118 protein-coding genes and 5 tRNA genes are annotated in these 111,242 nt (G+C 67.6%); 63 read left to right on the forward strand and 60 right to left on the reverse strand.

The genetic code is table 11. The features are described 5' to 3' along the window. Positions 1-200 precede the first annotated feature (200 nt). The 6 genes from BN976_RS30540 to BN976_RS30565 all read right to left on the reverse strand — a co-directional run bounded on the left by BN976_RS30540 (position 201) and on the right by BN976_RS30565 (position 6,824). Complete coding sequence (locus BN976_RS30540; protein WP_109489696.1) at positions 201-1,127, reverse strand: NAD(P)-dependent oxidoreductase; 927 nt, start codon at positions 1,125-1,127, stop codon at positions 201-203. Between the two features lie 50 nt (positions 1,128-1,177). After that, complete coding sequence (locus tag BN976_RS30545; protein ID WP_011782327.1) at positions 1,178-1,651, reverse strand: (2Fe-2S)-binding protein; 474 nt, start codon at positions 1,649-1,651, stop codon at positions 1,178-1,180. Then, entirely contained in the window at positions 1,644-2,537 is an 894-nt protein-coding gene (locus tag BN976_RS30550; RefSeq protein ID WP_011782326.1) for an FAD binding domain-containing protein, read from the reverse strand. The genes BN976_RS30545 and BN976_RS30550 overlap by 8 nt, the downstream gene beginning before the upstream one ends. Continuing rightward, positions 2,534-3,232 (reverse strand): SRPBCC family protein, encoded by a 699-nt coding sequence (locus BN976_RS30555; RefSeq protein WP_011782325.1) that lies wholly within the window; start codon positions 3,230-3,232, stop codon positions 2,534-2,536. Before BN976_RS30555 ends, BN976_RS30550 begins: the two co-directional genes overlap by 4 nt. A 2-nt stretch (positions 3,233-3,234) precedes the next feature. Further along, positions 3,235-5,607, reverse strand: a complete 2,373-nt coding sequence (locus tag BN976_RS30560; RefSeq protein ID WP_011782324.1) for a xanthine dehydrogenase family protein molybdopterin-binding subunit — start codon at positions 5,605-5,607, stop codon at positions 3,235-3,237. 95 nt (positions 5,608-5,702) lie between these two features. Next, positions 5,703-6,824, reverse strand: coding sequence for an XdhC family protein (locus BN976_RS30565; protein WP_036377291.1), 1,122 nt, complete (start codon positions 6,822-6,824; stop codon positions 5,703-5,705). 28 nt (positions 6,825-6,852) lie between these two features. On the opposite strand from BN976_RS30565, the gene BN976_RS30570 reads away from it, so the two are divergent. Next, a complete protein-coding gene (locus tag BN976_RS30570) occupies positions 6,853-7,518 on the forward strand; it encodes a M15 family metallopeptidase (RefSeq protein WP_036377294.1) in 666 nt (221 codons plus the stop codon). Between the two features lie 19 nt (positions 7,519-7,537). On the opposite strand, the gene BN976_RS30575 is transcribed toward BN976_RS30570, so the two are convergent. From BN976_RS30575 to BN976_RS30590, 4 genes are all read right to left on the reverse strand, one after another. Beyond that, entirely contained in the window at positions 7,538-9,610 is a 2,073-nt protein-coding gene (locus tag BN976_RS30575) for a glycoside hydrolase family 183 protein (protein ID WP_036377327.1), read from the reverse strand. A gap of 178 nt (positions 9,611-9,788) precedes the next feature. Next, a complete protein-coding gene (locus tag BN976_RS30580; RefSeq protein WP_011782320.1) occupies positions 9,789-10,145 on the reverse strand; it encodes a hypothetical protein in 357 nt (118 codons plus the stop codon). A 9-nt stretch (positions 10,146-10,154) separates the two neighbouring features. After that, positions 10,155-12,425: a maltose alpha-D-glucosyltransferase gene (treS, locus tag BN976_RS30585; protein ID WP_036377332.1), complete on the reverse strand. Its 2,271-nt coding sequence runs from the start codon at positions 12,423-12,425 to the stop codon at positions 10,155-10,157. A gap of 157 nt (positions 12,426-12,582) precedes the next feature. After that, positions 12,583-12,654: transfer RNA gene (locus BN976_RS30590), tRNA-Thr, on the reverse strand. A 126-nt stretch (positions 12,655-12,780) separates the two neighbouring features. On the opposite strand from BN976_RS30590, the gene BN976_RS30595 reads away from it, so the two are divergent. After that, complete coding sequence (locus BN976_RS30595; protein ID WP_011782318.1) at positions 12,781-13,188, forward strand: HNH endonuclease; 408 nt, start codon at positions 12,781-12,783, stop codon at positions 13,186-13,188. A 6-nt stretch (positions 13,189-13,194) separates the two neighbouring features. Here BN976_RS30595 and BN976_RS30600 read toward each other — a convergent pair whose 3' ends face one another. Beyond that, complete coding sequence (locus tag BN976_RS30600; protein ID WP_011782317.1) at positions 13,195-13,929, reverse strand: hypothetical protein; 735 nt, start codon at positions 13,927-13,929, stop codon at positions 13,195-13,197. A 96-nt stretch (positions 13,930-14,025) separates the two neighbouring features. On the opposite strand from BN976_RS30600, the gene BN976_RS30605 reads away from it, so the two are divergent. Both BN976_RS30605 and BN976_RS30610 read left to right on the forward strand, forming a co-directional pair. Next, the gene (locus BN976_RS30605) at positions 14,026-14,742 is read left to right on the forward strand and encodes a response regulator transcription factor (RefSeq protein WP_036377334.1); all 717 of its coding nucleotides are present in this window, start codon (positions 14,026-14,028) and stop codon (positions 14,740-14,742) included. A 79-nt stretch (positions 14,743-14,821) separates the two neighbouring features. Beyond that, positions 14,822-16,240: a sensor histidine kinase gene (locus BN976_RS30610; RefSeq protein ID WP_109489697.1), complete on the forward strand. Its 1,419-nt coding sequence runs from the start codon at positions 14,822-14,824 to the stop codon at positions 16,238-16,240. Here BN976_RS30610 and BN976_RS30615 read toward each other — a convergent pair. Next, the gene (locus tag BN976_RS30615; RefSeq protein ID WP_036377498.1) at positions 16,223-16,627 is read right to left on the reverse strand and encodes an HIT family protein; all 405 of its coding nucleotides are present in this window, start codon (positions 16,625-16,627) and stop codon (positions 16,223-16,225) included. The genes BN976_RS30610 and BN976_RS30615 overlap by 18 nt on opposite strands. 88 nt (positions 16,628-16,715) lie before the next feature. Between BN976_RS30615 and BN976_RS30620 the strand changes: the two genes are divergently transcribed. Further along, the gene (locus tag BN976_RS30620) at positions 16,716-18,365 is read left to right on the forward strand and encodes a long-chain-fatty-acid--CoA ligase (protein ID WP_011782313.1); all 1,650 of its coding nucleotides are present in this window, start codon (positions 16,716-16,718) and stop codon (positions 18,363-18,365) included. Here BN976_RS30620 and BN976_RS30625 read toward each other — a convergent pair. Both BN976_RS30625 and BN976_RS30630 read right to left on the reverse strand, forming a co-directional pair. Then, on the reverse strand, positions 18,351-19,115 hold the full coding sequence (locus BN976_RS30625; protein ID WP_011782312.1) for an SDR family NAD(P)-dependent oxidoreductase: 765 nt from the start codon (positions 19,113-19,115) through the stop codon (positions 18,351-18,353). The genes BN976_RS30620 and BN976_RS30625 overlap by 15 nt on opposite strands. Further along, positions 19,112-20,392, reverse strand: a complete 1,281-nt coding sequence (locus tag BN976_RS30630) for a cytochrome P450 (protein ID WP_011782311.1) — start codon at positions 20,390-20,392, stop codon at positions 19,112-19,114. Before BN976_RS30630 ends, BN976_RS30625 begins: the two co-directional genes overlap by 4 nt. A 114-nt stretch (positions 20,393-20,506) precedes the next feature. Here BN976_RS30630 and BN976_RS30635 point away from each other — a divergent pair, with 114 nt between their 5' ends. The 3 genes from BN976_RS30635 to BN976_RS30645 all read left to right on the forward strand — a co-directional run bounded on the left by BN976_RS30635 (position 20,507) and on the right by BN976_RS30645 (position 22,939). Then, entirely contained in the window at positions 20,507-21,097 is a 591-nt protein-coding gene (locus BN976_RS30635; RefSeq protein WP_011782310.1) for a TetR/AcrR family transcriptional regulator, read from the forward strand. A gap of 75 nt (positions 21,098-21,172) precedes the next feature. Then, complete coding sequence (locus BN976_RS30640; protein ID WP_011782309.1) at positions 21,173-22,012, forward strand: mycofactocin-coupled SDR family oxidoreductase; 840 nt, start codon at positions 21,173-21,175, stop codon at positions 22,010-22,012. A gap of 6 nt (positions 22,013-22,018) precedes the next feature. After that, a complete protein-coding gene (locus BN976_RS30645; RefSeq protein ID WP_011782308.1) occupies positions 22,019-22,939 on the forward strand; it encodes a TIGR03619 family F420-dependent LLM class oxidoreductase in 921 nt (306 codons plus the stop codon). On the opposite strand, the gene BN976_RS30650 is transcribed toward BN976_RS30645, so the two are convergent. The 9 genes from BN976_RS30650 to BN976_RS30690 form a co-directional block, all read right to left on the reverse strand. After that, on the reverse strand, positions 22,940-23,764 hold the full coding sequence (locus BN976_RS30650; protein WP_011782307.1) for an SDR family NAD(P)-dependent oxidoreductase: 825 nt from the start codon (positions 23,762-23,764) through the stop codon (positions 22,940-22,942). A 25-nt stretch (positions 23,765-23,789) separates the two neighbouring features. Next, the gene (locus tag BN976_RS30655; protein WP_011782306.1) at positions 23,790-24,221 is read right to left on the reverse strand and encodes a nuclear transport factor 2 family protein; all 432 of its coding nucleotides are present in this window, start codon (positions 24,219-24,221) and stop codon (positions 23,790-23,792) included. 88 nt (positions 24,222-24,309) lie between these two features. After that, positions 24,310-25,440: an NDMA-dependent alcohol dehydrogenase gene (locus BN976_RS30660; RefSeq protein ID WP_036377336.1), complete on the reverse strand. Its 1,131-nt coding sequence runs from the start codon at positions 25,438-25,440 to the stop codon at positions 24,310-24,312. A gap of 93 nt (positions 25,441-25,533) precedes the next feature. Next, the gene (locus BN976_RS30665; protein WP_011782304.1) at positions 25,534-26,073 is read right to left on the reverse strand and encodes a nuclear transport factor 2-like protein; all 540 of its coding nucleotides are present in this window, start codon (positions 26,071-26,073) and stop codon (positions 25,534-25,536) included. Positions 26,074-26,075: 2 nt separating this feature from the next. Beyond that, positions 26,076-26,291 carry a ferredoxin Fdx gene (locus tag BN976_RS30670; protein ID WP_011782303.1) on the reverse strand — a complete coding sequence of 72 codons (216 nt, stop codon included), beginning with the start codon at positions 26,289-26,291 and terminating at the stop codon, positions 26,076-26,078. 4 nt (positions 26,292-26,295) lie between these two features. After that, on the reverse strand, positions 26,296-27,654 hold the full coding sequence (locus BN976_RS30675; RefSeq protein WP_036377337.1) for a lanosterol 14-alpha demethylase: 1,359 nt from the start codon (positions 27,652-27,654) through the stop codon (positions 26,296-26,298). Further along, positions 27,651-28,475 carry an SDR family oxidoreductase gene (locus BN976_RS30680; RefSeq protein ID WP_011782301.1) on the reverse strand — a complete coding sequence of 275 codons (825 nt, stop codon included), beginning with the start codon at positions 28,473-28,475 and terminating at the stop codon, positions 27,651-27,653. Before BN976_RS30680 ends, BN976_RS30675 begins: the two co-directional genes overlap by 4 nt. Then, positions 28,475-29,683, reverse strand: coding sequence for a cytochrome P450 (locus BN976_RS30685; protein ID WP_011782300.1), 1,209 nt, complete (start codon positions 29,681-29,683; stop codon positions 28,475-28,477). The genes BN976_RS30680 and BN976_RS30685 overlap by 1 nt, the downstream gene beginning before the upstream one ends. A gap of 22 nt (positions 29,684-29,705) precedes the next feature. After that, positions 29,706-30,302 carry a TetR/AcrR family transcriptional regulator gene (locus BN976_RS30690; protein ID WP_036377339.1) on the reverse strand — a complete coding sequence of 199 codons (597 nt, stop codon included), beginning with the start codon at positions 30,300-30,302 and terminating at the stop codon, positions 29,706-29,708. Between the two features lie 175 nt (positions 30,303-30,477). On the opposite strand from BN976_RS30690, the gene BN976_RS30695 reads away from it, so the two are divergent. Genes BN976_RS30695 through BN976_RS30715 form a run of 5 tightly spaced genes read left to right on the forward strand, consistent with a single transcriptional unit; the run spans position 30,478 to position 35,272 of the window. After that, complete coding sequence (locus tag BN976_RS30695) at positions 30,478-31,947, forward strand: aldehyde dehydrogenase (protein ID WP_036377340.1); 1,470 nt, start codon at positions 30,478-30,480, stop codon at positions 31,945-31,947. Positions 31,948-31,958: 11 nt separating this feature from the next. After that, the gene (locus BN976_RS30700; RefSeq protein WP_036377342.1) at positions 31,959-32,723 is read left to right on the forward strand and encodes an SDR family oxidoreductase; all 765 of its coding nucleotides are present in this window, start codon (positions 31,959-31,961) and stop codon (positions 32,721-32,723) included. Then, positions 32,720-33,592 carry an NAD(P)-dependent oxidoreductase gene (locus BN976_RS30705; protein WP_036377345.1) on the forward strand — a complete coding sequence of 291 codons (873 nt, stop codon included), beginning with the start codon at positions 32,720-32,722 and terminating at the stop codon, positions 33,590-33,592. Before BN976_RS30700 ends, BN976_RS30705 begins: the two co-directional genes overlap by 4 nt. Before the next feature lie 5 nt (positions 33,593-33,597). After that, positions 33,598-34,056: a carboxymuconolactone decarboxylase family protein gene (locus BN976_RS30710; RefSeq protein ID WP_011782295.1), complete on the forward strand. Its 459-nt coding sequence runs from the start codon at positions 33,598-33,600 to the stop codon at positions 34,054-34,056. Continuing rightward, on the forward strand, positions 34,040-35,272 hold the full coding sequence (locus BN976_RS30715; protein ID WP_036377347.1) for a hypothetical protein: 1,233 nt from the start codon (positions 34,040-34,042) through the stop codon (positions 35,270-35,272). The genes BN976_RS30710 and BN976_RS30715 overlap by 17 nt, the downstream gene beginning before the upstream one ends. A 30-nt stretch (positions 35,273-35,302) precedes the next feature. On the opposite strand, the gene BN976_RS30720 is transcribed toward BN976_RS30715, so the two are convergent. Both BN976_RS30720 and BN976_RS30725 read right to left on the reverse strand, forming a co-directional pair. Further along, positions 35,303-35,896 (reverse strand): TetR/AcrR family transcriptional regulator, encoded by a 594-nt coding sequence (locus tag BN976_RS30720; protein ID WP_036377502.1) that lies wholly within the window; start codon positions 35,894-35,896, stop codon positions 35,303-35,305. A 166-nt stretch (positions 35,897-36,062) separates the two neighbouring features. Beyond that, positions 36,063-37,295, reverse strand: a complete 1,233-nt coding sequence (locus BN976_RS30725) for a cytochrome P450 (protein ID WP_036377351.1) — start codon at positions 37,293-37,295, stop codon at positions 36,063-36,065. A gap of 116 nt (positions 37,296-37,411) precedes the next feature. Here BN976_RS30725 and purD point away from each other — a divergent pair, with 116 nt between their 5' ends. Continuing rightward, positions 37,412-38,683: a phosphoribosylamine--glycine ligase gene (purD, locus tag BN976_RS30730; protein ID WP_036377353.1), complete on the forward strand. Its 1,272-nt coding sequence runs from the start codon at positions 37,412-37,414 to the stop codon at positions 38,681-38,683. On the opposite strand, the gene BN976_RS30735 is transcribed toward purD, so the two are convergent. Next, positions 38,680-39,507, reverse strand: coding sequence for an alpha/beta hydrolase (locus BN976_RS30735; protein WP_011782290.1), 828 nt, complete (start codon positions 39,505-39,507; stop codon positions 38,680-38,682). The two genes, purD and BN976_RS30735, sit on opposite strands and share 4 nt — an antisense overlap. Before the next feature lie 95 nt (positions 39,508-39,602). On the opposite strand from BN976_RS30735, the gene BN976_RS30740 reads away from it, so the two are divergent. Genes BN976_RS30740 through BN976_RS30745 form a run of 3 tightly spaced genes read left to right on the forward strand, consistent with a single transcriptional unit; the run spans position 39,603 to position 41,831 of the window. Further along, entirely contained in the window at positions 39,603-40,211 is a 609-nt protein-coding gene (locus tag BN976_RS30740; protein ID WP_199559039.1) for a TetR/AcrR family transcriptional regulator, read from the forward strand. 37 nt (positions 40,212-40,248) lie between these two features. Beyond that, the gene (locus BN976_RS33980) at positions 40,249-40,395 is read left to right on the forward strand and encodes a hypothetical protein (RefSeq protein WP_158498063.1); all 147 of its coding nucleotides are present in this window, start codon (positions 40,249-40,251) and stop codon (positions 40,393-40,395) included. Beyond that, positions 40,395-41,831 (forward strand): APC family permease, encoded by a 1,437-nt coding sequence (locus BN976_RS30745; RefSeq protein ID WP_036377508.1) that lies wholly within the window; start codon positions 40,395-40,397, stop codon positions 41,829-41,831. Before BN976_RS33980 ends, BN976_RS30745 begins: the two co-directional genes overlap by 1 nt. Here BN976_RS30745 and relZ read toward each other — a convergent pair. After that, the gene (gene relZ, locus BN976_RS30750; RefSeq protein ID WP_036377360.1) at positions 41,828-43,552 is read right to left on the reverse strand and encodes a bifunctional ribonuclease/(p)ppGpp synthase; all 1,725 of its coding nucleotides are present in this window, start codon (positions 43,550-43,552) and stop codon (positions 41,828-41,830) included. The two genes, BN976_RS30745 and relZ, sit on opposite strands and share 4 nt — an antisense overlap. Positions 43,553-43,619: 67 nt before the next feature. On the opposite strand from relZ, the gene purB reads away from it, so the two are divergent. The 6 genes from purB to BN976_RS30780 all read left to right on the forward strand — a co-directional run bounded on the left by purB (position 43,620) and on the right by BN976_RS30780 (position 51,967). Next, positions 43,620-45,038 carry an adenylosuccinate lyase gene (purB, locus tag BN976_RS30755; RefSeq protein WP_036377511.1) on the forward strand — a complete coding sequence of 473 codons (1,419 nt, stop codon included), beginning with the start codon at positions 43,620-43,622 and terminating at the stop codon, positions 45,036-45,038. Beyond that, positions 45,035-46,264, forward strand: a complete 1,230-nt coding sequence (locus tag BN976_RS30760) for a cytochrome P450 (RefSeq protein WP_036377363.1) — start codon at positions 45,035-45,037, stop codon at positions 46,262-46,264. The genes purB and BN976_RS30760 overlap by 4 nt, the downstream gene beginning before the upstream one ends. Positions 46,265-46,343: 79 nt before the next feature. After that, a complete protein-coding gene (locus tag BN976_RS30765) occupies positions 46,344-47,540 on the forward strand; it encodes an NAD-dependent epimerase/dehydratase family protein (protein ID WP_036377367.1) in 1,197 nt (398 codons plus the stop codon). Further along, complete coding sequence (locus BN976_RS30770; RefSeq protein WP_084182477.1) at positions 47,537-49,408, forward strand: hypothetical protein; 1,872 nt, start codon at positions 47,537-47,539, stop codon at positions 49,406-49,408. Before BN976_RS30765 ends, BN976_RS30770 begins: the two co-directional genes overlap by 4 nt. Then, positions 49,405-51,321: a glycosyltransferase family 2 protein gene (locus tag BN976_RS30775; protein ID WP_036377373.1), complete on the forward strand. Its 1,917-nt coding sequence runs from the start codon at positions 49,405-49,407 to the stop codon at positions 51,319-51,321. The genes BN976_RS30770 and BN976_RS30775 overlap by 4 nt, the downstream gene beginning before the upstream one ends. Before the next feature lie 73 nt (positions 51,322-51,394). Beyond that, positions 51,395-51,967, forward strand: a complete 573-nt coding sequence (locus tag BN976_RS30780; protein ID WP_036377514.1) for a DUF1707 SHOCT-like domain-containing protein — start codon at positions 51,395-51,397, stop codon at positions 51,965-51,967. 125 nt (positions 51,968-52,092) lie between these two features. Here BN976_RS30780 and BN976_RS30785 read toward each other — a convergent pair whose 3' ends face one another. After that, the gene (locus tag BN976_RS30785) at positions 52,093-52,725 is read right to left on the reverse strand and encodes a hypothetical protein (protein ID WP_011782280.1); all 633 of its coding nucleotides are present in this window, start codon (positions 52,723-52,725) and stop codon (positions 52,093-52,095) included. A 52-nt stretch (positions 52,726-52,777) separates the two neighbouring features. Here BN976_RS30785 and BN976_RS30790 point away from each other — a divergent pair, with 52 nt between their 5' ends. Together BN976_RS30790 and BN976_RS30795 are read left to right on the forward strand one after the other, a co-directional pair. Beyond that, positions 52,778-53,683, forward strand: a complete 906-nt coding sequence (locus BN976_RS30790) for a phosphoribosylaminoimidazolesuccinocarboxamide synthase (protein WP_011782279.1) — start codon at positions 52,778-52,780, stop codon at positions 53,681-53,683. Between the two features lie 11 nt (positions 53,684-53,694). Continuing rightward, positions 53,695-55,818 (forward strand): S9 family peptidase, encoded by a 2,124-nt coding sequence (locus BN976_RS30795; protein ID WP_036377517.1) that lies wholly within the window; start codon positions 53,695-53,697, stop codon positions 55,816-55,818. On the opposite strand, the gene BN976_RS30800 is transcribed toward BN976_RS30795, so the two are convergent. Next, the gene (locus BN976_RS30800; protein ID WP_036377520.1) at positions 55,777-56,235 is read right to left on the reverse strand and encodes a DoxX family protein; all 459 of its coding nucleotides are present in this window, start codon (positions 56,233-56,235) and stop codon (positions 55,777-55,779) included. The genes BN976_RS30795 and BN976_RS30800 overlap by 42 nt on opposite strands. An 84-nt stretch (positions 56,236-56,319) precedes the next feature. Here BN976_RS30800 and BN976_RS30805 point away from each other — a divergent pair, with 84 nt between their 5' ends. The 4 genes from BN976_RS30805 to BN976_RS30820 all read left to right on the forward strand — a co-directional run bounded on the left by BN976_RS30805 (position 56,320) and on the right by BN976_RS30820 (position 59,858). Next, positions 56,320-56,898 carry a TetR/AcrR family transcriptional regulator gene (locus tag BN976_RS30805; protein WP_036377377.1) on the forward strand — a complete coding sequence of 193 codons (579 nt, stop codon included), beginning with the start codon at positions 56,320-56,322 and terminating at the stop codon, positions 56,896-56,898. Further along, positions 56,895-57,392 carry a glutathione peroxidase gene (locus tag BN976_RS30810; RefSeq protein ID WP_011782275.1) on the forward strand — a complete coding sequence of 166 codons (498 nt, stop codon included), beginning with the start codon at positions 56,895-56,897 and terminating at the stop codon, positions 57,390-57,392. The genes BN976_RS30805 and BN976_RS30810 overlap by 4 nt, the downstream gene beginning before the upstream one ends. A 67-nt stretch (positions 57,393-57,459) precedes the next feature. Then, positions 57,460-58,164: a DUF2334 domain-containing protein gene (locus tag BN976_RS30815; protein ID WP_036377379.1), complete on the forward strand. Its 705-nt coding sequence runs from the start codon at positions 57,460-57,462 to the stop codon at positions 58,162-58,164. A gap of 26 nt (positions 58,165-58,190) precedes the next feature. Next, a complete protein-coding gene (locus tag BN976_RS30820) occupies positions 58,191-59,858 on the forward strand; it encodes an FAD-binding dehydrogenase (RefSeq protein ID WP_051558669.1) in 1,668 nt (555 codons plus the stop codon). Positions 59,859-59,934: 76 nt separating this feature from the next. Here BN976_RS30820 and BN976_RS30825 read toward each other — a convergent pair whose 3' ends face one another. Next, positions 59,935-60,588, reverse strand: a complete 654-nt coding sequence (locus tag BN976_RS30825) for an MBL fold metallo-hydrolase (RefSeq protein ID WP_036377523.1) — start codon at positions 60,586-60,588, stop codon at positions 59,935-59,937. A gap of 42 nt (positions 60,589-60,630) precedes the next feature. Here BN976_RS30825 and BN976_RS30830 point away from each other — a divergent pair, with 42 nt between their 5' ends. From BN976_RS30830 to BN976_RS30855, 6 genes are read left to right on the forward strand one after another with little or no spacing between them, the layout of a single operon-like run. Next, complete coding sequence (locus BN976_RS30830; protein ID WP_051558672.1) at positions 60,631-61,302, forward strand: hypothetical protein; 672 nt, start codon at positions 60,631-60,633, stop codon at positions 61,300-61,302. Positions 61,303-61,337: 35 nt separating this feature from the next. Next, positions 61,338-61,580 carry a phosphoribosylformylglycinamidine synthase subunit PurS gene (purS, locus tag BN976_RS30835; protein ID WP_011782270.1) on the forward strand — a complete coding sequence of 81 codons (243 nt, stop codon included), beginning with the start codon at positions 61,338-61,340 and terminating at the stop codon, positions 61,578-61,580. Further along, positions 61,577-62,251, forward strand: a complete 675-nt coding sequence (gene purQ, locus BN976_RS30840) for a phosphoribosylformylglycinamidine synthase subunit PurQ (RefSeq protein WP_011782269.1) — start codon at positions 61,577-61,579, stop codon at positions 62,249-62,251. The genes purS and purQ overlap by 4 nt, the downstream gene beginning before the upstream one ends. Before the next feature lie 54 nt (positions 62,252-62,305). Next, positions 62,306-62,590, forward strand: a complete 285-nt coding sequence (locus BN976_RS30845; RefSeq protein WP_036377384.1) for a type VII secretion target — start codon at positions 62,306-62,308, stop codon at positions 62,588-62,590. 3 nt (positions 62,591-62,593) lie between these two features. After that, positions 62,594-63,928 carry a WXG100 family type VII secretion target gene (locus BN976_RS30850; protein WP_036377386.1) on the forward strand — a complete coding sequence of 445 codons (1,335 nt, stop codon included), beginning with the start codon at positions 62,594-62,596 and terminating at the stop codon, positions 63,926-63,928. Then, complete coding sequence (locus BN976_RS30855; protein ID WP_145978015.1) at positions 63,925-64,668, forward strand: hypothetical protein; 744 nt, start codon at positions 63,925-63,927, stop codon at positions 64,666-64,668. Before BN976_RS30850 ends, BN976_RS30855 begins: the two co-directional genes overlap by 4 nt. A gap of 173 nt (positions 64,669-64,841) precedes the next feature. Here BN976_RS30855 and BN976_RS30860 read toward each other — a convergent pair whose 3' ends face one another. After that, positions 64,842-65,639, reverse strand: a complete 798-nt coding sequence (locus tag BN976_RS30860; protein WP_011782264.1) for a family 1 encapsulin nanocompartment shell protein — start codon at positions 65,637-65,639, stop codon at positions 64,842-64,844. Continuing rightward, positions 65,636-66,661 (reverse strand): Dyp-type peroxidase, encoded by a 1,026-nt coding sequence (locus tag BN976_RS30865; RefSeq protein ID WP_036377392.1) that lies wholly within the window; start codon positions 66,659-66,661, stop codon positions 65,636-65,638. The genes BN976_RS30860 and BN976_RS30865 overlap by 4 nt, the downstream gene beginning before the upstream one ends. 50 nt (positions 66,662-66,711) lie before the next feature. On the opposite strand from BN976_RS30865, the gene BN976_RS30870 reads away from it, so the two are divergent. From BN976_RS30870 to BN976_RS30890, 5 genes are read left to right on the forward strand one after another with little or no spacing between them, the layout of a single operon-like run. After that, positions 66,712-67,974, forward strand: coding sequence for a M18 family aminopeptidase (locus tag BN976_RS30870; RefSeq protein ID WP_011782262.1), 1,263 nt, complete (start codon positions 66,712-66,714; stop codon positions 67,972-67,974). A 14-nt stretch (positions 67,975-67,988) separates the two neighbouring features. Then, positions 67,989-68,330: a VOC family protein gene (locus BN976_RS30875; protein WP_011782261.1), complete on the forward strand. Its 342-nt coding sequence runs from the start codon at positions 67,989-67,991 to the stop codon at positions 68,328-68,330. Between the two features lie 31 nt (positions 68,331-68,361). Further along, complete coding sequence (gene purL / locus BN976_RS30880) at positions 68,362-70,668, forward strand: phosphoribosylformylglycinamidine synthase subunit PurL (protein ID WP_036377395.1); 2,307 nt, start codon at positions 68,362-68,364, stop codon at positions 70,666-70,668. Continuing rightward, a complete protein-coding gene (locus BN976_RS30885; RefSeq protein ID WP_036377399.1) occupies positions 70,665-72,386 on the forward strand; it encodes an alpha/beta hydrolase in 1,722 nt (573 codons plus the stop codon). The genes purL and BN976_RS30885 overlap by 4 nt, the downstream gene beginning before the upstream one ends. Then, positions 72,386-73,057 (forward strand): Rv0804 family intramembrane glutamic endopeptidase, encoded by a 672-nt coding sequence (locus tag BN976_RS30890; protein WP_036377400.1) that lies wholly within the window; start codon positions 72,386-72,388, stop codon positions 73,055-73,057. The genes BN976_RS30885 and BN976_RS30890 overlap by 1 nt, the downstream gene beginning before the upstream one ends. Here BN976_RS30890 and BN976_RS30895 read toward each other — a convergent pair. After that, a complete protein-coding gene (locus BN976_RS30895) occupies positions 72,951-73,490 on the reverse strand; it encodes a PPOX class F420-dependent oxidoreductase (RefSeq protein WP_036377404.1) in 540 nt (179 codons plus the stop codon). The genes BN976_RS30890 and BN976_RS30895 overlap by 107 nt on opposite strands. Before the next feature lie 94 nt (positions 73,491-73,584). On the opposite strand from BN976_RS30895, the gene BN976_RS30900 reads away from it, so the two are divergent. After that, a complete protein-coding gene (locus BN976_RS30900) occupies positions 73,585-73,977 on the forward strand; it encodes a sterol carrier family protein (protein WP_036377406.1) in 393 nt (130 codons plus the stop codon). 123 nt (positions 73,978-74,100) lie between these two features. Continuing rightward, positions 74,101-75,633, forward strand: a complete 1,533-nt coding sequence (gene purF, locus BN976_RS30905) for an amidophosphoribosyltransferase (protein WP_011782255.1) — start codon at positions 74,101-74,103, stop codon at positions 75,631-75,633. 55 nt (positions 75,634-75,688) lie between these two features. Here the strand turns inward: purF and BN976_RS30910 are convergent, their stop codons facing one another. Together BN976_RS30910 and BN976_RS30915 are read right to left on the reverse strand one after the other, a co-directional pair. Further along, on the reverse strand, positions 75,689-76,672 hold the full coding sequence (locus tag BN976_RS30910; protein ID WP_011782254.1) for an NAD(P)H-binding protein: 984 nt from the start codon (positions 76,670-76,672) through the stop codon (positions 75,689-75,691). Positions 76,673-76,750: 78 nt separating this feature from the next. Next, the gene (locus BN976_RS30915; RefSeq protein ID WP_036377408.1) at positions 76,751-77,200 is read right to left on the reverse strand and encodes a cupin domain-containing protein; all 450 of its coding nucleotides are present in this window, start codon (positions 77,198-77,200) and stop codon (positions 76,751-76,753) included. Between the two features lie 161 nt (positions 77,201-77,361). Between BN976_RS30915 and purM the strand changes: the two genes are divergently transcribed. After that, entirely contained in the window at positions 77,362-78,435 is a 1,074-nt protein-coding gene (purM, locus tag BN976_RS30920) for a phosphoribosylformylglycinamidine cyclo-ligase (RefSeq protein WP_036377409.1), read from the forward strand. Positions 78,436-78,459: 24 nt separating this feature from the next. Here purM and BN976_RS30925 read toward each other — a convergent pair whose 3' ends face one another. Both BN976_RS30925 and ygfZ read right to left on the reverse strand, forming a co-directional pair. Further along, positions 78,460-78,645 (reverse strand): DUF3073 domain-containing protein, encoded by a 186-nt coding sequence (locus tag BN976_RS30925; RefSeq protein WP_011782251.1) that lies wholly within the window; start codon positions 78,643-78,645, stop codon positions 78,460-78,462. A 135-nt stretch (positions 78,646-78,780) separates the two neighbouring features. Continuing rightward, positions 78,781-79,866, reverse strand: a complete 1,086-nt coding sequence (gene ygfZ, locus BN976_RS30930) for a CAF17-like 4Fe-4S cluster assembly/insertion protein YgfZ (RefSeq protein ID WP_036377414.1) — start codon at positions 79,864-79,866, stop codon at positions 78,781-78,783. Between the two features lie 51 nt (positions 79,867-79,917). On the opposite strand from ygfZ, the gene BN976_RS30935 reads away from it, so the two are divergent. Both BN976_RS30935 and BN976_RS30940 read left to right on the forward strand, forming a co-directional pair. Beyond that, a complete protein-coding gene (locus tag BN976_RS30935; RefSeq protein WP_036377417.1) occupies positions 79,918-80,799 on the forward strand; it encodes an aminodeoxychorismate lyase in 882 nt (293 codons plus the stop codon). 272 nt (positions 80,800-81,071) lie between these two features. Continuing rightward, the gene (locus tag BN976_RS30940; RefSeq protein ID WP_011782248.1) at positions 81,072-81,932 is read left to right on the forward strand and encodes an ABC transporter substrate-binding protein; all 861 of its coding nucleotides are present in this window, start codon (positions 81,072-81,074) and stop codon (positions 81,930-81,932) included. Here BN976_RS30940 and BN976_RS33065 read toward each other — a convergent pair. From BN976_RS33065 to BN976_RS30970, 6 genes are all read right to left on the reverse strand, one after another. Beyond that, positions 81,929-82,192, reverse strand: a complete 264-nt coding sequence (locus BN976_RS33065; protein WP_084182481.1) for a hypothetical protein — start codon at positions 82,190-82,192, stop codon at positions 81,929-81,931. The genes BN976_RS30940 and BN976_RS33065 overlap by 4 nt on opposite strands. Continuing rightward, positions 82,192-82,821: a heme-binding beta-barrel domain-containing protein gene (locus tag BN976_RS30945; protein WP_011782246.1), complete on the reverse strand. Its 630-nt coding sequence runs from the start codon at positions 82,819-82,821 to the stop codon at positions 82,192-82,194. Before BN976_RS30945 ends, BN976_RS33065 begins: the two co-directional genes overlap by 1 nt. A gap of 154 nt (positions 82,822-82,975) precedes the next feature. Next, positions 82,976-83,296, reverse strand: coding sequence for a DUF732 domain-containing protein (locus tag BN976_RS30955; RefSeq protein WP_011782244.1), 321 nt, complete (start codon positions 83,294-83,296; stop codon positions 82,976-82,978). A gap of 223 nt (positions 83,297-83,519) precedes the next feature. After that, a complete protein-coding gene (locus tag BN976_RS30960) occupies positions 83,520-83,822 on the reverse strand; it encodes a DUF1416 domain-containing protein (RefSeq protein WP_011782243.1) in 303 nt (100 codons plus the stop codon). A 1-nt stretch (position 83,823) separates the two neighbouring features. Further along, on the reverse strand, positions 83,824-84,657 hold the full coding sequence (locus tag BN976_RS30965) for a sulfurtransferase (protein WP_036377435.1): 834 nt from the start codon (positions 84,655-84,657) through the stop codon (positions 83,824-83,826). 19 nt (positions 84,658-84,676) lie between these two features. Further along, positions 84,677-85,138: a DUF4395 domain-containing protein gene (locus BN976_RS30970; protein WP_011782241.1), complete on the reverse strand. Its 462-nt coding sequence runs from the start codon at positions 85,136-85,138 to the stop codon at positions 84,677-84,679. Between BN976_RS30970 and BN976_RS33985 the strand changes: the two genes are divergently transcribed. After that, positions 85,128-85,298, forward strand: a complete 171-nt coding sequence (locus BN976_RS33985; RefSeq protein ID WP_158498064.1) for a hypothetical protein — start codon at positions 85,128-85,130, stop codon at positions 85,296-85,298. The two genes, BN976_RS30970 and BN976_RS33985, sit on opposite strands and share 11 nt — an antisense overlap. Here the strand turns inward: BN976_RS33985 and BN976_RS34830 are convergent. The 3 genes from BN976_RS34830 to lmeA are packed head-to-tail and all read right to left on the reverse strand — an operon-like array spanning position 85,231 to position 86,578. Further along, a complete protein-coding gene (locus tag BN976_RS34830; protein WP_356948618.1) occupies positions 85,231-85,419 on the reverse strand; it encodes an Ms5788A family Cys-rich leader peptide in 189 nt (62 codons plus the stop codon). The genes BN976_RS33985 and BN976_RS34830 overlap by 68 nt on opposite strands. Continuing rightward, entirely contained in the window at positions 85,353-85,784 is a 432-nt protein-coding gene (locus BN976_RS30975; RefSeq protein WP_036377438.1) for a thioredoxin family protein, read from the reverse strand. The genes BN976_RS34830 and BN976_RS30975 overlap by 67 nt, the downstream gene beginning before the upstream one ends. Next, on the reverse strand, positions 85,781-86,578 hold the full coding sequence (gene lmeA / locus BN976_RS30980) for a mannan chain length control protein LmeA (RefSeq protein ID WP_011782239.1): 798 nt from the start codon (positions 86,576-86,578) through the stop codon (positions 85,781-85,783). Before lmeA ends, BN976_RS30975 begins: the two co-directional genes overlap by 4 nt. Before the next feature lie 185 nt (positions 86,579-86,763). Between lmeA and BN976_RS30985 the strand changes: the two genes are divergently transcribed. Both BN976_RS30985 and mshD read left to right on the forward strand, forming a co-directional pair. Beyond that, complete coding sequence (locus BN976_RS30985; protein ID WP_011782238.1) at positions 86,764-87,567, forward strand: winged helix-turn-helix transcriptional regulator; 804 nt, start codon at positions 86,764-86,766, stop codon at positions 87,565-87,567. Then, complete coding sequence (mshD, locus tag BN976_RS30990) at positions 87,564-88,469, forward strand: mycothiol synthase (protein WP_051558670.1); 906 nt, start codon at positions 87,564-87,566, stop codon at positions 88,467-88,469. Before BN976_RS30985 ends, mshD begins: the two co-directional genes overlap by 4 nt. Positions 88,470-88,486: 17 nt before the next feature. Here mshD and arsA read toward each other — a convergent pair whose 3' ends face one another. From arsA to BN976_RS31010, 5 genes are read right to left on the reverse strand one after another with little or no spacing between them, the layout of a single operon-like run. Continuing rightward, the gene (gene arsA / locus BN976_RS30995) at positions 88,487-90,253 is read right to left on the reverse strand and encodes an arsenical pump-driving ATPase (RefSeq protein WP_036377531.1); all 1,767 of its coding nucleotides are present in this window, start codon (positions 90,251-90,253) and stop codon (positions 88,487-88,489) included. A 19-nt stretch (positions 90,254-90,272) separates the two neighbouring features. Then, a complete protein-coding gene (arsD, locus tag BN976_RS31000; protein ID WP_036377441.1) occupies positions 90,273-90,674 on the reverse strand; it encodes an arsenite efflux transporter metallochaperone ArsD in 402 nt (133 codons plus the stop codon). Next, positions 90,671-90,874, reverse strand: a complete 204-nt coding sequence (locus BN976_RS34835) for a DUF3349 domain-containing protein (RefSeq protein WP_084182483.1) — start codon at positions 90,872-90,874, stop codon at positions 90,671-90,673. Before BN976_RS34835 ends, arsD begins: the two co-directional genes overlap by 4 nt. Further along, on the reverse strand, positions 90,871-91,548 hold the full coding sequence (locus BN976_RS31005) for an arsenate reductase ArsC (protein ID WP_011782235.1): 678 nt from the start codon (positions 91,546-91,548) through the stop codon (positions 90,871-90,873). Before BN976_RS31005 ends, BN976_RS34835 begins: the two co-directional genes overlap by 4 nt. Before the next feature lie 13 nt (positions 91,549-91,561). Further along, positions 91,562-92,236, reverse strand: coding sequence for an arsenate reductase/protein-tyrosine-phosphatase family protein (locus BN976_RS31010; protein WP_036377445.1), 675 nt, complete (start codon positions 92,234-92,236; stop codon positions 91,562-91,564). Positions 92,237-92,438: 202 nt separating this feature from the next. Between BN976_RS31010 and pstS the strand changes: the two genes are divergently transcribed. The 4 genes from pstS to pstB all read left to right on the forward strand — a co-directional run bounded on the left by pstS (position 92,439) and on the right by pstB (position 96,311). Continuing rightward, positions 92,439-93,572 carry a phosphate ABC transporter substrate-binding protein PstS gene (pstS, locus tag BN976_RS31015; protein WP_036377448.1) on the forward strand — a complete coding sequence of 378 codons (1,134 nt, stop codon included), beginning with the start codon at positions 92,439-92,441 and terminating at the stop codon, positions 93,570-93,572. Positions 93,573-93,665: 93 nt separating this feature from the next. After that, a complete protein-coding gene (gene pstC, locus BN976_RS31020; RefSeq protein ID WP_011782232.1) occupies positions 93,666-94,634 on the forward strand; it encodes a phosphate ABC transporter permease subunit PstC in 969 nt (322 codons plus the stop codon). After that, positions 94,631-95,533 carry a phosphate ABC transporter permease PstA gene (gene pstA / locus BN976_RS31025; RefSeq protein ID WP_036377451.1) on the forward strand — a complete coding sequence of 301 codons (903 nt, stop codon included), beginning with the start codon at positions 94,631-94,633 and terminating at the stop codon, positions 95,531-95,533. The genes pstC and pstA overlap by 4 nt, the downstream gene beginning before the upstream one ends. Positions 95,534-95,540: 7 nt before the next feature. Further along, positions 95,541-96,311 carry a phosphate ABC transporter ATP-binding protein PstB gene (gene pstB / locus BN976_RS31030; RefSeq protein ID WP_036377454.1) on the forward strand — a complete coding sequence of 257 codons (771 nt, stop codon included), beginning with the start codon at positions 95,541-95,543 and terminating at the stop codon, positions 96,309-96,311. Positions 96,312-96,387: 76 nt separating this feature from the next. On the opposite strand, the gene phoU is transcribed toward pstB, so the two are convergent. From phoU to BN976_RS31055, 5 genes are all read right to left on the reverse strand, one after another. Beyond that, positions 96,388-97,056: a phosphate signaling complex protein PhoU gene (phoU, locus tag BN976_RS31035; RefSeq protein WP_036377456.1), complete on the reverse strand. Its 669-nt coding sequence runs from the start codon at positions 97,054-97,056 to the stop codon at positions 96,388-96,390. Positions 97,057-97,143: 87 nt separating this feature from the next. Next, a complete protein-coding gene (locus tag BN976_RS31040) occupies positions 97,144-99,222 on the reverse strand; it encodes an LCP family glycopolymer transferase (RefSeq protein WP_036377458.1) in 2,079 nt (692 codons plus the stop codon). 220 nt (positions 99,223-99,442) lie between these two features. Beyond that, entirely contained in the window at positions 99,443-100,576 is a 1,134-nt protein-coding gene (dusB, locus tag BN976_RS31045; protein WP_011782227.1) for a tRNA dihydrouridine synthase DusB, read from the reverse strand. Positions 100,577-100,605: 29 nt separating this feature from the next. Next, entirely contained in the window at positions 100,606-101,613 is a 1,008-nt protein-coding gene (locus BN976_RS31050) for an acyl-ACP desaturase (protein ID WP_011782226.1), read from the reverse strand. Positions 101,614-101,718: 105 nt separating this feature from the next. Beyond that, positions 101,719-102,300 carry a TetR/AcrR family transcriptional regulator gene (locus BN976_RS31055; RefSeq protein ID WP_036377460.1) on the reverse strand — a complete coding sequence of 194 codons (582 nt, stop codon included), beginning with the start codon at positions 102,298-102,300 and terminating at the stop codon, positions 101,719-101,721. Positions 102,301-102,379: 79 nt separating this feature from the next. On the opposite strand from BN976_RS31055, the gene BN976_RS31060 reads away from it, so the two are divergent. From BN976_RS31060 to BN976_RS31070, 3 genes are all read left to right on the forward strand, one after another. Beyond that, a complete protein-coding gene (locus BN976_RS31060; RefSeq protein WP_011782224.1) occupies positions 102,380-103,399 on the forward strand; it encodes an oxygenase MpaB family protein in 1,020 nt (339 codons plus the stop codon). A gap of 66 nt (positions 103,400-103,465) precedes the next feature. Beyond that, positions 103,466-104,362 (forward strand): serine/threonine-protein kinase, encoded by an 897-nt coding sequence (locus BN976_RS31065; RefSeq protein WP_011782223.1) that lies wholly within the window; start codon positions 103,466-103,468, stop codon positions 104,360-104,362. A gap of 122 nt (positions 104,363-104,484) precedes the next feature. Next, a complete protein-coding gene (locus BN976_RS31070) occupies positions 104,485-105,183 on the forward strand; it encodes a VldE C-terminal domain-containing protein (RefSeq protein WP_036377462.1) in 699 nt (232 codons plus the stop codon). A 26-nt stretch (positions 105,184-105,209) separates the two neighbouring features. On the opposite strand, the gene BN976_RS31075 is transcribed toward BN976_RS31070, so the two are convergent. Next, positions 105,210-105,282: transfer RNA gene (locus BN976_RS31075), tRNA-Lys, on the reverse strand. Between the two features lie 130 nt (positions 105,283-105,412). On the opposite strand from BN976_RS31075, the gene BN976_RS31080 reads away from it, so the two are divergent. The 5 genes from BN976_RS31080 (at position 105,413) to BN976_RS31100 (ending at position 106,917) form a co-directional block, all read left to right on the forward strand. Further along, positions 105,413-105,485 (forward strand) — tRNA-Glu (locus BN976_RS31080). 36 nt (positions 105,486-105,521) lie between these two features. After that, positions 105,522-105,598 (forward strand) — tRNA-Asp (locus BN976_RS31085). A 41-nt stretch (positions 105,599-105,639) separates the two neighbouring features. Continuing rightward, positions 105,640-105,713 (forward strand) — tRNA-Phe (locus BN976_RS31090). 51 nt (positions 105,714-105,764) lie between these two features. Continuing rightward, the gene (locus BN976_RS31095) at positions 105,765-106,322 is read left to right on the forward strand and encodes a chorismate mutase (protein ID WP_036377464.1); all 558 of its coding nucleotides are present in this window, start codon (positions 105,765-105,767) and stop codon (positions 106,320-106,322) included. Positions 106,323-106,344: 22 nt separating this feature from the next. Next, entirely contained in the window at positions 106,345-106,917 is a 573-nt protein-coding gene (locus BN976_RS31100) for a TetR/AcrR family transcriptional regulator (RefSeq protein WP_011782220.1), read from the forward strand. Between the two features lie 48 nt (positions 106,918-106,965). On the opposite strand, the gene BN976_RS31105 is transcribed toward BN976_RS31100, so the two are convergent. Continuing rightward, positions 106,966-107,760 carry an MBL fold metallo-hydrolase gene (locus BN976_RS31105; RefSeq protein WP_036377468.1) on the reverse strand — a complete coding sequence of 265 codons (795 nt, stop codon included), beginning with the start codon at positions 107,758-107,760 and terminating at the stop codon, positions 106,966-106,968. Between the two features lie 102 nt (positions 107,761-107,862). On the opposite strand from BN976_RS31105, the gene BN976_RS31110 reads away from it, so the two are divergent. Both BN976_RS31110 and BN976_RS31115 read left to right on the forward strand, forming a co-directional pair. Beyond that, positions 107,863-108,471 (forward strand): TetR/AcrR family transcriptional regulator, encoded by a 609-nt coding sequence (locus tag BN976_RS31110; RefSeq protein ID WP_011782218.1) that lies wholly within the window; start codon positions 107,863-107,865, stop codon positions 108,469-108,471. 50 nt (positions 108,472-108,521) lie between these two features. Then, on the forward strand, positions 108,522-110,084 hold the full coding sequence (locus tag BN976_RS31115; protein ID WP_036377471.1) for a phytoene desaturase family protein: 1,563 nt from the start codon (positions 108,522-108,524) through the stop codon (positions 110,082-110,084). A 2-nt stretch (positions 110,085-110,086) separates the two neighbouring features. Here BN976_RS31115 and BN976_RS34150 read toward each other — a convergent pair whose 3' ends face one another. Continuing rightward, the gene (locus BN976_RS34150) at positions 110,087-110,236 is read right to left on the reverse strand and encodes a hypothetical protein (protein WP_011782216.1); all 150 of its coding nucleotides are present in this window, start codon (positions 110,234-110,236) and stop codon (positions 110,087-110,089) included. A 33-nt stretch (positions 110,237-110,269) separates the two neighbouring features. Next, entirely contained in the window at positions 110,270-110,614 is a 345-nt protein-coding gene (locus BN976_RS31120) for a UBP-type zinc finger domain-containing protein (protein WP_275995831.1), read from the reverse strand. 92 nt (positions 110,615-110,706) lie between these two features. On the opposite strand from BN976_RS31120, the gene BN976_RS31125 reads away from it, so the two are divergent. Continuing rightward, complete coding sequence (locus tag BN976_RS31125; protein ID WP_036377474.1) at positions 110,707-111,147, forward strand: SRPBCC family protein; 441 nt, start codon at positions 110,707-110,709, stop codon at positions 111,145-111,147. Positions 111,148-111,242: the final 95 nt, after the last annotated feature.

A 111,242-nucleotide genomic window follows, 5' to 3' on the forward strand; every position in this document is an offset into this window, starting at 1 on the left:
CGGCGACCGTCGCGGCCGCCGACTGCGACAAACCCGACCTCAACGCCTCCAGGAACACCTCACGCGCCGACTCATGAACCTCTTTGCTGCCATGCCCGCCAAAACCCATCGAACAACACCTCCGGACAAATCAGGTGTTGCAGCGACCACTTGAGTCTGAGCACGAAAAACACCACCGTAGAAGCAATCTCGACGAGAGTTCAGCCGGATCCGGGCCTGGGCCCGCCAGCCTCCCAGTCGGCCAGCGCGCCCAGCGCCGACCAGTCCAGGTCCCGCCCGCCTCCGGCGAGCAAGGTGAGGAAGCGGTCCCGGATCAAGCTGGCGACCGGCAACGGCACCTCGAGCTGTTCGCCGGCGGCCAGCACCAGGCGCACATCCTTGAGGCCGAGGTGGGCCGCGAAGCCGGCCGGCTCGAACTGCTTGCGGGCCAACAGCCCGCCGTAAGTCTGGTACGCAGGCGCGGCGAACAACGTCGACGTCAGCAATTCCAGGTACGTCTGCCTGTCGACGCCGGCCTTGCTGACGAGGGCCATCGCCTCACCGAGCGATTCGATCACCGACGCGATCAGGAAATTGCCGGACAACTTCACCAGGTTGGCGGTTTTCGGTTCCTCCGACATCACGTACGTGCGTTGCCCGATCGCTTCGAACGCCGGTTGCAGTGAAGTCACCGCGTCGTGTGGGCCGGCGGCGACGACGAACAACTTGGCCGCCGCAGCAGCCTCCGGCCTGCCGAACACGGGCGCCGACACGAACATCTGGCCGGCCTCGGCGTGTGCCGCGGTGAGCTTTTCCGACAGAGCCACGCTGATCGTGCTGGCGGAGACATGGATGGCCCCGGGCGCAAGCGCAGCGACGATGCCGGTGTCGCCGAATGTCACCGACTCGACGGCGGTGTCGTCGGCGAGCATCGTGAACACGACGTCGCCTTCACATGCGGCCGCGACCGTCGGTACTGGCGTCGCTCCACGCTCGGCGAGCGCCACGACCCTGTCGCGGGATCTGTTGTAGGCCAACACTTCGTGACCCGCCGACAACAGGTTCGCGGCCATCGCCGAGCCCATGTTCCCCAGGCCGATGAAGCCGATCTTCATGCTATGCACCTTCCCGTCGAACGCCGATTCCATCAGGAATTGTCGCGCGCTTCGGTGCGCTGTGCGCAAGGTCGGCGGTTTGGTCAGCCGGTGGTCTCGGCAGCGCGCTTGACGGCGTTGACGATGCCCTGATAGCCGGTGCACCGGCAGAAGTTGCCGGACAGGCCCTCGCGGATCTCCTCGTCGCTCGGGTTGGGGTTGTCGCGCAGTAGTGCGGTGATGCTGGTGACGAATCCCGGTGTGCAGAAGCCGCATTGCAGGCCGTGGCACTCGCGCATCGCCGCCTGGACGGGGGAGAGCTCGCCGTCCTCGCCGGCGATGCCCTCTACCGTGGTGACCTCCTGGCCGTCGACCTGCACCGCGAAGATCAGACACGACCGCACCGCCTGGCCGTCGAGCAGCACGGTGCACGCGCCGCAGGCACCGTGTTCGCAGCCCAGATGTGTTCCGGTCAGCCCGCATCTCTCGCGCAGGTAGTCGGCGAGCGTGACGCGCGGCTCGACGGTCCCGGCGTAGCGGCGGCCGTTGACCGAGACCTCGACGGGAAGTTCATGCATTGAGGGCCTCCCTCGTTTCAAGAGCCGCAGTGGTTGCCTGTGACCACGCTCGCGCGACCATCGTGGCGCCGACCTTCGAGCGGTACGCCGGCCTGCCCTGCAGGTCGGCGGGGACGTCGTGAAGTTCCGAGACCGCCAGCCGGCCCACCTCCTCGGCGGTGATGTCGGTGACGGGCCGTCCGACGACGGCCTGTTCGGCCGGGGTGCCCCGCTCCGGGGTGGAACCCATGCCGAGCAGTCCGATGCCGCAGCGGGCCACCCTGTCCCGGCCGTCGAGCTCCACGGCCAGCGTCGCGCCTGCGATCGCGAAATCGCCGTGGCGGCGCGCGAATTCCTGCACGGCGAAACCACAGTGCCCCGTCCAGACCGGAAACGAAACAGCGGTCAGGATCTCGTCGGCGGCCAGCGCGGTCTCCCACAGGCCGGTGAAGAACTCCGCCGCCGGGATGCGCCGCGTGCCCCGCGCCGACGTCGCCTCCATCTCGGCGTCGAGCGCCAACGCGACCGCGGCGTACTCGGCGGCCGGATCGGCGTGCGCGATGGCACCGCCGAGTGTTCCGCGGGTACGGATCTGGAAGTGCCCGATGTGCGGAGTGGACAGGGTCAGTAGCGGAACCGACTCGGCGACCTCGTCGTCCATGCCCACAAGGGCGTGTGGGGTTCCGGCGCCGATCCGCACCGCGTCGCCGCGCGGCTCGATGTTGCGCAGCTCGTCCACCCGGGAGATGTCGATGAGGTTCTCGAAGTGCGTCAGCCGCATCGCCAGCATCGGCACCAGACTCTGGCCGCCGGCAAGGATCTTCGCGTCGTCACCGAACTCCCCGAGCATCGATACCGCGTCTGCGACGGTGTCGGGTCGGTGGTAGGCGAAGGGTGCCGCCTTCATGACAGCAGCCGGGCCAGCGCGGCTTGCAGGTCGTCGGCCAGCACGGCTGCCGGACCCCGGCGTCTGCGGCGGCCGATCAGGTAACCGATGACTCCTGCGACGGCAGCTGCGGCAAGCACCGGCGCGTACCGCTTGGCCATCGGGACAGCGACCACCTTCAGTAGGTCGACGGAATCCTCAGCGGGCGGTGCAGCGGCCACGGAAGCCGCTGGTGCCGAGCCATTTTCGCTGGCCTGTCCTGATGGCGCGGCTCCGCCGAGCAGTTCGGCCTCCAGGCTGCGGGCGAACTGCGCGATCAGGTTGCTCGAGACGTCGGCCAGCACCCCGCGGCCGAACTGCGCCGCCTTGCCCGAGATCGCCAGGTCGGTGACGATGCCGACGTATGTCGACTCGCCCTCGTCCTTGAGCTGGGCGGTGACGGTCGCGGCGGCGGTGCCGTTGCCCCGCGTCTCCTTGCCTTCGGCGCGCAGGACGATCCGCCGTGCCACCGCGTCCTTCTCCTGGTAGGACGCAACCCCTTTGTACGACACCGTGATCGGGCCGACTTTGACCTTCACCGCACCGTTGAAGGTGTCGCCGTCGATGGACAGCAGCGTTGCACCGGGCAGACACGGCGCGACGCGCTCGACGTCGGTGAAGACGTCCCACACCGTCGCCGCCGGTACCGCGACGCGAAATTCGTTGTTCAGTTCCACCGTCAGTGGTCCTTTCCTGCGCGCTCGATGAGCTCGACGATCGTGGCCGGCGTGGCGGGTAGTTGAGTCAGTGTGACGCCCAGCGGTGCCAGCGCGTCGTTGATCGCGTTGATGACGGCCGGTGGCGAGCCGATCGCGCCGCCTTCGCCTGCGCCTTTGTAGCCGCCGACTCCGGGTCCGGGGATCTCGACGTGCCCGAACTCGATCGGCGGCACCTCGGTGGCCGTCGGCAGCAGGTAGTCGACGAACGTCGAGGCGACCGGGTTGCCCGCGTCGTCGTAGGCGAGCTTCTCCAGCAGCGCGCCGCCGATGCCCTGGACGGTGCCGCCGGCGACCTGGCCTTCGACGATGTTCGGGTTGATCATCGGGCCGACGTCCTCGCTGACGATGTACCGGGTCAGCGTCACCTGACCGGTCTCGACGTCGACCTCACAGGTGCAGACGTGAGTCGCGTTGGCCCAGTGGATCATTGCCTGTGAGTTGAAGCGCGCCGTGGCTTCCAGGGTGGGGGAGACGCCGCCGAGCTGAGCCGGGTCGTAGTACGAGCGGTAGGCGATGTCGGCGAAGCTGACGCTCCTCTCGGGGTCGTTGCGCACGCCGGCCCTGGAATTCGCCAGTTCGATCTCGGACTCCTCCACCCCGAGGATCTGCGCCCCGATCGCGATGATCTGCCTGCGCAGAATCGCGCCGGCCTCGTTCACCGCGCCCGCCGTCATCGGCGCGCTGCGGCTGCCCTGGGTGCCCGCGCCGTAGGGCGTCACCGCGGTGTCGCCCTGGATGGTGGCGACGTCTTCGATGTTGGCGCCCAACGCATCCGCGGTGAGCTGCACGACGGTGGTCTCGATGCTGTTGCCCGCCGAACCGCCGTTGACATACACGTTGATCTTGCCGGTGGACTCCATCCGGATGGTGGCACCCTCGGTCGCGAGGTTGCCGGTCGCCGCACCGGTTGGCTCGATGTACGCCGAGAAGCCGAGCCCGATGTAGCGTCCCTCGGCAAGCGCGTCGGCCTGCTCCTTGCGGAAGCCCTCGTGGTCGAGGATCTTCACCGCCTGCTCGAACGTGTCGGCGGGGGCGCAGTTGTCGTAGGGCATGCCGTTGGGGTTGAAGAACGGCATCTCGTCGCCGCGCAGAATGTTGATGCGTCGCAGCTCGACCGGGTCCATCCCGATCTTGCGTGCGGCACTGTCGAGAAGCATTTCCCTGGTGAGGGTTTCGTACTGCCAGGGCCCGCGGTAGGCGTGCAGGCCAGGGGTGTTGGAGAACACCGTCTTGTAATTGAAGCTGGCCTTGGGCACCCGGTAGGGCCCGGGGAAGAACATGCCGATGGCCGCGGTGGTCAGCACCGGGTACGGGGTCGGGTAAGAGCCGACGTCCTGGACGAAGTCGATGTCGGCGGCCAGGATCTTGCCGTCGGAGTCGAACGCCATCCGCACCTTGCCGTCGACATGGCGGGACTGCCCGGCCGACATCAGGTTCTCCCGACGGTCCTCGATCCACTTCACTGCCACGCCCGATTGCGCGTTCGACGTCGCGGTGGGCATCTTGCGGGCGGCCAGCAGGATGCACATGTCCTCGCGCATCGGCACCACCTTCTGGCCGAACGCGCCGCCGGTGTCGCGCATGATGACCCGCACCCCTTGGGCCGGGATGCCGAGCAGTCGGGCGGCGAACGCGCGCAGCTCGTGCGGCGTCTGCGTCGACGCCCAGACCGTCAACTCGTTGGTCGTCGACGTCCACTCCACCACCATGCCGCGGGTCTCCATCGGCACCGGCACGTACATCTGCTGGTAGATGTGCTCTTCGACAACGTGAGCCGCCGTGGCGAAAATCTCCTCGTCCGGTGGCATGCCGCCCATCCCGCCGGCGACGTTGTCGGGGTAGGCCGCGTGCACGACGGGAACCCCGGCTTCCGCGCCGCCGACAGCCTTGCGGAAGTCGGCCACCGCGGGCAGCGGATCGTAGTCGACTTCGACCAGGTCGACGGCGTCCTCGGCGAGGTAGCGGCTGTCGGCGACGACGAGCGCGACCGGGTCGCCGACGAACTTCACCTCGCCCTCGGCCAGCGGTGGCCGCGGGGTGTCCGGGACGTCCTTGCCCGCGACGGCGTGCCAGGCCTCCTTCACGTCGGGGTTCAGATCGGCGGCGGTGAAGACGGCGTGCACGCCGGGTAGCGCCAACGCCGCGGACGCGTCGACGCCGTTGATCGTGGCGTGGGCGAACGGGCTGCGGACGAAGCAGGCGTGCAACATCCCCGGGCGGCTGATGTCATCGACGAAACGGCCGTGACCAGTCAGAAGCCGGCTGTCTTCGACACGCGGCACGCGTTGTCCGGCGTAGCGTGCGGTGACGGCGTTCGTGGCGGTGTCAGTCACGGTGGATCACACTCCTCGGGCTCTGAAGAGTGACGTTATCGCATCCGAGAGCGACATTTCCACCATCTTTGTCTCACCGCTCGCAGGGCGTTCGGTCAAGCCGGGTGGTGGATCCGTCCGTCGGTCTGGGAGAGCGGCCGCCCGTCTCCGCCCCAACGTCGGGCGATGATCTCGGCGGCGATGGAGACCGCGGTCTCCTCCGGAGTACGGGCGCCGAGGTCCAGGCCGATCGGGCTGGACAACCGAGCCAACTCCTTGTCGGTCAGACCCGCCTCCCGTAACCGGCGCACCCTGTCGTGGTGGGTGCGGCGTGAACCCATCACGCCGATGTAGTCGAGCTCGGGAAGGCGCAGAGCCACCTCTAGGACCGGCACGTCGAACTTGGGGTCGTGGGTCAGTACGCAGACCGCGGTGCGCGAATCGATCTCGCCCTGCTCGGCCTGCGCGCGCAGGTAGCGGTCGGGCCAGTCCACCACCACCTCCTCTGCGGCGGGGAACCGCGCGGCGGTCGCGAACACCGGCCGCGCGTCGCAGACGGTCACCCGGTAACCGAGGAACGTGGCCTGTCTGGCGAGCGCCGAGGCGAAGTCGATCGCGCCGAACACCAGCATCTTCGGGCGCGGCGCATGGCTGCAGACGAAGACCTCCATCCCGGACTCCTGGCGCTGACCGTCGGCGCCGTAGGTCAGCACCCCCGAACGTCCCGCCAGCAGCAGGCCGCGCGCGTCATCGGTGACAGCGTCGTCGGTGCGTGACGAGCCGAGGGATCCGTGACGGGAATCCCGCCCGACGACCAACCGCAACCCGACCCGCGTCGGGTCGGGGTGGACGATGACGGTCGCCACGGCGACGGGACGGTGCGCGGCGATGTCGTCGGCAACCTGCTGCAGCTGCGGGAAGGTCTCGCGCGACACCGGTTCGGTGAACACGTCGATGGTGCCGCCGCAGGTCAGCCCGACGGTGAAGGCGTCGTCATCACTGATGCCGTAACGCTGAAGCTCGGGTACGCCGCTGGCCACGACGTCGTTGGCCACCTCGTACACCGCGGCTTCCACACACCCGCCCGACACAGATCCGGCCACCGCGCCGTCGGGGCCGACCACCATCGCCGCGCCGGGCGGGCGGGGCGCCGACTGCATCGTGCGCACCACCGTGGACAGTCCGGCGGTCTCACCGGACCGCCACACCGCCAGCAACTCGTCGAGGACGTCGCGCACGAGCGCAGTGTATGCCTACTCTGACCTGATGAGCGTTGTGGCACTGCGCTGCTTGATCATTGGAGCCCTGGCCGCCGTGGCCTCGATCGGGCCGTCGGCCACCGGCGCGGCATCGCCCGTGCCGCCGGTATCGGACGCGGCCCGCGCGGCCGGATTCGTCGACGTGCGCAGCGTCGTCCCCGACGCGATCGTCGACCTGCGGTACGCCACTCCGGACAACTTCGTCGGCATCCCGCTCTATCCGGCCGGGGCCCGCTGCATGGTGCACGAATCGCTGGCGCCTGGCCTGGTCGTGGCCGCGGATCTGGTGCGCCCACACGGTGAGCGGTTGGTCTTCTGGGACTGTTACCGGCCGCACGCCGTCCAGGTCCGGATGTTCGAGATGGTGCCCGACCCGGCGTGGGTCGCGCGGCCCGGTCCGTATGCGCGCAGCCACGTCGCGGGCCGTTCGGTGGACGTGACGTTGGCCGGCCCCGACGGACTGGTCGACATGGGCACCGGGTTCGACGACTTCTCGCCCCGCAGCCTGGCCTACGCCGCCGACGGCGTCAGCCCGGCCGCTCAGGCCAACCGGGCCCGGCTGCGTGACGCCATGATCGCGGGCGGCTTCACGGCCTACGACGGGGAGTGGTGGCATTTCGACGGACCGGGCGCGGCGGTGGAACGTCCGATTCTCGATGTGCCGGTCGATTAGATGCTTCGGCGAGTGAGGATTACAGCTTCGTCAGGTCGGTCTTCATCAGCATGACGTTGTAGTCCGACCACAGCGACAGGTTCCAGTACAGATCGGAGCCGGTGCCCTGGGTCGAGGGTGACCACGGATGCAGCATCGGCGCGTAGATCCCGCCGCTCTGCTGGCCCATCAACACCGTCGCATCCGACCAGGCACCCTCAGGGGTGTCCGAGGTGCGCATCACGATGTTGTTGAACTGGTCGCCGTAGAGCACGATGTACTTCTGCAGATACTCGTTGTACTGCACCGACATCTCGCTGACCGTGTAGCCGGGTTTGGTGGATCCGCACGCACCGCCGGTCTTGCCGATGACGGCCGAGGCGGACGACGGATTGCCCTTGACCCACCTGGCTTCCGAGCTTCCGAACCACCCTGTGGAGGCCGCCTTGTAGTACTCGTACTCGGACACGTCGAGGATGTTCTCGTTGTTGACACGCGCGACGTAGGCGGCGCCCTGTCGGCCGTTGGGGGTGCCGTAGACGTAGACGTAGCCGTCGTCGCCCTTGACGAACGCCGACTGCTGGAAGTTGCGATTTCCGCTGAAAATCGAGTTGTAGCGCACACTTTCGGGCGCCACCTTGAAGTTCTCGCCGTTGTCGGTCGAGTACGCGATGGCCGAGTAATTGGTGGTCCACCGGCCTGACGAGCCCCAGTTCGACACCGACATGAAGCTGACGTACTGGATGGTGCCGAACGGCGTGTCCTCGGTGACCTCGGTGGGCAGCGAGACACCGGCGGTCGGGATCAGGGTGACCGAGTTCGGCAGCCAGGACGGCCGGTTGATGATCGGCCGCGCCTGGGTCGGGCCGTCGAGCGGCGCCCCACCGAACATGTTGCCGTTGAACCACTCTCCGTCCGGGATGGTCATGCCGTCGGACAGGTCGGTGTCGGAGCTGCGGAACAGTGTGTTGTAGATATGCCTGCCGGTCATGCCCTTGGCGCCGAAAGTGTCGCCGACCGCGATCAGGATCTGGTGCTCGTTGATGTCGGGGGTGGACGGATCGTCGACCATGCCGTTGTCCCACATGACGCCGACATCGGTGCCGTACACCGAGAATCGGGCCAGGGTGTTGGCCAGCGTGTCGTCGTCGAGGTAGACGTACTTGCCGGTGACCCAGCTGACGAATCGGGTCGACGGGCTGACCTGCGGGTTGAGCCACGGCGAGTAGGACGGGATCAGGGCCGCGGTGGTCGCGTCGTCGGTCAGCGCCAGGCTGGTCGGCGTCACCGAGGTGGTGCGCGGGGCGTTGGTGGTGCTGCGCGCGGCGAACAGGTTGTCGAGCTCGCGCCGCGCGAAGGACAGCAACGCCCACAGGAACGGGGGCTGCGGGGCATCGCCGGGTTTGGCGTCGGCCTTCTGACGGGCCCAGTCCAGCATGCTGGTGACGACGTTGACGACCGCGGTGATCAGGTTCGGCTTCTTCGCCGCCGCGGCCTCGTCCTGCTCGGTGGTCAGCAGCGCGGCGACCTTCGGGGAGAGTGTCTTCGGGCTCGACTCCGCCAGCGAGGTCGCAGTGGCGAAAACGGCGACTTTCTTGGGTTCCTGCGGTGGCACGGCCGGATCGTCGGATCCGTCGTCGGTCACCGTCGCGGTGGTCTTCTCGGTGGGCTCGGGCTCGGGCTCGGGCTTGGTCGACGTCTCGGTGTTCGTCGACGTCTCAGTGGCTTTCGGGGGCTCCTGGTCGGCGTCCGCGCCCTCGGAATCGTCGGCGTCCTGGTCCTGGTCCTGGTCTGGATCTGGCTCGTCAGCCGGCTCCGGCTCCGGCTCAGGGTCGGGCTGGGCCTGGTCTTCGGGTTCCGGGTCGGGCTCGGCCTGCTCTTCGGGTTCCGGGTCGGGCTCGGTCTCGTCTTCAGTGTCGGCTTCCGGCGTGTCGACGGTGTCCGAGGTGGTGTCCGTCTGGACGCTGTCCGACGTTGCTGCGCTCGAGGCGCCGTTGGTCGACGACTCGGTGTCGTCGGCCCAGGCCACACCCTGGCCTGCAAAGACTGCTGTTCCGACGCCCAGCGCGACCGCGAGACCGCCTACCCGACCGACGTATGCTGCCGCACCCATGAAACCCCTCAACTCAAACCTTGATCGTCCCCCGTCGGCGTGACCATTCAATCGCATCGCCGAGGGGTCAGCGAGCAAAAGGTTAAATCGTCACAGATTTCGTTTCGTTACTGTGACCATGCGGATTTAGCGGGTCGAGCGGCATCGAGGCGTCTGCCGGCAAATGGCAGGGGACGCCTCAGTCCAAGTTCTCCAGCGCCTTTTCGTACAGGCTGACCGCCTCGGCAATTCCGTCACCCAGCCACGCATCCGCAACGCCGACCTGGTCGGCGACCAGTTGTACGCGCGTCAGCCACAGCTCGAAATCATGATCACGGCGAAGCCCGTCGATCTGTTCCTTGGAGCCCCGGATCAGGATGAACCCGCCGAGCTCGATGCTTTGCGGCTTCAGGACCACGCGGTCGAATCCCTCGATCCGGCCCCGACCTTGGAGGTCCGACAGATAACCCTCGGTCTCGACGAGCAGATCGAGGGCGCTTCGCTCGCGGCCACGCGTCGGCACACCCCAGGCGACCCACAGTCCAGCTTCTGCCATGACTTGACGCTACTGGACGTGGTCTCCCTCGGTGCCGGCGTCGGGCACCGGGGCCTCGACGAGCAGTGACAAGCCTTGATGCGCGGTCAGTTCGACGCCGAAGCTGTGCAGGTCGTCGACGGTGGCGAGGGGCCTGCCCGAGAACATGTCCGACACCTCACTGCCCGGAGGAAGCTTCAACGAGCGCACCGTGCCCGCGACGTCCTCGTTGGCGAAGTTCAGCACGGTCAGCTGGTAGCGGCCCTCCTCGTGGAGCTGGTGCACCAGCACAAGCATGCCGCGGTGCGACACCTCGGGGATGTCGATCTGGCGGCTGGTGGCGATGCCGTAGTGCGACCGCACCTTCAAGATGGCCTGCAGCTGCCGCAGAAAGCTGGTGTCCTCGGCCAACTGGTCCGGTATGGAGCCGTAAAGGCTTCGGCCCCTGGGCATTCCGGCTGGGGACCGGGTAGCGGTCGGGTTGACGCCCATCAGATCGTGGGCGGCGCGGTGAATCCAGCGGGTGTCGCCGCCGCGCAGCAGTTCGGTGATCTGCGACGGCGGCAGCGTCAGCATGCCGCAGACGTCCCATCCCGACAGCGCAAACACGCCCGGCTGCAATGCGTTGAACATCGCCAGCAGCAGATGGGCGCGGCGGATCCGGTCGATCTGCTCGTCGTCGACGATGTCGTCCAGCGCGGCGATCCCCAACGTCGCGGCGATGACGGTGGCCGTGGTGCAGGCGATGCCGTTGGTGGTGAACACCAGGTTGTAGGGCGCGTTCTCGCCGGTCAGCTTCTCGCTCAGGTCGCTGCGGATCGTTTCGCCGAGGACCTCCCCGGTGATCTCCTCGCCCTTGTACGTGTACACGTCGTCGCGGTGGCCGGTGGACCAGTGCACGAGTTCGTAGGTGAGTTCGTCATGATTCTGCAGCGCGTGCACCAGGGAGGCGGGGTCCACGCCGAGCTCGAGGGTGGTGCGCAACGTCAGGCGAAGAAACTCGGTGTCGGCGGTGGCCAGCGCGTGGTGGGCGGCCGGGCGGGTGATGAAGTCATAGGACAGGTCGGCGCCGGCCTCGCCGATCTCGCGGATGTCGTCGATGGTGAGGTTGAGCTCCTGGAAGGTGAAGCCCCCGACCTTACGCACCATGCTGGCGATCAGGTGGTTGGCCGCTTCCGAGAGCGGGTGGCCCTCCGACCAGGCGGCGCTGTCCTCGGCCGCGGTTTTCTCCGCGCCCAGGAAACCGTTGGCGTCCAAGCGGAGTCCGCCGGTCCCGAGATCGGTCAGCGAGTGCAGCGCGTCGCCGATGACCAGTCGCATCCCGGCGAAGGACGGGTCCAGCCAGTTGATCGAGGGCTGGCCGTCCTTGAAGTAATGCAGGTACACCCAGCGACGTTCGATGCCGTCGATTCCGACGACGGGGCGGGTCACGCTCCAGTTGGTCTCCTTGATGCCCTCGGCATAGAAGATGACCCGCTGAAGCTTGCCGATGATGTAGCCGGCCTTGTCGAGCCACTGCTCGGTCGCGGGGTCGATGTTGACCGAGTCCGCGCCGGGCGGCACGTCGGGCAGGTGTTCCCAGTCGCGGGGGTCGACCTCGACCATGTGGTAGATGCCGGGGTAGTCGGCATATTTCATCTCGGCGAGCCGGAAGTCGGCGCCCTTACCGGTGTGGCCGGGCACGATGTCGTCGATGATGGTGCCGCCGTACCAGTTCGCGGTGCCGCACATCTGACGGAACTCGTCCTCGGTCCCGAACGCGGGGTCGATCTCGGTGCTGATGCGGTCGAAGTGCCCGTCGACGCTGGGGGTCAGCTCCCAGCCGGAGATGCCGCCGGCGCGTTTGACCGGGCCGGTGTGCACCGCCTCGATCCCGATCTCCGCGAACGCCTTCCACATCTCCACATCGGCCATCGCCTTGAGGAAAGACTCGTTGGACCGGGTGATCAGCGACAGCGGGTACGCGGTGAACCACACCGACGCCGTTTCGACCGCGCCGCGCGGGCTCGGTGTGGCGTAAGGGTTCTGCCACATCGAGCCCTGGCCGGAGAACTGCTGGCTGATCTCGTTGGCATCGGCAAGCATCGACTGGCTGATCAACCACGACACGTAAGCGGGGTTGTCGCCGGTGGGGGAGCCGTCCCGGGCCAGCGAGCGGCGGGTGAACGGTGCCCGCACCCGCGGCCGGAACCGCAGCGACCGCGGTCGCGCCGGGTGCAGGTGCTCGTCGAACGTGAGCTCGGGCGACTCAGAAGAATCAGTGCCCTGGTCTTCGGGTTCCGACTCCACGGCGTGGGACAAGGTTCCGCCTTCGCAAGGTTGGTTTCGTAGCGACCGGTATCGAGTATTGCCGTGTCCGGGCAAGGTTGAAACTGGGGCGAAGGTATTGGCAGTCGCGACACTGTCTCACGGGTCGGACGCTACGACGTGTCACCGACAGCGGTGCCGGGGATCGCGGAGCCCCCTATCGGGATTGAACCGATGACCTGCATATTACAAGTATGCTGCTCTACCACTGAGCTAAGGAGGCGTGTCCCGTGAGGACGCGGCCGATCTTATCGTCTCGGCGCGCATGCCGATAATGCCCCTCGCCCGATTTGCCGCAGTGTTACAGCAGCTGCGCGAAAGTGTCAGTCCTCCCGTTTAACGTGTTGACATGTCCAGGACCTGTCTCGGGTGCGGAGTCGATCTGCAGACCCGCCAGCAGAAAGTGTTCTGCAGCAATGCATGCCAGCAGTCCTACCGACGGCGCTTGTTGCTGGAGGCATGGCTCGCGACCGGAGTCTGCGGTCGGTTGTCGTACCAGGGTCACTACATCCGTGACTATGTCTACGAGCAGCAGGGTGGTTGCTGTGCGCTCTGCGGCATCAAGAACACGTGGAACGGTCTGACGTTGGCGCTGATCATCGACCACATCGACGGGGATTCCGGCAACAATCGGCGAGAGAATTTGCGGCTTATCTGTCCCAACTGCGACAGCCAGCTACCGACCTATAAGGCGAGGAACCGCGGTAAGGGCCGTTTCTATCGGCGGCAGCGCTATCGGGACGGCCTTTCGTACTGAGGCAGCTCAGTCGTCGGCTTCGACAATCCGCTGCGAGGTCACCGGACGCGAGGTCGGACGCGGCCGCATGCGCCGGCCGGGCAGCGGGATGCGGTCGGCGATGTTGCTCAGCGGGTTGACCACCTGGCTGAGCACGATGACGGCCTCCCGCAGCGCCTCGATCGTCGGTTCCAGCGCCTCCAGCCCCGGCGCCAGCCGGTTCAGCGTGTCCGCGACGGCGGCCAGTTGTTCCAGCGGGCCGTTGCGGGCGGTCAGTGTGTCGACCACGCCACCCTCGGCGAACAGCCGGTCGGCCACCCCGTCCTCGGCCAGCAGCCGGTCGACCAGACCGTCCTCGGCCAGCAGCTGGTCCACCAGCCCACCGGGTTCGAGGGTGCGCATCAGCCCGCCCTCTTCCTCGGTCAGCCTGTCGAGGACACCGCCCGGCGCGGTGAGCCGGTCGACCACCCCGCCCGGCCGCAACAGCCGGTCGATCGGGCCGTCCGGGGCAAGAGCCCGTCCGAGCGGCTGGTCTTCGTCCATCAGCCGCGCCAACCGGTTGGCCCGATCGACCGCGTCCTGGACGCCCAGCATCGATGCGAACGACGTCGGCGCCTGCCTGGCCCCGTTCCCGGAGTCGCCGAGCGAGCGTTGGGCGATGTCCATCGCGCCGCTGGCCATGCCGAGGCCGACTTCGGCGATGGCCAGCCCGGCCCGCACCGGCGCGAACGCGAGATCCGTCAGGGATCTGCCGAGGTTCATCCGCTCAGTCTAGGGACCGCGCAAGCACAAACTCACAGGAAGTGCACAGCCGGCACGCAGTACATTTCCAAGCGAGTCGATGAACAGTTGAGGGCTATGGCCATGCCGGTACCGGAGAACGTCCCCGAGGCTCGCGTACTAGTGGTCGACGACGAAGCGAACATCGTCGAACTGCTCTCCGTGAGTCTGAAGTTTCAAGGGTTCGAGGTCCATACCGCGTCCAACGGTCCCGCCGCCCTGGACAAGGCGCGTGAGGTGCGGCCGGACGCGATCATCCTCGACGTCATGATGCCCGGGATGGACGGCTTCGGCCTGTTGCGCCGGTTACGCGCCGACGGCATCGACGCCCCCGCGCTGTTCCTGACGGCGCGCGACTCGTTGCAGGACAAGATCGCCGGTCTGACACTGGGCGGCGACGATTACGTGACCAAGCCGTTCAGCCTCGAAGAGGTGGTGGCGCGGCTGCGGGTGATCCTTCGCCGCTCCGGCCGCGGCCACGAGGAACCCCGCACTTCGCGGCTGACATTCGCCGACATCGAACTCGACGAGGACACCCACGAGGTGTGGAAGGCCGGTGAGCCCGTGTCGCTGTCGCCGACCGAGTTCACCCTGCTGCGCTACTTCATCATCAACGCGGGCACCGTGCTGTCGAAGCCCAAGATCCTCGACCACGTGTGGCGCTACGACTTCGGTGGCGACGTCAACGTCGTCGAGTCCTACGTGTCTTACCTGCGCCGCAAGATCGACACAGGTGACAAGCGGCTGCTGCACACCCTCAGGGGTGTGGGTTATGTCCTTCGTGAGCCGCGGTGACGGTCCGACCCTGAACAATGGTGGAGTGCCGGGTCGCATCAGGCGGGGCGTTCCGCTCCGCGTAGGACTTGTCGCTGCCATGCTGCTGCTGGTGGCTTGCGGCCTGCTGGCCTCCGGGATCGCGGTGACGACGATCATGCAGCACAGCCTGATGAACCGCGTCGACGACACCCTGCTCGACGCGTCCCGCGGCTGGGCGCAGGTGCCCCGCCGGGTGCTGACGGTTCCGATGGAAGGGCCCAACCCGGCCCGCCCGCCGTCGGATTTCTACGTCCGCGCCGTCGACCCCGACGGGCACGTCTGGATGGAGGTCAACGACCGCGAAGCCGAACCGGCACTGCCCGAGGACAACGACGTCGGATCCGAGCCGGTGACCGTCGCCTCGGTCGATCACTCGCATGTGCAGTGGCGCGCGATGACGGTGCGGGGACTGAGCGGTGAGCTCACCACCGTGGCCATCGACCTGTCCGACGTGAAGTCGACAGTGCGCTCGCTGGTGTACACGCAGGCCGGTTTCGGTGTGGCCGTGCTTGTCGTGCTCGGCATCGCCGGATACGCCGTCGTGCACCGCAGCCTGCGGCCGCTGTCGGAGGTGGAGCAGACCGCCGCCGCGATCGCGGCGGGCCAACTGGACCGTCGCGTCCCGGAACGCGACCCGCGCACGGAGGTCGGCCGGCTGTCATTGGCCCTCAACGGGATGCTCGCCCAGATTCAGCGTGCGATGGCGTCCTCGGAAGCGTCGGCCGAACAGGCCCGGACTTCCGAGGACAGGATGCGCCGTTTCATCACAGACGCCAGCCACGAGCTGCGCACCCCGCTGACGACGATCCGCGGATTCGCCGAGCTGTACCGGCAGGGCGCGGCCCGCGACGTCGAGATGCTGATGAGCCGCATCGAGAGCGAGTCACGACGGATGGGCCTACTCGTCGAGGACCTGCTACTGCTGGCCCGGCTCGACGCGCAGCGTCCGCTCGACCGGCACCGGGTCGATCTGCTGACGCTGGCCACCGACGCGGTGCACGACGCGCAGTCGATCGCCCCCAAGCGCAGCATCAAAATGGAGGTGTTCGACGGCCCCGGTACGCCGGAGGTACTCGGTGACGAGCCCCGGCTGCGGCAGGTGCTGTCCAATCTGGTGGCCAACGCGTTGCAGCACACGCCCGAGACAGCCGCCGTCACCGTGCGGGTCGGCACCGACGGCAACGATGCGGTCGTGGAGGTCTGCGACGAGGGGCCGGGCATGCGTCCGGAGGACGCCCAACGGGTGTTCGAGCGGTTCTACCGGACGGATACATCGCGGGCGCGGGCCAGCGGCGGCACCGGTCTGGGTCTGTCCATCGTCGACTCGCTGGTGTACGCGCACGGCGGCCGGGTCAGCGTGACCACCGCGCCCGGTCAGGGCTCCCGGTTCCGGGTCAGTTTGCCGCGGATCGCCGACGCCGGCCCCGACGCCGGCCCCGACGCGGAAGTGCCGGTGAGTTCAGCTCAACTCGGCTAGCGCGGCCTTGATCCTGGCCTGTGCCTCGTCGAGCGACTCCGGCGACGGGTTCCTGTCGACGTTGGCGAACCCGAAGTCCGACAGGTTGCGGGCGGGGAACACATGCACGTGCAGGTGCGGCACTTCCAGTCCGGCGATGATGACCCCGGAGCGCTCGGTGTCGAATGCCTTGCAGACGGCCTTGCCGATCAGCTGCGACACCTCCATGACGCGGGCGAACTCGGCGGGGTCGATGTCCTGCCAGTTGTCGATCGCCTCGCGCGGCACCACCAGCGTGTGCCCCTGCGTCATCGGCTCGATCGTCAGGAACGCGACGACGTCGTCGTCCTCGTAGACGAATCGCCCGGGCAGCTCGCGGTTGATGATCCTGGTGAAGACAGTCGCCATGCCGTCGAGCATTCCAGCCGGCGGATTCGGCGCGCAACAGCACCGCAAGTGGCGCCCAAGCGTCCCCGATTCGCTCTAGCCTGGCCTGATGTTCGGATTGATGCAGGACCGGCCGTTGATGATCTCCTCGTTGATCGAGCACGCGGCCGCCTTCCACGGTGACACCGAGATCGTGTCGCGGCTGCCCGAGGGCCCGGTGCGGCGCACCACCTGGCGCGAGATCAACGAGCATTCCAAACAGGTCGCCAACGCGCTGGCCGAGTTGGGCATCGAACAGGGCGACCGGGTGGCCACGCTGGCGTGGAACAGCGACCGCCACCTCGCGCTCTATTTCGGTGTGTCGGGATCGGGAGCGGTGATGCACACGGTCAACCCCCGGCTGTTCCCCGAACAGATCGCCTACATCGTCAACCACGCCGAGGACCGGGTGCTGTTCTTCGACATCACCTTCGCGCCACTGGTCGCTCAGCTCGCCGGGGAACTGGGCACGGTCGAAACGTTCGTCGCCATGACCGATCGGGACCACATGCCCGACATTCCGCAGATCCCCGACGGGCGGCTGCGGTGTTGGGACGACTTCATCGGCGGCCAGTCCACCGCCTTCGACTGGCCGGAGTTCGACGAACGCAGTGCGTCCTCGCTCTGTTACACCTCGGGAACCACCGGAAATCCGAAAGGCGTTCTCTACTCACATCGTTCGACGATGCTGCACACCCTGATGATCGCCGCCCGGGACGCGATCGACATCCACAGTGGGTCGGTGATCCTGCTGGTGGTGCCGATGTTCCACGCCAACGCGTGGGGTACCCCTTACACCGCGGCGATGGTGGGGGCCAAGCTCGTGATGCCGGGGCCCCACCTCGACGGCCAGTCGGTCTACGAGTTGATGAAGGCAGAGGGCGTCAACCAGAGCCAGGGCGTACCGACCGTGTGGATGATGCTGTTCTCCTATCTCGACGAGCACCCCGAGATCGACGCGCACGAACTCGGACTTCGTGTCGCCGGCACCGGCGGGGCAGCCCTTCCGTTGTCGATGATCGAGAGGTTCCACCGCGATTTCGGCGCTGAGTCGATGCAGGGCTGGGGAATGACCGAGACGAGCCCGCTGTGTGTGGTCGGCAGGCTGCTGCCCAAGCACGAAGGGCTCAGCGACGCCGAGAAGAACCAGATCAGACTCAAGCAGGGCCGCGGTGTGTGGGGTGTCGACCTCAAGATCGTCGACGACGACGGCAACCGATTGCCCTGGGACGGAAAGGCGTTCGGCGAGGTGTGGGTGCGTGGCCCGTGGATCGCCAGCGGCTACTTCAGGGGTGAGGGCGGCGAGAAGCTCGACGCGGAGGGCTTCTTCCCGACCGGGGACGTCGCCACGATCGATCCCGACGGCTACCTGCAGCTGGTCGACCGCGCCAAGGACGTCATCAAATCCGGTGGCGAGTGGGTCAGTTCGATCGACCTGGAGAACGCCGCCCTGGGGCATCCCGCCGTCGCCGAAGCCGCCGTGATCGGGGTGCCGCACCCGAAATGGCAGGAACGCCCCCTGCTGATCGTGGTTCTCCGCAAGGGGCACCACGCAACTCGCGAGGACATCCTGGAATATCTGGCGGGCGAGGTCGTCAAGTGGTGGCTACCCGACGACGTGGTGTTCGTCGACGAGCTGCCACACACCGCGACCGGCAAGGTGCTCAAACTCAAGCTCCGCGAGCAGTACCGCGACCACCGGCTGTCACAGCCCGAATGAGTACCCGCCGTTGACGCAGATGGTCTGGCCGGTGATCCACGATCCGTGGTCGCTCGCCAGCAGCAGCGCCAACTCGGTGACATCGTCGGGTACCCCGGGCCGGCGTATCGCGTAGTTGCGCAGGATCTCTTTGGCCTGTGGGGAATCGCCGTGCTCGGCCCAGAGCGGTTCGGTCAGCGGTGTCCGCATCGTGCCGAGCGAGATGTTGTTGGCGGTGACGTTGAAGCGGCCGTTCTCCAGCGCCACCGACCGCATGAGGCCGGCGGCTCCGGCCTTCGCCGCGCCGTACACCGCGCCGCCGGGATCGCCGGTACGGCCTGCGTCTGACACCACCGTCAGGATGCGGCCCCACGTGTTGGCGATCATCGTCGGCAGGACCGCCCTGGTGCAGTGCAGCACGCCGTAGAGATTGACGCGGAGAAACGAGTCCCAATCGACCGGTTCGGTGTCGGCGAATCTGGCTCTGCCGCCGAATCCTTCGGCGCCGGCGTTACCCGCGTTGTTCACCAGGACGTCGACGGGCCCGGTGGCCGCCACCGCGGTGACCACCGACGCGTAGTCGCAGACGTCGAACGGAGCCGGGGTCGCCGAACCACCGGCGGCGCGGATTTCGTCGACGACGTTTTCGCTGCGTTCCCGGTGGAGGTCGTTGACGAGCACCTCGGCGCCGGCGGCGCCGAACGCAAGAGCCAGCCCGCGACCGACGCCCTGGCCTGCCCCGGTGATGAGTACCCGACGGCCGGATGTCATGTGGCGGCGGTGAACTCGATGTTCAGCTGGCTCAGGCCGCGCAGCAGGAACGTGGGGTCGTAGGCGAAGTGATGTTGCCCGGCGGGTCCGTGGACGGACTCGTCGAGGTGGATCTCGTCGGTCCGATCGAGCCACCGGCGGACGGTGATCTGGCCCTCGACCCGGGCCAGCGGTGCGCCGGCACAGGTGTGGATGCCGCGGCCGAACGCGATGTGCTCGCGGACGTTCTTACGCTCCGGACGGAACTCGTGGGGATCTTCGAACTTGCGTGGATCCCGGTTGGCCGCCCCCAGGCACAGCATCACGATCGTGCCCGCCTTCAGGTGCACCCCGCCGAGCGTGGTGGTCTTGCGGACCAGGCGGAAGTCGACCTTGGTCGGTGCGTTCATCCGCAGCGACTCCTCGATGAACGTCGGGATGCGGTCGGGGTGCGCGCGCAGAATCCGTTGATATTCAGGCTGTTCCGCCAGCGTCTTGACAGCCGCGCTGAGCAGCTTCGTGACCGTCTCCTGCCCGGCGGCGAACAGGAACGTCGCCGGCTTGACCACCTCGATGAGCTCCGGGGTCGACCCGTCGGGATACACGGCGGTCGCCATGCCCGACAGCACGTCACCGCGAGGCTCGCGCCGCCGCTCCGCGAGATAGCCGGCGAACTTGTCGTCCAGGTACTGCAGCGGGTCGAGCCCGACCGGTTCCCCGTCGAGCGCGCCCACGCGGGCCCCGTCCGGCTGCTCGGCGCCCAGGGCCGCCAGGAACTCCGGCCGGTCCTCCTCCGGAACCCCCAGAAGGTCGATGATCGCCGACGTGGCAAACGGTTTGGCGTACTCGGACAGGAACTCGCACCGGCCCTTGCCGATGACCTGGTCGATCTGGCTGTCGACCAGCTGCCACATATAGTCCTCGTTCTCCTTGAGGCGCCGTGGCGTCAGGAGTTTGTTGAGGAGTGACCGGGCCCGTTCGTGCGCGGGCGGATCCATCACGACCAGGTGCTCGTGGATCGGGAACAGGTGCCGGTGCGCCTCGATCTGCTCGGTGATGTCGTCGCCCTCGGGGGTGAACGGCAACGGCGGGAAAGGCCCGCCGATCGCGTTCACCGCGGAGAACGAATCGTGATCCTTGAACGCGGCGAGCACCTCCTGGTACCCGGTGACGGCGACGACGCCGTAGTGCGGTTCGCGGTACACCGGGTTCTGCTCGCGCAGGTGGTCCCAATAGGGATGGGGGTCCTGGCTGAGCGCGTAATCGGAGAAGAAGTCCGCCGATGCGAGGTCGGTCATCAGGGGCAGCCGTCCTTTCGCTTGCCTGATCGATCGATCAGACTGCTAGAATGCGCCATGCTTACCACGGTGTTCGACGCACGGTCAAGCAACGACCGCACGGACGGTCGCTGAATGGCGGCCTCGCCCAAAGGCCGTGGCAGCGATCCGAACGCGCGCCAGCGGCTGATCGAGGCGACGGCGAGAGTCATGCGCGACGAGGGCTACGCCGCGGCGACGTCGAGGCGGGTGGCGGCTGAGGCCGGCGTCAAACAGGCCCTGGTCTATTACTACTTCCCGACGATGGACGACCTCTTCGTAGAGGTGCTGCGCGCCGGAGGAGAAAGCGCGCTGGAACACATGCGCGCCGCGCTGACCAACGACGATCCGCTGCACGCGCTCTGGTTGATCAACAACGACGCCAGCAGAACCGGGCTGAACACCGAGTTCATGGCGTTGGCCAATCACCGCAAGGCGATTCGTGTCGAACTGCGGGCGTACGCCGAGCGGGTGCGTGACATCGAGACCGCGGCGGTCACCGTGGCGCTGCGCGCCAACGGCGTCGACCTCGACGAACACCCGCCGGTGGTGATCTCGATGCTGATCGCCCAGGTCGCCCGCAGCCTGTGCAACGAGGTCGCGGTCGGGGTCACGCTGGGGCACGACGAGATGCGCGCGTACGTGGAACGCCAACTGAAGTTGCTGGCTCCGGTGACCGGTGGTTGACAGTCACGGCGATCGGTGTCACGCTCCTGATCGATCGACAAGGAGTCGGTCCCAGGGCTGAAATCGAGGTGGCACATGGGCGGTCGGGTCGAGGGCAAAGTCGCGTTCATCACGGGTGCGGCGCGCGGTCAGGGGCGCAGCCACGCGGTGCGCCTCGCCGAGGAGGGCGCCGACATCATCGCGATCGACGTGTGCGGGCCGATCAGCACCCACACCGACATCCCGGCGGCCACACCGGACGATCTGGCCCAGACCGTGGATCTGGTGAAGGGAATCGGCCGCCGGGTGGTCGCTGCCGAAGTGGACGTGCGCGACTACGCCGCGGTGAAGGCGGCGGTGGACTCCGGGGTGGAGCAGCTGGGCCGGCTCGACATCGTGGTGGCCAACGCCGGCATCGGCAACGGCGGGCAGACGCTGGACCACACCAGCGAAGAAGACTGGAACGACATGATCGACGTCAACCTCTCGGGCGTCTGGAAGTCCGTGAAAGCCGCTGTGCCGCATCTTCTCTCCGGCGGCCGCGGCGGATCGATCATCCTCACCAGCTCGGTCGGCGGCCTCAAGCCGTACGCGCATACGGGTCACTACATCGCCGCCAAGCACGGCGTGATCGGGCTGATGCGCACCTTCGCCGTCGAACTGGGCCAGCATTCGATCCGGGTCAACGCGGTCTGCCCCACCAACGTCAACACCCCGCTGTTCATGAACGAGGGCACGATGAAGCTCTTCCGCCCGGACCTGGAGAACCCGGGCCCCGACGATCTGGCCGTCGCCGCGCAGTTCATGCACGTCCTGCCGGTCGGCTGGGTCGAGCCCGTCGACATCAGCAACGCCGTGCTGTTCCTGGCTTCGGACGAGGCCCGCTACATCACCGGCCTGCCGGTCACCGTGGACGCCGGCAGCATGCTCAAATAGTCGGATATGCGACTCGTCTTCGCGCTTCCCCACATGCTGCGCCTGCCGGCGATGTCGCAGCCGTGGGAAGCCTCGGTGACCGGCGCCGACCAGACCCGGATGGCCAGGTGTGCCGATCAATGGGGCTACGACATGATCGCGGTCCCAGAGCATTTCGTGATCCCGGCCGAGCACGTGGAACTGTCGGGCCCGCACTATCTGCAGTCCACGGTGGCTCAGGCCTATCTGGCCGGGGCGACCGAGAGGATCCGGCTGAACTCGTGCATCACCGTGCTGCCGCTGCAGCATCCCGTCGTGCTGGCCAAGGCGCTGGCGACCGCGGACTGGATGAGCGGGGGCCGGATGATGGTGACGTTCGGCGTCGGATGGCTGCAGGGCGAGTTCGAGGCGCTCGGGGTCCCGTTCCGGGAACGCGGGCGAATGGCCGACGAGTACCTGGCGGTGATCAAGGAGCTGTGGACCAGCGACGCGCCGAGCTTCGAGGGGAAGTACGTCTCGTTCCGTGAGGTCGCGTTCGAACCCAAACCCGTGCAGAAGCCGCACCTGCCCATCTGGATCGGTGGCGACGCCGACGCGGCGCTGCGCCGGGCCGCTAAGTACGCCTCCGGGTGGTGGTCGTTTCTGACACCTCCCGAGAAGCTCGCCGAGCGACTGGATTTCATCAAATCCCAGCCCGATTACGACGGACGACCGTTCGACGTCGTGCACGGTCTCGGCACCAACCGGGTGGGGGAGGGGCACGTCGCACAGCACGACCCCGACGCGCGTCCGGGGATGAGCGCGGCCGAGATCGTGGACCGGCTCAGCTGGCTCGGCGCACAGGGCGTCACGGTCAGCGCGGTGCCCATCCCGAAGGTTCGCGGGGTCGAGGAGTATCTCGACTATGCGCAGTGGGTGATCGAGGAGATCAAACCGCAGGTGCCGTGATCAGCCGACCTGCGCGGCGATCTCCTCGACTGTCCAGGGCGGCTCGTCGTGGTGGCCGCGGTAGGCCACTAGCGCTGGAGTCTGCCGGTCGAAGCGACCGACGAATCCTCCTGCGGCGATGAAGATCTGGCCGGTGATGTGGTTGGCCAGGTCACTGACCAGGTAGGCGTATGTCGGCGCCGCATATTCCGGCGGGGCCGCGTCGAGCGCACCCTGGTAGCTGACGTCGTCGAGCATTCCGCGACGGTTGAGCTCGGCGATGTGCGATTCGTAGTCGCTGCCGGTGGACAGGCGCGTTTTCGCCCCAGGGCACACCACGTTGGCGCGGATGCCGTGCTCCTTGAGCTCGGCGGCGATCGCCAGCGTGAGGCTGTTGACGGCACCCTTGCCCGCCGCGTACCCGGTGCCGCCGTAGTCGCCGAGGAACGCGAACGAGCTGGTGTTGACGATCGCGCCGGAGCCCTGGCGCGCCATCAGGGGAGCAGCTGCCCGGCAGGTCTGGAAGGCGGTGCCCAGATGGGCGTCGATCAGCTCCTGGAACTGGGCCGGAGTGACATTCAGGATCGACGAGCCGACGGGTTCGGCGGTGCCCGCGCAGTTGACCAGGATGTCGATCCGGCCGAATTCGCGCACGCACGTGTCGATCAGCGCGTCGGCGACGTCCGGGTCCGACGGCGACCCGGAGAATCCGATGGCGCGCGGGATGCGTTCGGCCGCTTGGCCCGCCGCCACCTCGTCGCGACCGTTGACCACCACGCCGGCGCCCAGCGCCGCGAGCAGTTCGGCGACCGCAAGGCCGACCCCGCGCGTGCCACCGACGACCACCGCGCCGCGGTCCGCGAGCAGATCGCTAATCCGCGCTTTCCTTTTGCGAGAACGTCATCGCGTCCATGTTCCAGTAACCGCGCAGGTTGGTGATCAGGCCGGCGTCGTTCACGCGATAGGTGAACACTCCGCGCACGGTGGCCACGAAACCGTTCGGGAACGTCGTCTCCAGCACCAGGATGTAGGCGATCTCCGTCGGACTGCTCGACGGGAAGGTCTCCTCGCAGGTGACACGCAACTGGTTCGGCCCGATGTTGGTGTCGAAGAACGCCGCAACCGCGTCCTTGCCCCGCACACCCGTGCCGTCGGGGTTGGTGACGGCCTCACCGATGGGGTCTTCGAGGACGACGTCGTCGGCCATCAGGGCCAGCCAGCCCTCGCGGTCACCGGACTGTACGCAGCGCCACGAGTTCCGTGACGCTGCGACGACCGGTGTCAGGTCCGTGGTCTCGGTCATGCGATTCCTGCCTTCGCCGAAATTGCATTCCAGCAGGGCTCTACTCGAACTTTGCCTGCTGGAATGCAATTTCGCGGGTCCATGAGGGTTACCGGTCGGCGTCGGTGTAGCGGATGACGCCGCGGATGTTCTTGCCCTCGAGCATGTCCTTGTAGCCTTCGTTGATCTGCTCGAGCTTGTACTGCCGGGTCACCATGTCGTCGAGGTTGAGCCGGCCCGCCTTGTATATCGACAGCAGCTGGGGGATGTCGTGGTGCGGGTTGCCGCCGCCGAAGATGGTGCCCTGCAGGTTCTTCTGCAGCAGGGTCAGCATCGACAGGTTCATCGTCACCTCGGAGCTGGCCATGTTGGCCACGGCGGTGACCACGCAGGTGCCGCCCTTGGCGGTGATGTTGAGATAGTTGTCGATCTCTTCGCCGTGGAGCTCACCGGTGGTGATGATGGTCTTGGAGGCCATCCGGCCCTGGGTGACCTCGGCGACGCCGGCCATCGCGGAGAAGATGTCGGGGTAGGCGTGGGTGGCACCGAACTTGAGCGCCTGGTCGCGCTTCCACTCCACCGGATCGATCGCGAAGATGGTTCGCGCGCCGGCGTTCAGCGCGCCTTGCAGCGCACCCATTCCGACACCGCCGATGCCGGCGATGACGACGTCGTCGCCCGGCCGGACGTTGGCACTGCGCACCGCCGAGCCGTACCCGGTGGTCACGCCGCAGCCGACCAGGCAGGCCACCTCGAACGGAATGGACGGATCGATCTTCACCACAGAGCTCTTGTGCACCACCATGTACGGGCTGAACGTGCCGAGCAGGGTCATCGGGATGACCGGGGTGCCGTCCTTGGCGTGGATGCGGTGCGTGTTGTCGGAGACCGCGGTGCCCTGCAGCAGCATCGCGCCCAGGTCGCAGAGGTTGCGCATGCCGGCCTGACAGGACGGGCAGGAGCCACACGACGGGATGAACGACAGCACCACGTGGTCGCCCGGCTCAAGGCCCTCCACTCCGGGGCCGACCTCGGTGACGACGCCGGCGCCCTCGTGGCCGCCCAGCACGGGGAAGCCCGCCATCGGGATGTCGCCGGTGACCAGATGGTGGTCCGAATGGCACATGCCGGAGGCTTCCATCTGGATCTTGACCTCGTCCTTGACGGGGTCGCCGATCTCGATCTCTTCAATCGTCCAAGGCTGATTGAATTCCCAGATCAGAGCGCCTTTGGTCTTCATATCTCCTGCTTTCGACTAGAGCCCCTGGTGACCAGACTAGAGGCTCTAGTTAGCCACATCACAGGGCCCCCAAGCAACCGCTTGGTGGTGTGCTCACCAGATCGGAACCGGCGCCTCGCCGATCGGGTAGTAACCGGGAAGTCTCTCGCCTGCCAGCGACCGCTCGATGCGCTTCTGCATGGTGGGGGTCAGGTCTCCCGACTCGATCAGCTTCATGAACGCCTTCTGCACATGGCCGAAGTCGAAGAAGTCCCGCTGCCACTCGATCAGCAGCTGGTCGTTGAGCCGGAACCAGCTGCCGCCGATGCCGTAGATCTCGTCGCGGGTGCCGTCGCCCTTGTTGGCGATCTGCTTCCAGAAGCCGACGATCTCGTTCTGCTTCTCGTCGATCAGCGTCTTCTGGTACTCGTAGACCCAGTTCTCCAGGCCTTCCATCTCCAGGCCCAGCGCGACGTCGCGGATCTCCTGCTTGTTGACGCACATGACGTCTTCCTTGGGGCCGATGTTCCAGCCGTAGGTCGCGTCTTCGGTGTAGAACTCCGCCAGCGGCTTCCAGTCGCCGGCGGCTTCGGCATCCTGATTGGCCTTGAGCCAACGCTGGACCCAGTCCTCCAGTTGCTCTCGTGACGCCATTCTCACTCCTTTTCGATGATGGTCAGTGCTCGGGTCGGGCACATCTCGACAGCCAGCTCGACGGCTTCGCGGAGCTCGTCCGGGGGTTCGGGATCGGTGATCTCGACGACGCCGCGTTTGGGCACCCTGAACACGTCGGGGGCCTCCAGCTCGCACATGGCGTGGCCCTGGCACAGGTCCTCGTCGACATGGACTCTGTACCCGCGGTTTCCGCTCATTCCCTCAGTCCCTCACTCGCCTGCGGTAGCGGACCTTCGCCGGGCGGGCCAGCTGGACCACCATCTTCGAGTGGTCGTTCTGGTAGCTCTCCGGCGGCTGCGCCATCTCGAACTCGTACTCGCGCAACAGCACCGAGAAGATCGCCTTGATCTGCATCTGGGCGAACGCGGCGCCGACGCAGCGGTGCTTACCGGCGCCGAACGGGATCCACGTCCATCGGTTGATCAGGTCCTCCTGCCGCGGCTTCTCGTAGCGGTCCGGGTCGAAGTCGTCCGGGTTCGGGAAGTCCTCGGGGATCCGGTTGGAGATCGCCGGCGACGCCGCAACCATCTGCCCCTTGTGGATCGGGTAGCCCGCCACCTCGAACTCGTCCTGGGCGACCCGCATCAGGATGATCAGCGGAGGATGAAGCCGCAACGTCTCCTTGAGCGCGTTGTCGAGGTTCGGAATCTGGCGCAGCGCATGGAAACTCACCTCCTGGCCGTCGGCGTAGAGGTCGTCGAGTTCCTGCTGGACCTTGGCGTAGAACTCCGGGTGGCGCAGCAGCTCGATCAGCGTCCACGACGAGGTGCCCGAGCTGGTGTGGTGCCCGGCGAACATCAGCGAGATGAACATCCCGGTGATCTCGTTGGCGGTGAAGCGCGGGTTGCCGTCCTCGTCCTTGATCGACACCAGCACGTCGAGCATGTCGCGATCGCTCTTGTCCTTGGGCGGGTTGGCGATTCGGCCGTGCATCACGTCCTGGACGAGCTCGACGAGCCCGGCCCTGGCCTCGTCGCGGATGCGGAAGCTCTCGATCGGCAGGTACGGGTCGACGTAACAGAGCGGATCGGTGCCGCGCTCGAGCAGGTGGTAGTAGTTGGCGAACCGGGAGTCGAGCTGATTACGGAACTTCAGCCCGATCAGGCAGGCCGTCGACGTGTAGATCGTCAGCTCGGCGAAGAACTCCAGCAGATCGATTTCCCCGCTCTCGCCCCACCCCTCGATCATCTTGCGGACTTCGGCCTCGATCGTGGTGGCGTGGCCCTTCATGTGCTCGCCGCGCAGCGCGGTGTTGTGCAGCATCTCGGCGCGGCGCTCGGGATCGGCGTCGAACACCACGCCCTCGCCGAAGATCGGCGTCATGAACGGGTACGCCTCGGCCTGGTTGAGTTCACTGTCGCTGGAACGGAAGAAGAACTCGTTGGCTTCGGCGCCCGAGAGCAGGATCACCTGCTTGTCGGCGAGCTGGAACCAGCCGACGTCACCGCACTCCTCGCGGACACGCTTCATCAGACCGATGGGGTCGGTGCGGAACTCCTCCAGGTGGCCGTGTTCCTCTTCTCCGCCGGAGACCCGCGGCACTTCTTTGACAGCGGTCATGAATTCAGGGCCTCCTTATCGACCTTCAGTTGTTGACGGTCTTTGACCGAGGCGAGCGGAGCTTCTGGCTGCAGTTCCATGCTCGCGATGAATCCGCCGCGCGGGGTCTCGGCGACGAACGTGATGGCGCGGGCCAGATCGGCCGCGCGCAGGAAGTAGTCGTGTCGGGCCTGACCCCATTTGGCCCAGTCCTCCAGCGCGGGCCCGATCAGCTCGGCCGGAAGGCTCCAGCCCATCGCGGTCTTCGTCGGGCCGGGATGCACGATCGAGGCCCGCACCCCGGTGCCCTCCAACTCCATCTGGTAGTTGGTGACCATCGCGACCAGCGCGGCCTTCGCGGCACCGTAGGCGCCCATGTGCGGGCGCTGGCGCAGCGCCACATCGGATCCCACGAAGATCAGGTCGCCGCGCCGGCGCTCGATCATTCCCGGCAGCACCGCGGTGGCCACCCGGTTCGCGCCGATCAGGTGGATCTGGATCTGGGACTCGAACTCCTCGGTACTGATCGCGTCGAGCTTGCCGAAGTAGGTGTCTCCGGCGCCGGCCACGAGGACCTCGATCTCACCCAGCTCCACCGTCGTCTGCTCCACGGCCGATTTCACCGAGTCAGGATCGGTGACGTCGAGGTGGACGGCGATGGCCTCACCGCCGTCGGCGCGGATCTTGTCGACGATCTCCTGGCACTTCTCCACCCGCCGGGCTCCCAGGGCCACCGGAAAGCCGTGTGCGGCAAGCGCGATGGCGGTGGCTTCGCCGATTCCGGACGAAGCACCGGCCACCAGTGCGGGCCGACGGTCGGGCAGAGGGTCAAAACGAGGCATCAGCGGATCTCCACACGTATCGGAAGGTGAGCGAATCCGCGGACGTTGCTGGAGTGGACGCGGACGGCGTTGGCCTCGTCGACCTCATACCCGCGGATTCGCTTGAACAACTCGGCGAGCGCCACACGCGCCTCCATGCGCGCCAGGTGCGCACCGAGGCAGAAGTGGGCGCCACTGCCGAAACTCATCAGCTTCGAGCCGATCTCGCGTCCGATGACGTAGTCGTCGGGGTTCTCGAAGACCCGCTCGTCGCGGTGCGCCGATCCGGGGAGCAGCAGCACCACATCACCGTCGGGGATCGTGGTGTCGTAGAGCGTCAGCTCGCCGGACACGGTGCGGGCCAGGATCTGGCTGGAGGTGTCGAACCGCAGCGTCTCCTCCACCCACAGCGGCACCCGCGCGAGGTCCTGGTAGACGGAGGTGAGCTGGTCCGGGTTGCGGTGGCCCCAGAACGCGGCGTTGGCAAGGAGTTTCGTGGTCGTCTCGTTGCCGGCGATGACCATCAGGAACATGAAGCCGATGATCTCGTCGTCGGTGAGCCGGTCACCGTCGATCTCGGCTTCCAGTAGTGCCGATGTCAGATCGTCGGTCAGCTTCTTGCGACGCTCGGCGACCATCTCCTGGTAGTAGACGATCAGGTTGAGCGACGCCTCGATCGCCGAGTCGGGAACGTCGGTGACGCCGTCGTCGCGGTGCATCACCGCATCCGCCCACGCCCGCACCTGAACCCGGTCGGCGTCGGGTACACCCATCAACTCGGAGATCACGTCCATGGGCAGCTTGCCGGCGAACTCGTCCACGTAATCAACAGCGTCGCCGGTCGTCGCCTGCTCCAGCATCGCGTCCAGGTGCGTGACGGCGATCTCGGTGACGCGCGGCTCGAGTTCGCGGATGCGCCGCGGGGTGAAGCCCTTCGAGACCAGGGTGCGCAGCCGCAGGTGGGCCGGGTCGTCCATGGCCAGAAACGACATCGTTTTGGATGCGTGCGGACCGCGGGACGCCGGGTCGAGGGAGACACCGAACTTGTTCGACAAGGTGGTGCTGTTGCGGAAGCCCTTGAGTACGTCGGCATGCCGCGACAGCGCCCAGAACCCGAGTTCTTCGTTGCGGTACAGCGGTGCCTCGTCGCGCAGCCGCTTGTAGTACGGATACGGATCCTCGTGGAAGTCGTAGTTGTACGGGTCAAGCCGCACTTCGCTGATTGTCATCTGTCTTCTCCGACGCTCAGGTTCATTTATCGTCTCCGACGATGAGGCCGACCACGTAACTCAAGCGGTCGGCGATCTGGTGGTAGGTGAAGGCGCCGCTGCCGGCATTGACCAGAGCGCCGAAGAACGTCATTTCCAGTGCGGCCAGCGTGCGGGGATCGGGATCGGGGCCGACCGCCGCGCGGATGCGCCGGTGTATCTCGGCACCTATGCGTTCGCGCACGGTGCGTACCGCGGCGTCGTTGCCCGACAGCAGCGCGGTGGTGCAGGCCGCGGCGACCTCGGGCTCGTCGGCGATCATCAGGGCCATGCTGCGCAAAGTCTTCTCCACGCGGACGGTGGTGCTGTCGTTGACGTCGGTGAAGTAGTCGACCTTCGTTATCAGGCTCAGGTAGATCTCGGCGATCAGATGGTTCTTCGACGAGAAGTAGGTGTAGGCGGTTGCCGGGGCCACCTTGGCCCGTGCCGCCACCGCCCGCACCGTCAGGTCGGCGTACGACGACTCGCGCAGCATCTCCAGCCCGGCGGCGAGGACCTTGCGAAAGGTCTCCTCCTGCCGGCGGTTACGTGGCGGGTTCCCCGGCTCTTCGGTGAGCTGGGCAACAGCATCGCTGGACACATGTCCAAGTTATCGGAACATGCGGGCCGCAGGCAAGCAGGAGATCGAAGTAGCAGTTCACTGTAGGTAAAGCGGCGGTGAACGCCCCGAGTCCTTGCCTGGCGCCGAGGTCTGCGGCTATGGTTCGGAGGAACTCTGTCGGACAGTTGTCCAGAAACCAGATACAGGAGGTCGGATGGCAATCCTGGCCGATCGCGAAAGCCGTCTGCTCATCGACGGCAAGCTCGTCGCCGGCAGCTCGGGGACGTTCACCACCGTCAACCCCGCCACGGAGGAGACGCTCGGTGTGGCCGCGGATGCGAGCGCCGAGGACATGAGCGCCGCCATCGGCGCCGCCCGGCGCAGCTTCGACGAGACGGACTGGGCGACCAACACCGACCTGAGGGTGCGTTGCATCCGCCAGCTGCAGCAGGCGATGCGTGACCATGTCGAAGAGCTGCGGGAGCTGACCATCGCCGAGGTCGGCGCCCCGCGGATGCTCACCTCCGCCGCCCAACTCGAGGGCCCCGTCGAAGATCTGAGCTTCTGCGCCGACACCGCCGAGTCCTACGCGTGGACCACCGACCTCGGCATCGCCTCACCGATGGGTATCAAGACCCACCGCACGATCGCGCGGGAGGCCGTCGGCGTCGTCGGCGCGATCACCCCGTGGAACTTCCCCCACCAGATCAACCTGGCCAAGATCGGTCCGGCGCTGGCCGCGGGAAACACGTTGGTGCTCAAGCCCGCTCCCGACACGCCATGGGCGGCAGCGGTGCTCGGTGAGCTGATCGCCGAGCACACCGATTTTCCGGCAGGCGTCATCAACATCGTCACCTCCAGCGACCACGGCGTGGGCGCGCTGCTGTCGAAAGACCCGCGGGTGGACATGGTGTCGTTCACCGGCTCGACCAATACGGGACGCGCCGTGATGGCCGACGGTGCGGCGACGCTGAAGAAGGTGTTCCTCGAACTCGGCGGCAAGTCCGCGTTTCTCGTCCTCGACGACGCCGACCTCGCGGGCGCCTGCTCGATGGCGGCATTCACCGCGTCGATGCACGCCGGGCAGGGATGCGCGATCACCACACGTCTGGTGGTGCCGCGCGACCGCTACGACGAGGCCGTCGAGGCGGCCGCCGCCACCATGGGCGGGCTGAAGGCCGGCGACCCGACGAAGCCGGGTACGGTGTGCGGTCCGCTGATCTCGGAGCGTCAGCGCGAACGCGTGCAGGGCTATCTGGATTCGGCCATCGCCGAGGGCGGCAGATTCGCCTGCGGCGGTGGACGTCCCGCCGACCGCGACACCGGGTTCTTCATCGACCCGACCGTGATCGCCGGCCTGGACAACAACGCCAAGGTCGCCCGCGAGGAGATCTTCGGGCCGGTGCTCACCGTCATCGCACACGACGGTGACGACGACGCCGTGCGAATCGCGAACGACTCGCCGTACGGCCTGTCGGGCACCGTGTTCTCCGCCGACCCGGAGCGCGCGGCGGGCATCGCCGCCCGGATGCGGGTGGGCACCGTCAACGTCAACGGAGGTGTCTGGTACTCCGCGGACATGCCGTTCGGGGGTTACAAGCAATCCGGCATCGGCCGGGAGATGGGGCTCGCCGGTTTCGAGGAGTACCTCGAGATCAAGGCGATTGCCACGGCAGCGAACTAAAGGAGACATCAGTGGGTCTGTATGGCGATCAGTTCAAGGAGAAGGTGGCCATCGTCACCGGCGCCGGTGGCGGCATCGGTCAGGCGTACGCCGAGGCGCTGGCCCGGGAGGGTGCCGCCGTCGTCGTCGCCGACATCAACACCGAAGGCGCACAGAAGGTCGCCGACGGCATCAAGGGTGAAGGCGGGAACGCGCTCGCCGTCCGGGTCGACGTGTCCGACCCGGAATCGGCCAAAGAGATGGCCGCACAGACACTCTCGGAGTTCGGCGGCATCGACTACCTGGTCAACAACGCCGCGATCTTCGGTGGGATGAAGCTCGACTTCCTCATCACCGTCGACTGGGATTACTACAAGAAGTTCATGAGCGTGAACATGGACGGCGCGCTGGTGTGCACCCGCGCGGTCTACCGCAAGATGGCCAAGCGTGGCGGCGGCGCCATCGTCAACCAGTCGTCGACCGCGGCGTGGCTGTACTCGAACTTCTACGGGTTGGCCAAGGTCGGCATCAACGGCCTGACCCAGCAGTTGGCGACCGAACTCGGCGGGCAGAACATCCGCGTCAACGCGATCGCGCCCGGGCCCATCGACACCGAGGCCAACCGCACCACCACGCCGCAGGAGATGGTCGCCGACATCGTCAAGGGAATCCCGCTGTCCAGGATGGGCGAACCCGAAGACCTGGTCGGCATGCTGCTGTTCCTGCTGTCGGACCAGGCGAAGTGGATCACCGGTCAGATCTTCAACGTCGACGGCGGACAGATCATTCGGTCATGAGTGAGCGCGCCGACGAACTGCGGGTGGGCTACATCGGTCTCGGCAACCAGGGTGCACCGATGGCCAAGCGCCTGGTCGACTGGCCCGGCGGGTTGATCGTCTTCGATGTCCGCACCGAGGCGATGACGCCGCTGGCCGAGATCGGAGCCACGCTGGCCGACAGCGTGGCCGACGTCGCGAAGGCCGACGTGATCAGCGTGACGGTGCTCAACGACGCGCAGGTGCGCGACGTGGTCGGTGAACTCGCCGCACACGCCGAGCCGGGGACCGTCATCGCGATCCATTCCACGATCGAACCCGACACGGCCCCCGAGCTGGCCGAGCAGCTGCGGCCCAAAGGTATTCACATTGTCGACGCCCCGGTCAGCGGTGGTGCGGGGGCGGCCGACAAGGGTGAGCTGGCGGTGATGGTCGGCGCCGACGAGCACGCCTACGACAGGGTCAAGCCGGTCTTCAAGCAATGGGCGTCCATGGTGGTCCGCGCCGGTGAGCCGGGGGCGGGCACCCGGATGAAGCTGGCCCGCAACATGCTGACGTTCGTCGGCTTCACCGCGGCGTGTGAGGCGATGCGACTGGCCGAGGCCGCCGGTATCGATCTGCAGAAGCTGGGCCGGGTGGTGCGGCACAGCGACGCGCAGAGCGGTGGACCGGGCGCGATCATGGTGCGCGACGACATGTTGCCGCTCGCGCCCGAACACTTCCTGTACGACATGTTCGTCCACACCCGGGGGCTGGGTGAGAAGGATCTGCGGCTGGCGCTGGGGCTCGGGGAGTCCACCGGCGTGGAACTGCCGCTGGCCGAGATCGCGTTGCGCGACCTGGCTGCCGGACTCGGTGTGCCTCATACGACTTCGACTACAGAGGAGTAGACCCGATGAGTACTGACGAGCTGCGGCGCAAGGGCCTCGAGAAGATGAACGAGGTCTATGGCTGGGAGATGCCCGACGTCCAGGGCGACCCCTATTACGACCTGACCGTCGAGCACCTCTTCGGGTCCATCTGGACCCGTCCCGGGCTCTCCATGCGGGACAAGCGGATGATGACTCTCACCGTGGTGACCGCACTGGGTAACTCGGATCTGGCCGAGATCCAGGTGAACGCAGCACTGCACAACGAAGAACTGACCGAGCACGAACTCAAGGAGATGGCCGTCTTCCTCACCCACTACCTCGGATTCCCGTTGGGCTCCAAGCTCGACGGTGTGGTCTCCAAGGTGGCGAAGCAGCGAAAGAAGGCCGCCGAGAGGGGCGAAGGCGAGAACAAGAAGGCGAACGTCAACGCCGCGGTGCAGATGCACTCCGGAGGCAAGGTCCATGATGACCACGACCAGTAGGTATGCCGCGCTGTCGCGCGCGGAGCTGGCCACCCTGGTCCCGGAGCTGCTGCTCATCGGTCAGTTGATCGATCGATCCGGAATGGCTTGGTGCATCAGCAAGTTCGGCCGCGAGGAGATGCTGCAGATCGCGATCGAGGAGTGGGCGGGCTCCAGCCCCCTCTACACCAAGCGGATGCAGAAGGCGCTCAACTACGAGGGCGTCGACGTCATCACGGTTTTCAAGGGGCTGCAGCTGGACATCGGCGCGCCCCCGCAGTTCATGGATTTCCGCTACACGGTGCACGACCGCTGGCACGGCGAGTTCCACCTCGACCACTGCGGGGCGCTGCTCGACGTGGAACCGATGGGCGAGGACTACGTCCGCGGAATGTGCCACGACATCGAGGATCCGACGTTCGACGCCACCGCGTTGGCCACCAACCGCAAGTGCCAGGTGCGGCCCATCCACCGCCCGCCCAGGGCGCCCGCCGACCGGCACCCGCACTGTGCGTGGACGGTGATCATCGACGAGTCCTACCCCGAGGTCGACTTCGTTCCGCAGCTGGAGATCGTCGCCGCCAGCCGCGCGTACAACACCGAGCTGGCTCCCATCGACCCGAGCGACGAGGGCCTGGCCGACTATTCGGGCCCGCTGTTGTCCGACGTCGACTTCGGAGCGTTCTCACACTCGGCGCTGGTGCGCATCGCCGACGAAGTGTGCCTACAGATGCATCTGCTGGTGCTGTCCTACAACCTCGCCGTCCGTGCCCGGGCCAACGGCGATGCGGCGCTGGAGGAGTCGATCCGCTACAAGTCGCTGATCGGTATCGCCGGGGTCGCGGCCGAGCGCATCAAGAACGCGCTGGGCATCTCCGCCGACGCCACGGGCGCGCTGCGGGTACTGGAACTGCACCCGCTGATGAATCCGGCCGCGTACGTGTCGGTGGACGTCGACCCGGACTTCCTGCATGTGCGGCGCTCACCGGCGTATGAGGACGGTGCGTGGATCTCGCTGGTGTCCCCGGTCGCCGATCTGCCGCTGCAGGCCATCGCGGCTGCGGTGAACCCGTATCTGCGCGCCGAGGTTTCCGGTACGGAGAGCGACTGGACCGTTCGGGTCGTCGAGACCGACACCGCGGCCAAGGAGCTGCCCGAGGTCGAGGTGTGCAAGTTCAGCGGCGGGGCATCGTGGGAGTTCGAGAACCGGAAGTCGTTGCCGCTGACGGTTGTGTAGCTTTGCGCCGGCGGCGCATCCCGCGCGAATTCAGCGCCGCGGCAGTGCATTGCCGACCCACCGGCGCAGGTAGGTCCGCAACTGCTCACCGTGCCGCGGTGGACGCCCCGGGTCGACGACGAAGGACTGGATGATCCGCAACAGATGCTCGGAGAGCTGGTCGAGATCGGCATCGTCGAAACCTGCGGCAGCCCAGTCGACGTCGAGGCGGCCCACCATGTCGCGCCCGAAGCGCAGCGCGATGTCGGAGGTGACCGACTGCACGTGCGTCGACCTGCCCGGCACCATGATCAGCCCGATGTACTTCTCCCGGGGCAGCCATTCCAGCGCGGTCGCCACTGCCTCGGTGACCGCCTCGGCCGGATCGGTGATACCGGCCATGTGCGCGGTCAGCCGCTCCAGAAAGCCGTCGACCGCGTGGACGGCCGCGGCGACGAGCAGCGCCTCGGTGCTGGGGAAGTACCGGTACACCGTCTGACGGGTGACGCCGACGGTGCGGGCCACGTCGGAGATGCTGAAGTCGGCGCCGCGCTCCTCGATCACCTTCCCCGCGGCGGCGAGGATGCGGGCGACGGCCTCCTCGTCGGAGGCCGGCTTGGCTCCTGACCAACCGTGGGTGCGCACGAGGGAACTGTAGGCCAAGCCCGTCATCGGCCCCTCAACGCGGCCACCGCCTCACCGGTCACAGGTACCCCTGGTTTTCAGGCAAAGTGCGAGTAGACCGCTGCCAAAGGTGGATACCCGGGGCGGGCGATAACCAAGTGACACGGCGCCGGCGAACCTGGCGGGACTACCTGTAGGCGACCTGCAGGTTCTTGACGCCGTTGATCCACCCGGAGCGCAGCCGCTGCGGCTCGGCCAGCTTCGAGATGTCGGGGATCTGGTCGGCGATCTCGTTGAACATCAGCTTGATCTCCATGCGGGCCAGGTTGGCGCCGATGCAGAAGTGCGCGCCGTTGCCACCGAAGGCCAAGTGCGGGTTGGGGTCCCGCAGGATGTCGAAATCAAAGGGCCGGTCGAAGACGTCTTCGTCGAAGTTCGCCGAGCTGTAGAACAGGCCGACGCGCTGACCCTCGGCGATCGTCACACCGCCCACCTCGACATCCTCGAGCGCGGTGCGCTGGAAGCAGTGCACCGGGGTGGCCCACCGGATGATCTCGTCGATGGCCGTTTCGGGCCGTTCGCGCTTGAACAACTCCCATTGAGCGGGGTTGTCGAAGAACGCGTTCATGCCGTGGGTCATCGCGTTGCGGGTGGTCTCGTTGCCTGCCACCGCCAGCAGGATGACGAAGAACGCGAACTCGACCTCGCCGAGGGACTCGCCGTCGATGTCGGCCTGGACGAGCCGGGTGACGATGTCGTCGGCGGGGCAGCGGCGCCGTTCCTCGGCCATGGAATACGCGTAGCCCATCAACTCGGCGTTGGCCATCGTCGGGTCGGCGTCGAATTCCGGGTCGTCGGTGTTCATGATGGCGTTCGTCCAGTGGAACAGCTTCTCGCGGTCCTCCTCCGGGACCCCGATGAGGTCGGCGATGGCCTGGAGCGGGAGCATCATCGCCACGTCGTCGACGAAATCGCCGCTGTCCCTCTCCGCGGCACCGCGCACGATCTCGCGTGCGGCGTCGGCGAGCCTGTCCTCCATGCCCGCGATCGCCCGCGGCGTGAACAGCCGCGACACGATCTTGCGCAGCCGGGTGTGCTCGGGTGCATCGTGGTTGATCAGTAGTGCCTTGGTCAGGTCCAGTTGTTCGGCGGTGACCCCGTCGGGCAGGCGCATCACCGCGCCCTTGGCGTTGGTGGACCACTGCGTGCTGTTACGCGAGATCGCCTTGACGTCCTCGTGACGCGAGATCACCCAGTAGCCGCCGTCGTCGAAGATCGAATCCGCCTGCTCGTTCCACCACACCGGTGCGGTCCGGCGCAGCTCGGCGAACTCCGTGACCGGGATGCCCTTGAGCAGCACATCGGGGTCGGTGAAGTCATACCCCTGGGGCAGGAAGGGACAGCTCTGGGTCGCGGTCATGGGGTGGCCTCCTGGTGTGACATGCGGCACTTTCCTCTGACCATACACCTAGTGATCCAAATGTATGGCCGACGAGGTTCGGAGCCGGCCCACCGGTGCTACTAGGGTGTGCATCTGTGCACGTCCTGGTAGTTGGATCCGGAGCCCGTGAACACGCGCTGCTGCTCGCGCTGCGCCGAGACCCCGAGGTCGAGGCGCTCTCGGTGGCGCCCGGCAACGCGGGGACGGCGGCTGTCGCCGACCAATACGAGGTCGACGTGACGTCCGGCGAGGCCGTCACCGCGCTGGCGCGCCGCATCGGCGCCGATCTCGTCGTCATCGGGCCCGAGGTGCCGCTCGTGCTCGGCGTGGCCGACGCGGTCCGGGCCGCAGGCATCGCGTGCTTCGGGCCCAGCAGGGACGCCTCGCGGATCGAGGGCTCGAAGGCGTTCGCCAAGGACGTGATGACGGCCGCCGGGGTGCGGACCGCGGTCAGCGAGATCGTCGACAACCCGGCGCACCTCGACGCCGCGCTGGACCGCTTCGGTCCGCCCGCCGGTCAGGCCGCCTGGGTGGTCAAGGACGACGGCCTCGCCGCCGGCAAGGGTGTGGTGGTCACGACGGACCGCGACGCCGCGCGCGCGCACGCCGCCAGCCTCCTCGACGCCGGGCATCCGGTGCTCCTGGAGTCGTTCCTCGACGGCCCCGAGGTGTCGCTGTTCTGCGTCGTGGACGGCGAGACGGTGGTGCCGCTGCTGCCCGCGCAGGACTTCAAGCGCGTCGGTGACGGCGACACCGGACCCAACACCGGCGGCATGGGTGCCTACACCCCGTTGCCGTGGCTGCCCGCCGACGTGACCCGGCGCATCGTCGACGAGATCGTCAAACCTGTTGCCGCCGAGCTGGTTCGGCGCGGCAGCGCATTCTCCGGCCTGCTCTACGCCGGTCTGGCCATCACGTCCAACGGCCCCGCAGTCGTCGAGTTCAACTGTCGCTTCGGCGATCCGGAAACCCAGGCGGTGCTCGCGCTGCTCGAATCCCCACTGGGGCAGCTGTTGCGCGCCGCCGCCATCGGTGAGCTGGCCGGCCAGCCGCCGCTGCAGTGGCGCGACGGTGCCGCGGTCACGGTGGTGGTCGCCGCCGAGAACTATCCCGGCAGGCCCCGGGTCGGCGACGTCATCCACGGCGCGGCGGACGGCGATACCGTCCTGCATGCGGGCACCGCCCGTCGCGACGACGGAGCCCTGGTGTCGGCGGGCGGCCGGGTGCTCTCGGTCGTCGGCACCGGAGCCGACCTGGTGGCCGCCCGCGAGGCCGCCTACGCGACGCTCGCCGCGATCAGGTTGCCGGGCAGCCACTTCCGTCACGACATCGGGCAGGCGGCCGCCGAGGGCCGGATCGCTCTCTAAGTCGCCAACAGCGGGGCGGCCCAGGTCATCTCGGAGGTCAGCTGTGACGACCAGAACGCCGCGTTGTGACCGCCGGGCGAGAAGCCACCGGCCGGAGGCGTCGACAGCTGCGCGATGAACTGCTCGGTGGCGGAGTAGAACGGATCGTCGAACCCGCAGTCGATACGCAGCGGTATTCCGTTGAGCGCGGCCAACCCCCACACGCTGTTGGCCTCGTAATCGGCAGCGCCGTCAAAAGCGCCCGGAGCTGCGGCGCCCGGTGACGTCCACAGCGCGGGACTGACGGCGGTGATCGCGGCGGTGCGGCCCGCGCCCAACCGCGAGCCCAGCAGCATCGCGCCGTACCCGCCCATCGACCAACCGAGGAACGCCACCCGTGAGGTGTCCAGACCCTGGGTGGCCAGCAACGGCAGGAACTCGTCGAGCACCATCGCGCCCGGATCGTCGCCGGACGCGCGCCGATGCCAGTAGCCGTTACCGCCATCCACCGCGGCCATCGCGAACGGCGGTAGCCCGGCGCGCACCGCGTCGGCCAGGAACCGCTCGACCCCCATCGACATCACCATCTCGGCGGAGGAATCCTTGCCGTGCAACAGGATCACCGGCCGCAGCGGCGCCGTTTGATCCGGCGGCCGCGCAATCACCCAGTTGGTGACGGCCCCGCCGCGGGCCGCCGAGGCGAACGAGCCGGTGACGAAAGTCGGCGCCGGGGCTGCTGAGGCCACCGCGGTGCCCAGCGCAGAAGCTGCGGTGGCGGCCAGTCCCGCGCGAAGCCCGAGGGCCAGCATCTCCCGGCGGTTGAGGGTTGGCATGCGCGACATCATGCCATCGCGGCCTGTGGCGGTGCGCGGCCCGACCGGACTGAGCAAAGGCTGATGATTCGGTGAAAGCCCGATGTCGAAACCCCGCGACTGGCAGGATCGCAAAAGTGACGGCAGCGGTCACTCCCAAGGGAGAACGTCGACGGTATGCGCTGGTCAGCGCTGCTGCCGATCTTCTCTGCGAAGGCGGGTTCGACGCTGTCCGGCACCGTGCCGTCGCGCGCCGGGCGGGCCTGCCGCTGGCATCGACGACCTACTACTTCTCCTCGTTGGACGACCTGATCGCGAAGGCCGTCGAACACGTCGGTACCCGGGAGAGCGAGCAGCTCCGTACCCGCGTGGAGACCCTGTCGCGTCGCCGCCGCGGCGCGGAGTCCACCGCCGACATCATCGTGGACCTTCTGGTCGGCGACAATCCCGAACGCGTCACCGAGCAGATCATCTCCCGTTACGAGCGCTATATCGCCTGCGCGCGGCAACCGGGGTTGCGTGACATTCAGCGGCGCATCCTGCGCCAGCGCAGCGACGCCGTCGTCGAGGTCGTCGAGCGCTCGGGCCGATCGGTGCGCACCGAGTTGGTCACCGCGCTGGTGTGCGCGGTGGACGGGGCGGTCGTCGCGGCACTGGTCGGCGACGGCGACGGGCCGCGTGCCACCGCCAGGGCGACCCTGATCGACGTCATCGACGTGCTCGCGCCCTTCAACTAGCGTTTGCTTTGAGCCTGGTGTGGTTAATCCCGACTGGGTGAAAACCGCCGGGGCCCTCGACGCGGCCCTCGACTGTTCCGTGGTGCTCGGCCACACCGACTCGCACGCGGGCGCCGTGTTCCTCGACGTTGTCCGCCAGATCACGGACACGGCATCGGATTCGAGCGAGTTCAGGGAGGCATGATGTCAGAGTCGGTGGCCGGGCCGAGAAGCCCTGAAAAGCAGCCGGAGCTCAAGCGAGTGATGGGACCCGGCCTGCTGTTGCTGTTCGTCGTCGGCGACATCCTGGGCACCGGTGTCTACGCCCTCGTCGGCGATGTGGCGGGTGAAGTGGGTGGGGCGGCGTGGCTTCCGTTCCTCGTCGCCTTCGCGATCGCGACCATCACGGCGTTCAGCTACCTGGAGCTGGTCACCAAATACCCCCAGGCCGCCGGTGCTGCGCTCTACGCGCACAAGGCTTTCGGTATCCACTTCATCACGTTCCTGGTCGCCTTTGTGGTGATGTGTTCCGGAATAACCTCCGCGGCAACGGCTTCCAGGGCGTTTGCGGCGAACTTCTTCGAAGGGGCGGGCATCGACGCGTCCAAGCTCGGTGTCGTTGTGCTCGCGCTGCTGTTCATGGCCGCGCTGGCCGCCGTCAACTACCGCGGCGTGGGGGAGAGCGTCAGGCTCAACGTCGTCCTGACCATCGTCGAGATCACCGGTCTGGTCGTGGTCGTCCTCGTCGGACTGTGGGCCTTCACCGGCGGCGCCGACGTCGACTTCTCCCGGATCACGGCCTTCGAGACCGGCGAGGACAAGAACACCTTCCTGGCGGTGACGGCGGCGACATCGCTGGCGTTCTTCGCGATGGTCGGATTCGAGGACTCGGTGAACATGGCCGAGGAGACCAAGGACCCGGTCAACACCTTTCCCAAGATCCTGCTCTCAGGTCTGTCCATCGCCGGCGTGGTCTACGTGCTCATCTCCATCGTCGCGGTGGCGTTGGTGCCGGTCGGTCGGCTCGAGGAGAGCGACACCCCGCTCGTCGAGGTGGTCAGGGCCGGCGCCCCCGGCCTGCCGATCGATGCGATCCTGCCGTTCATGACGATGTTCGCGGTGTCGAACACGGCGCTGATCAACATGCTCATGGCCAGCCGGTTGATCTATGGCATGGCGCGCCAGCATGTGCTGCCGCCGGTGCTCGGCACGGTGCACCCGACGCGCCGGTCACCGTGGGTCGCGATCCTGTTCACCACGCTGATCGCGTTCGGTCTGATCATCTACGTGTCGACCTTCGCCAGCAGCAACGCGATCGCGGTGCTCGGTGGCACCACCAGCCTGCTGCTGCTCGCGGTCTTCGCCGTCGTCAACGTCGCCGTGCTGGCGTTGCGGCGCGACGTGCGCGAGGCGGGCGGACACTTCAAGACGCCGACGGCGTTGCCGGTCATCGGTTTTCTGGCGTCGCTGTTTCTGGTCACCCCCCTGTCGGGGCGGCCGGCTCAGCAGTACATCGTGGCCGCCACCTTGGTCGCCATCGGTGTCGTGCTGTTCTTCGTCACCCAACTCATCAACAGGCAGTTGGGCATCCGCGACGGCCACATCACCGACCCGACCCGTCTCGGTTCTGGTACCGACTAGCCGAGCTTCTCGACCAGTCGCTGTAACCGGTTGTCCAGCAACGTCGTCCGGTGCGAATTGCCGTCCAGCTCGAGGTAGCGCCTGCCGTAGACGGCCAGTAGCGCGTCGTCGAGGCGGCGCACCGCACCGGCCGGGTAGCGGTAGTCCATGGCGGCGTTGACCGCGTCGGTGTCCACGCCGTCGAGGACGGTGTCGACCGCGTCGATCGACTCGATGCCCAGATCCAGAAGCAGCCCGGCGATCCACGCGTAATGGTCGGTGCGCGACCACCCGGCGTCCGGGAAGCGGTTGCCGAGGTAGGTGGCCAGCACCGGTGTCGGGATGCGGGGATCGTCGGTGGCCTCCGGGGCGCTGGTGTCGGGCACCGCGTCGCGCAACCGTTCCCGGACCGCCGAGAACTCCCGGTCGGCCAGCTCGAGAAGTCCGGCGGCCAACGTGAAGCGGCGGTCCAGGTCGGGGGCATGGGCGGCGGGAATCGAGCCCTTGTAGCGGATCTCGTGCTCGAACTCCGCCCACGCGTGCTGAAGCACCGTGCGCACCTGGATCGACGCCGGCTGCTGCACACCCTCCACTCCGAAGAGCAGGTGCCTGCTGGCGTACCCCCAGCGTCCCTCCCGGGCGGTCTCCTGACCCATGTCGCGGTCGTCGAGCAACCGCATCTCCTCGGCGAGCAGGTCGGCCACCGTGGCGACGTCCTCCCGCAGATAGGTGATCACCCGCAACCCGATCAGGTCGGTGATCTCCACCAGCGGCTCGCTGTAGAGCGGCTTACCGTCACCGGAGCGTCGGTCTGCCTTCGCCGCGAACGACTCGACGGTCTTGGTGCGCGCGGTCACCGACAGGTAGTTGATGCCCGCTTCGTCGAGCAGCCCCTTGACCAGACCAAGATAGTGCTCAGTCGCGGCGACGAGCGCGGGCCGCCGGGACGCGTACTCGGCGACGGCCGGAGACGGCGCGGCCGACGGGGACGTCCTGCTCGTCCGCGCGGCTCTCGGGCGGCGCCCCTCGGGAAGTGACGGGGTGACGATGTAACCGGACGCCGCGTCACCGTAGATCGTCACGTCCTCCGGCCGGCGATACCAGTACAACCCGACGTAGGCACACAGCACCGCGTCCACCGGATCCTCGTCGCGGTCGAGGTGGCTCGGCTTGGTGGCGGCCTCCACCCGCTTGCGCAGTTCCACCCATGCGACGCTGCGGTTGACGCGCAGCCTCGGCGTCGCGTCGTCGAGACCCTCGATGAGTGTCATCAGCCTCAGCAACTCGCGCTGACGGTCCTCGAACACGCCCCGCTTGTACTTCAAGGTCTTCTCGAGATCGAACAGCACGACCGTCGCCGGATGTGGATACACCTCGATCGCGCGTCGCGGCGAACTCGACGACGGGTCGGTGTCGAGGCCGAGGCGTTCGGCGATCCGGGCTGCGCGGGGATGCTTGAACTCCGGCCGGTCGGTGAACGCCGGGCGGGCACCCGCCTCGAACCGCTGAAAGTCCTTGTTGAACTGGGACTCGGCCGGCCGGTGGCCGGTGGGGTTCTTCACGATCAGCGGCGCGTCGATCGCGACAAGGCACTCGTCGGCGACGAACGGCGCCAGCGCCGCCTCGATGCTGTCGTCGTCGTGCGCCGTCCCCACCTGGAGAAGCCGCCCGTCGGCGTCGATCACGGCGAGACCGCTCTGGTTCTTCTCGCCCCATGCGAGGTCGAGTCCGACGAAGTACACGGGGCCTACTGTGCCTCATTATCTGCCGGTGCAGGGGCCGATAAGCTGTGTGTTCGTGAGCAACCCCGTGCCTGTTCCCGATGTGCTGGCCCATCGATACGCCAGCGACGAGATGGTGGCGATCTGGTCGCCCGAAGCCAAGATCGTCGCCGAGCGGCGGTTGTGGCTGGCGGTGCTGAAGGCCCAGGCAGAGCTCGGTGTGGGCGTGCCCGACGGGGTGGTCGCCGACTATGAGCGGGTGCTCGAGGAGGTCGATCTGGCGTCGATCGCGGCGCGTGAACGGGTGCTGCGGCACGACGTGAAGGCACGGATCGAAGAGTTCAACGCGCTGGCCGGTCACGAGCACGTGCACAAGGGCATGACCAGCCGCGACCTGACCGAGAACGTCGAACAGCTGCAGATCCGTCGGTCGCTGGAACTCGTGCACGCCCGCGGTATCGCCGTCGTCGCTCGGCTGGCCGAGCGGGCCGCCCTCTACCGCGACCTGGTGATGGCCGGCCGCAGCCACAACGTCGCGGCCCAGGCCACCACCTTGGGCAAGCGGTTCGCGTCCGCGGCCGAGGAACTCCTGGTCGCGCTGCAGAGGGTGCGCGAGCTGATCGACCGGTACCCACTGCGCGGCATCAAGGGCCCGATGGGCACCGCGCAGGACATGCTCGACCTGTTCGACGGTGACACCGACCGCCTCGCCGACCTTGAGCGCCGGGTCGCAGGATTTCTGGGGTTCACCGACATCTTCACCAGCGTCGGTCAGGTGTATCCGCGCTCCCTGGACCATGACGTGGTGTCGGCGCTCGTGCAGCTGGGCGCCGGGCCGTCCTCGATGGCGCACACCATCCGGCTGATGGCCGGACACGAGCTGGTCACCGAAGGGTTCGCGCCCGGGCAGGTCGGATCCTCGGCGATGCCGCACAAGATGAACACCCGCTCGTGCGAACGCGTGAACGGCCTGCAGGTGGTGCTGCGCGGATATGCCTCCATGACAGCAGAACTCGCCGGCGCGCAGTGGAACGAAGGGGATGTGTTCTGCTCGGTGGTGCGCCGGGTCGCGCTGCCCGACGCGTTCTTCGCCCTCGACGGGCAGACCGAGACGTTCCTGACGGTCCTCGACGAATTCGGCGCCTACCCGGCGGTGATCCAGCGTGAACTCGACCGCTACCTGCCGTTCCTGGCCACCACGAGGATCCTCATCGCCGCGGTGCGCGCCGGGGTGGGGCGCGAGACCGCGCACGAGGTCATCAAGGAGCACGCGGTCGCGGTGGCGCTGGCGATGCGGGAGAAGGGCGCCGAACCCGACCTGCTGGACCGGCTCGCCGCCGACCCGCGGCTGCCGCTGGACCGGCAGGCACTCGATGCCGCGCTCGCCGACAAACAGGTCTTCACCGGCGCGGCGGGCGACCAGGTGGACCGGGTGGTGGCGGCCGTCGACGATCTGATCGCCCGGTATCCCGAAGCGGCCGAATACACCTCGGGCGCGATCCTGTGAGGGTGGCGGGAGCCCTGGCCGCGGTCGACTTCACCGATCTGGACAACTTCGCGGCCGGGTTCCCGCACGGGCTGTTCGCGCTGCACCGCGAGCAGGCCCCGGTCTACTGGCATGAGCCGACCGAGAACACCCCCGACGGTGAAGGCTTCTGGTCGGTGGCCACGCACGCCGAAACCCTTGCGGTGTTTCGTGATCCGGAGACCTACTCGTCGGTGACCGGTGGTGAGCGGGCCTTCGGCGGCACCCTGCTGCAGGACCTGCCGATCGCCGGTCAGCTGCTGAACATGATGGACGACCCGCGGCACTCCGCGGTACGCAGGCTCGTCAGCTCCGGTCTGACACCGCGGATGATCCGCCGCGTCGAGGACGACCTACGGGAGCGGGCCCGGCGCCTGCTCGACGAGGTCGAACCCGGCACCCCCGTCGACTTCCTCACCGACATCGCGGCCGAGGTGCCGATGCAGATGATCTGCATCCTGCTGGGAGTTCCTGAATCCGAACGACATTGGCTGTTCGAAGCCATCGAACCGAGCTTCGATTTCGGTGGTGCCCGCAAGGCGTCGATCACCCGGCTCTCCGTGGAGGAGGCCGGGTCACGGATGTTCGAGTACGGCCAGGAGCTCATCGCCGCCAAGCGGGCCCAGCCCGGTGACGACATGCTGTCGGTGGTGGTGAATTCCGGCGACCCGCAACTGTCCGACCTGGAGAGCTACCTGTTCTTCAACCTGCTGTTCAGCGCGGGCGCGGAGACCACCCGCAACGCCATCGCAGGCGGTCTGCTCGCGCTGATCGAGAACCCCGACGCCTACCGTGCGCTGCGTGCGGACCCCGGGCTGCTGCCGACGGCCATCGAGGAGATGATCCGGTGGACGTCGCCGTCACCGTCGAAGCGGCGCACCGCAACCCGGCGCGCGACCCTGGGCGGCCACACCATCGAAGCCGGCCAGAAGGTGCTGGTGTGGGAAGGCTCGGCCAACCGCGACGCCGCCGTCTTCGCGTCTCCCGACCACTTCGACATCACACGTAAACCCAACCCGCACTTGGGATTCGGGCAGGGCGTGCACTACTGCCTCGGTGCCAACCTGGCCCGCCTGGAGCTACGGGTGATCTTCGAGGAGATCCTGCGTCGTCACCCGGCGGCACACCTGGCCCTGCCGGTGGAATGGACGCGCAGCAATCGGCACACCGGCATCCGTCACCTGGTGGTCGAGTTCGCCTCACGCTGAGCGTCATTCTTGACCGTTCCCCGATGAGTACCACGGATTGTCGATAATCTGAGCGGCCAGGGTCTTCGGGGGAGGCACTATGCGCGTACTGGTCCTTGGTGGGGACGGTTTCTGCGGGTGGCCCACCGCGCTGCACCTGTCGGATGCCGGGCACGACGTGCGCATCGTGGACAACGAGATTCGCCGCAGGATGGACGTGGAGCTCGGGGTGCAGTCATTGACGCCGATCGTGTCGCTGCCCGAGCGGATCGAAGCCTGGCGTGAGGTGTCCGGCCGGTGCCTCCAGCTCGAGATGTTCGACGTCGCCAGGGATTACGATGCGTTACTGAACACGCTGCGTACCTACCGTCCGGACGCCGTCGTACATTTCGCCGAACAACGCGCCGCCCCGTATTCGATGAAGGACGCCGCGCACAAGTGCTACACGGTGGACAACAACGTCAACGCCACCCACAACGTCCTCGCGGCGCTGGTGGAGGCGCGGCTCGACAGCCAACTGGTGCACCTCGGCACGATGGGCGTCTACGGCTACGAGACTTCGGCGGTGGACCTGCCCGAGGGGTACCTGACGATCAGCTATCCCGACCGGCACGGTGCCGTGGTGACTCGCGAGGCGCTCTACCCCACCAAACCCGGCAGCGTCTACCACCTCACCAAGTCGCTCGACCAACTGCTGTTCCAGTTCTACGCCCACAACGACGGCATCCGCGTCACCGATCTGCACCAGGGCATCGTCTGGGGTACCCAGACCGCGGAGACCCGCCGCGACCCCCGGTTGATCAACCGCTTCGACTACGACGGCGACTTCGGCACGGTGCTCAACCGGTTCCTGATGCAGGCCGCCATCGGCTATCCGCTCACCGTGCACGGCACCGGCGGCCAGACACGGGCCTTCATCAACATCCAGGACACCGTTCGGTGCGTGCGGTTGGCCATCGAGTCCGGCGACCAGGTCGGCCGCCGGGTCCGGATCATGAACCAGGTTGCCGAGACGCTGCGGGTGCGTGACCTGGCCGAACTGCTCGAACGGCTGGTCGGGGCCGCCGTGGCCTATCTGCCCAACCCGCGGGCCGAGGCGGACGAGAACGAACTGGCGGTGCGCAGCGACAACCTGAAGCGGCTCGGCCTGGACCCGATCCTGATGGAGGCGGGCCTGCTCGGCGAATCCATGGAGATCGCGAAGGAATACGCAAACCGCTGCGACGTCAGCAAGATCCCGTCGGTGTCCTACTGGAACGCCGAGCGTCGCTGCGCAGCCCAGAAGGTGTCCCGGTGACCGACCCCGAGTCGCAGCCGACCCACCACGGCGCCGCGGAACGGCGCCACGCGGTACGGCGCTGGATCCCGGGCGGGGCGGCGGTCATCCTCGTCATCATCCTGGCGTTGGTGGCCGTCTTCATCCTGGTGCGTCCCGGCTGGTTCGAGACCCCGTTCCAGGAAGGCCCGCCGCCGGAGCTGGCCTACATCAAGTCGCTCGCCGACCTGGGCGAGCGCGACGGCGTCCGGCTCAGCGACGACGGCACCCTCGCGAAGGCGGTCACCGCGCCTCTTCCGGTCGACTCGCGTGTCGACCACGCCCATCTCCTGCTCGCCGGCCGTGCACAGGTGGCCGAGGCGAGCACCGTGTTCCTGCGGGTGCTGGCCGACGGTGAGTCGGTCTATGTCGACGAACTCAAGCCGGGCAATCACGACGTCAAGGCCGAGATCCTGCTGCCCCCGGGTGTCCTCGACGACGGCAGCGTCACCGTCCAGATGAGGCTCACGGGCGCTCTCGACGAGGGGACGTGCAACCCGACCAACGAACTCGGTTCGTTCGTCCTGCTCGATCCCGCGGAAACCCGCATCGAGGCGACTCTGTACAACCCTGTGTACAGCGTGCGCGACGCGGTCGGGGCGCTCAACCGGGACGTCACCCTCGAGCTCGCCGCGCCGAAGGAGGACCGCGCCTGGTTCGAGACCGCCGTGAGGATGGGGGTCGCGCTGACCCAGCGCGGCTACCGGGTGTCCTACCACGCGGTCGCCGATTCGCCCCCGGGCAATTGGCGCAGCCGCATCCTGCTCGGGCCCGTCGACCGGTTGACCGAGCTGGGCTGGACCGCGCCCGAGGACGCCGGTCCGCGCACCTGGCAGGTCGGCCGCATCGACGACACCGCCGTGCTGGCACTCACCGACCCGGCCGCCCAGGCGGCCGCTCCGTTACTCCTCACCGACGCTGTCACCACCGCCGACAGCGCCGCCAACGAGTCCCGGGTCGACAGCCCCGAAGAGCCGGTGGGTGATGCGGTGTCGCTGGCACCGCTCGGTATGGACACGGCCGTGCAGCGCATCGGCGACAGACGGGTGTGGCGAACTCCGTACTGGCTCACCGAGCTGCCCGGCGGCCGCGTGCCCCGCGAGGTGCGGCTGCAGCTGCGCCTTCCGCTGATCGGCGAGGAGGCCCGCTGGATGGTGCAGATCCAGCTCAACGGTCAACTCCTCGACAGCGTGCAGCTGGCGGGGGGCAGCGCCACCCAGGATGTCACGGTGCCGATACCGGAGGGCATCGAGGCGCTCCGAAACGATCTGGCGGTGACCCTGCTCCGCGACCGTGACCTGGTCGGATGCACTACGCGCAGCCCCAGCTACGACGTCCAGCTGCTGCCCACCTCGAGCCTGGTGCTCGGCGGCCCCGGCGCCGGTCTGACCGCCGTCCCTGCCGATTTCGCAGCGGGCTTCGACATCATGCTGCCGGCGTCGAGCACCGACGATCCGGCGACGTCGCTGGCCGCCCTGGTGCCGACACTGGCCCACTTCAGAGGCTGGCTGCAGCAGACGCCCTTCGTCTGGGACGGGCTACCGGCAGATCGGCCGTTCTTCCTGTTCGGCAACCCGCCGCCGGGGGTGGATGTGCCGGTGCGCCTGGTCGACGGCCGCCTGGTGGCTGCGGGCTTCGACCTGCAGGCGTTCCAGAACGGTCTCGTCGTGGAACGCGCCGCGGCCGGCGCGGCGCGCGGCCTGGTGGTCATCCCGGTGGGTCGGCCCCCGGACAACCCGGTGCCCTACGGGCGCGAAGCGGCCCGGCTGGTGACCGGCGTCGACGGCGGAGTCGTCGTCAGCGACGCGGGGGGCATCCTGACCCCGGCGCCCACGGAGCGGTTCCCGTGAGCGATCCCGGCCCGCGGGGGGTCGAGGAGCACTACCGCTCGATCGACAGTGCGCCCCCGGAATACTCCGTCAACCGCCCGCCGAGCGCGGCCAACGGCGCGCTGATGAACTTCTTCTCACTCAGCGTGGTGGCACTGCTCATCACCACCGAAATCGTCCGCCGCGCCGACCCGTACACCCCCCGCGACTTGGTGTTCATCCGCGCCGAGGGCCAGAGCGCCGCGATCCCCGTGCGGCTGTTCCTTCTGCTGATCGCCGCCGCGGTGGCGTTCTCCCTGGCCACCAATTGGTGGCGGCGGCTGGCGGTGGGTGGGGAAATGGTCGGCAAGGGCCTGCTGATCTGCCTGGTGGTGGACCTGTCGGCATACATCGGTCACTCCCTGGGGCTGTTCGAAGCGGAGGTCGTCGGTCAGCAGCTGGCGTCCAGTCTGGCGTCGCTGGTCGTGTTCCCGTTCGTGATCCTGCGGCATGCCCGGCTGCCCAAACCGGTCGATCTGCCGCCGGTCGGGCGCATTCGCTGGCATGCGTGGGTGCGCCTGATCGTGCCGTTGGTGGTGGCGTTCGTGCTGGCTGCGTGGATCGAGCAGCGCACCCCGCTCACGACCGAGTTCATGCGGGAATGGGCGCTGCTGGGCGGGGTCGGTCCTGGCATCTTCCTGGTGCAGCAGCTGTTCGTGATCATCACCGCGAGCATCGGGTTACTGATGGTCCGCTGGTCACGCCGGGCGCGCTTCGCGCCCCCGCTGGCCGTGATGGTCCCCGCCCACAACGAGGCCCACGACATCGCCGCCGCCATCGAGGCCGTCGACCGGGCGGCTGCCCGGTACGCCGCTCCTGTGCACCTCTACGTGATCGACAATGCCTCCACCGACGCCACCACGGCCGCCGCCGAGGCCGCTCTGGCCGCCTGCGCGCACTGCACCGGCGAGGTGCGGCCATGCGCGCAGCCCGGGAAGGCGGTCGCGCTGAACTACGCGATATCGATCATCCGTGAGGAGTTCGTGGTCCGCATCGACGCCGACACGGTGATCGGTGAGAACTGCCTCGATGTCACGCTGCGCCACTTCGCCAACCCCAAGGTCGGCGCCGTCGGTGGCATGCCGCGGCCCCCGCGGGTCCGGACATTCTTCGACCGGGCCCGGATGGTGGAGGTCCTGCTCAAGCACGGCTTCTTCCAGGTCTCCATGATGGGGTTCGACGGGATCCTCGGCGAACCGGGCATGTTCGTGGTGTACCGGCGCCGCGCAGTCCTCGAGGCCGGGGGGATCGTCGAGGGCATGAACGGCGAGGACACCGACATCTGCCTGAGGATGAGCAGTCAGGGCTATCTGAACATGGCGGAACCGACCGCCGTGTATCTCAGCGAGGTGCCGCAGACCTGGGCGCACCTGCGCGAACAGCGAATCCGGTGGTTCCGCAGCATCTATCACGTCACCGCCCACAACCGGCGGGCATTGCTCGACCGCAGCTCGATGGCCGGTGTGGTGGTACTGCCCTTCCAGCTGGCCAACGCGGCACGGCGGGCGATGATGCTCCCGCTGCTGCTGTTCGGCCTGCTGATCTTCGGCCTGTTCCAGAAGACCTATCCGGGGTTGAGCGAGCCGAGGCTGTGGGCGGTGTTCCTCGGTCTGCCGATGCTCGTCGCAATCGCGGTATGCCTGTCGCGGCAGCCACGCGCGGTGCTCTACATCCCGGAGTATCTGGTGTTCCGGGTGGTGCGCAGCTACTTCACCCTGGCCGCGGTGCTGAGCCTGAACTTCCCGCCGCTGCATCCGCGCCTGCGGCGGCGCGCCTCCGGCGAGAAACCGGTTGCAACGCCACGCCAGGCGCCGGCGAAGCGTTCGTCGCACCTGACTCGCCAGCACAGCCGGGTGGCACCGGCCGGCCGGCGTTCCAGCTCAGTCGAGTCGTGAATCGGGCGTAACCCCAACCACGCGCCCGGGTTTCGGCGTCCTGGCGTTTGCGGTGTGACATAGGCTGGACGTGATGGATTTCGAACACCCCGACATCCGGGCCTCTGACGCCGATCGCGCCGCGGTGACCCGCATCCTCGAAAATGCCATGGGTCAGGGCATGCTGACGCTCGACGAATACTCCGAGCGGGTGGACGTCGTGCTGGCGGCCCGGACCCGCCGCGAACTCGACACCGTCATCGCCGACCTGCCCCACATCCGTCACCGGCCCGCCCCGGCGCCGCCGGAGGTGCTCCGCGGCTGGATGTCGAGCATGTCAAGAAGGGGGCAGTGGACCGTGCCGGCACGGTTGCGATTGGTGACCCGGATGTGTTCGACCACTTTGGATTTCACGTCCGCGGTGTTGCAGAGCCCGGTGGTGCATATCGACATCGACGACTATTTCGGCTCGACTGAGCTGGTACTTCCCGACGGCGCCACCGCCGATCTCAACGGCGTCGGAAACGTCGCGTCCTCCACGACGGTCAAGGTCACGGCGAGCCCGCCCTCGCAGCGGCTGCACGTCGTGGTCGCAGGCAAGATGCGATTCGGGTCGCTGACCGCGCGGCATCCGTTCGGGACGACGCTCAAACGGCTGCTCAGCTAGCGGGATACACCACCGCCGCAGCCCGGCGGGTCCGAAAAGGACGTGCTGGTCGGCCTTCTCGACCATCTCCGGCAATCCGTGGTGGCCAAGCTCGACGGTGCCGCCGGTCGCTGACCACCCGCCGGTCACTTGGCGCGTTTGAGGTTGGCCGCCCTGATCCCGGAGGCACGCAGCTCGAGGGCGGCCAGCCCGCGGATCGCCACCGGGTCCTGCTCGCGCCACGCGCCCACCGGGTCGGTGCTGATCGCCGCCAGCTTCGGCAACGGCCGGTTGGCCAACGCCCGCAGGGCCAACAACTGCTCGCCGGCCCAGGTGGACGACAGCGTCACGGCGGTCCACTTGCGCCGGAAGAATCGCACCCGCAGGAACAACCACGGCATCATCAGCGCCAGGATGGGCGGCGCGGCAACCGCCAGCGCCAGCAGCCACGCCAACCAGCCCGCCGTCACGCCCAGCGTCTGGCCCGCGCCCGCGATCTCGCGGGCGGCGTCTCCGGCGGCGGTCAGCGGACCGCCGATCGCTCCGCCGATCAGGGGAACGTCTTCGGCGCTCTGGCCCGCCGAGTCGAGGTTGCCCGCCACCCCGTTGGCGCCGCTCTCCACCTGATAGCCGAAGTCGGCGATGGTGGCCACCGCCGAATGCACGGCCGTGCCCACGAAGATCCAGATGGCCGTCCAGCCGACCACCACGACGTCGCTGAACAGCTGTGCCATCAACCGGCCCGGGGTAGTGGCGTAGGGAACCCACCGCGATTTCATGCGTTCGATCACAGCACACAGAGCCCTGTCGGCGGACCGATAGGCTGACCCGATGCGCCCAGCTCTGACCGACTACCAACATCTGGCCAGCGGCAAGGTCCGTGAGTTGTACCGCATCGACGGCGGGCACCTGCTGTTCGTCGCGACGGACCGGATCTCGGCCTACGACCACATCCTCAAGTCCGAGATTCCCGACAAAGGGCGCGTGCTGACCGCGATGAGCGTGTTCTTCTTCGACTATCTGAGCCGCACCGCCGCAGTGTCCAACCATCTGGCCGGCCCGCCCGACGACGAGCGCATCCCCGAGGAGGTGCTCGGCCGGGCGCTGGTGGTCGAGCAACTGGAGATGCTCCCGGTGGAAGCGGTGGCCCGCGGCTACCTGACGGGTTCGGGGCTGATCGACTACCAGCAGACCGGCACGGTCTGCGGCATCGCGCTGCCGTCGGGTCTGGTGGAGGCCAGCAGGTTCGATGAACCGCTGTTCACCCCGGCCACCAAGGCCGAGCTCGGTGAGCACGACGTCAACATCTCCTTTGACGACGTCGTCGGGCTGATCGGCGCCGAACGTGCCGAGGAACTTCGTGACCGCACGCTGCGGACCTACAGCCAGGGTGCCGCGCACGCACTGACCCGGGGCATCATCGTCGCCGACACCAAATTCGAGTTCGGCGTCGACGCGCGAGGAGAGCTCAAGCTCGCCGACGAAGTGTTCACCCCGGACTCCTCACGCTACTGGCGCGCCGACGACTACGCCGAGGGTCAGGTGCAGAACAGCTTCGACAAGCAGTTCGTGCGCAATTGGCTCACCGGTCCCGACTCCGGCTGGGACCGGCACGGCGACCAGCCGCCACCACCGCTGCCGCCCGACATCGTCGACGCCACCAGGGCGCGTTACATCGAAGCCTACGAACGTATTTCGGGGCTGCGGTTCGATGACTGGATCGGAGTATCTGCGTGAAGCCGAGTGAGATGGCCGGACCGCCGGCGCCGATCGCCAAGCGGATCGACACCCGACGCGAACACCACGGTGACGTGTTCATCGACCCCTACGAGTGGTTGCGCGACAAGGACAATCGGGAAGTCGTCGACTATCTGGAGGCCGAGAACGCCTTCACCGAGCACGTGACCGAGAAGCTGGCGCCGCTGCGACAGCAGATCTTCGACGAGATCAAGGCCAGGACGAAGGAAACCGACCTGTCGGTGCCCACCCGCCGCGGCGACTGGTGGTACTACGGCCGCAGCTTCCAGGGCAAGCAGTACGGCGTGCAATGCCGTTGTCCCGTCACGGATCCCGACGACTGGACCCCGCCCCAGTTCGACGAGAACACCGAGATCCCGGGGGAGCAGGTGCTGCTCGACGAGAACGTCGAGGCCGAGGGGCACGACTTCTTCTCGTTGGGTGCCGCCACCGTCAGCGTCGACGGGAACATCCTGGCCTACTCGGTCGACGTCAAGGGCGACGAGCGGTACACGTTGCGGTTCAAGGACCTACGGACCGGGCAGCGCTACGACGACGAGATCGTCGGCATCGGCGCGGGGGCCACCTGGGCCGCTGACAACAACACCGTGTACTACGTGACCGTCGACGAGGCCTGGCGCCCGGACACGGTGTGGCGGCACCGCCTGGGCTCGGGGCTGCCCGCCGAGCGCGTCCACCACGAACCGGACGAACGGTTCTGGGTCGCCGTGGGCCGCACGCGCAGCAACAAGTACGTGATCATCGCGGCGGGCAGCGCGGTCACCTCGGAGCTGCGTTATGCCGATGCGGCCGATCCGCAGGCCGAGTTCACCACGGTGTGGCCGCGACGCGACTCGGTCGAGTACTCCCTCGACCATGCCGTCGTCGGCGGCGAGGACCGGTTCCTCATCCTGCACAACGACGGAGCCGAGAATTTCACGCTCGTCGAGGTACCCGTCGCCGCGCCCACCGATGTCCGCACGCTGATCGAACACCGCAGCGACGTCCGGTTGGACTCCATCGACGCGTTCGCCGGTCACCTGGTGGTGAGCTACCGCAAGGACGCGTTGCCCTGCATCCAGCTGTGGCCGGTGAGCGACACCGGATACGGCGACCCTCAAGACATCACGTTCGATTCCGAGCTGATGTCGGTGGGGCTGTCGGCCAATCCGAACTGGAGCGCGCCCAAGATGCGGATCGGCGCGACGTCCTTCATCACCCCGGTGCGTGTCTACGATCTCGACCTGGCCACCGGCGAGCGCACCCTGCTGCGCGAACAACCCGTGCTCGGTGACTACCACCCCGAAGACTACGTCGAGCGGCGCGACTGGGCCATCGCCGAAGACGGTGCGCGAGTGCCGATCTCGGTCGTGCACCGGGCCGGACTGGAAGGCCCTGCACCGCTGCTGCTGTACGGCTACGGCGCCTACGAAGCCTGCGAGGATCCGAGGTTCTCGATCGCCCGGCTGTCGTTGCTGGACCGCGGCATGATCTTCGCGGTCGCCCATGTCCGTGGCGGGGGTGAGCTCGGACGCCCGTGGTACGAGCATGGGAAGCTGCTCGAGAAGAGGAACACGTTCACCGATTTCGCCTCTGTGGGGCGGCATCTCGTCGACACCGGCACCACCCGGCCCGAGAACATGGTGGCCTACGGGGGCAGCGCGGGCGGTCTGCTGATGGGCGCGGTGGCCAACATGGCTCCGGACCTTTTCGCCGGCATCCTGGCGACCGTTCCCTTCGTCGACCCGCTGACCACGATTCTCGATCCGTCGCTTCCGCTGACGGTGACCGAGTGGGACGAATGGGGCAATCCCCTTGAGGATCCCGAGGTCTACGCCTATATGAAGTCCTACTCGCCGTACGAGAACGTCGAGTCGAGGAACTATCCGGCGATCCTGGCGATGACCTCGCTCAACGACACCAGGGTGTACTACGTGGAGCCGGCGAAATGGGTTGCCGCGCTGCGCCACGCCCAGACGGATCCGGCCGCGGACGCCGTCAAGGTGTTGCTCAAGACCGAGATGAACGCCGGGCACGGCGGCATCAGCGGGAGGTATGAACGCTGGAAGGAGACGGCGTTCCAGTTCGCGTGGCTACTGGATGCCGCCAAGGCCGGCCACGACGGCGCCGCCTAGAAAGCCGACCTGTTCGACGGTTCGCGGACCCAAGCGCGTGGCCATCGATGTCGGCGCATCAGGCATCCGCGCGGCATAGACGTTGGCCGGGAACATCAGCACCATCAGCAGGGCGAGGCCGCAGGCCGCCGCGGCGCGCGTGGGCGGGTACATAAGCCCTACGGCACCGAGCAGTTCGAGCACGCCGGTGATGGTGACCAACGCTGCGGGCGCGGGCAGCCGGGGCGGCACGATCGCGATCATGTCGCGCCGCAACGGATTGACGAAGTGCGCGACGCCGGTCAGCGCGAACATCGCGGCCAGGCCGACGGCGACGGCCTCGGGCCAACTGTCGAGATAGTCCCAGCTCTGCGGGCCGAGCAGCCCGACCCGCCGAGCGGCGAGCGTGCCCACGATCAGGGTGACGACGACGATCATGACGACTCCAATCTTGTCACTGACAAGATTCACGGTAGGAGGTGTATCTAGCCACTGTCAAGATATGGCGGCTATGATGGCGCAATGAGCAGCAGGGGGACCTACCACCACGGCGATCTGCGGGCCACGATCCTGGCCCGCGCCGCCGACCTGGTGGCCGAGCGTGGTGCCGACGGCGTCTCGCTGCGCGAGTTGGCGCGCGCCGCCGGTGTCTCGCACGCGGCCCCCGCGCACCACTTCACCGATCGCCGTGGATTGTTCACCGCGCTCGCCACCGAAGGCTTCCGAAGGCTCGCCGAGGAACTCAGCCGGGCACGGCCCGAGTTCCTCGACGCCGCACTGGCCTACGTGCGGTTCGCCCTCGCCAACCCGGGCCACTACGAGGTGATGTTCGACAAGTCCCTCTACCACGCCGACGACCCGGCATTGGTCGACGCCGAAACCGCAGCTGGTTCCGAATTAGCCGCTGGCGTAGGCACATTGGACGATCCGCGGGCCAAAGACGATCCGCAGGCCGCTGCATTGGCCGCCTGGTCTCTGGTGCACGGCTTTGCGCTGCTGTGGCTCAACGGGGCGGTGAACACCACCGGTGACCCGATGGCCACGGTCCGCCGGGTCGCCGGCATGCTGTTCGGCGGCGAACCGGTAACGTGCCCGACATGACCGACACGCCGCTCACCGAAATCGCCTTGACGACGCTCGACGGCCGCACCACCACTTTGGCGGAGTTGGCCGACGGCGCGGCGTTGGTGGTGAACGTCGCCTCCAAATGTGGCCTGACCCCGCAGTACGGCGCGCTCGAGCAGCTCGCGAAGGACTACGGTCCGCGCGGCCTGACGGTGATCGGTGTGCCCTGCAACCAGTTCATGGGGCAGGAGCCGGGCACCGCCGAGGAGATCCAGACGTTCTGCTCCACCAACTACGGTGTGACGTTCCCGTTGCTGGAGAAGGCCGAGGTGAACGGGCCCAACAGGCACCCGCTCTACGCCGAGCTGACCCAGACCGCCGACGACGCCGGTGAGGCCGGGGATGTGCAGTGGAATTTCGAGAAGTTCCTGCTCGCCCCGGGCGGCAAGGTCGTCAAACGGATCCGGCCCCGCACCGCGCCCGACGATCCCGAGGTGATCGCGGCCATCGAAGCCGTCGTGCCGCGATAGCCGAAACGACACCTGAAGGCGCAGTGTCGTCCACCGTCAGGACATCTGACGTTGCGACACTGTGGGTGTGGCAGGACACCTGATCGTTTCGATCTCGGGCATCAGCGACCGCACACTGGCCGACGTCGCCGCGTTCCGCGCTGCCCTCGACGACCGCGGCGTCCCCGCATCGTTCCTGGTGGCGCCACGCCTCAAAGGCGGATACCGGCTCGACCGCGACCCGACCACCGTCGACTGGCTGGTCGAGCAGCGCGCTCACGGTGACGCGGTCGTGCTGCACGGCTTCGACGAGGCCGCCACCAAGCAACGCCGCGGCGAGTTCGCGACGCTGCCCGCACACGAGGCGAACCTGCGGCTGATGGCCGCCGACAGGATCATGGAGCATCTCGGCCTGCGCACCCGGCTGTTCGCCGCGCCGGGCTGGAATGTGTCGCAGGGCGCGCTGACAGCGTTGCCGCGCAACGGTTTCCGGACGGTAGCCGGGCTGGCGGGGATCACCGACCTGGTCCGTCGGACCACCGTGCGTGCGCGGGTGCTCGGGATCGGCGAAGGCTTTCTGACCGAACCGTGGTGGTGCCGCACCCTGGTGCTGGCCGCCAAGCGCACCGCGCGCCGGGAGGGCATCGTCCGGGTGGCGGTGGCGGCCCGGCACCTGCGCCGCACCGGCCCGCGACAGGCCATGCTCGACGCCGTCGACCTCGCGCTCATGCACTCGTGCGCACCCACGGTGTACGAATGGCGGCCTCGAGCTGCGCTGACCGACGCCGCGTAGGCGCATCCAGTCGATAGATTGGCGTCATGGCTGACGTCTCTTCTGCTCCTCATGTGCGCGCTGCTGATGTCGTCGTGGTTGGCGCCGGGCTGGCCGGTCTGGTCGCGGCATGCGAACTGGCCGACCGCGGCCGGTCGGTCTTGATCGTCGACCAGGAGAACTCGGCCAACATCGGCGGCCAGGCGTACTGGTCTTTCGGCGGACTTTTCTTCGTCGACAGCCCCGAGCAGCGGCGGGTGGGTATCCGGGACAGTCACGAACTCGCGTTGCAGGACTGGCTGGGCACCGCCGGCTTCGACCGCCCCGAAGACCACTGGCCCCGGCAATGGGCGCATGCCTACGTCGACTTCGCCGCCGGCGAGAAACGCAGCTGGCTGCGGGACCGCGGTCTGCAGATCTTCCCGCTGGTCGGCTGGGCCGAGCGTGGCGGCTACGGCGCCAACGGCCACGGGAACTCGGTGCCGCGCTTCCACATCACCTGGGGCACGGGCCCCGCGCTCGTCGACATCTTCGCCCGCCGGCTGATCGGCAACCCGCGGGTGCGGTTCGCGCACCGGCACCGCGTCGACGAGCTCATCGTCGACGACGGCGCGGTGGTCGGCGTCCGCGGAGCGGTGCTGGAACCGTCGTCCGCGGTGCGCGGTGCAGAGTCCTCACGAAACGTGGTCGGCGACTTCGAGTTCCGTGCCCAGGCGGTGATCGTGGCCAGCGGCGGCATCGGCGGCAACCACGAGCTGGTTCGCAAGTACTGGCCCAAGCGGATGGGTCGGGTGCCCGAGCAGCTGCTCAGCGGGGTACCCGCCCACGTGGACGGCCGCATGCTGGAGATCTCTGCGACCGCAGGCGCCAGCGTCATCAACAGCGACCGGATGTGGCACTACACCGAAGGCATCACCAACTACGACCCGATCTGGCCGCGGCACGGCATCCGGATCCTGCCCGGACCGTCGTCGCTGTGGCTCGACGCCGCGGGTAAACGGCTCCCGGTGCCGCTGTATCCGGGGTTCGACACGCTCGGCACGCTGGAGTACATCGCGCAGACCGGCCAGGACTACACCTGGTTCGTGCTGAACTCACGCATCATCGCCAAGGAGTTCGGCCTCTCGGGTCAGGAGCAGAACCCCGACCTGACCGATCGCAGCATCCGCGCGGTGCTCGAACGGGGGCGCAAGGGGCCGGCGCCGGTGCACGCGTTCGTCGACAAGGGCGTCGACTTCGTCACCGCGACCTCGTTGCGTGAACTGGTCACCAAGATGAACGCGATACCCGACGTCGTGCCGCTGGATTTCGACGTGGTCGAAGCCGAGGTCACCGCACGCGACCGCGAGGTGACGAACCGGTTCACCAAGGACGGCCAGATCACCGCCATCCGCGCCGCGCGCGCCTACCTGCCCGACCGGATCAGCCGCGTGGTGGCTCCGCACCGGCTGACCGACCCCAAGGCCGGCCCGCTGATCGCGGTCAAGCTTCACATTCTGACGCGAAAGTCGTTGGGCGGCTTGCAGACCGACCTCGACTCGCGGGTGCTGCACGATGACGGCACGGTGTTGCCGGGGTTGTACGCCGCCGGTGAGGCCGCCGGGTTCGGCGGAGGCGGGGTGCACGGCTACCGCTCGCTGGAGGGGACGTTCCTCGGCGGGTGCGTGTTCTCCGGCCGGGCCGCGGGCCGTCACGCCGCCTCCGCGGTCGGCTGACGTCGCGAGCCGTCGCGAGCAGACACGAACTCGCACGACACGCCGGGGACACGCCCGAGTTTGTGAGTGCTCGCGGTCAGAAGGTGACCGCGCTCTCCTGTTCGAGAACCTGGAAGTCGGTGTCGGTCATCTCGGTTAACCGGCCGTAGAAAATCGGCCGGCCGATGGGGTCGATGATCGCCTGGTGGATCGGCACGGCGTGTACCGGAGCCACCGCGCGCAGGTAGTCGATGGCCTCGGAGATCTTCATCCACGGGGCAGCGGCAGGTGTCGCGAGGACGTCGACCGGTTCGCCGGGTACGAAAAGCGCATCGCCGGGGTGCATCAGCTTCGCTGGGTGCTCGCCGTCTCCGACGAGATACGAAATGTTGTCGATGACAGGGATTTCCGGATGGATCACGGCATGCGTGCCACCCGCGCCGCGCACCGTCAGATGCCCGATGGACAGCTGGTCGCCGACGTTGACCGCCTGCCACGAACCGCCCAGCTGCGCCGCCGTCTGCGGGTCGGCGAACAGGGCGGCCTGCGGGTTGGCCTCGACCAGTGCGGGCAACCGGGCGGTGTCGGCGTGGTCGGGGTGCTGGTGGGTGATCAGGATGGCGTCCAGGCCGGTGATGCCCTCGAAACCGTGTGAGAAGTTGCCGGGATCGAAAAGCACCGTGGTCTGGGCGCCGGAGCCGTCGTCGAAGCTCGCCAGTAGGCATGAATGGCCGAAATGTGTGAGCTGCAGCATCCCTATATTGTTGCGCTCAGGGGCTGGGTGGGGGTGTGGATGTTCGCACGTGTGGTGTTGGCGCTGGCAGTGGCGGTGTCCGGGCTTGTCCTGACGCCGGGGCAGGCGGGTGGGGTGCCCGGGGAGTGCCCGCCGGTGTGCAACGCGATCCCCGACTCGGCCTGGATGGTGTCCAGTTCCGTGCCGCTGTACCCGGTGTACCGCTGGCCCGGCCTCCACGGCGTCGCGGTGACCGCGGCCACGCCTCGGTTCGAGTTCGAGTCGTGGTGCGCCAGTCCCGGCCGGGAGGCCGATCCCCGCGACTACTCCGTCGCCGCGCAGGCCAGGGTGACCAACCCCGCCGGGCAGTGGAACCTGCACGTGCAGGTGATGCACTGGCGGGGAGACACCGTCACCGGGGGCCGGACCGCACTGCAGACGCTGGAGTGGGCGCGGATGGCGCTGGCGTCCTGTCACCTCACCGCACCGCAGGTGTCCCCGTCGCTGACGACCAGCAACGCCATGGATCTGGCGGCGGTGATCAGCGACGGCGGACGCCGCGTCATGCACACCTACCTGCTCGCAGAACCCGCCAACAGCTCACTGGTCGAGCTGACACTGTGGTCGACGTTGCCCTCGGCGGTCGAGTGGCGTGGGGTGGCGCCGGACACACAGGTGCTCGACGCGATGGCCGCCCCACTGTGTGCGGCGTACCTGGGCTCGTGCCGGTGAGGCGGTGCCGGTGTCCTCGCAGGTAGAGTGACGCCGTGGCAAAAGTGGTGGTACACGTCATGCCGAAGGCCGAAATCCTCGATCCCCAGGGACAGGCGATTGTCGGGGCGCTCGGCAGGCTCGGGTTCGACGGAATCTCGGATGTCCGGCAGGGCAAGCGATTCGAGCTGGAGATCGACGGCGACATCGATGACGACAAGCTCGCCGAGATCGCCGAATCCCTGCTCGCCAACACCGTGATCGAAGACTGGACCGTCACTCGGGAGGGCCAGGCATGACCGCCCGGGTGGGTGTGATCACCTTCCCCGGCACCCTCGACGACATCGACGCAGCCAGAGCGGTGCGTCTGGCCGGGGCAGAGGCGGTCAGTCTCTGGCACGCCGACGCCGACCTCAAGGGCGTCGACGCCGTCGTCGTCCCGGGCGGTTTCTCCTACGGTGACTACCTGCGGGCCGGGGCCATCGCGAAGTTCGCGCCGGTCATGGGCGAGGTCATCGAGGCCGCCGGGCGCGGTATGCCGGTGCTGGGCATCTGCAACGGCTTCCAGGTGCTGTGCGAGGCCGGTCTGCTGCCGGGTGCGTTGACCCGCAACGCCGGGCTGCACTTCATCTGCCGGGACACCTGGCTTGAGGTCGCATCGAACACCACCGCGTGGACGACCCGCTACGAGCAGGGCGCCGATCTGCTGGTGCCGTTGAAGTCCGGCGAGGGTCGCTACGTCGCCGGCGAAGCCGTGCTCGACGAACTGGAGGGCGAGGGCCGGGTGGTCTTCCGCTACCGCGAGAACCTCAACGGTTCAATGCGCGGTATCGCGGGCGTCAGCTCGGCCAACGGTCGTGTCGTCGGCCTGATGCCACACCCCGAGCACGCCACCGAGGCGCTGACCGGCCCGTCCGACGACGGGCTCGGCATCTTCTACTCCGCGCTGGACGCAGTTTTGGTGTCCTGACCCCTGTTTTGCCGGTGTTAGGTTCGAATTTCGACGAACCTGGCAGGGGGAACGGTGTTAGTTGATCCGGACTTGTTGCGCGCGTTCGCCGCGCAGGTCGACGCGGCCGCGGCGGTAATCGGCGGATCCCATATCGGTACCACCGCGGAGACAGCGGGCGACGGTCTTCCCGGTTCGGAGACGCAATGGTCTGCGCGGCAGGTCGGAGTGCATCTCAAATTGATCGCCGAGGACATTGCCGACGACATTGCGGCCATGGGTGACGCGGTGCGCGGAGCGGGGGACAGCTACGAAGTCACCGACGAAGCATTGGCGGGCGATTTCAAGAAGCTGTTCTGAGTCGTGCTGCCCACCCGTTCGCGTCTGCGAAGTTGGAACCCGGAATCGCTGACTGTTGCCGCCGCGTCGCTCAGGGCGTCGGGGACGGAGTTCTACGAGACAGTCCGCGAACTTGACGACGGAATCGATCGGATGGACGAGGCCGAAACCTGGCAGGGGTCGGCGCATACCGCGGCGGCAGCGATGTTCGGCAGAGCCACCGACAGGGCGTCTGCGTTCAAGGACTACACCGAGAGGGCCGCGGCGACCCTCCAGCGTGGCGGGTCCTTGATCTCGAACTACCGGACCCAGGTGCAGTCAAAGGCCGACGAGATAGATGCGGGCCCACTCAATGTTTCCGATCAGTGGGTGGTGTTCATCGACCCAGCAGGGATGTCGGCGGAAAGGGCGGCCGAACTCGAGGCGCAGGCGAATGCCGTACAGGCTGAGCTGAATCCACTGTTGACCGCGCTCGACGAAGCCGATTCGACCGCATCCACATCTCTGCTCGCGACGCAGGCCACCGAAGGAATCTCCCCGGATCTTCCGGTGAAGCCGCCTATTCCGCTGACACGGCCACCGGGTGACGAAGTGCCAAGCCCCGACACCGAGGAAGGCAGGCAGTTCCAGGAAATCGCCCGATCCCAGGACATGGCCACCACCGTCCGCGACATCACCGACATAGAGGATCGAGACGGCAATCGGGTCACGACCTACACGATGATGGATGGCAGCACCCAGGTCGCCACCGAGTTCATCGACCAGGGCCTGCCCAGTCAGCAGGTCTACCCGGCCGGAACGACGCGGGTCCTGCACAGCGACAAGAACGGCAACTGGATCTCGGAGACCATGACCACTCCGCTGGAGGACGGTGGCATCAAGACGAATGTGTCGTGGGCGGATGGCACGACGATCACCATGACGGAGACCGCCGCCGGCGTCCGCACCGGCAGCTGTATCACGGCAGACGGCAGGGAGAGCGTCCTTCCGGACGAATTCTTCACCGACCCGCTTCCAACCTTGGCCGGAGGTGCGCTTTCGGGATTGGAAACCAAAGCGGGACAGGGTATTCCCGCTCTGACGTCGGCGGAACTGGACAAGGTCAAGACGGGCGCGAAGTGGGGTGGGCCGGCGATCGGTCTTGCCACGATGGCCTACAACATGGTGTCGGCGGAGACGCTGCACGACGCCTGCGTCGCCGGTGTCTCGGGGACCTTCGGCACGGTGGGCAGTATCGCGACGGCAGGGGTGGGCGGTGCGGCCTTCGGCCCGGTAGGAGCCTTCGTCGGTAGCTTGGGTGGGTCCTGGGCGTTCGGATACGTCGGCTCGGTGGTCGGGGAAGTGCTCTGTCCCAAGTGAAGCCCTTGATATCTGTTGCCGCAACGGCTCTGGTGTGCGGAACGTTCGCGTTGTTCTGCACAGTTTGGGCTTTCAAGCTGTTCGCGCAGGGTCGCTACCTGTCGATGTCGGTCGTCATCGGCTTCGCCGTATTTGCTTTCGGCCTTCTCGCCGTGAGGCTGATCGTGGCAATGGGGAGGGTCCGGCCGAGAGTCCAGTACGGCGACGGGGGAACGCTGGTGCGGCCCGATCCGAAAGTGGATCGGCTGGCCCTGATGTCGACGCTCGCTGCCTTCGTCTCCATGTTGCTGTATGCGGTCTTCGGTTCCCTCGGCATGGCTGAGCTTCCCGGCGTCACCCGTGACCAGAAGTGGTTCGTGCTGATGAGCGCCGCAGGCGTAGTCGTCGGGGTGCCCAGTCTCTGCCGGATCGCCACCCAGGGTGGGATGAGCTACCTCCGACTGAGTGGCGTCGGATTCGAAGTCGGAGACGCCTATTCCCGCGCGGAGCACACATGGGACGACCTCTCGGACGTCTCGGATCGGTCGGTGGCAAGGAAGTGGGCTCACACCGCCGGCAGCAGCTATCTGACCACTTCCGACGGTCGGACCCGGATACTCGCGTCGGACTGGTACACCCCGGACGGTTTCGCGTTGCGCAGGCTGCTGCGCTTCTACTGGCAACACCCCGAGTTCCGTGACGAACTGACCGACAGACGAGCTGCCCAGCGTCTGAGGGATCAATGGTGGGGGCCAACGTGATGCGAAAATCATTGTCCGGAATCGGCATCGCCGACGACAGGCTGTTTTCGCTGGTCGACCCGCGCTGAACCTGACTGCGAGCGTGCGTGAAATAGCCTAAATTGCCGGCGTGTCGCCCGCAGACACGCACGGTCGCGAGAGGGAGGGGACAGGGGAGGGGAGGGGCGGCTACCTCAGGCGCTGAGCGCGACCGAGGCCTCGGCGGTGTAGCACAGGAACGTCATCGTCTCCTGCAGGTACAGCTGCACCGTCTCGGCGTCGTGCGACAGGTACCCGATGCACACGTCGGTGCCCAGCTGCAGGTCGAAATCACCGCCGCGGGTGGACAGCACGATCGCACCGTCGATGGCGGGAGCCCAGATGATGTCGCCGTCGACGAGCCGGTTGAGGTGCTCACGGATCGGATAGCCGTGCGCGGTGGTCTCGCTCACCTTGGTGTAGACGTCGGCCGACAACAGCACGCTGTACGGTCCGTCGACGCCGGCCAGCCGCAGCTCCGACAGCGCCTGGCTGATGACGTCGGGGATCTCGCGCGGATCCTCGGGCAGCGCCAGGGCCGGGCACGAACTCGACCTGCGGATGCCGTTGATGTGCGCGGCCTCGTAGCCCTCGAAGATCGCCCGGTCCTCGGCGAACGCCAGCTTCTTGGCGGCCTCCTTGACCGGATCCCAGTCGGAGTCCTGCGACCCGCGTTCGACGTCGTCGATGTCGATCCGCTTGAGGCTGAACGGAACCCGCAGCCGCACCAACGGCTGCGCGTCCCGCAGGTGCGCGACGACACCGTCACCGGGGGAGGCGACGTCGCGCAGATGACCGGTGCTCACCCCGGCGGTGACAGGACCGCCCGGCTCGCTGACGTCGACGACCCGGCGACCCGCTATGTAGCGCTTGAACGTGCGGGTGGCCTCCTCCTCGATCTGGGCCCATGCCGCGTCGGTGACCGGTGCGAGCTGCCGGTACAGGTTGTTCATCGCGGTTGTCCTTTCAGACTGCCGATCGCCAGTGATCCCGCATAGCCGACCGGTGTCACATCGGTGGGCGCCACGGTGTCCGACGCCGAATTCGGAAGCGGCGGAGGGTTGTTGAGGAAATCCATGACCGGCGTGAAGAACATCGACCCGGTGACGGCCGTCGAGAAGTCCAGCACGCGGTCGGTGTTGCCGGGCGGGTCGCCGATGAACATGTTGCGCAGCATCCGCTCGGTGACCGCCGCGGTGCGCGAGTATCCGATGAAGTAGGTGCCGAACTCGCCGGCCCCGATTTCACCGAACGGCATGTTGTGCCGCACGATCTTGAGCTCGGTGCCGTCTTCGTCTTCGATGACGTTGAGCGCCACATGGGAGTTGGCCGGCTTGACCGCGTCGTCGAGTTCGATGTCGTCGAGTTTGGTGCGGCCGATCACCCGCTCCTGTTCCTCGGTCGACAGCGCGTTCCACGCGTCCATCAGGTGCAGATACTTCTGCACGTGCACGTAGCAGCCGCCCGCGAAGTCGGGGTCTTCGTCCCCGATCTGGGTGGCGCTGTCGGCCAGCGGACCGTCGGGGTTCTCGGTGCCGTCGACGAATCCGAGCAGGTCCCGGTTGTCGAAGAACCGGAAGCCGTGGGTCTCGTCGACGACGGTGATTGCGCCCATCGCGGCGACCAGCTTGGTCGCCAGTTCGAAGCAGACGTCCATCGTCTCGGCGCGGATGTGGAACAGCAGATCGCCCGGCGTCGACGGTGCGTGATGGCGGCCGCCGTCGAGCTCGATGAACGGATGTAGCTCTGCCGGGCGCGGCCCGGAGAACAGTCGGTCCCAGGCCCGCGACCCGATCGACGTCACCACCGAGAGCCGCTTGGCCGGGTCCCGGAAACCGACGGCGCGCACCAGACCGGCGATGTCACCGAGCGCGTCGTGCACAGCCTCCTCGCCACCATCGTCGATGGTGGCCACCAGGAAGATCGCTGCGGGTGTCAGCGGTGCCAGGACCGGCTGTGGCAGGGGAGCAGGCACGGCTCGACCCTAATTCAAGATCGGAAGGGATGGTCGGCGAAGATGGAAAGATGCCTGCTAGCCCCCAGGGTCTCTGTGAGTTCATCGACGCCTCACCGTCTCCGTTCCACGTGTGCCGCACTGCCGCGGAGAGGTTGCTCGCGGCCGGGTTCACCGAACTGTCCGAGAGCGACCCGTGGCCGGGCGCCGGAGACCACTTCGCGGTGCGTGCCGGATCGCTGATCGCGTGGCGCTCGCCGGACGGAAGCCGCGCCCTGCCGTTTCGTATCGTCGGCGCCCACACCGACAGCCCCAACCTGCGCGTCAAGCAGCACCCGGACCGGTTCGTGGCGGGGTGGCAGGTCGTCGCGCTGCAGCCCTACGGCGGGGCCTGGCTGAACTCGTGGCTTGACCGTGACCTGGGGGTCAGCGGTCGGCTGTCGGTCCGCGACGGCAACTCGATCCGGCACACCCTGGTGCGGGTCGACGACCCGATCCTGCGGGTGCCGCAGCTGGCCATCCACCTGTCCGAGGACCGTAAGGGTGTTGAGCTCAACCCGCAGCGGCACGTCAACGCCGTGTGGGGCACAGGAACCGGCGCCCGATCCTTCCTCGACTTCGTCGCGGGGCGGGCCGGCGTCGTCGGCGACGACGTGCTCGGCTTCGACCTGATGACCCACGACCTGACCCCGTCCCGGCTGGCCGGGGTGGACGACAACCTGGTCAGCGCGCCGCGACTGGACAACCAGGCGACGTGCTACGCAGGCCTGGAGGCGTTCCTGTCCGCCCGCGCGGGCGCAGACGCCGTTCCGGTGCTGGTGCTGTTCGATCACGAGGAGGTCGGTTCGCAATCCGACCACGGCGCCCAGTCCGAGCTGCTGCTGACCGTGCTGGAGCGCATCACGCTGGCCGCGGGCGGCAGCCGGGAGGACTTCCTGCGCCGACTGCCGGCGTCGATGGTCGCCTCGGGCGACATGGCGCACGCCACCCACCCGAACTACCCGGACCGCCACGAGCCCGGCCACCTGATCGAGGTCAACGCCGGCCCGGTGCTCAAGGTGCAGCCCAACCTGCGCTACGCCACCGACGGGCGCACCGCCGCGGCGTTCGCGCTGGCCTGCGCGCAGGCCGGGGTGAACCTGCAGCGCTATGAGCACCGCGCCGATCTGCCCTGCGGGTCGACCATCGGCCCGATGACGGCGGCGAACACCGGGATCCCCACCGTCGACGTCGGCGCTGCCCAGCTGGCGATGCACTCGGCGCGTGAGGTGATGGGGGCCGCCGATGTCGCCGACTATTCTGCGGCGCTTGCGGCTTTCTTGTCACCGGGCTGACTTAGGGTCGGGCCATGTCACTGAAAGTTGAGATGGTCACGTTCGACTGTGTGGATCCTGACGCCCTCGCCGACTGGTGGTCCAAGGCGGCCGGCGGCGAGGTGAACGCGGTCGCACCAGGCGAATTCGTCATGGTCGTGCGCGAGGGTGGGCCCACCCTCGGGTTCCAGCGGGTGCCCGATCCGACACCCGGCAAGAACAAGGTGCACCTGGACTTCCACGCCGAGGACCGCGAAGCCGAGGTCGCCCGGCTGGTCGGTTTGGGCGCGCGGGAGACGGGGCGGAACAACTTCGGTCCCGAATTCGAGTGGGCGGTGCTGGCCGACCCGGAGGGCAACGCGTTCTGTGTGGCCTGAGTCGCACCGGCGTGCTGGCTAGACTGGCGCGGTGACGTCTGGGTTGACCCAAGAGGTAGACACCGTCGAGCGGGCCGCCGCCACTCCCGACCACCCGCAGCCCTATCGGGAACTCGGGCTCAAGGATGACGAGTATGAGCGGATCCGAGAGATCCTCGGCCGCCGCCCCACCGACGCCGAGTTGGCGATGTACTCGGTGATGTGGAGCGAGCACTGCTCCTACAAGTCCTCCAAGGTGCATCTGCGCTACTTCGGGGAGACCACCACCGAGAAGATGCGCGAGACGATGCTCGCCGGCATCGGGGAGAACGCCGGCGTCGTCGACATCGGCGACGGGTGGGCGGCCACCTTCAAGGTGGAGTCTCACAACCATCCGTCCTACATCGAGCCCTACCAGGGGGCGGCGACCGGAGTCGGCGGCATCGTGCGCGACATCATGGCGATGGGCGCCCGCCCGGTGGCGGTGATGGATCAGCTGCGGTTCGGTGCGGCCGACGCCCCCGACACGCGCCGAGTCCTCGACGGTGTGGTGCGCGGTATCGGTGGCTACGGAAACTCGCTGGGACTGCCCAACATCGGCGGCGAGACGGTGTTCGACGCCAGCTACGCAGGCAACCCGCTGGTCAACGCGCTGTGCGTCGGCGTGCTGCGCAAAGAGGACCTCAAGCTGGCCTTCGCCTCGGGTGCGGGCAACAAGATCATCCTGTTCGGGGCGCGCACCGGCCTCGACGGCATCGGTGGTGTCTCGGTGCTGGCATCGGAGACGTTCGGCGGCGACGAAAGCGGGGCGGGCCGCAAAAAGCTGCCCAGCGTGCAGGTCGGTGACCCGTTCACCGAGAAGGTGCTCATCGAGTGCTGCCTTGAGCTGTATGCGGCCGACCTGGTGGTCGGTATCCAGGACCTCGGTGGCGCCGGACTGTCTTGCGCCACTTCCGAACTCGCATCCGCTGGAGATGGCGGCATGAGGGTCGAACTGGAGCGGGTGCCGCTGCGCGCGGCCAACATGACCCCGGCCGAGATCCTGTCCAGCGAGTCCCAGGAACGCATGTGCGCGGTCGTCACTCCGGACAACGTCGACGCGTTCATGGCGGTGTGCCGCAAGTGGGACGTGCTGGCCACCGACATCGGCGAGGTCACCGACAGCGGCCGCCTCGAGATCACCTGGCACGGCGAGACCGTCGTCGACGTGCCGCCGCGCACGGTGGCCCACGAAGGACCGGTCTACGAGCGGCCCGTGCAGCGCCCCGACAGCCAGGACGCGCTGGTCGCCAACACCACGGCGTCACTGGAGCGCCCGTCCACCGGCGACGAGCTGCGCGCCACCCTGCTCCAGCTGCTGGGCAGCCCGGCTCTGTGCAGTCGTGCGTTCATCACCGAGCAGTACGACCGCTACGTGCGCGGAAACACCGTGCTGGCTGAGCACGCCGACGGTGGCGTGCTGCGCGTCGACGAGCAGACCGGCCGTGGCATCGCGATCTCCACCGACGCGTCCGGGCGTTACACCGCCCTCGACCCGTACGCCGGCGCCCAACTCGCGCTGGCCGAGGCGTATCGCAACGTCGCGGTCACCGGGGCGACCCCGGTCGCGGTGACCAACTGCCTCAACTTCGGCTCGCCCGAGGACCCCGGCGTGATGTGGCAGTTCTCCCAGGCCGTGCGCGGCCTGGCCGACGGCGCTGCGGCACTTGGCATTCCGGTCACCGGCGGCAACGTCAGCTTCTACAACCAGACCGGCACCACCGCGATCCTGCCCACACCGGTGGTCGGCGTGCTCGGCGTCATCGACGATGTGAAACGCCGAATCCCGACAGGTTTCGGGACCGAGCCGGGCGAGACCCTGATCCTGCTCGGTGACACCCGTGACGAGTTCGACGGTTCGATCTGGGCGCAGGTCACCGCCGACCACCTCGGTGGTGTGCCGCCGACGGTGGATCTGGACAGGGAACGGCTGCTGGCCGAGGTGCTCACCGCCGCATCGCGGGACGGCCTGGTCTCGGCCGCCCACGACCTGTCCGAGGGCGGCTTGATCCAGGCGGTGGTCGAGGCGTCACTGGCCGGTGAAACCGGTTGCCGCATCGTGCTTCCCGAAGGCTGGAACCCGTTCGTGACGTTGTTCTCCGAGTCGGCAGGCCGGGTCCTCGTCGCGGTGCCCCGGACGGAGGAGAGCCGCTTCACCGCGATGTGTGAGGCGCGGGGGCTACCGGCGAACCGTATCGGTGTCGTCGACCAGGGCCCCGATGGTGGTGAACCCGCCGTCGAGGTGCAGGGCTTGTTCACGGTGACCCTTGAGGAGTTGCGGCGCACGTCGGAGGGCGTGCTGCCCGGGTTGTTCGGGTGACGGCGAGCGACACCGAGGAACGCCCCGCCTACCTGTGGGCGTGGCGACTGCTACGGCTGGACTTCATCGGTGTCGCCTTCGGGGCGCTGTTCTTCTGCCTGTCGCTCACCCCCTCGCTGCTTCCCCGGGACTGGCTGTTCCAGGGCCTGATCGGCGGTCTCAACGCCGCCATCGGCTACGGCATCGGCGTGTTCCTTGCGAAGATTCTGCGCCGATTCGTGCTCGCGAACCGGCGGTGGTGGCCACCGCCTCCGAAGGTGCTCTACGCGTCGAAGGCGGTCATCGTGGTGGTCGCCGCGTCCGCCTGTGTGCTGATGGTGATTCCGGCGGCGGCGTGGCAGCGCCAGGTCTCCGCGCTGATGGGCATGGACGGCCCGAGCACGACGAGCTATTTTCGGACGCTGCTGCTTGCCGCGGTGGTCGGCGGCGTCTGCGTCGCCACGGCGCGGGTGCTGCTCGAGTTCATCAAGACGTTGGCGCGGGTGCTGATCCGGCGCTGGCGACTGTCCGACGAAATCGCGCTGTTCGTCGGCACGGCCGTGGTGGTGGTGCTGGTGATCACGTTGGTCAACGGTGTGCTGTTCCGCGGCTTCCTGGCCGGCGCCAACGCGGTGTTCCAGCCCCAGAACGCCACCACCGCCGAAGGCGTTGTCCAGCCTGCCCTTCCCGAAAAGTCAGGCAGCCCAGACTCTTTCGCGCATTGGGACTCCCTCGGCTTCCAGGGGCGCAGCTTCGTCGCCGGCGGGCTGAACGCCGATGAGCTCGCCCGCATCAACGGCAGGCCCGCCAAGGAGCCGGTCCGCGTGTATGTCGGGTTGCAGACCGCCGACACCGACGAAGGGCGGATGGCGGTGCTGCTCAGTGAACTGGAACGCACCGGGGCCTTCGACCGCGAGGTGCTCGTCATCGCACCCACCACGGGGACGGGGTGGATCAACCCGATCGCGGCCCGGTCGATAGAGATGATGTACAACGGCGACACCGCGATCGTCGGATCGCAATACTCGTTTCTGCCCAGCTGGATCTCGTTTCTCGGCGACCAAGAGAAATCCATGAAGTCGGGGCGGTCGATGATCGACGCCGTCCACGAACGGTGGGCCAAGCGGCCGCCGGACCGGCGGCCCCGGCTGCTGCTCTACGGGGAGAGCCTGGGCTCGATGGCGGGGCAGGGCGCCTTCGACTGGCTCCCGGACATCCCGCGGATGGGGTTCTCGTCGGTGCTGTGGGTGGGCCCACCCAACGCCAGCCCACTGTGGCGCGGCATCACCGCGCGCCGTGACCCCGGCACGCCCGAGGTCTTACCGCGCTACGACAACGGCCGCACCGTGCGGTTCTCGCAGGGCAACAACGCCGCGCAGATCGCCGCAGACACCGCGGCGCCGTGGGACGGCACCCGGGTGCTGTTCCTGCAGCACCCGTCCGACCCGATCGTCTGGTTGTCCCAAGAGCTGTTGTTCACCCGCCCCAACTGGCTTTCCGAGCCGCCGGGGCCCGACCGCACCGCGTCGATGCGGTGGTACCCGATCATCACGTTCTGGCAGGTGGCCGCCGACATGACCAACGCGGTATCGGTGCCGCCCGGACACGGCCACAACTACAACGATTTCATCCTCGACGGCTGGGCCGGCGTCGCCCCGCCGCGCGGCTGGACCCAGGAAGACACCGAGCGGATCCGGCTCGCGCTCGAAGAGGCCGGGTCCGAGGGCGGCGGGTACTAGTGCGCGACGGCGTCCGGGCGACGGCGCTCGCGATGCTGCTACTCGGATGGAGCCTGGCCGCACCGCGCCTGCCGCAACGATGGAATCCGTTGCCGAAGATGATGTTCGGGGCTGGCGTCGCCGCGCTGGCCGGCGCCCCGCTGGGATTGCGGCCGCCGATGCTGTGGCGCGGTCTGCAGTGGGGGAGCGCCGCCGCCGCGCCGGTCGCCCTGAGCGTCGCGGCCGCCACGACGTCCCCGCCGGTCCGTGCCGGCATGGTCGCTCGCGACCTGCCCGACCCGGCCGCGAGCTGGCTGTTGCTGCGTATCCCGTTCGGCACCGTCTGGTCGGAGGAGGCGACCTTCCGCGCCGCCCTGGGCGCCACCGCGGAACGCGCGTTCGGCAGCACCGCGGGAAGGCTGTTCGCGGCCACGGTGTTCGGGCTGTCTCACGTGCCCGACGCACGTGCCGCGCGGGAGCCGATCCTCGGCACGGTCCTTGTCACCGGTACGGCGGGCTGGGCGTTCTCCTGGCTGTATGCGAAGTCGGGCAGCCTGGTCGCGCCGATGCTGGCGCACCTCGCCGTCAACGAAGCGGGAGCCGTTGCGGCACTTGCTGTTCAACGCCGACGTTCCGCACGTGGGCGACCAGCTGATGGGGCTCGGTCTCCTGGTCGTCGATCCCGAAGCTGATCACCCCCCGCGGCGTGACGCGGATGATCGGGCGGCCGCCGTCCTCGGCCTGCACTGCGGTGCCGCGGATCTCCAGGCACCGCACACGCTCCGGTTGAATTGCTCCTCGCGTGCACTCCGGTTGAATTGCTCCTCGCGTGCGCTCCGGTTGAATTGCTCCTCGCGTGCGCAGTGGTTGAATTGCTCCTCGCGTGCGCAGTGGGTCGCGTGGAGTGATGTCGTCCACGACCAACGCCACCCTGTCGTTGTCGGCGAGGTTGCGGTACTTGCGGCTCTTCGCCATCTCGTAGCCGGCGATGTCGATGGTCCCGAGCTGTTCGTTGTAGGTGAAGCCGACCGGGCTGTTCTGTGGCGTGCCGTCGGGCTGGATGGTCGCCAGCCTGCCGAGGTCCGCCTGCTTCATGAAGTCGATCTCGAGCGTGGTGAACGTCATGCCGGTGACGGTAAGACCTCAACAAGACTTGAGGTCAATGGCCTCTTCCGGGGCCGGTGCATCCCGGCCCTGTGGCGCTCTGAGAACCTGGGTCATGGCCGCTCGCCGTACTGTCGATCCGGCGCAGACCCGCGCCGCCGTCGCCGCGCTCGCCGACTGGCTCCGCGACCCGGACGCCCCGGCGCCCGCGCGGGCCCAACTGGCCGACGCGGTGCGCTTCACCGCCAGGACGCTGGCCGCGGTCGCGCCCGGCGCGGCCGTCGAGGTACGGGTGCCGCCGTTCGTCGCCGTGCAGTGCATCGAGGGTCCCCGGCACACGCGGGGCAACCCGCCCAACGTCGTCGAGACCGATGCGCGCACCTGGCTGCTGCTTTCCACAGGGTTGCTGACGGTCGCCGACGCGGCCGCCGACGGTGCACTGCAGCTGTCCGGATCGAGGGCTGCCGAGATCGCCGACGCGCTGCCGCTCGTCGCCCTGCCCGACTGACGGAATGCCCGCGCCACGAATCTTGGTTGTTCCCTTGACCACACCGTCGCCTGATTCCCCGTTTTGCCGCTGTTCACCGTAGACTGGCGACGTCACCCACAGCCCCCAGGGAGCAGCCTGATCGTGACCGCCGAGCAGCTTGAGAGCGAGCCGAGAGAAGAGTGCGGAGTATTCGGGGTCTGGGCGCCCGGCGAGGAGGTGGCGAAGCTCACTTACTACGGCCTGTATGCGCTGCAGCACAGAGGACAGGAAGCGGCGGGCATCGCCGTCGCCGACGGGTCACAGGTGCTGGTGTTCAAGGACCTCGGGCTCGTCAGTCAGGTCTTCGATGAGCAGACGTTGGCGGCCATGCACGGCCACGTCGCCATCGGGCACTGCCGCTATTCCACCACCGGTTCCACCACGTGGGAGAACGCCCAGCCGGTGTTCCGTAACACCGCGGCGGGCACCGGCGTGGCGTTGGGCCACAACGGCAACCTCGTCAACACCGCCGAACTGGCGGCCCGCGCCCGCGACGAAGGGTTGATGAGCAGCCGTGGTGCCGCCACGGCCACCACCGACTCCGACATCCTGGGCGCGCTGCTGGCCCACGGCGCCGCTGACTCCTCGCTCGAACAGGCCGCCCTCGAACTGCTTCCGACCGTGCGGGGCGCCTTCTGCCTGACCTTCATGGACGAGAACACCCTTTACGCCGCGCGCGACCCGTACGGTGTGCGGCCGCTGTCACTCGGACGGCTCGACCGCGGGTGGGTGGTGGCCTCCGAAACCGCCGCACTCGACATCGTCGGCGCGTCGTTCGTCCGCGACATCGAGCCGGGTGAGCTCCTCGCCATCGACGCCGACGGGGTGCGCTCCAGCCGGTTCGCCCCGCCGTCCCCCAAGGGATGCGTCTTCGAGTACGTCTACCTGGCCCGCCCGGACAGCACGATCGTCGGCCGCTCGGTGCACGCCACCCGCGTCGACATCGGCCGGCGGCTGGCCCGCGAGAAGCCAGTCGACGCCGACCTCGTGATCGGCGTCCCCGAATCCGGCACCCCGGCGGCGGTCGGATACGCGCAGGAGTCCGGGATTCCGTTCGGCCAGGGCCTGATGAAGAACGCCTACGTGGGCCGCACCTTCATCCAGCCGTCGCAGACCATCCGGCAACTCGGCATCCGGCTCAAGCTCAACCCGCTCAAAGAGGTGATCCGGGGCAAGCGGTTGATCGTCGTCGACGACTCGATCGTCCGCGGCAACACCCAGCGGGCGCTGATCCGGATGCTGCGCGAGGCGGGAGCGCTCGAAGTGCATGTCCGGATCGCGTCGCCGCCGGTGAAGTGGCCGTGTTTCTACGGCATCGACTTCGCGACGCCGGCGGAGCTGATCGCCAACGCCTCCAACGCCGAGGCCGACGAGGACGAGATGCTCGACGCCGTGCGCCACGCCATCGGCGCCGACTCGCTGGGCTACATCTCACAGCAGGGCATGATCGCGGCCACCGAGCAGCCCGCGTCGCGGCTGTGCTCGGCGTGCTTCGACGGCGACTATCCGATCGAGCTGCCGGGGGAGACCGCCCTGGGCAAGAACGTCATCGAGCACATGCTCGCGACGGCAGCGCGCACCGGAATCCCGCTGCAGGTCGACAACGACAACGTCTCCGCGCTCAGACGACCTTGACGCCTCCGGCGTCGTGGCGACCTTGACGCTTCCGGCGTCGTGGCAGCCCTGAAAGTCACTGCGGCACAACCTTACTGAATCGCAGCAGGTGGCGCCGTCCTCCCTTGGCGGCCGTCCCGTCGTCGCGCAGCGCCTGGGTGACCGCGTCGCGGTAGCCGGTCACACCGCCCTCGGGCGGGGGGATCACCGTATCGATGTCGTGTTCGTGGGCGACCGCGTCGCATTCCAGCGATTCCACGAGTGGCCGCGCCAGCCCGGACGGGATCGGTGTCACCAGCCCCACCCACAGGCTGGCGATCGTCGGGGTGAGGAATGGCAGCACCACCATCACCCGGCGGCGCAGATGGGCGATGTCGGCGTAGATCTGCATGGCCTCGCCGTACTCCATCACGTCGGGCCCGCCGATATCCCAGGTGCGTGACTCCGGGACCTCGGCGGTCGCCGCCTCGGCGAGGTAGTACAGCACGTCGGCGATCGCGATCGGCTGGATCGTGTTGTGCACCCACTTCGGTGTCGTCATCACCGGCAGCCGGTCGGTCAGGTGGCGCACCATCTCGAACGACGCCGACCCGGACCCGACCACGATGCCCGCCTGCAGCACCACCGTCTCCACCGTCGAGCCGAGCAGGATGTCCCCGACCTCGACCCGCGACGCCAGATGGCGGGACAGATCGGTCTTGCCCTGCGGGTGCAATCCGCCCAGATACACCAGGCGCCGGACGCCCGCCTTCTCGGCGGCGGCGACCACGTTGCGCGCCGAGCGGGCCTCCTCGGCGACGAAGTCCCGCGACGTGCCCATGGAGTGCACCAGGTAGTAGATGACGTCCACGCCGTCGAACGCAGAGGCCAGTGAATCCGGCTCGGTCAGGTCGCCTCGCACCACCTCGACGCGGTCGCGCCAGGCGGCGTCATCCAACTTCGCCGGCGTACGGGCCATCGCCCGCACGGTGTGGCCGCGGTCCAGAAGCTCGGGCACGAGGCGCCGCCCGATATAACCCGTCGCGCCCGTCACCAGACACCTGACCTGTTCCGTCGACACCAGCCCCTCCGATCGTCGTCGGCACCCATCCACAGTTCGGCGCCGATGCCGACCTGGATTGCCCGCAAACAGGCCGGACTAACCGGCTCCGGGTAACGGGCAGCCCGGATCGGGCACGTCGATCGCCAGCGGGGTGGCGGGTGGGTTCGCGTAAAGCACCCACATCACCAACGGCTCCGCGCCTTCGTTGCGGCCTACGTGTACGTAGCCCGGCCCGCTGGCCTCGCTGATCGGCGCACCCGCACCGTAGACACCGTCGACCGCGCAGGATGCCGCCGCGTAATGCGTCAGCGTGCCCGCTCTGACCACCGCGAACACGTCCCCCGGGTGGTAGTGCCAGCCGGTGGTTCCGCCCGGGGCGATGGTGATCATCCGGGCGACGTAACTCTTGCCGTCGACCGAAGACTCCGACAACGTGACCGCGTCGACCCCTTCGCCGGGGGTGGCCGATGCGCCGGCGGAACCCACCGCCGCCACCGCGGCCACCGCGACGCCGCTCGCCATCCACAGCCGTTGGGCCAGTCTCATGATCAATGAGAATGGCACAGCCCATCGCACCCGTCGGGCGTTTGCGCGGGTTACCGCGCCGGCGGTCCTGGCCATGACAGATGGCCGGTTCACCCACGACGTGCGCTGAGCGCACGCCGGGCCGTATCGGCTGCAGTCGCCGACCGGTAGCCTTATGGCCGATGAGCGATCGCGCCGAACAACACGGCATTTCCTATGCGTCGGCAGGTGTGGACATCGAAGCAGGCGACCGAGCCGTCGAACTCTTCAAGCCACTTGCCAAGAAGGCCACGAGACCCGAGGTGAGAGGTGGCCTCGGCGGTTTCGCCGGCCTGTTCGCCCTGCGTGGCGACTATCGGGAGCCGCTGCTGGCGTCGTCCACCGACGGTGTCGGCACCAAGCTCGCCGTCGCGCAGGCGATGGACAAGCACGACACCGTCGGTATCGACCTCGTCGCGATGGTCGTCGACGATCTGGTCGTGTGCGGGGCCGAGCCGCTGTTCCTGCAGGACTACATCGCGGTCGGGCGCACCGTGCCCGAGCGGGTCGCCGAGCTGGTGTCGGGAATCGCCGACGGCTGCGTGCTGGCCGGCTGCGCGCTTCTGGGCGGGGAGACCGCCGAGCACCCCGGTCTGATGGCTCCCGACCACTACGACATCTCCGCCACCGGCATCGGCGTGGTCGAGGCCGACGACGTGCTGGGGCCCGACCGGGTGCGGCCCGGCGACGTGATCATCGGAATGGCCTCCACCGGCCTGCACTCGAACGGGTACTCGCTGGCCCGCCACGTACTGCTCGAGATCGACCACATGAACCTGGCCGGACACGTCGAGGAGTTCGGCCGCACCCTCGGTGAGGAACTGCTGGAGCCGACGCGGATCTACGCCAAGGACTGCCTGGCGCTGGCCGCCGAGACGCAGGTGCGGACGTTCTGCCACGTGACCGGCGGCGGACTGGCCGGAAACCTCGAGCGGGTCATCCCGCACGGGCTGGTGGCCGAGCTCGACCGGGGCACGTGGACACCGGCACCCGTGTTCGGCATGATCGCCCAGCGCGGCCGCATCGAGCGAGCCGAGATGGAGAAGACCTTCAACATGGGCGTCGGGATGGTGGCCATCGTCGCGCCGGAGGACACCGATCGCGCGTTGGCCGTCCTGACCGCCCGTCACCTGAACTGCTGGACCCTCGGAACCATCGAGAAGGGCGGCAAGGACGGTCCACGAGCAGTGCTCGTGGGACAGCACCCCAGGTTCTGACGCTCCTCGGACGGGCTGGCGGCGTCAGCGCCGCCAGTCGTCCTCGTCCGCCCAGCTCTCATCGGGCGACGGATCGCTGCCGTTGAGGCGGTCGTTGTCGGGAGCGTTCGACAGCTCGCGCTGAAGCCGCTCAAAATCGGTCTGCGGTGAGCTGTACTTGAGCTCACGTGCAACCTTGGTCTGCTTTGCCTTTGCCCGGCCGCGGCCCATTGGGGGAACCCCCTCGCGCAATAACGGAGCGGCCCAATCACTAGGCGGCTCCGATCTGAGTGTGTTTATTGTCCTGCGGCCACTTTACCGTGCCGCGCGGCGAACCGCTGGCAGGCCCTCTTGCGGGCCCGTCAACTACGCGGTTCCGCCGCGGAGCCGGTCCACCGCCAGCCGTCCCGCCCCCACGCCGTCGGCGGGCGGCATCGAGTCCGGGTCGATTGTGGCGGCCGCGTGCACCTCACCTCCGGTCGTCAGCGCGGTGTCGGCGGGCAGCCCACGCTTGAGCAGCGCCAGGGCGATCACGCCCTCGTCGACGTGGTCGACGACGGTGCCGAGCCGGCCCACGGTGCGGCCGCCGGCCAGCAGCGGGTCGCCGGTGGAGGGCCGGTCGGATGCGCCGTCGAGGTGCAGCAACACCAGCATGCGTGGCGGTTTGCCCAGGTTGTGGACGCGCGCGACGGTCTCCTGGCCGCGGTAGCAGCCCTTGTCGAGGTGCACCGCCCCGACGCCCGGGCCGCCGATCCAGCCCACTTCATGAGGAATGGTGCGCTCGTCGGTGTCCACCCCGAGACGCGGTCGACGGGCGGCGACGCGGTGCGCTTCGTACGCCCAGACCCCGGCGGGCCGGACCCCGGCGGCCACCAACCTGTCGCGCCACGCCGCGAGCTCGTCGCGCGGCACCACGACGTCCACCTCGACCGCAGGCCCCGGCAGCCGCCGGATGAAGCCGCCGCCGGGCAGTTCGACGGCGCTGTTGGGGGCCGGCAGTGCGGGCAGGCCCACGGCGTCGAGTACTGCGGGGTCGGTCAGACCGGGCCCGAGCAGCGACAACACGCCCAGATCGGCAGGTTCGACCACGACATCGGCCCAGAACACCATCTTGCGGAGGAAGCTCAGCAGCGGCTCCCCGCGCCACGGCTCGGTGTCCAGAACGGTGCGCCCGTCGAGCTGGGTCTGCACCCAGTGATCTTCGACACGGCCCTGCCCGTCGAGGCTCAGATTCTCGGTCACGGTGCCGTCGGCGAGGTCGCTGACGTGCTGGCTGGAGATCGTGTGCAGCCACGAATTGCGTTCGGCTCCGGTCAGCGACAGCACCGCCCGGTGCGAGCGGTCCACGACGACCGCGCCCTGCGCGGCGGCCCGTTGCTCGCCGAGCGGATCGCCGTAATGCCAGACCGCGCCGGCGTCGGGTCCAGTGTCGGGTGCGGGTACGGCAGACATACTGCAACTCTACGATTCACGCGGTCGTGGCCGGGTCTACGCTGATGCCTCATGGCTGACCATCCGGGCGTCGTCGTCACCCTCGACGGGCAGCTGCACGATCCCGATGCCCCGCTGCTGTACGCCGACGACCTCGCGGCGGTGCGCGGTGACGGGATCTTCGAGACGCTTCTGATCCGGGGCGGCCGCCCGTGTCTGCTCGACGCCCACCTGGGCCGATTGGCGCACTCCGCGCGACAGGTCGATTTGCCGCCACCGGACGCCGCGCGTTGGCATGCGGCGGTGGGCATCGCCGTCGACAGCTGGCTGCGCACAGGCGGCGACGAAGGGGTGCTGCGGCTGGTTTACAGCCGTGGCAGGGAGCACGGCTCGGACCCCACCGCGTACGCCACGATCGGCTCCGTGCCGGCGCGGGTCGCCGACGTCCGGCGCAACGGCCTGGCGGCGCTGACCCTGCAACGCAGCCTGCCCGCCGAAGGCGTCGACGCGATGCCGTGGCTGCTGGCGGGTGCCAAGACACTGTCGTATGCGGTCAACATGGCGGCGCTGCGGCACGCCGAGCGCCACGGCGCCGGTGACGTCATCTTCATCAGCACCGAGGGGCACATCCTGGAGGGGCCGCGCTCCACCGTGGTCATCGCCACGTCGTCCCCCGACGGGCGGACGTGCCTGCTCACCCCGCCACCCTGGTATCCGATCTTGCGTGGCACCACCCAGCAGGCGCTGTTCGAATTGGCGCGCAACAAGGGCTATGACTGCGACTACCAGGCCCTCACGCCCGCTGATCTGATTGCCGCACAAGGTGTTTGGCTGGTATCCAGCATCACGCTGGCCGCGCGTGTGCACACCCTCGACGGTAACCCGCTCGCCGCTGCGCCTCTCTCGGACGAGATCGCCGCGCTCGTCGACGCTGCGATCCTCAGCGATCGCTGAGCGCTAAATCGGTTGTCGCCCTGTCGAAGCGCGAGTACGGTCGCCTGTACACAGGGAAGGAGGTGGTCCGAGAATTGATTGACTTATGGACATGTGAGGTGGCTGCGAGCTAGCAGCGCCGGGAGAGCGCCTGTCGCACCTGTGCGCGCTGGCGAATTCCCCGCAGTCACCCGGCCCCCGAGCCTCCTGGTCTTGTCCGACCAGGAACGACGGCTCGGGGGCCGCTCCATGTCGCGAACTGCACAAATTTCAAGATCTGCAATGATTCGGCTATGTCTTGCCCTTCCGTCGCGGGATGGAGGACGGCTGCCGCCGTCCTCGTCGTGCTGGCCGGTCCCGCCTGTGCGGCGCCGGTCGGGGTGACCGCCCCGACGCTGGACTCGAGCAAGTGCAGCAGGGACGTGCTGGCCACCCAGTACCCCGGCATCCTGACGTTCGGCGCCGACCAACCCGTCTACCCGCCCTGGTACATGGGCGACGATCCGACCAACGGTGATGGGTTCGAGTCGGCGCTCGCCTACGCCCTCGCCGCGAAACTGAACTACACCGGCGACGACGTGCGCTGGGTCCGGGTGCCGTTCAACACCGCGCTCGCGCCCGGGGCCAAGACCTTCGACGTGAACCTGTCCCAGTTCTCCATCACCGAGCAGCGCAGGGCCGCCGTGGATTTCTCCACTCCGTATTTCGACGTCACGCAGGCCGTGGTGGCGGTGCGCACCTCGCCGGCCGCCGCCGTGACAACACTTGACGGACTGCGTCCGCTACGGCTCGGCGCACAGGTCGGGACCACCAGTCACACCGCCGCGACCGAGCTGGGCGGAAGTGTCCCGGTGCAGGCGTACAACACCAACGTGGACGCCAAGATGGCGCTGCTCGACGGTGAGATCGACGCGATGGTCGTCGACCTGCCGACGGCGCTGACCATGGCCGAAGAGCTTCGGCACGGTGTCCTGGTGGGGCAGCTCCCGGCCGACGGCGAACACCTCGAGCAGTTCGGCATCGTCCTGTCGCACGGCAGTCCGCTGACCCGCTGCGTGTCCTGGGCGGTCGACTCGCTGCGCGAGGACGGCACGTTGGCGGGTCTTCAGAACCGGTGGTTGACGGACACCGGACCGGTCGCCGTGTTGCGCTAGCCGGCCGGACCGGGCGCCAGCGACGAGCACTCCGACATGGCGGCCTCCCAGGTTGCCGCGTCCATGCCGGGCGGAGGTTCGGACACCGGCCCGGGCGCTGCGGGAACCCCGTGCTGACTCAGGCAGTACGCGAAGGAGCCGTGACCCACGCTGGGTACCGCCGAGCTGGGCGTCGACGGCGGGGGAGCTTGTGACGGCGCCGAGCAGCCGGCCATCATCGCCGCGGCCGCGGCCAGCGCGGCAATCCCTACCCGGCGCACTAGCCGACGAACCTCGTCAGGCGGGCGGACAGGTGCGGCACCAGACCGCCGTCGGCGTCGACGCGTTCCTCCACGTAGGCCAGATCGCCGCCCTCGATGATTCCGTACAGCCGTTTGGCGCCGCCGACGAGCATTCCGGACTTGCTGCGCGCCAGCGCGTCGGTGACGAGTTCCCAGGACGACTGGTTCAGCGGGCGGCCGTAGAACAGTTCGATGTAGCCGGCCGAATGCGCCAGCAGCAGCTCGATGGCTTGTGACTCCTCCGGATCGCCTGGGTCGCTGACGAACCGCCAGAAACCCGTCTCCCGCAAGCCTGGCCGGGCGTACTCGCCGTCGTCGTCCAGGTGCCACGAACGGGCTTCCCAGTTGAGGTAGTCACCGCCGTCATGCGAGACCACGATCTGCTGACCGAACCGGTAATCGCCATGGGCGGCACGGCCTTCGCCCTCGCCACGCCACACACCGACCAGGGGCAACAGCGCCAGCAGTGCATCGTCGAGGTTCGCGCCCTCGCGCAGATTGGCGGTGTCGGCCGGTAGTGGCAGATCGCCGAACACCGGGATGTTGCGCGCGGCGGTCACCCTTGCGCGCTGGGCGGCAGCGGCGACCGCCTCGTCGCCAGAGCTCACGACTCGTCAGTGACGAGGCGATAGAGCGCGTACAGCGCGAACCACGTGATCACTACGACGGCCGCCACGAGCAGAAGTTCGAAGAAGAGCACCACGGCGCAAAGTTTAGCCGCCGGGAGAATTTCTCTCCCGGCGGCTGGTCAAGCGGAGTAGGTCAGCTGACCTTCCACTCGTATTGGGGGCAGAACGCACCGGTGGCCGCACCGATGAAGTACCCGGCCTGGTAATCCGACCAGTCGGTCACGCTGGTCAGATCGGCAACCTCCTGCTCGAAAGAGGCGCCGTTGTCCCAGTCCTGGCACACCGCATAGCCCGTCTCGATCACCTGCTGGGTCTTGTCCGACGGCCAGGTGATGCCGCCGTTGCCGATCACCGTCAGGAAGTCGCCCTCCGGGTCGGCGAGAGCCGCGGGAGCGCCAATCAGAGCAACTGCGGCAAAGGCCGCCGACGCGGCGCAGGCGATCGTGATCTTCATTGTCGGTCCTATGTTGTTGTCCGCGGCGAGCCGCGCGTTGATGGTGTTGACCCGCGCCGGGCGGCGCGGGAGTTCACCATATTATTCGCCGACGACAGCTAATCCTGCAGCACTTTCACAGCAAGATCACGGCAAGGCTCGATGACGGACGCGTGAATTCACGGCGTCCCTCGCCGCCTTCGTCGTCACGCGCCGACTTCGTCGTCACGCGCCGACTTCGTCGTCACGCGACCTTGACGTCGACCTCGTGGATCCCCGCGCCCGACGGCGCGATGCTGGCGTCACCGTTACCCGCGGGCGACAACGCCCGCAGCGTCCAGGTGCCGGGCGCGGCGAAGAACCGGAAGTCACCGGTCGCCGACGCGACCACCTCGGCGGTGAATTCGTCCGAGCTGTCCAGCAGACGCACGTAGGCGCCGCCCACAGCCTGGCCCGACCCGTCGACGACACGGCCGGTGATGACCGTCTCCTTCTCCAGGTCGACGCCCGCGGGCAACGTCAGTCCTTGCTTCGGTGCAGAGCACATATCAACTTCCCAACTCGATCGGGGCACCCACCAGGGAGCCGTATTCCGTCCAACTGCCGTCGTAGTTCTTGACGTTCTTGTGTCCCAACAACTCTTGCAGCACGAACCAGGTGTGCGACGAGCGCTCACCGATGCGGCAGTAGGCGATGGTCTCCTTCTCCCCGTCCAGACCGGCCTCGGCGTACAGCTTGGCCAGGTCCTCATCGGACTTGAAGGTCCCGTCCTCGTTGGCCGCCTTGCTCCACGGAACGTTGATGGCGGTGGGGATATGCCCGGCGCGCTGGCTCTGCTCCTGCGGCAGATGCGCCGGGGCCAGGATCTTGCCGGAGAACTCGTCGGGGGAGCGCACGTCGACCAGGTTCTTGGTGCCGATCGCGGCGATCACCTCGTCGCGGAAAGCGCGGATGCTGTTGTCGGGTTCCTTGGCGGTGTAGCTGGTCTGCGGACGCTCGACCGTGTCCTTGGACAGCGGGCGGGCGTCGAGCTCCCACTTCTTGCGGCCGCCGTCGAGCAGCTTGACGTCCTGGTGACCGTAGAGCTTGAAGTACCAGTAGGCGTAGGCGGCGAACCAGTTGTTGTTGCCGCCGTAGAGCACGACGGTGTCGTCGTTGGCGATGCCGCGCTCGGACAGCAGCTTGGAGAACTGCGCCGCGTCGACGAAGTCGCGTTTGACCGGGTCCTGCAGATCGGTCTTCCAGTCCAGTCGTACGGCGCCGGGGATGTGGCCGGTGTCGTAGGCGCTGGTGTCTTCGTCGACCTCGACGAAAACGGTCTTCGGCGCCTCGAGATTGCTCTCGGCCCAGTCAGCTGTGACCAGGACGTCGGAGCGTGCCATGTGGAGATCCTTTCGATTGCTAGCGGGTGGGGTTCAAGCGTGTGACGAGCGGATAGAGCTGGCAGCCCAGACAGATACCGAAGGCTGCGTTGAGCAACGCCGCCACGAGCGCGAAACCCGTGGCGACCAGGCCCAGCGGTGCGAGACCACTGGCGAAACCGAGGACGCCGACAACGGCGAAGGCGAACCCGACGAGCTGCGCGAACTTCAGCGGTGCCACCGGTTCACGGTCGGTGGCAGGAGCCAGCCTGGGGGCGATCAGTGCGGCGAACACCCGGCCGTACGGATGCCGGCGCGGACCCGACACCGCGCCGATCGCGAAGACGACGGCCTGCGCACCGAGCAGCACGGCTGCTGCCGCCGGGTGCTGCGCCGACACGAGCAGGGTGGCGACGAGGACGACGGTGGTCACCCACGCGACGAAGCGCGGGCCGCGAACGTCGATCTGCGTCGGCGCGCTGCTCTGTGTGATGTTCGACATGGTCGTGCTCCTGTTGTTTCGGTACGGCTGGACGCGGCGGACCCAGATGGGGCCGGTCGCAGAGTGGCGGCGCGAAAAGCAGGCGCGGCGACTCAGCAGCTACAACAACAACAGCAACAACCCGCAACGCGGCACAGATCGACTGCGCGGCGCTTGGTGAGCAGAAGCTCAAGGCGGGCTGACACGGCTGACAGCTTACCCAGAGAACCGGTGATCAAGCCAACAGTGGCTGCAGCGCCGAGCGCAGATCGGCCGCGGTCGGCACGCCGGAGGTGCGGTATCGCTGCCGGCCGTCGGCGTCGAAGATGAACGTCGTCGGCAGCGACAACACCGAAAGTTTGCGCGCCGACTCCGGATCGGCGTCGAGGTCGATCTCCACGTGCGTCACCTCGGGCAGTTCGGCGCACACCTGGTCGACCACCCGGCGCACTCCCGCGCAGGGCCCACACCACACCGCGCTGAAGTGCAGGACGGTCGGTTCGGTCCGCGACAGGCCCAGCGCATCGACGTCGCTGTCATCCAGCGCCGGCCACTCCGCCGCACCCTTGATCAGACCGGACCGCAGCGTCAGCAGTCGGCCGATCACGAACGCCAGCCCGAACGCGGCGATGAGAACCGCGATGACGGCGATCCAGGAGGAACTCATGACAGTCGGAACTCGTCGAGGTTGATGGTTACTCCCTCGGCGATGCCCTCGATGATGAGGTCGGAACCGCGCGCGCCCTCGGTGGTGGGTGCGATGCCGAACGGGAGCTTCTGGCCGGGCAGGGTCGTGGAGAAGGCCGCCAGAACGGCGGGCACCCGGTCCTCGGGTACCGCCTGATCGGCCGTCCCCGGCTCGGTGAGGACACCGGTCGCGGTGAGAACCAACGTCGTCGACTCCGGCCCGGTGATCGAGACGTCGACGGCGATGCTGACCCGCTCGTGGAAACCGGCCTTGTCGGGGGTACCGGTGAACACCAGCCCGGTGTTGCTCGAAATGCCCGACTCCGTGGTGCCGCCGGTGGAATCCTCCGTCTCCCGGGTCGGCGCCTCGATCAGGAGGTCGGGGATCCCCATGTACCGGCCCATGTGGGTGGAATCGATGATGATCCGGCTCTCCAGCTTCCCGACGGTGAGTGTCGAGCCCGGCCGGATGAGCCACGAATCCGGCAGCCCCACCGAATGCATGGTGGCCTCCAGCGAGGCCTTGCCGACCACGCCGTGATCAACGCCACTGGCCTTGATCTCCACCTCGTCGTAGTGGCGGCGCTGGGCCTGCGTGATGAACGGGAAACCGAGGATGGCGACCGAGGGGTCCCAGTCCAGGTTCGCGGAGCTGCGGACGCTTCTGGCCAGGCGATATTCGGCGTAGATGGCGGCCCCGAAGTCGGTGCCGACGACGCCGAGCACCACAGCGACGAGGGTCGCGAGGGCACCGATCACGAGCTTGCGCACCACGTCATTGTTGCCGACGCTGCCGGGCGGAACCGTTCAGCGCGGCTTATCGGCAGGTGGCACGCTATCGTTAGATGATCATCGGCCGGGTAACGGCCATGTGTCAGGCAGGAATCTGGGAAGTCACCACGCGACAAAGACGTCTGGCGGTGTCCCGGGGATGAGCTCCACAGCCGTTGGAGGGTCAGTTGGATCTGTTACTACTGACGGTTGACCCGCATCCGGAATCGGTCCTGCCCTCGTTGGCGCTGCTGGCTCACAACGTGCGGACCGCCCCGACCGAGGTCTCGTCTTTGCTGGAGGCCGGGACCGCGGACGTGGCCATCGTCGATGCGCGCACCGATCTGGCCGCCGCTCGCGGCCTCTGCCGCCTACTCGGCACCACCGGCACGTCGGTGCCCGTCGTGGCGGTCGTCAACGAAGGCGGTCTGGTCGCCGTCAACGTCGAATGGGGTCTCGACGAGATCCTGCTGCCCAGCACCGGGCCCGCGGAGATCGACGCCAGACTGCGACTGTTGGTGGGGCGCCGGGGCGGCATGGCCAACCAGGAGAACCTGGGCAAGATCAGTCTCGGTGAGCTCGTCATCGACGAAGGCACCTACACCGCCCGGCTGCGTGGACGGCCGCTCGACCTCACCTACAAGGAATTCGAACTGCTGAAGTACCTGGCGCAGCACGCCGGCCGGGTTTTCACGCGCGCCCAGCTCCTTCAGGAAGTGTGGGGTTACGACTTCTTCGGCGGCACCCGAACGGTCGACGTCCACGTCCGGCGGCTACGCGCCAAGCTGGGTCCCGAGTACGAAGCGCTGATCGGCACGGTGCGCAACGTCGGCTACAAGGCGGTCCGGCCCGCCCGTGGGCGGGCACCCGCAGCCGGTGCTGACCTCCCCTCGGACGATCTGGACGGGGACGACCCTTACGAGGACGGCGTCGGATCGCTGGATCGTGACGGTGTCCCGGAGGCCCTCGGCGACGCGCTGCGCAGTCAGTGACGTCGCAGGACTCCGTCGACTGGCAGGACGTACTGCCGGTCGACGAGCGACAACGCATCCGTGACCTGATCTCCGACGCGACGTCCGCGGACGGCGTTGCACCCGTCGGCGACCAGGTGTTGCGGGAACTCGGACAGCAGCGCACCCGGCATCTGGTGGCCCTGCAAGACGGCGCACTGCGCGGCTATCTGAACCTGGCGCCGGCCGGTGACGGCGCGCCGCCGATGGCCGAGCTGGTGGTTCATCCGGATGCCCGACGCCGGGGCATCGGCTCGGCGATGATCCGCACCGCCCTGTCCGTCGGCGGTCCCGACACCCGCATCTGGGCGCACGGTGATCTCGAGCCGGCACGCGCCACCGCGGCGGCGCTGGGTCTGAGCGCCGTCAGGGAACTGCTCCAGATGCGCCGCTCCCTGGCCGACCTGCCGACCGCGCCGCCCGTCGACGGGGTGCGCTTCGCGACGTATGCCGGGCCACAGGACGACGCCGAGGTGCTTCGCGTCAACAACGCCGCGTTCTCCTGGCATCCCGAACAGGGCGGCTGGACCGAGGCGGACATCGCCGAACGCCGCGACGAGCAGTGGTTCGACCCGGACGGCTTCTTCCTCGCCTTCGACGAGGAGAGCGGTCGGTTGCTCGGATTCCATTGGACCAAAGTGCATTCCGCGACGCTGGGCGAGGTGTATGTGGTCGGGGTCGACAACGCCGCACAGGGGCGTGGCCTCGGCGGTGCGCTCACGCTGATCGGTCTGCACCACCTCGCCGACCGGCTGCTGTCCTCCGGTCACGACGCCGACGTGATGCTCTATGTGGAAGCGGACAACACCGCGGCGGTGAAGACCTACCGACGGCTGGGTTTCGAAGTGGTCAACACCGACGTGGCCTACGCCGCCGAGGGGTGAAAGCTCCGGTCTCGCCGCTATACCGCGGCGGTCCGTGACCCGGCGAGCGCTTCCAGGGCGGGGATGCCGACGGGCTCGCCGGCCAGCAGTGGGACGACCGCGACCCGATCCGCGTAATCCGTTCGGACCTTGTCGATTTGCGGTAACTCGGCGACCGCGCGCTGACGCAGCAGCGGTGACGTCGGGTGCGCGGCGGCGAGCGAGTTGTTGACCACCCACGCCCACGGCTGGATCTGGGCGCGTTCGAGTTCGTTCTGCAGCCCGGCGGCCTCCAGGACCGGCGTCGTCTCGGCGAGTGTGACGACGATGACCTTGGTGAGCTCGGGGTCCTGCAAGCGCATCAGGGGCGTGGTGAAATGCCGGTTGCCGAGCTGCCGAGCCACCTCGCGATGGTAGGAGCCGGTGGCATCGAGCAGCAGCAGGGTGTGTCCGGTCGGTGCGGTGTCGACGACGACGAACTTGTTTCTCGACTCACTGATCACCCGCGAAAATGCCTGGAACACAGCAACTTCCTCGGTGCAGGGCGAGCGGAGGTCCTCTTCGAGCATCGAACGGCCCTGCTCGTCGAGCGCGGCGCCTTTGGTGGCGAGCACATGATCGCGGTATGCACGGGTCGCCTCGACCGGGTCGATGCTCGACACATGCAGATTCGGCAGTGTTCCGTGCAGCGTCTCGGAGAGGTGCCCGGCGGGATCGGTGGTCGTCAGGTGCACGGGGTGGCCGCGGTCGGCGAGGGCAACGGCGATCGCGGCGGCGATGGTCGTCTTGCCGACGCCGCCCTTGCCCATGCACATGATCAAACCGTGGTCGCCCTCGGCGAGTTCGTCGATCAGGGCCGACAGCGGGGCGTCCACCACGGGGAGACCCGCACCGTCATCGCCTTCGGGGATGCCGGCGTCCGAGGTGAACAGCGAGTCCAGCGCGTCCACGCCCACGATGTTGGTGGCCTTCAGCTCGACCTGATCGAGCGGTAGTCCCCGAAGCTCGTCGGGAAGAGCCCCGAGGGCCTGTTGCTCGCGCGTGTGGATCGCCGCCGCGAGCGGGTCGCCGTTTCCGGCGGGCGAAGCAAGCACCCCGTTGATCACGACGTACTGGCGGGTCAGGCCGATCGCAGCGAGTTCCCGGTGTGTGCGGGTGATCTCGGCGAGAGTGGAACGCTGGGCGCGGGCGACGAGGACCAGGCGGGTGCGCAGGGGATCTGCCAACGCCTCGACTGCCTCGGCGTAGATGGCTCGCTGCTTGTCCAGACCCGACAGCGGTCCGAGGCAGGACGCGTCGCCCTTGCCTTCGTTGAGGAAGTCCGTCCACGAGCCCGGCAGCTGCAGTAGTCGGATGGTGTGCCCGGTTGGTGCGGTGTCGAACAGCACGTGGTCGAACTGGCCCGTCAGGGCGTCGGAATCGGTGAGCAGTTCGGTGAATTCGTTGAACGAGGCGATCTCGGTGGTGCATGAGCCGGAGAGTTGTTCGGTGATCGACTGCACCTCCCTGTCGGGCAACAGGCCTCGCACGGGGGCGACGATGCGTTCCCGGTAGGCCTCTGCGGCCTGTTCGGGATCGATCTCCAGCGCCGACAGGCCCTCGACGGCGGGAACCGTCGTGATGGCGTTGCCGACGCGCAGTCCGAACACCTGGCCGACGTTGGACGCCGGGTCGGTGCTGACGAGCAGAACGCGTTTGCCGTTGCGCGCCAGGTGGATTGCGGCGGCACACGCGATCGAGGTCTTGCCCACCCCGCCTTTGCCGGTGAAGAACAAGAACCGTGGTGGAGCGTCGAGGAACTTCAAGGTCATCGGTCGGCACTCTCTAACAGCAGCTGGTGGCGCCGGAACTGTCGCTGCTGCAGCAACCGCCTCCAGCGGCGGTGGTGTCCTCGATGTCGAGCGGGATCTTGCCGTCCGGCGTGTCGATCCCCGCCCAGGCGGCGAGCTGGCTGCGGTCGGGGTAGCGCCCGGTCATCACGGTGACTCCGTCCACCAGTACCAGCGGTAGGCCGACGGATCCGGCGACGTGGAGAAAGGCTCGCACGGTGTCGTTCTCGGCGAACGCGCGAGGCTCGCTGGCCAGGTTGTAGCGAGAAATGTCGCCGCCACGGCTGGAGACGAAATCCAGGTCCGCGGAGAACGTCACCAACTGCTGGTCGACGTCCTCGCCGCAGACTCCGGTGGCGCAGCACAGGGCCGGCTCGAACACTTCCACCTTGCTCATCTAACGGTCTCCTCAGGGTGTGTGGGTGAAGTCTGTGTGGCCGCGCAGAACCGCCGGAGTTGCTGCTCCGTCAACGAGATCGGCCCCTGTAACGCGATCAGCGGGCTGTGACCGCGAGTGGGCGCGTCGGCTGGGTAGCCGTGGCGCAACCATTCCACGACACTGCTCAATAGGCGCGCGACTCTGATCGCCAAAGTCATCCTTGGGCGGGAACGTCAAGCTCCACCAGCAGTGTGCGAACGCGGCGCTCGATCTCGTCGCGGATCGGCCGCACGTCGTCAACGCTCTGGCCGGCCGGGTCGTCGAGTTTCCACTCTTCGTAGCGACGGCCGGGGAAAACCGGGCAGGCGTCACCGCAGCCCATCGTGATGATCACGTCGGCGGCGCGGACGATCTCCTCGGTCCACGGTTTGGGGTACTCGCGGGAGATGTCGATGCCCCGCTCGGCCATCGCCTCGACCGCCGCAGGGTTGACCTCGTCGCCCGGTTCGGAGCCGCCGGACCACGCGACGGCAGCGTCGCCGGCCAGCGCGGTGAAGAAGCCCATGGCCATCTGTGATCGACCGGCGTTGTGGGTGCACAGGAACAGGACCGTGGGCTTGCCGTCCTGGCTTTTCCCCTCCACCTTGGCCAGCGCCCTCAGCCGTTGCCGGGCGAAACGTTCGGCGAGCAGCGGAAGGAAGTTCACGATGCTGGCACGCCCCGCGAACTGGTCATAGGACGAATGCAGGAACAGTTCGATGGTTTCCACGCCGTAGATGCCGTCGAACTCCTTCTCCAACTGTGTTGCCGCGGACTTGAGTGCCAGGCGCTGGTCGATGGACAAGTCGCGGCGCAGTTGCGGATGAGCTTCGGGGGCGGTGCTGCCGGTCATAACGTTCTCCTTCTCAGGCGGACTTCAGGTGGGGGACGAGGTGTTCGATTCGGTCGGTGAGGTCGTCCACCGCGGCATCGAATGCCTCGGCCTGCGCAGTCCGCACTGGGTCGGGGACCGACCAGTGCAGGCGAGGCAGTTCGACGGGTAGCTCCTCATGGGCGTTGTCGCAGACCGCGATGACCAGGTCGCCCGGGCCCAAGACGTCGCCGAGATAGCGCGGGGTGTGGGGTCGAAGGTGGAGCTTGTGGCGGCGTGCGGCGGCAACGGCTCCGGGGTGCACACCGGAGGCGGGATGGGTGCCCGCTGAGGCGGCGGGCAGTTCGCTGCGCCGGTTCCAGATGGCGGCGGCGAGTTGGCTGCGTGCAGAGTTCTGGGTGCAGACGAACAAGACGCGGGTCGCTTTCCGTCCGGTGGCGGGGACCAGCGACTCCAGGGCTTGGTGGTCGAGTTGCAGATACGTCCGTCGGCGGTCGGCCTCCGACCGGGTCTGACGGACGATGCCGGCGGTCTTGAGGACGCCGAGGTGGTGAGCGAGCAGGTTCGACTGTATGCCCAGCACCGCGCGCAACTCCGACGGAGAGGCGTCCGCCAGCAGCAGATGATCGACGATGGCCAGTCGCGAAGGATCGGCGAGGGCCGCGAACTTCGAGGCCCGCTTCTCGGTGTCATTTGTCTCAATTGGCATTGACTCAATATCTATCGACCTAATTAGGCCGTGTCAACCCCCGCTGGGAAATCGTCGCCTCGCACCCCTTCCCGGTTCACCTTCCGTTCACCTTCCATGGGGCGTTGATTCACCACTAGCCCCTAGGTTCACAGCCGAGCAGCGCGAGATCTGCTCGACGCGACCTGCGTCTTCCCCCTCATCCGTACTTGTAAGGAGCTTCGTGAAGGCCAATCGAACTGGTGCCGCGCTGAGCCTGCTGGCCGCCGGCACGCTGCTGTTGTCGGCATGTGGCAGTGACAACAACACCGCCTCCTCGGGATCGGGCGAAGGCGGAACAGCGGCGCCCGCCGGTGACTGCGGCGGCAAGGAATCGCTCAAGGCCAGCGGTTCGTCCGCGCAGGCCAACGCGATGACCCGCTTCATCAACGCCTACGAGCAGGACTGCCCCGGCTACACGCTGAACTACACCTCCAGCGGGTCGGGCGCCGGCGTCTCGGAGTTCCTCGGTGGCCAGACCGACTTCGGCGGCTCGGATTCCCCGCTGAACGCGGAGAAGGGGGAGATCGAGAAGGCCAAGGAGCGTTGCGGCGGCAGCGAGGCATGGAATCTGCCCGCGGTGTTCGGGCCGATCGCGATCACCTACAACCTTGAGGGCGTGGACGGCCTGGTGCTCGACGGCCCGACGCTCGGCAAGATCTTCAACGGCACCGTCAAGACCTGGGATGCACCCGAGATCGCAGCGCTCAACCAGGGCGCGACCCTGCCGGCCCAGCCGATCAACGTGATCTTCCGCAGCGACGAGTCGGGCACCACCGACAACTTCCAGAAGTACCTCGACGCGGCGTCGGACGGCGCCTGGGGCAAGGGTGCGGGCAAGTCGTTCGCCGGCGGTGTGGGCGAGGGCGCCAAGGGTAACGAGGGCACCTCCGCTGCGATCAAGAACACCCCCGGCTCGATCACCTACAACGAGTGGTCGTTCGCCAAGGCTCAGAACCTGTCGATCGCCAAGATCATCACCTCGGCCGGACCGGAGCCGGTCGAGCTGAGCACGGAGTCCGCCGGCAAGGCGATCGACGGTGTCAAGTTCAAGGGCGAGGGCAACGACCTCGTGCTGGACACGACGTCGTTCTACAAGCCGTCCGAGCCGGGTGCGTACCCGATCGTGCTCGCGGCCTACGAGATCGTGTGCTCGCAGTACCCCGATGCCGAGGTGGCCACCGCGGTCAAGGCGTTCATGCACTCCGCGCTCGGTAACGGGCAGACCGGTCTCGAGGAGAACGGCTACATCCCGATTCCCGAGGCGTTCAAGACGCGGCTCACCGAAGCCGTGGACGCCATCAACGCGACGTCCTAGTAGCACCGTCTGATGGCTGTGACACCAGATTCGACCGCTGTGGGCTCGTCGGTTAACCCGGCGAGCCCGCAGCGGGGCGGGGATACTCCCGACATGCCAACCACACCCGGGAAGGGATCAGCGTTGAGGCAGGGCGGCGGACGGTGGGGCGACACCGTCTTCAAGTCGATCGCGATCGCCGCCGGCGCCACGATCATCGGGGCGATTGCGTTGATGGCGCTTTTCCTGATCATCAAGGCGCTACCGTCGATCCAGGCCAACCAGGCCAACTTCCTGTTCAGCACGGAGTTTCTCACCAGCGACCCCGATAACCTGCGGTTCGGTATCCGAGACCTGTTCATGGTCACGGTCCTCAGCTCGGTGTTCGCGCTTGTGATCGCGGTGCCGATCGCCATCGGCATAGCGGCCTTCCTGACGAACTACGCCCCCGCACGGTTGGCCAGGCCGTTCGCCATGCTGGTCGATCTGCTGGCGGCGGTGCCGTCGATCGTGTTCGGTCTGTGGGGCATCTTTGTGCTCGCTCCGTGGCTGACGCCGGTGGCGACTTTCCTCAACGACAACCTCGGCTGGTTCTTCCTGTTCTCCGAGGGCAACGTATCGCTGGCCGGCGGTGGCACGATCTTCACCGCGGGAATCGTCCTGGCGGTGATGATCCTGCCGATCATCACCTCGGTCACCCGCGAGGTGTTTGCGCTCACCCCGCGGGGCCATGTCGAGGCCGCGCAGGCGCTCGGCGCGACCAAATGGGAAGTCATCCGCATGACGGTGTTCCCCTACGGCCGCAGCGGGATGATCGCGGCATCGATGCTGGGCCTGGGTCGCGCGCTGGGTGAGACCATCGCGATCCTGATCATCCTGCGCACGGCCGCGCAGGCCGGACACTGGTCGCTGTTCGACGGCGGCTACACATTCGCGTCCAAGATCGCCTCGGCGGCAGCTGAATTCAGTGCCCCGCTGCCGACAGGTGCATACATCGCCGCCGGTTTCGTGCTCTTCGCGTTGACATTCATCGTCAACGCGCTGGCCCGGGCCGCGGCCGGCGGAAGGGTTAGTGGAGGATGACCGCGACGCTTGACGAGGCGGTGAAGGGCCCGACCTTCCATCCGCTCAGTACCGCACGGAAGTTCAAGAACGGCTTGGCCACAACGCTGTTCACCGCGTCGTTCGTTCTCGCGATGATCCCGTTGGTGTGGTTGATCTACACAGTGCTGGCCAAGGGTGTCACCGCGATCGTCTCATCGACATGGTGGACCAACTCGCTGGCCGGCGTGCTGCCCGAGGAGTTCGCCGGTGGCGTGTACCACGCGATCTACGGCACCCTGATCCAGGCCGCCATCGCGGCACTGCTGTCAGTGCCCCTGGGTGTCATGGCCGCGGTGTATCTGGTCGAGTACGGCCAGGGCCGGTTCGCCAAGGTCACCACCTTCATGGTCGACATCCTCGCCGGTGTGCCGTCGATCGTGGCGGCACTGTTCATCTTCGCGCTGTGGATCGCGACCCTGGGATTCGAGCAGAGCGCATTTGCCGTATCGCTGGCACTGGTGTTGCTGATGCTTCCCGTGGTTGTCCGCAACACCGAGGAAATGCTCAAACTGGTGCCCGATGAGCTGCGAGAAGCGTCCTACGCCTTAGGTGTTCCGAAGTGGAAGACCATCGCGCGCATCGTCGTGCCCACGGCGCTGCCCGGGATGATCAGCGGCATCCTGTTGGCGCTGGCCAGGGTCATGGGCGAGACGGCCCCGGTGCTGGTGCTGGTGGGCTACAGCCGTTCCATCAACATGGACGCGTTCGAAGGCAACATGGCATCGCTGCCCCTGTTGATCTACACGGAACTGGTCAACCCGGAGGCGGCAGGCGTTCTGCGTGTCTGGGGTGCCGCCCTGACGCTGATCCTGATCATCGCCGCGCTGTACATCGGCGCTGCATTCATCAACCGATACCTGATGCGGAACAGAGTTTAGGAGCCTCATGGCCAAGCGGCTGGATCTCAAAGATCTCAACATCTACTACGGTTCGTTCCACGCGGTCGCAGACGTGGGTCTGTCTGTCATGCCCCGCAGCGTCACGGCGTTCATCGGCCCCTCGGGCTGCGGTAAGTCCACCGTGCTGCGCACGCTGAACCGGATGCACGAGGTGCTGCCCGGCGCCCGCGTGGAAGGTTCGGTGCTGCTCGATGGTGAGGACATCTACGCTTCGGGTGTCGACCCGGTGAGCGTTCGCAAAACCATCGGCATGGTGTTCCAGCGGCCGAATCCGTTCCCCACCATGTCGATTCGCGACAACGTGGTGGCCGGGCTGAAGCTGCAGGGGGTTCGTAGGAACCTCGATGACATCGCCGAGAAGTCCCTCAAGGGTGCAAACCTGTGGAATGAGGTCAAGGATCGTCTCGACAAGCCGGGCGGCGGCCTGTCCGGCGGTCAGCAGCAACGTCTCTGCATCGCCCGTGCCATCGCGGTGCAGCCGGACGTGTTGCTGATGGACGAGCCGTGCTCGGCGCTCGATCCGATCTCGACACTGGCGATCGAGGACCTGATCTCGGAGCTGAAGCAGGACTACACGATCGTGATCGTCACGCACAACATGCAGCAGGCTGCGCGTGTGAGTGATCAGACGGCGTTCTTCAACCTCGAGGCGACCGGTAAGCCGGGCAAACTCATCGAGGTGGACGACACCGAGAAGATCTTCTCGAACCCGAGCCAGAAGGCCACCGAGGACTACATTTCCGGCCGCTTCGGCTGAATCTGGTTCGGCACTAACGGCATAACGAAGAACCCCCCGGGATCCACCCGGGGGGTTCTCTGGCATGTCGACATGGTCAGTAGTGTTCGGAGACCTCTTGTTCCGTGGGGGTGTTCCCGGTGACCTGGAAGATGACCCGACGGGCCACCTCGACCGCGTGGTCGGCGAAGCGCTCGTAGTACCGTCCGAGCAGCGTCACGTCGACGGCGGCGGCCACTCCGTGCTTCCATTCGCGGTCCATCAGCACGGTGAACAGGTGCCGGTGCAGGTCGTCCATCGCGTCGTCCTCTTCGCGGATCCGGGCGGCCTTCTCCGGATCCTGCGTGATCAGCACCTCCTGGGCGCTGTGGCCGAGTTCGACAGCCACCCGGCCCATCTCGGCGAAGTAGCCGTTGACTTCCTCGGGCAGTGCGTGCTGGGGGTGCCTGCGCCGGGCGATCTTGGCGACATGCAGCGCCAGCGCGCCCATCCGGTCGACGTCGGCCACGATCTGGATCGAGCTCACGATGGCCCGTAGATCACCCGCGACGGGCGCCTGCAGGGCGAGGAGGACGAAGGCCTCCTCCTCGGCGCGGGCGCTGAGCGCCGCGATCTGCTCATGGTCGGTGATCACCTGCTCGGCCAGCGCCAGGTCGGCCTGCAGTAGGGCTTGCGTGGCTCGCTCCATGGCGACCCCGGCAAGTCCGCACATGTCGCCAAGCCTGTTGGACAGGGCCTCCAGCTGCTCGTGGTACGCGGTACGCATGCGACAACCCTACCGGGGCGGCAACCGTACCGTCACGAGTCGGCCGGTGAACGAAAGGTGAATGCCACCTGCCCAAACGTCGGTCGGCTAGTCGCAGCTGGTGTCCGCGGCGTTGGTCACGGTGAGGTCTTCGGGCAGCGTGGTGGCCGGAGTCTTGGTGCCGCGGATGACGTGCACCTGGACCGGGGATCCGCTGGGGGAGGGGGCGGTGACCGCGTTGAAGTCGCTGCCGAGCACCACCTGCACCACATCGTCCATCCCGGCGACGCGTTCGATGGCCGCGTCGGCGAATGACGACGCGACGGTGGCGGCCGCCTCTTCGTTGCCGGGCGAGAAGAACACCGTGGTGCGGGGCAGTGGGCCCGGGTAGTCGTCCGGCGTGGTGACATTGAAGCCGTACGCCTGCAACGCGTCGGCCGTGGTCGACCCCAACCCGGTCGAGCCGGTGGAGTTCGACACCTGGACGGTCACACTCTGCGGATCGGTGGTGATGGCGTCGACGATCTCGCCTCCGGACTGGCCCTGATCCGGCTGTGCCGGGGCGGGATTCGTCAGCGATTCGGGGGTGCCCGGTACCGGGGTGTTGTCGGCGTTGCGCTCCTCGGGCAGCGGGTCGTCGTTGATGATCGCGTCGAACAGGGCCTGCATGTCTTCGGTGCGGGGGATCTCGTTGCCCCACTCGTCGGCGTATCCGACCGTGGGCACCGTGACGAAGGTGATGCGGCCCGCGTTGACGCCCTGCACGGACTGGCCGAGGTCGACGAGGTCCTTGGTGTCGACGTTGTCGACGTAGCTGTCACCGATGAACATGTTCACCACGTTGTTGAGCTTCGACAGCGAGAAGAACGTCTCTTTCGAGATCAGCGACCGCAGCAGCGACGACAGGAACAGCTGCTGGCGCTTGATGCGGCCGTAATCGCCGTTGGTCTCGGTGGTCACCTGCCGTGCCCGCACGTAGTTCAGCGCGGTATGCCCGTCGACGATCTGGCGTCCCGCGGTGGCCAGCACGGTGCCGAGTTCGTAGTCCTCGATCGGGGTGGTGCTGCACACCTCGACGCCGCCGAGCGCATCGACCATCTTCGAGAAGCCGACGAAATCGACTGCCATGAAACGGTTCACGTGCAGCCCCGACAGCTTCTGGATGACTTTCACCAGACACTTGGGCCCGCCGACGGCGAAGGCCGAGTTCAGCTTGTACTCGGTGTAGGCCTCGTCCATGCCGTACATCGGCGATTCAGGGTCGGAGATCGGCCCGTACTCCCGGGTCTCGGGATTCCACGGCTCGCACTTCATCGGCTCGATCTCGAGATCACGGGGAAACGACACGGCCACAACGCGTTTGCGATTCGCCGGGATGTTCACCAACATCACGGTGTCCGACCGGGCGCCGGCGGCATCCTCGGTGGTCCCCGCCCCGATCCCGGCGTTCTCGCCGAGTCGGCTGTCGGTGCCGACGATGAGGAAGTTCTCGTCACCGAACTGCGCGTTCGGGTCGACGATGTCGCGGGAATCGGGATCCAGCGCCGAGACCCGGTTGAGCAGGTTGTTCTTGGCGGACTGCCATTGCCAGGCGCCGCCGGTGAGCACCAGGGCGAGCACGGCGACCAGCGCCGCCGCCACGCGCCCCACCACGGCAATTCGGCCGGACGGACGCAGGCGGGGCTTCGGCAGCGTGTGCGCAGGCGGGCGCGTCGCGGTCAGGTCCGGCAGGTCGGCGCGGGACGGGTCGAGGGCGGGCAGGACCATGGTGTCCAGATCGTCGCCGTCGGGGTACGGCTCAGGTTCCTCGCCGAGCCCCAGCTCGGGTTGGCCGTAGCGCCCCAGCTCGGGTTGGCCGTGGCGCTCCGGCTCGGGTTGGCCGTAGGGCGCCGGCTCGGGTTGGCCGTGGCGCTCCGGCTCGGGTTCGTAGTCGAGCTCCGGCTCGGCGCGGTGCCGCGTCGGTTCCGACGGAGGTGCCTCGCCGTGGATCTTCGCAATCAGGTCCGCGACGGTGATGGGCGCCGACTCGTCCCCGGACTCGGGCTCCTGCGCCGAAGGTGGGGTATCGGTTGTGCGCTCCCACGGCGCGGCGCCTCGCTTCGGCCGCGCGGATCGGGTAAGCCATTCATCGCCGGGGTGCGGACGGCGATGAGTAGCAGCGGCATCCTCCATGTCGCCGTCACTCATGATCTACCGGCCTTCCAGCGTCCACGGCATCTTCGGGTGCGTGCGCGTCGTTGCGCACTGGCACGCAGATTGCCAGGTGCCTGCTCACTGTCATAAAGCACTGGCCCCGACTCCGCCACCGGAGACGAGCTGTTTGATCCCACTATCGTACTGAGACGTACCGAGAGACATCCACCCGAACCTTGGTGTCAGAACCATCTCGGAACAGTCTCGGATCTCCTCAGCCTCCCGAATGCATCACGTCGGCCCCGGCGGGCACCGTGCAGTCGTCCGGATCGTCGAGCCACCCTTCGGGCAGCGTCACCGACGCGGCAGAGCCCTGCCTGCCCCGCGGACCGTTGGCCGCGGCGGGGAACGGCACGTCCGGGTCGAGCTGATCGAGCAGGTCGTCGAGCTCGGAAATCGTCTTGACCAGTGCCAGCGACCTACGGAGGTCTGCCCCGGCGGGGAATCCGTGCATGTACCACGCCACGTGCTTGCGGATGTCCCGCATGCCCTTGTCCTCTCCAAAGTGCGCAGCGAGAAGCTCGCCGTGCCTGCGGATGATCTGCGCGACCTCGCCGAGGGTCGGCGGGGTCGCCGGTGCTGTGCCGTTGAACGCGGCGGACAGCTCGGCGAACAGCCACGGCCGTCCCAGGCAGCCCCGGCCGATCACGACACCGTCGCAGCCTGTCGCGGCCATCATGGCCAGCGCGTCACGAGCGTCGAAGATATCACCGTTCCCGAGCACCGGAATATTCGTGACGTGGGCTTTCAGCGCGGCGATCTGCTCCCAGTCCGCGCTGCCCGAGTAGCGCTGGGCCGCGGTGCGGGCATGCAGCGCGACCGCTGCGGCCCCCTCGTCGGCCGCGATGCGCCCGGCGTCGAGGTGGGTGTGATGGGCGTCGTCGATCCCGATCCGGAACTTCACGGTGACGGGAATATCGGTGCCCTCGGTCGCCGCCACTGCGGCCCTGATGATCTGGCCGAAAAGCCGGCGCTTGTAGGGCAGTGCCGCGCCGCCACCGCGCCGGGTGACCTTGGGCACGGGGCAGCCGAAATTCATGTCGATGTGGTCGGCCAGGTTCTCGTCGACGATCATCTTGGCCGCGGCGTAGGTGTTGGCCGGGTCGACGGTGTAGAGCTGCAGCGAGCGCGGCGATTCCTCCGGCGCGAACGTCGTCATGTGCATGGTGACCGGGTGGCGCTCGACGAGGGCACGGGCGGTCACCATCTCGCACACGTACAGCCCGCTGACGGTGCCTGCGCGGCTGAGTTCCAGTTCACGGCACAACGTGCGGAATGCGACGTTCGTCACACCTGCCATGGGCGCGAGCACGACTGGACTGTGCAACGCGATCGGCCCGATCCGCAATGCAGATCGGGCCGGTCCTGGGGTGTCTGTTACGAGGCTGATGATCCCACCAGCAGATTTTTGGCGGCCTTCTTCTCGGCCATCTGCCGCAGACGCTCCTCGCGACGCTGCTTGGCGACCTCGAACTTGTCGACGGCCTCCTGCAGCTCCTCGACGAGCAGGCCGAGGTCGTCGCGCAGGCGCGCGCTCTCGCCGTTGAAATCCTCACGCTCGAAGATGCGCCACTTCTTGAGCACGGGCATCACGATGTCCTCGAGGTGAATTCGCGGGTCGTACACGCCGCCGGAGGCGATGGTGACGGCGCGGCGCCGGAAGTCCGGGATGGTGTAGCCGGGCATCTTGAAGTTGCGCAGCACCTTGTGCAGCGACTTCATCGCCTGGTCGGGGGCGATCTCGAAGCCGGCTTCGGACACGTCGCGGTAGAAGATCATGTGTAGGTTCTCGTCGGCCGAGACGCGCTGCAGCAGCTGATCGGCGACGGGCTCCTCGCAGGCCTTGCCGGTATTGCGGTGCGACACCCGGGTGGCGAGCTCCTGGAACGTCACGTAGATCACCGAATCGAACAGGCTGTCGGCGAACAGGTCGGCCTCGATCTGCTCGTTCTGGCCCGGGCTGAACCCGCGTGTCATCTGCTCGAGGCGAAGCATCTCCAGCTCGACGGGGTCGACGTTGCGGGTGACGACGAGGTAGTCGCGCAGCGCGATGCCGTGCCGGTTCTCCTCGGCGGTCCACCGGTTGACCCAGAAGCCCCACGGCCCGTCCATGGTGAAGTTCATCGCGATCTCGCGGTGGTAGGACGGCAGGTTGTCCTCGGTGAGCAGGTTCACCATCATCGCGACCCGGGCGACCTCGGACAGCTTCGCCTGCTCGGGGTCCCAGTCCTGGCCGCCGAGTGCGTAGTAGTTCTTGCCGTCCGACCACGGGATGTAGTCGTGCGGGTTCCAGTCCTTGGTCATCCGCATATGGCGGTTGATCAGGGGCTCCACGACGGGCTCGAGTTCGGTCAGCAGTTGCAGGTCGGTCAGGTCTTTCGACACGACACCTCCCAGTTATCTGTACCTGATGGTTGCAGTCAATATATCTGTGTAACTCGGTGACATTCAAGTCGCCGCGCCGCCACTCCGCCGAGGTGAAGGGCTCTTTTAGGTCACGGCCCTGCTGAGCAGTAGCTCAGCACAGTGGTCGATGAACCGCTCCCGGGTGGCGCCCAACCGACCGTCCAGATAGGCCGTGAACAACGCAGTGAGTGCCCCGATCAGCCCCGTGGCAACCATCGCCTGGGTGGTCGGATCGCTGATCTGGGTCAGGTTGCGCTGCAGCAGATCGATGAAGTTGGGCATCCACCGCGCGCCTGAGCGCGCCAGCACCGGTTCGACCTCGGGGGCGAGGAGGAGTACCCGACCGCGGGCCGGGTCGTCGATCATCAGCGCCACGAACCGTTCGACCGCATCGCGCATGCTGTCCGATTTCATCAGCGCCGACATCGCCGCGGTGCAGACGTTGTCGTAGACGGCTGCGACGTATTCGTCGCGGTCGGTGAAGCTCTCGTAGAAGTACCGCTCGGTGAGGCCGGCCGCCTTGCACACGGCGCGCACGGTCAGGTGGGGCCCGCCCGGACTGCCCAGCAGGCTGATGCCGGCGGTGATCAGTTCGTCGCGACGCAGGGCCTGGCGGTCCTGCAGCGGAACGCCCGACCATCTACCGCGTCGTTGACCCGACGGCACGACCCTCCTAAGCTCACTCAGTGACAACGCATGTAGTCAAAATACCGTGCGGCGCGAATTCATCAGGGGAAGAGCACCAGTGACTCAAGATACGTCTGAGGCGGACCCACTCACCAGCGGGTCGGCGGCCGATTCCGTGCCGGTGGCGGCCGGTTGTCCGGTGACGTCGGGCGGATACGACTCCGTGCCGCAGCCGCTCGGACCGGACTCTCTGACCTGGAAGTACTTCGGCCAGTGGACCGGCCTGTTCCAGGGGCCGTGGGCCGGGTCGATGCAGAACATGCATCCGCAGCTGGGCGCGGCGGTGAAGGACCACTCCATCTTCTTCATGGAGCGGATGCCGCGGCTGCTGCGGTCGATCTATCCGATCGGCGGCGTGGTGTTCGACGGCGACCGGGCTCCCAAGACCGGCGCCCAGGTCCGCGACTACCACATCGGTCTCACCGGGGTCGACGACCAGGGCCGCCGGTACAGCGCGCTGAACCCCGACGTCTTCTACTGGGCCCACGCGACGTTCTTCAAGTCGACGCTGCTGGCCGCCGAGCGGTTCCACGGCGGGCTCACCGAGGACCAGCGGCGCCAGCTGTTCGACGAGCACGTCACCTGGTACCGGATGTACGGCATGAGCATGCGGCCCGTCCCCAAGACCTGGGAGGACTTCCAGGAGTACTGGGACCACATGTGCACCAACGTGTTGGAGAACAACTGGGCCACCCGTGAGGTGCTCGACCTGTCCACGATGCCCAAGCATCCGTCGCTGGAATGGGTCCCGGACTGGCTCTGGAAGCAGAACCTGAAGGTCATGCAGCGCTTCCTGCTCTTCATGACCGTCGGGCTCTACGACCCCCCGATCCGCGAGCTGATGGGCTTCACGTGGTCGCCGCGCCAGGAGTGGCTGCACCGGCGGGTCGGCAACATGCTGCACCTGGCGACCAGGCTGCTGCCCGACCGGGTGACGATGCACCCCAGGAAGCGGTCGGCCATGGACCGGGCCTTCGGTCGGTTGCCTGCCGACGCGCCCTTGGTCGAGACTCCCGCCCGCAACCTTCCGCCCGTCGAGTACCGCGACAACCCGCACTACTACAGCCCGAAGGTCTGACAGCCGTCGCGGATGCGCGCCCGCGCGTCACGTTTGCGTTCGGCACAGACGGGCTAGCTTGGAAACATGCAGGCGCCGGAGCTCATTGGCGGTCGCTACGAATTGCGGGGCGTTCTGGGTCGCGGCGGGATGGCCGAGGTGCGCGACGCCTGGGACAAACGGCTGGGGCGTCCGGTCGCGGTCAAGCTGCTCTACCCGTCGGTGAGCGCGCACCCCGACACCAGGCGCCGGTTCGCGATCGAGGCGCGCGCGGCCGCCGCGTTGAACCACCCGCATGTCGTCGCCGTCCACGACAGTGGTGTGCACGACGGCAGGCACTACATCGTGCTGGAACGCCTGCCCGGCCAGAGCCTGGCCGACGTGCTCGCTCATCACGGACCGCTGCCCGTCGACCACGTGCGCGCGATCATGCGTGACGTGCTCTCGGCGCTGCGTGCCGCGCACACCAGCGGCGTCCTGCACCGCGACATCAAGCCGGCCAACATTCTGTTCACCCATTTCGGGGGCGTGAAAATCGCGGACTTCGGTGTCGCCAAGAGCGCCGATACGCCGCAGACGCTGACCAATCGGGTGTTCGGGACGATGGCATACCTACCCGCCGACCGCATCGCGGGGCGACCGGCGACGCCCAGCGACGATCTCTACGCGCTCGGAGTGGTCGCCTACGAGGCGCTGACGGCGCGTCGCGCCTATCCGCAGGAAAACCTCACGGCATTGGCCGATGCGATCGCGGCGGGTCATCTCGCGCCCGTTGCGACGCTGCGCCCCGATGTCGACCCGGCCCTCGCCACCACGATCGAGCGGTCGATGGCGCGCGATCCGCGCTGGCGGTTCGCCACCGCCGATCAGATGCTGGCGTGTCTGGACGGTCCGGCGCAACGGCCGCAACGCACCGGCGTGGTGCTCGCCGCCGCGGCGTTGTTGGCAGTTTTTGTGCTCGCCGCGCTGCTCGTGGTGGTCTAGCCGGAATTGCCGCTTTGACCAGCAGATATATGTTCGCTAACCGGTTTATCCCGGTGCGGTAACGATCTGCGCGTCGAGTTCAGTTTTCATGATCAGTGCTGTATTTTGCGCGATCTTTCGTTATGTTGCTGGGCGTGGGTCGGCACTCCATCGCCAAGAAGCGGCGTAACCCCTCGGTGTACGTGGTCTCGGCGCTTGCCCCGGCAGCGGTGTTCCTCGCGGTCAAGGCCGACACGAGTGCGATCCGGGTCGCCGTCGAGGAAGAGCCCGTCGCCGCACCGGCGCCCGCACCCGTCGAGGAACAGTCCGTGCCGTGCTGCGTCGAGGTCGTGGCCGCGCCGGCGTCCGGACCCGGGCCCGCCCGGTTGACCGACGACGGTGTCGCCGACGTCGAGCCGGCGTCGCTGGTGTCCGCGTCCCGCTGGCGTGTGGTGAGCCGCACGCTGCCGGCAGGGGTGGCCCCGGAGAACGGTCTGCAGGTGCGCACCATCCTGACCGCCCGCAGCATCAGCGCGGTCTTCCCGGAGATCAACAACATCGGCGGGGTGCGGCAGGACGCTCTGCGCTGGCATCCCAACGGTCTGGCGCTGGACGTGATGATCCCGAACCCGACCTCACAGGCCGGTATCGCGCTGGGCAACCAGATCGTCGCGTACGTGATGGCGAACGCCGAGCGCTTCGGCATCCAGGACGCGATCTGGCGGGGCGCGTACTACACGCCGGGAGGCGCGAAGGCCGGCGGCTACGGCCATTACGACCACGTGCACGTGACGACGACCGGCGGCGGATACCCCGACGGTGACGAGGTCTACTTCCGCTGACGCGGAGCGCCTGTCGAACTGCGTTGTGCCCCCACTAGGACTCGAACCTAGGACCTGCGGATTAAAAGTCCGTAGCTCTACCAACTGAGCTATAGGGGCTTCGGGTGGTTTCTGACCCCCGAAAGGATACGACATGCTGCTCGTTTGAGGATTTGGGTGTCCGTACCCTAAGCTATCGAAGCTCCCAACGGCATGAACGTTGTGAACACCCCGGAGAGATTCGGAATAGGCCCCCATCGTCTAGTGGCCTAGGACGCCGCCCTTTCACGGCGGTAGCACGGGTTCGAATCCCGTTGGGGGTACGCAACGCGGAGACGCGGAGCACAGCAGGAAAGCAAGGCCCTGTGGCGCAGTTGGTTAGCGCGCCGCCCTGTCACGGCGGAGGTCGCGGGTTCGAGTCCCGTCAGGGTCGCCATCACGGCGATGGCACTCACAACAGAGTGGCCGGTGCCGTCCGGCCAGGTAGCTCAGTTGGTACGAGCGTCCGCCTGAAAAGCGGAAGGTCGCCGGTTCGATCCCGGCCCTGGCCACTTCACCCCCCGGCTTGGCCGAGGGGCTCCGCCCGTGGATGATGATTGGCGATGATCCGCCTCTGTGCCCCGGCCGTCGCAATGGCAGCGCTGCTGCCGTTGTTCGCCCCGGCCGCTGCGGCACAGCCCCAAACCACCCTGGTCGACCTCGTGGACGCCGCCACCCGGCGGCTGCAGGTCGCCGAGCCCATCGCCGCCAACAAGTTCCACACCGGCGGGCTGATCGAGGACCCGGTGCGTGAACAACAGGTCCTCGATGCGGTGTCCGCCGAGGCCACAGCCCTGGATCTGGACCCGGCCTACGTGACGACGGCGTTCCGGGACCAGATCGACGCCACCGTGGCGATCGAGTACAGCCGGCTGGCGCAATGGAAATTCGACCCCGCCACGGCGCCGGTCGACGCACCCGATCTGGCGTCGTCGCGCGGGATCATCGACGCCCTCAACCGCGAGATGGTCACGCTGATGGCCGACGAGTGGGACAAGCTGCATGCGCCGACGTGCCGGGCCGAACTCGACCAGGCCAAGGCGACGGTCGCCGCGCAGCGTGGGCTCGACCCGCTCTACCGGCAGGCCGTCGACCACGCCACCCGCAACTACTGCCGCTGAGCGTGCAAGCATCTCTGGTGACATGAACGATTTCCGGCAACGGCTGCTCGACGCGTTGGAGGCGTCGATCGCCGAGGACGGCTACGCCAGGACCACGGTGGCCGACATCGTGCGCAGAGCCAAGACGTCCCGACGGACCTTCTATGAGCATTTCGACAGCAGGGAGGCATGTTTCGTCGCACTGCTGTCGGACGCCAATGCCGACCAGATCCGGCAGATCTACGCGGCGGTCGACCCGAGCGCACCGTGGCAGAAACAGGTCAGGCAGGCCATCGAGGCGTGGATCTCGTCGGGGGAGGCGCGCTCGGCGCTGATGCTGAGCTGGATCCGTGACGTGCCCGCCCTCGGCGCCGCCGCCCGCGGGCTGCAGCGCGAGGCGATGGAGCACTTCGTCGACATGGTCGGCGCACTCGGCGCCACCGACGAGTTCCGCGCTGCGGGTGTCGGCCCCTTCTCGCGGCGCCGGATCATCATGCTGCTCGGCGGCCTGCGTGAACTCACCGCCAGCACGGTGGAGGAGGGCGGCCGGATGAGCGACGTCACCGACGAAGCGGTCGAGGCGTCGATCGCCCTGCTGAGTCCGCCCGCGCGCTGACGATCGCGCTGCGAAAACCGCTGCGCAGGTTGACAATCGGCGGCGATCTCACGTCTGCGCGGTGGCCCTGGCCTGTTCGTAGAGTGTGACATCGTGGGAGCACAGGATCATCAGATCGGGGTCCTGGCGACGGTACAGCTCGGCGAGCCGGACGTGATTCTGTTTCACCTTCTGCTTGTCCGAGGCCACCAGCATCTCCAGCCGGGCCGTCCACTTCGGCACCGGCGGGGCGCCCGCGAGAGTGCCAGGGTGATAGAAGGAGTCACCGGCGTGCAGCAGCCAGCGGTGTCCGGCGTCGACGGCCACGCATGCGTGGCCGCGGGTGTGGCCCGGCAGTGAGATGAGGACGAAGCCCGGCCCGATTTCGGTGAGCTCCTTGGCCGCTGCGAAACCGCGCCACGCCTCGCCGTCGATGTCGTGCTCGACGATCCTCGGCCCGTGTGCCCACTGTGGGGGGCGGAAGCGAATCCGCTCCTGAATCGAGGGGGATCGCATGGCGCCGAACGCTTCTGTGGTCGTGACGTGAACAAGCGCATCGGGGAAGTCCGCCAGGCCGCCGATGTGGTCGGCATCGAAGTGCGTCACCACAACGTGACGGACGTCCGAGCGCCGGAATCCGAGTTGTCTGATCTGGTTCAGTGCGGTCTCGCCGCGGTCGAAATTGGGCCGGATGAACCGGCTTCTGATGCGCCCGAAGCGGTTCGGGTCCTCGCAGTCATGGGTGCCGAAACCCGTGTCGACGAGCACCAGTCCGTCCGCGGATTCGACGAGCAGTACATGGCAGACCATCGTGCCGACCCCCGTCGGCCGTATCGTTCCACAGTTGAGGTGATGAACTTTCACATGAGCCCCCCGGCTACATCCTGCGTGAGGTCGGCTGCCCGATCAAGCGGCCGAGGGGTCCGGTGCCGCCACCCGGGGGGCATGCTGCGGTACCTTACGCACATGGTCCGACCTGCCCAGACGGCACGCAGTGAGCGCACCCGCGAAGCGCTCCGGCAGGCCGCCGTGGTGCGCTTCCTGGCCCAGGGCGTCGAGGACACCTCTGCCGAGCAGATCGCCGCCGACGCCGGGGTGTCGCTGCGAACGTTCTACCGCCACTTCGCTTCCAAGCACGACCTGTTGTTCGCCGACTACGACGCGGGACTGCACTGGTTTCGGTCCGCTCTCGCCGCGCGCTCGCCGGAGGAGTCGATCTTCGAGTCGGTGCAGTCGGCGATCATGGCCTCGCCGTACGAGGACTGGGCGGTCACCAAGATCGCCGCGATGCGAGCCAAGGAACTCGACACCGGCCGCATCGTGCGGCACATCCGCCAGGTCGAGGCCGATTTCGCCGAAGCGGTCGAGCAGCACATGGCAGCGGCCGGCGCGGCGGCCCCCGGCACCGACGAGCGGATGCGCACCACCGTGACAGCGCGGTGTATCGCGGCGGCGGTGTTCGGCGCCATGGAGGTGTGGATGCTCGGCGAGGACCGCTCGCTGCCCGAACTGGACCGGCTGTGCCGGCAGGCGCTGACGCTGTTGCGTTCCGGGATCGAGGACCCGGTCGGATGAATGTTTTGTCAATATTGACAAAACATCGCCCGTCGTGACAGCCTCGGCCGATGGCGGACTTCGACGCGATAGTCGTGGGGGCTGGGCACAATGGACTGACGGCTGCGGCGCTGCTGCAACGGGCGGGGCTGCGCACTCTGTGCCTGGACGCCAAGCTTTATGCCGGTGGGATGGCCTCGACCGTAGAGCTCTTCGACGGCTTCAGGTTCGAGATCGCCGGTTCCGTACAGGTGCCCACCTCGGCGGTGGTCAGTGATGCCCTCGGGCTGGCGGAGCTGCCCACGGTCGACCTCGACGTGATGTCGGTGCAACTTCGCGGCATCGGCGACGACCCCCTCGTCTACTACACCGATCCGATGAAGCTGCTGACCCATCTCAACGAGGTTCACGGGGCGGAAGCGGTCAACGGCATGGCCGGGCTGATGGCCTGGTGTCAGGCGCCGACCCGGGCGCTGGGTCGGTTCGACGCGGCGCAGCGGCCGAAGTCGCTCGACGAGATGTTCGCCTGTGCCACCAATGAATTCGAGCGGCAGGCCATCTCAGACATGTTGTTCGGGTCGGTCACCGACGTGCTCGACCGGTACCTGCCAGACCGCGAGAAGCACGGCGCGCTGCGCGGCATGCTGGCCTTCCTCGCGGTCAACACCACCTACCGCGGCCCGGCCACACCGGGCAGCGCCGCCGCCCTGGCCTTCGGGCTGGCGGTGCCCGACGAGAACGCCACTCTGATCAAGAAGTTCCGCGGCGGCATGGGTGCGGTGACCGAGCACCTGCTGCAGATGTTCAGCGCGGCCGGCGGGGAACTCCGGCTGCGCAGCAAGGTCGACGAGATCATCGTCGAGGACGGCCGGGTGGCGGGCGTCCGACTGGAGGACGGGTCGACGCTGGCGGCCCCGATGGTGGTCTCGGCCGTCGCGCCCGACCTCACCGTGAACACGCTCGTCGACGGGGGCGCCGTCCCGCCGGACGTGCGGGAACGCTTCTCGCGCATAGATCACCGCGGCAGTTATCTGCAGATGCACTTCGCGCTGGACGGGGCGCCGACGTTCGCCGAACCGTACGAGATGCTCAACGATCCCGGGTATCAGTCGGCCATAGGCATTTTCACCACTCCCGAGGAACTGCAGCAGCAATGGGAGGATTCCCGCCGCGGTGTGGTACCCGCCGATCCGGCCATCGCGCTGCAGATCCCGTCGGCGAACGACCCCGGTCTGGCGCCGCCGGGCAAGCACGCGGTGTCGGCCTTTGCGCTGTGGTTCCCGCTGTCCGAGGAGCGCGCGAGTTACGGGGAGATGAAAGCCGAGATGGGGCAGCGTGTGATCGACAAGATCACCCGGCTCGCCCCCGACTTCGAGAGCCTGATGCTGCGGCACACCACGTTCACGCCCAAGCACATGGGCACGATGTTCGGTGCGCCCGGCGGCGACTACTGCCACGGCCTCATCCACCCGGAGCAGATGGGACCCAACCGTCCTGGACCGAAAGGCTATGCGGATCAACCGATTCCGGTCGACGGGCTCTATCTGGCCAGTGCCGGCTGCCACGGCGGGCCTGGTATCACATTCATCCCGGGATACAACGCCGCCCAGCAGGTGCTCGCCGACCGGACCTGACGTCAGGTCGCGGGGCCGCTCTCGGTCGCACCGCCCTCGTCGGACCAATCGACCCGATCCTCGGTTCCCTTCGACGGATCGCTGACCACGTCGTCATCGGCGTGCTCGGAGCCCGCATCGGTCTCGGTGGTCTTCGGCTTCTCTTTAGTCACGGCCCTGGGTTACCCCGGCCGGCGGCGATTCATTCAGCCGCGGCGGGCCTGCAGCTGGGCCATCCAGTCCGACGGGACCCGGCCGCGCGGCCCCGGCGCCGTCTCGTCGGCCGGTCGGCTCTGCGGCGCGGCGAGTTCGGGTCCGTCGTAGTACGCGCCGGTGTCGAAATTCCAGAACCAGTCCTCGCCAGGCTCGAACGAGCGGATGACGGGATGGCCGGTGGCGCGCCAGTGCGCCGACGCGTGCCTCTCCAGGGAGTCATCGCAGCAACCGATGTGGCCGCACGCGGCGCACCGTCGCAGATGCACCCACCAGCCCCCGTCCGCGTCACACTCGACGCAACCGGTGCCGCTAGGCGGAACCGTGGGATCAACCATGCCGTCCGGGGCGTCGCTCACGACCGCGAGCCTACGACGACAGTCCGGGGCTCTCGATCCGAATGGCTACGTCGGTGGTCTATGGTCGCGCCATGGCAACCAAGGATTCCCGCGAGGTCGTGATCGAAGCAACACCCGAGCAGATCCTCGACGTCATAGCCGACGTCGAAGCGACGCCCACCTGGTCGCCCCAGTACCAGAAGGCAGAGATCCTTGATCGCTACGACAATGGCAGGCCCAAACAGGTCAGGATGACGGTCAAGGCCGCCGGCCTGACCGACGAGCAGGTCATCGAATACACCTGGGGTGACAACGAAGTCAGCTGGACGCTGGTCTCGGCCACCCAGCTCAAGGCCCAGGATGCCGGTTACACGCTCACACCCGCCGGCGACAAGACCAAGGTGAAGTTCGACATCGCGATCGACCTGTCCGTCCCGCTGCCCGGTTTCATCATCAAGCGCACCATCAAGGGCGGCGTCGAGACCGCCACCGAAGGCCTGCGCAAACAGGTGCTGAAGGTCATCAAGGGCTGAACCGCCACACCGTGGAAGGCGCCGATCCGGCGCAGCAGGCAGCGCCGGTCGTCCGGACCGCTTGGTCATAGACGTTAGCTGCAAAATGCGCTCCG

It is taken from the genome of Mycolicibacterium austroafricanum, from assembly GCF_000612725.1.
GTDB classification, from domain to species: Bacteria; Actinomycetota; Actinomycetes; order Mycobacteriales; family Mycobacteriaceae; genus Mycobacterium; species Mycobacterium austroafricanum.

Coding starts and splice junctions, on each gene's coding strand:
- BN976_RS31125 (WP_036377474.1), top strand. CDS start 110,707: ATGGCAACCAAGGATTCCCGCGAGGTCGTGATCGAAGCAACACCCGAG.
- ygfZ (WP_036377414.1), bottom strand. CDS start 79,866: ATGTCTGCCGTACCCGCACCCGACACTGGACCCGACGCCGGCGCGGTC.
- pstB (WP_036377454.1), top strand. CDS start 95,541: ATGGCCAAGCGGCTGGATCTCAAAGATCTCAACATCTACTACGGTTCG.
- BN976_RS30665 (WP_011782304.1), bottom strand. CDS start 26,073: ATGGCGTCACGAGAGCAACTGGAGGACTGGGTCCAGCGTTGGCTCAAG.
- BN976_RS30960 (WP_011782243.1), bottom strand. CDS start 83,822: ATGTGCTCTGCACCGAAGCAAGGACTGACGTTGCCCGCGGGCGTCGAC.
- BN976_RS30975 (WP_036377438.1), bottom strand. CDS start 85,784: ATGAGTTCCTCCTGGATCGCCGTCATCGCGGTTCTCATCGCCGCGTTC.
- BN976_RS33985 (WP_158498064.1), top strand. CDS start 85,128: ATGTTCGACATGGTCGTGCTCCTGTTGTTTCGGTACGGCTGGACGCGG.
- BN976_RS30695 (WP_036377340.1), top strand. CDS start 30,478: ATGGCAATCCTGGCCGATCGCGAAAGCCGTCTGCTCATCGACGGCAAG.
- BN976_RS31120 (WP_275995831.1), bottom strand. CDS start 110,614: ATGGTTGATCCCACGGTTCCGCCTAGCGGCACCGGTTGCGTCGAGTGT.
- BN976_RS30540 (WP_109489696.1), bottom strand. CDS start 1,127: ATGGAATCGGCGTTCGACGGGAAGGTGCATAGCATGAAGATCGGCTTC.
- purQ (WP_011782269.1), top strand. CDS start 61,577: ATGACCGCCCGGGTGGGTGTGATCACCTTCCCCGGCACCCTCGACGAC.
- BN976_RS30735 (WP_011782290.1), bottom strand. CDS start 39,507: ATGATGTCGCGCATGCCAACCCTCAACCGCCGGGAGATGCTGGCCCTC.
- BN976_RS31005 (WP_011782235.1), bottom strand. CDS start 91,548: ATGACCGGCAGCACCGCCCCCGAAGCTCATCCGCAACTGCGCCGCGAC.
- BN976_RS30940 (WP_011782248.1), top strand. CDS start 81,072: ATGTCTTGCCCTTCCGTCGCGGGATGGAGGACGGCTGCCGCCGTCCTC.
- BN976_RS30820 (WP_051558669.1), top strand. CDS start 58,191: ATGGCTGACGTCTCTTCTGCTCCTCATGTGCGCGCTGCTGATGTCGTC.
- pstA (WP_036377451.1), top strand. CDS start 94,631: ATGACCGCGACGCTTGACGAGGCGGTGAAGGGCCCGACCTTCCATCCG.
- BN976_RS30685 (WP_011782300.1), bottom strand. CDS start 29,683: ATGACAATCAGCGAAGTGCGGCTTGACCCGTACAACTACGACTTCCAC.
- BN976_RS31040 (WP_036377458.1), bottom strand. CDS start 99,222: ATGAGTGACGGCGACATGGAGGATGCCGCTGCTACTCATCGCCGTCCG.
- BN976_RS30575 (WP_036377327.1), bottom strand. CDS start 9,610: ATGGGTGCGGCAGCATACGTCGGTCGGGTAGGCGGTCTCGCGGTCGCG.
- BN976_RS30915 (WP_036377408.1), bottom strand. CDS start 77,200: ATGAGACTGGCCCAACGGCTGTGGATGGCGAGCGGCGTCGCGGTGGCC.
- BN976_RS30710 (WP_011782295.1), top strand. CDS start 33,598: ATGAGTACTGACGAGCTGCGGCGCAAGGGCCTCGAGAAGATGAACGAG.
- BN976_RS30955 (WP_011782244.1), bottom strand. CDS start 83,296: ATGAAGATCACGATCGCCTGCGCCGCGTCGGCGGCCTTTGCCGCAGTT.
- BN976_RS31070 (WP_036377462.1), top strand. CDS start 104,485: ATGTTGCTGGGCGTGGGTCGGCACTCCATCGCCAAGAAGCGGCGTAAC.
- BN976_RS30675 (WP_036377337.1), bottom strand. CDS start 27,654: ATGACCGCTGTCAAAGAAGTGCCGCGGGTCTCCGGCGGAGAAGAGGAA.
- BN976_RS30780 (WP_036377514.1), top strand. CDS start 51,395: ATGGATTTCGAACACCCCGACATCCGGGCCTCTGACGCCGATCGCGCC.
- BN976_RS30635 (WP_011782310.1), top strand. CDS start 20,507: ATGGCGGCCTCGCCCAAAGGCCGTGGCAGCGATCCGAACGCGCGCCAG.
- BN976_RS30860 (WP_011782264.1), bottom strand. CDS start 65,639: ATGAACAACCTGTACCGGCAGCTCGCACCGGTCACCGACGCGGCATGG.
- BN976_RS30790 (WP_011782279.1), top strand. CDS start 52,778: ATGCGCCCAGCTCTGACCGACTACCAACATCTGGCCAGCGGCAAGGTC.
- BN976_RS30600 (WP_011782317.1), bottom strand. CDS start 13,929: ATGAACCTCGGCAGATCCCTGACGGATCTCGCGTTCGCGCCGGTGCGG.
- BN976_RS31115 (WP_036377471.1), top strand. CDS start 108,522: ATGGCGGACTTCGACGCGATAGTCGTGGGGGCTGGGCACAATGGACTG.
- BN976_RS30660 (WP_036377336.1), bottom strand. CDS start 25,440: ATGAAGACCAAAGGCGCTCTGATCTGGGAATTCAATCAGCCTTGGACG.
- BN976_RS30810 (WP_011782275.1), top strand. CDS start 56,895: ATGACCGACACGCCGCTCACCGAAATCGCCTTGACGACGCTCGACGGC.
- BN976_RS31110 (WP_011782218.1), top strand. CDS start 107,863: ATGGTCCGACCTGCCCAGACGGCACGCAGTGAGCGCACCCGCGAAGCG.
- BN976_RS30895 (WP_036377404.1), bottom strand. CDS start 73,490: ATGACGTTCACCACGCTCGAGATCGACTTCATGAAGCAGGCGGACCTC.
- BN976_RS30545 (WP_011782327.1), bottom strand. CDS start 1,651: ATGCATGAACTTCCCGTCGAGGTCTCGGTCAACGGCCGCCGCTACGCC.
- BN976_RS30655 (WP_011782306.1), bottom strand. CDS start 24,221: ATGACCGAGACCACGGACCTGACACCGGTCGTCGCAGCGTCACGGAAC.
- BN976_RS30615 (WP_036377498.1), bottom strand. CDS start 16,627: ATGGCGACTGTCTTCACCAGGATCATCAACCGCGAGCTGCCCGGGCGA.
- BN976_RS30550 (WP_011782326.1), bottom strand. CDS start 2,537: ATGAAGGCGGCACCCTTCGCCTACCACCGACCCGACACCGTCGCAGAC.
- BN976_RS30595 (WP_011782318.1), top strand. CDS start 12,781: ATGTCCAGGACCTGTCTCGGGTGCGGAGTCGATCTGCAGACCCGCCAG.
- BN976_RS30670 (WP_011782303.1), bottom strand. CDS start 26,291: ATGAGCGGAAACCGCGGGTACAGAGTCCATGTCGACGAGGACCTGTGC.
- purM (WP_036377409.1), top strand. CDS start 77,362: ATGAGCGATCGCGCCGAACAACACGGCATTTCCTATGCGTCGGCAGGT.
- BN976_RS30645 (WP_011782308.1), top strand. CDS start 22,019: ATGCGACTCGTCTTCGCGCTTCCCCACATGCTGCGCCTGCCGGCGATG.
- BN976_RS30725 (WP_036377351.1), bottom strand. CDS start 37,295: ATGACCGCGACCCAGAGCTGTCCCTTCCTGCCCCAGGGGTATGACTTC.
- BN976_RS30785 (WP_011782280.1), bottom strand. CDS start 52,725: ATGAAATCGCGGTGGGTTCCCTACGCCACTACCCCGGGCCGGTTGATG.
- BN976_RS30875 (WP_011782261.1), top strand. CDS start 67,989: ATGTCACTGAAAGTTGAGATGGTCACGTTCGACTGTGTGGATCCTGAC.
- BN976_RS30610 (WP_109489697.1), top strand. CDS start 14,822: ATGCTGCTGCTGGTGGCTTGCGGCCTGCTGGCCTCCGGGATCGCGGTG.
- BN976_RS30765 (WP_036377367.1), top strand. CDS start 46,344: ATGCGCGTACTGGTCCTTGGTGGGGACGGTTTCTGCGGGTGGCCCACC.
- BN976_RS30800 (WP_036377520.1), bottom strand. CDS start 56,235: ATGATCGTCGTCGTCACCCTGATCGTGGGCACGCTCGCCGCTCGGCGG.
- BN976_RS31095 (WP_036377464.1), top strand. CDS start 105,765: ATGATCCGCCTCTGTGCCCCGGCCGTCGCAATGGCAGCGCTGCTGCCG.
- BN976_RS30965 (WP_036377435.1), bottom strand. CDS start 84,657: ATGGCACGCTCCGACGTCCTGGTCACAGCTGACTGGGCCGAGAGCAAT.
- BN976_RS30715 (WP_036377347.1), top strand. CDS start 34,040: ATGACCACGACCAGTAGGTATGCCGCGCTGTCGCGCGCGGAGCTGGCC.
- BN976_RS30925 (WP_011782251.1), bottom strand. CDS start 78,645: ATGGGCCGCGGCCGGGCAAAGGCAAAGCAGACCAAGGTTGCACGTGAG.
- BN976_RS30705 (WP_036377345.1), top strand. CDS start 32,720: ATGAGTGAGCGCGCCGACGAACTGCGGGTGGGCTACATCGGTCTCGGC.
- pstC (WP_011782232.1), top strand. CDS start 93,666: ATGCCAACCACACCCGGGAAGGGATCAGCGTTGAGGCAGGGCGGCGGA.
- arsD (WP_036377441.1), bottom strand. CDS start 90,674: ATGAGCAAGGTGGAAGTGTTCGAGCCGGCCCTGTGCTGCGCCACCGGA.
- BN976_RS30570 (WP_036377294.1), top strand. CDS start 6,853: ATGAGCGTTGTGGCACTGCGCTGCTTGATCATTGGAGCCCTGGCCGCC.
- BN976_RS31010 (WP_036377445.1), bottom strand. CDS start 92,236: ATGCCAATTGAGACAAATGACACCGAGAAGCGGGCCTCGAAGTTCGCG.
- BN976_RS30625 (WP_011782312.1), bottom strand. CDS start 19,115: ATGACATCCGGCCGTCGGGTACTCATCACCGGGGCAGGCCAGGGCGTC.
- BN976_RS30870 (WP_011782262.1), top strand. CDS start 66,712: ATGCCTGCTAGCCCCCAGGGTCTCTGTGAGTTCATCGACGCCTCACCG.
- BN976_RS30580 (WP_011782320.1), bottom strand. CDS start 10,145: ATGGCAGAAGCTGGACTGTGGGTCGCCTGGGGTGTGCCGACGCGTGGC.
- BN976_RS30680 (WP_011782301.1), bottom strand. CDS start 28,475: ATGCCTCGTTTTGACCCTCTGCCCGACCGTCGGCCCGCACTGGTGGCC.
- BN976_RS30900 (WP_036377406.1), top strand. CDS start 73,585: ATGGCCGCTCGCCGTACTGTCGATCCGGCGCAGACCCGCGCCGCCGTC.
- BN976_RS30935 (WP_036377417.1), top strand. CDS start 79,918: ATGGCTGACCATCCGGGCGTCGTCGTCACCCTCGACGGGCAGCTGCAC.
- BN976_RS30805 (WP_036377377.1), top strand. CDS start 56,320: ATGAGCAGCAGGGGGACCTACCACCACGGCGATCTGCGGGCCACGATC.
- BN976_RS30795 (WP_036377517.1), top strand. CDS start 53,695: ATGGCCGGACCGCCGGCGCCGATCGCCAAGCGGATCGACACCCGACGC.
- BN976_RS31100 (WP_011782220.1), top strand. CDS start 106,345: ATGAACGATTTCCGGCAACGGCTGCTCGACGCGTTGGAGGCGTCGATC.
- BN976_RS30605 (WP_036377334.1), top strand. CDS start 14,026: ATGGCCATGCCGGTACCGGAGAACGTCCCCGAGGCTCGCGTACTAGTG.
- BN976_RS30745 (WP_036377508.1), top strand. CDS start 40,395: ATGTCAGAGTCGGTGGCCGGGCCGAGAAGCCCTGAAAAGCAGCCGGAG.
- BN976_RS30970 (WP_011782241.1), bottom strand. CDS start 85,138: ATGTCGAACATCACACAGAGCAGCGCGCCGACGCAGATCGACGTTCGC.
- BN976_RS30630 (WP_011782311.1), bottom strand. CDS start 20,392: ATGACCGACCTCGCATCGGCGGACTTCTTCTCCGATTACGCGCTCAGC.
- BN976_RS30620 (WP_011782313.1), top strand. CDS start 16,716: ATGTTCGGATTGATGCAGGACCGGCCGTTGATGATCTCCTCGTTGATC.
- BN976_RS30830 (WP_051558672.1), top strand. CDS start 60,631: ATGTTCGCACGTGTGGTGTTGGCGCTGGCAGTGGCGGTGTCCGGGCTT.
- BN976_RS30640 (WP_011782309.1), top strand. CDS start 21,173: ATGGGCGGTCGGGTCGAGGGCAAAGTCGCGTTCATCACGGGTGCGGCG.
- BN976_RS34835 (WP_084182483.1), bottom strand. CDS start 90,874: ATGACTTTGGCGATCAGAGTCGCGCGCCTATTGAGCAGTGTCGTGGAA.
- BN976_RS31065 (WP_011782223.1), top strand. CDS start 103,466: ATGCAGGCGCCGGAGCTCATTGGCGGTCGCTACGAATTGCGGGGCGTT.
- phoU (WP_036377456.1), bottom strand. CDS start 97,056: ATGCGTACCGCGTACCACGAGCAGCTGGAGGCCCTGTCCAACAGGCTT.